Below are 114,135 nucleotides of genomic sequence, written 5' to 3'. Positions count from 1 at the left end.
TGGCCGATCGACTCCGCATTGTCGGCGAGGAATCGTTCGTGGTCAGCCAGTGCGAAGACACCGTCCTCGGTGTCGACAGGTCCTCGTCCCGCGGCCGTCTCGGACCTCAGCTCGAGCAGCTCGTCGGCCGACACCGGATACCACTCGATGCGGTCGAAGAACCGCAGCGCCCACGGCTGCGCGTCCGACAGCCCACCGCGACGGAAGCTGTTCCACACCTGCGTCGTCCGCCCGACCAGCTGATAGCCGCCGGGACCCTCCATCCCATAGATGCACAGGTACGCTCCGCCGATSCCGACCGMGTTCTCSGCGGTCCAGGTGCGAGCCGGGTTGTACTTGGTAGTGACGAGCCGGTGGCGGGGATCGAGAGGCGTCGCGACGGGGGCTCCGAGATAGACGTCGCCGAGCCCCAGCACCAGGTAGCTCGCGCCGAACACCGTGCGGTGGACGTCGGCGACCGACTCGAGGCCGTTGATGCGTCGGATGAACTCGATGTTCCACGGCGTCCAGGGCGCGTCATCGCGTACGCCGGCCATGTAGCGCTCCGTCGCCAGCCGGGTCGCCGGATCGTCCCACGACAGCGGCAGCCGGACACGCCGCGAAGGCACGACCAGCTGGTTCGTCGCCGGCAGGTCCCGCTCGATCTCCTGCATGAGGCCGGCGACTCGAGCCGCGCCGATCACCTTCGCGTCAGTGTGCACCTGCAGCGAGCGGATCCCCGGCGTGATGTCCAGGATGCCGGCCGGCGCGACTTCCTGCAGCCGCGTCATGAGGGCGTGCACCCGCATGCGCAGTCCGAGGTCGAGCACCTGCGCGCCGTACTCGACGAGCAGGTTGTCATCCCCGTCACGCCGGTATGTCACGGCGGGCCGTCCACCGACGCCACCGGCCGGCTCGAGTCGGGCGATGACCCCGTCGTCGCCGTCCCCGCCGCGGGTCACCACCGTGGCGGAGCTGCGGTGTGAGTCGAGCCCCGCAGCCTCGTGCTCACGGATGGGGACGAATCGCACCGTGTCGCCCGGGCGCAGCTGTCCGAGCTTCCACAGCTCGCCGCTCGCGACCACCGCGGGGCACACGAAACCGCCGAGCGACGGCCCATCGGGCCCGAGGATGATCGGGGTGTCGCCGGTGAAGTCAAGCGCACCGACGGCATACGGCGTGTCATGGATGTTGGACGGGTGCAGGCCGGCTTCGCCACCGTCGCTGCGAGCCCAGGTCGGTCGCGGCCCCATCAGGCGTACACCGGTGCGGGCCGAGTTGAAGTGGACCTCGTAGTCAGTCGCATAGAGCGTGTCGATGTCGTCCCGTGTGAAGAACTCCGGTGCCGCGTGCGGGCCCTCCGTGACGGCGATCTGCCACGACGAAGTCAGGTACGGTCGGCGTTCCGCCGGCGTCGGGCCACCGATGCGGGTGAGCGTCTCACCCTCCGCGAAGGCAGGGTGCGGCGCCTCGGCGTCCTGTGAGCCGGGGCGCAGCACGTCGCCCGGGACGAGCGCACGACCGCCGTGGCCACCGAACCCGCCAAGCGTGAACGTCGAAGCACTGCCCAGGTATGTCGGCACGTCGATGCCGCCCCGCACCGCGATGGCCAGCCGGAGTCCTGGCCCTGCCGCGGTGCCGATCGCCAGGACTGATCCGGCGCCCACGTCGAGCGGCTCCCACATGGGTGCCGGGGCACCGTCGATCGTGACGTCGGCCGGCGCGCCGGTCACGCAGACCACAGCTGGGTAGGAGAACCGCAGGCTCGGTCCGGTGGCGGTCACCTCCAGTCCCGGCGCACCCTCGGGGTTGCCCACAGCGAGGTTCGCCTCGCGCAGCGACACCGGGTCCATCGGTCCCGATGGCGGCACGCCGACCTGCCAGTGCCCGACACGGCCGGGGAGGTCCTGCACGGTCGTCATAGCGCCGGCTTCCGGCACATCGATGCGGGGTTCAGGGTCGGCCGTCGTCGACAGCGTGGACGTCGAGTGTGTGGCGCTGCGGAGCGCGTCGCCTCCGGCGAGCTCGCGCAACAGCCCCAGGTTGGTGACGACACCGTCGACCCGGCTGGTGGCGAGACCCTCGTCGAGGAGGTCGAGCGCAGCGTCGCGGGACGGTGCCAGCGCGATGACCTTGGCCAGCATCGGGTCGTAGAACGGTGAGACCTCCAGGCCGGTCTCGATCCAGCTGTCCACGCGTACGTCCGGGATCGCGGGAGCGTTCTGGCCGGGGAACACGGCACGGGTCACCAGTCCGCTCGACGGGGCGCTGTCCTTGGCCGGGTCCTCGGCGTACACGCGGGCCTCGACCGCTACGCCGTCTGCCGACCACTGCCGGTCGAAGACCCGCGGGTCGAGCTCGCCGGCGCCGTCGCGCGAGAGCCGCAGCATGAGCTCGACCAGGTCGACGCCATAGACCATCTCGGTCACGGGGTGCTCGACCTGGAGGCGGGTGTTGACCTCGAGGAAGGCGGCCTCCTCGCGGACGGGGTCGTAGACGAACTCCACCGTGCCTGCGGAGCGGTAGTCGACCGATGCCGCCAATGAAGCGGCCGCTTCGTGCATCGCGCCTCGCACGTGGTCCGGCAAGGCCGGTGCCGGCGCCTCCTCGATGACCTTCTGRTTGCGGCGCTGCAGCGAGCAGTCCCGGTCGCCGATGACCGCGATCCGGCCGTCGCCGTCACCGAACACCTGCACCTCGACGTGCCGCGCGGGGCGGACCAGGCGCTCGAGGAAGACGCCGGAGGAGCCGAACGACGCCTCGGCCTGACGGACCACTCGCTCGTACGCCGACCGCACCTCGTCGACCGTGGCGCACGCCTGCATTCCGATGCCGCCTCCGCCGCCCGTCGCCTTGATCATGACCGGCAACCCGACCCGTTGCGCCTCGCGTACGGCGTCCTCGGCCGAGTCGAGCAGTCCGGTGCCGACCAGCATCGGCACACCAGCCTTCTCGGCCAGCTCACGTGCCGTGTGCTTGCTGCCGAACCACTCGATCTGCAGTGGTGTCGGGCCGACGAACGCCATGCCTGCGTCCTCGACGGCGCGCGCGAAATCGGCGCTCTCGGACAGGAAGCCGTACCCCGGGTGGATCGCACCTGCGCCCGTACGCGCTGCGGCCTCCAGCACACCCTCGATCCTCAGGTACGAGTCGCGAGCCGGGGCCGGGCCGAGCAGCACCGCCTCGTCCGCTTCGCGCACGTGCGGGGCAGCGCGATCGGCCTCGGAGAAGACTGCGACGGTGCGCAGGCCGAGATCCTTCGCCGATCGCACGATCCGGCGGGCGATCTCCCCGCGGTTGGCGATCAGCAGGGTGTCGAAGCTCATCGGCTCGTGACCTCGTTCCGGGTGACGATCATCCGCAGTGGAGTCGGGTTGAACTCGTTGCACGGGTTGTTCATTTGCGGGCAGTTGGACACGAGCACGAGCACGTCCATGTCGGCGCGGATCGCGACCCGGCGACCAGGTGCCGACATCCCGTCGACGATCCCGAGGGCGCCGTCGGCCTCGACGGGCACGTTCATGAACCAGTTGAGGTTGGACACGAGGTCCCGCGAGGTCAGCCCGTGCCGCGATGCCTCGGCAAGGAAGTTCTCCCGGCAGCCGTGCTGGTACGCGGTGTGGTGTCCATAGCGCAGCGTGTTGGACTCCTTGCCGCACGCACCACCGATCGTGTCCTGCCGGTCGATCTCGTTGCCGACGACTGTCATGAGCGGACGACCGAGCCCCGATCGCAGGACGGTGCCCTCCCGGACGTACGCGTTGCCCTGCCACGTGAGCGTGTCGGGCACGCTGTAACGCTCGGCCGTGTCGTGCGCGTTGAACATCAGGCAGTCGGCGGACTGGTTCCCTCCGACGTCGACGATCGTCAGGACGTCCCCTGCCAGCACGACTGCGGACCACGGCGCGTTGGGTGCGACCCGCTCGTCGAGCACGACCTCGCCAGGCACCAGCGCCTCGCTCCAGTCGAGCCGGGATCCCGGCGCGTACACGGCTCCGACCGGCACGGTGGTGCGGATCTCTTCGATGGTCTCGGTGCTCACAGGCCCCTCGCCTCCAGGTAGTCGGTCGTGTTCAGGTAGGCGCGCTCCCGCTCTGGCGACGCCCCGTAGTGCTCGTCAGCCGGACCGCTGGGGTCGCTGCGCCAGGCATGCACGCGCAGCGGTCCGACGACGTAGTCCGGACGCGGGTCGAGCGGGTGCGGGACGTTCGCCACGAGCACGATGAGCGGCATCTCGGCGACCAGGTCCACAGATGTGTGCGGGCCGGCGGACCCAAGCCATGACAGCGCCCCGTCGTCCTGGACCCGGATGCCCTGGAAGAACGACACCGACGGTGGAAGATCCCGCGGGGTGAGTCCGTGCTTGACGCCGGCCAGGCTGAACAGGGCCCTGCCCGACGGGCTCGGACCCTGCGGCGCCGCGTCGCCGCACTTGACGACGTTCCACTCGTCCGACGACGTGCCGCAGAACGCGTCATGGTGCGCCGACGTGTCGGCGACGACCGTTGCCAGCACCCGTCCCTCGCCCGACAGCAGCGGGTGGCCGGCACCGAGGTAGGCCTGCCACGGGATCTTCTGCGTGTCGGCGACATTGAGTCGCTCCCACGGCTCGAGGGCGTTGAACACCAGCACGTGCGCGCACGCGTCACCAGTGACGTCCTCGAGCCGCAGCCGGGCGCCACGCGCCACGACCTTGTGGGTGTAGCCACCGGGAGCCACCGTCTCCGCCCAGACCAACGCCGACGGGTCGACGCCGTCCGGTGCGAAGGGTGAGGTGGCCGCCGGCAGGTATGGCATCCAGTCCGAGACGTTCGCCCCTTGGGCTCTGGCGTCGGCTCGGGCCGCCAGCACGCTGGCGGTGTCGCGTGCTCCCACCATCAGGCGATCGCCTCGGCCGTGGTGTCGGCGGTCGTGTGCAACGCCGGCAGCTTGATGGCGCCACCGTGGCGGATCCGCGTGCGCCAGTGGATTGCGGCTCCGACCACGAGCGTCAACCCGATGAACAGCAAGGCGCTCCACTGCAACCACCAGCCGCGGCCCTCGAGGTCGTAGATCTCCGTGCGCGGCCAGGCCAGGTTGACGACCATGCCGAGCTGGTATGCGATCGCGACGAGGTTGACCACCAGACCCCATCGGCCGAGTGAGAACAGCGGGCGGCCGTCCTCGTCGACGCCGTCTGCCAGGCCCTTGTTACGGATCCGCGAGACCAGCAACGGCACGGTGACGCCCAGGTAGGCGAGGTAGAGCATCGCGATGCACAGCGACGCCAACGCGAGAAAGACCGCGCTCTGGTTCCAGTTGACCGCCAGGGCGATCGCCGCTCCGACACCCACCACGACCGAGGTTGCGATCGGGGTGCCCGTCCGCGGCGAGACCTTCGCCAGGACCGAGGAGAACGGCAGCGTGCGCTCGCGCGCCATCGAGAACATCATCCGCGAACCCGCGGTCTGGACCGCGAGCGTGCACGCGAAGACCGCGATGGCCACCGCGCCCAGCAGGAGGCGACCGCTGACGTCACCCAGCCGGGCGGTCAGGACGCCCGCCAGGCCTGAGGTCGCGAGCGATCCGTCGGTCAGGCTGGGCGCCGCGAGCAGTCCGGCGAGCAGCAGCAGGAGACCACCGATGCCTGATACGACGAGCGCGCGGACGATCGTGCGAGGCGTGGTGCGGCGCGGTGCATGAGTCTCCTCGGACAGCTCACCGGCTGAGTCGAAGCCGACCATGACGTACGCGGCCATCAGCGAGGATGCGAGCCACAGGGGCAGGTAGTGCCCGGGCGCCGCTCCCGCTGTCGTGTTGACCGTGCCGATGCCACGCTCGGAGTGGAAGAACAGGGCGACCACCAGGGCCACGACGCCGAGGATCTCGATGGCCACCGCCGCGGAGGTGACGACAGCCATCAGGCGTACGCCGATCACGTTGATCGCCGTGGTGAGCGTCAGCACGATCAGTCCGAGGACGACGGCGTTCTGCGCACCGGTCGGGCTGAGCGGGGACGAGTCGGCGCCGGAGCCGCCGACGAGCTGGAAGCCCGTCCAGATCGCGGGAAGCACGGCCTGCATCGCTATCGCCGCGGTCGCGACAGTGAGGATCTGGCCGATCACCATGACCCAGCCGGTGAACCACCCGAAGTCGGTGCCGGCAAGGCGACTCGACCACTGGAAGATCGACCCTGAGATCGGATAACGGGCGGCCAGCTCGGCGAAGCACAGGGCGACGAGCAGCTGACCACCGAAGACGATCGGCCAGGTCCAGAAGAACGCCGCTCCGCCGAGGCTGAAACCCAGACCGAAGAGCTGGAAGACCGTCGTCAGGATCGAGACGAAGGAGAAGCCCGCAGCGAACGAGGCAAAGCTGCCCACTCCGCGGCGGAGCTCCTGGGTGTAGCCGAGAGCCCCGAGATCGTGGGACTCGGACGGTGGCGACGATGGCGTGGATGAGGGTGGAGCAGTCAGTGTCATGGGGCGTCCTTTGAGCGGAAGAAGAGCCACTACCTGTCACGCGACAGATATCCCGTCCAGTCTCGAACGGCAGCTGTTTCGTCCGTGTTGCGCGATCGTGAAGAGTTCAGTCCTCGTTGCTGAGCACGCGCATGTGCACGCAGAGGTCTTGACTTAATTCAAGACTCGTACTAAACCTGTCACATGGCATCGGACTTCGTACTGGGCATCGACTCCTCCACCCAGTCGACCAAGGCGCTGCTCGTCGACGCCGCGACCGGCGAGGTCGTCGCGCAGCAGTCCGCCCCGCACCCTGACGGCACGTCCGTCGACCCTCGCGCCTGGCTCGATGCGTTCGACCAGGCCACCGCGGGACTCCTTGAGCGGGCCAGCGCGGTCGCGGTCGGTGGCCAGCAGCACGGCATGGTCGCCCTCGACGAGTCCGACTCCCCCGTGCACGACGCGATCCTCTGGAACGACACCCGCTCGAGCGGCGAGGCCCTCGACCTGATCGACGAGATGGGCGGCCCCGAGGCCTGCGCCGACACGATCGGCAGTGTGCTCGTCGCCTCGTTCACGTCGACCAAGCTGCGCTGGCTCCGCGACCACGAGCCCGACGCGGCAGCCCGTACGCGCCGGGTGTTGCTCCCCCACGACTACGTCTCCCGCCACATCACCGGCGGTGAGCCGTTCACGGACCGCGGCGACGCGTCCGGCACGGGCTACTTCTCCACCGGCAAGGACGACTGGCTCCCCGAGCTCGCCGAGGCCGCGATCGGGCAGGCCGTCGAGCTCCCCCGCATCGTCGCGTCGTCGGAGGTTGCCGCGACCACCGCCAACGGACTCGTCGTGGGCGCGGGCACGGGCGACAACATGGCCGCTGCGCTCGCCCTCGACCTGGGCCCCGGCGACGTCGTCGTCTCGATCGGCACGTCGGGGGTCGCCTCGGCGATCAGCGACGCGCGCATCGCCGACGGCACAGGGTCGGTCACCGGCTTCGCCGACGCGACCGGGCGGTTCCTGCCGATGGCCACGACCATCAACGCCGCCCGCATCCTCGACCTGCAGGCCAACCTGCTCGGCGTCGACCACGAGGAGCTCGGCCGCCTGGCCCTCGCCGCTCCCCCGGGCGCCAACGGGCTGACGATCGTCCCCTACTACGACGGCGAACGTACGCCCAACCTGCCCGACGCCACCGGCACGTGGAGCGGCCTGACCTCGTCGACGACCCGCGAGGACCTCGCCCGCGCCTCCTTCGAGGCCCTGCTCTGCTCGCTGGCCGACGGCGTCGACCACCTCGTCGCCAAGACCGGCATCACGCCGCGGCGGATCCTCATGGTCGGCGGCGCGGCGGGCAATGCCGCGGTGCACGCCATCGCACCCGCGATCTTCGGCACTCCCGTGACCGTGCCCGCACCCGGCGAGTACGTAGCCCTCGGCGCCGCCCGCCAGGCCGCCTGGGCGCTCGGCGGCAGTGCAGAACCTCCGACCTGGGCCTCGGCGAACGCCGAGACGTACGAAGCAGAACCCACACCTCCCGTGCGTGAGGCCTACGCACGCCTCCGCGACCGCACCATCCCGTGGTCCGACACCACCTCACAGAAATAGGGCTCCCATGAGCATCCCGACCCCTTCCCCCTCCGACAAGTTCTCCTTCGGCCTGTGGACCGTCGCCTACCCCGGTCGTGACCCGTTCGGCGAGCCCACCCGCGCCCCGATGGACCCGATCTACGCCCTCGAGCGGCTCGCGGGCCTCGGCGCGTACGGCGTCAACTTCCACGACGACGACCTGATCCCGTTCGGCTCCGACGACGCGACTCGCGAGCAGATCATCGAGCGCTGGAAGAAGGGTCTCGCCGACACCGGCCTCGTCGTCACCACCGCCACGACCAACCTGTTCACCCACCCCGTGTTCAAGGACGGCGGCTTCACGTCCAACGACCGCGAGGTGCGTCGCTTCGCGATCCGCAAGGTCATGCGCAACATCGACCTCGCCGCCGAGCTCGGCGCCAAGGTCTACGTCTGCTGGGGCGGCCGTGAGGGTGCCGAGTCCGGTGCGGCGAAGGACGTCCAGGCAGCGCTCGACCGCTACCGCGAGGCGTTCAACGTGCTGGGCGAGTTCGTGCACGACAAGGGCTACGACATCAAGTTCGCGATCGAGCCCAAGCCCAACGAGCCCCGCGGCGACATCCTGCTGCCGACGATCGGGCACGCGCTGGCGTTCATCGAGACGCTCGACCGCTCCGAGAACGTCGGCGTCAACCCCGAGATCGGGCACGAGGAGATGGCCGGCCTCAACGCCGCACACGGCTACGCACAGGCGATGTGGCAGGGCAAGCTGTTCCACATCGACCTCAACGGCCAGACCGGTCCCCGCTACGACCAGGACTTCCGCTTCGGCGCCGGCAACGTACGCGGTGCGTTCTGGGTCGTCGACACGCTGCTGGCCGGCGGGTATGACGGACCTGTGCACTTCGACTTCAAGACGCCGCGCACCGAGGACGACGAAGGTGTCTGGGCCTCGGCCAAGGGCTGCATGACCAACTACCTCGTGCTGCGGGAGAAGGCGCTCGCATTCCGCGCCGATCCCGAGGTGCAGGAGGCCCTTGCGGCCGCCAAGCTGCCCGAGCTCGCGCAGCCGACGCTGTCCGAAGGTGAGGGCTGGGCGGACCTGGAGGCTGCCCCGCCGGCCGACCCCGACGCACTCGCTGTCCGCGGCGCCGGGTTCGAGCACCTCGACCAGCTCGCGCTCGAGTACCTCTACGGGGTGCGCGGAGGGTGACCCTCACCGGGGTCCCGACAGGGACGGAGTACGTACGCCGGCAGAACACCGGCCTCGTGCTGCGCTCCCTGCGGACCGACGGGCCGGCAACACGTACCGAGCTGGCCCGTCGGACCGGGCTCGCCAAGGCGACGGTCGGCACGATCGTCGCCGAGCTCGAGGCTGCCCGCGCCGTGACCCAGGACGACTCCGTCCCGTCGGGTCGCGGGCGGCCCGGCCGGCCGGTGACCCTGACCGGCGAGTCGATCATCGGGCTGGGGCTCGAGGTCAACGTCGACTATCTCGCCGCCGTCGCCCTCGACCTCGCCGGCAACGTGCGGATCGTCGAGACCCGCCCCGTCGCCACTCCTGGCACACCGCCCAGCACCGAGGAGCTCTTCGAGCTGGCGACCGACATCCGCAACGTGCTGGTCAACGACGGCCATACCGTCGTCGGCGCAACGGTTGCTGTGCCGGGCCTCGTCGCGCACGACAATCGCACGGTCTCGTGGGCGCCCAACCTCGGCTGGGACGGCCGGCACCTCGCGGCCGAGCTCGAGGCAGCGTTTGGTGACGACTGCCCCACCACGATCGACAACGACGCCAACTGCGCCGCCCTCGCCGAGGCTGCCCACGGCGTGACGACCGACGTCTCGCACTCCCTCTACATCACCGGCACGATCGGCATCGGCGCCGGCATCGTGCAGGACGGCCGGCTCGTACGTGGCGGCGCCGGGTTCGCCGGCGAGGTCGGCCACATGCCGATCGGCAACCCCTCGCGCGTGTGCGGCTGCGGCCGCCTCGGCTGCTGGGAAGCCTCCGTCGGCCTGCGTGCCATGCTCAGCGCTGTCGGCATCGACGAGGAGGACACTCCCCTGCAGACTGCCATCGCCGTCGCGGACCGCGCGACCCGCGACCCGATCACCCGCGACGCCCTCGGTGCCCTCGGCCGCGACCTCGGCACCGGTTTGGCCACCCTGGCCGCCGTCCTCGACCCCGCCGCTATCGTCCTCGGCGGCTACTTCGTCCCCCTTGGCGCCTACGTCGTCCCCGCCGCCGGACAGGTCCTCGCCGAGCGGCTCCCCTCGGCGTCGATCCACCTCCCGCAGATCCGACTCAGCTCGCTCGGCATCCACGCCGCCGCGCTGGGCGCCGCAGAAGACGCCCTGGCCGACGTCTACGCGGGGACGCTGGCGCTTTAGATCAACGTCATTTCGACAGAGACCAGCGGGTGTTGTTCCCTGAGCACGCGCGTTTCAACCCTCTTCCGCGAATGGCGGCCGAGTAGCAGCTGACGCTGCAACGATGAAGAGATGAACCAGATCTCGACCTTCTACACCGGCCCTGGCGGGCTCGTATCGGCGATCAGCTCCGCGCTGGACGCCTCTGGGGTTGACCGGGCAGCGCTGCGGCCGGCTGACCTCGCTCCGGTCGACGAGTTCCACATCCGGGGGCGGGCGGCAACTCTGGAGATCATCGAGGCGCTCGACGTAACCGCCAACTCTCGCGTGCTCGACCTCGGCAGCGGATTGGGCGGTCCGGCGCGGACGGTGGCAGAGGAAACCGGATGCACAGTTACTGGCGTCGATCTCACTTCGGAGTTCTGCGAGGTTGCGACGGCACTCTCGCAGTGGACCGGCATGTCCGATCGGACCAGCTTCCACGTCGGCGATGCCACCGCGACGGGCTTTCCTGACGGCGCGTTCGACGCTGCGCTGACAGTTCACGTGGCGATGAACATCGCCGACAAGCCCGCGCTCTATGCCGAAGCCTTCCGGGTGCTCCGACCCGGCGGCAGGTTCGTCATCTACGACGTGTTGCAGGGTGAAGGTGGCCCCGTCCGCTTTCCGGTTCCGTGGGCTGCCGACCCGTCGACCAGCTTCCTAGCGAGCCCCGAGCGCATGCGCGAACTGCTCCCGGCGGCCGGATTCGAGGTCGTCTCGGAAGTCGACTCGTCAGACGAGAGCCTCGCCTGGTTCCAGCAGATGCGCGCCCGGATCGAGCGGGACGGACCGCCACCGGTTACCTTCGCGACCTTCCTCGGAGATGCCTTCGGGCAGATGGTCGCCAACCAGGTCGCCAACCTCGCCGAGAGACGCATTCGCACCGTCATGTTCTCGAGCATGCGCCCGCTCTGACAGTCCCGGTCCGGCGGTTCGGCGTAGCCAGACGCATCCGATCGACTGGTTGTCACTAGTTCATCAGCGGACAACAGTTGGCCCCTTTGGGCTATGGCCGATGAGGTCGGACAGCGAGGACGCTGATGTCGAACCCGCCCGCTGACCGGGCAAGCGGGGTTCGGGAATGTCCCGGGTACGGAGGCAGAAATATGCGTAGGTCCCTAGCAACCATTCTCGCGACCATGGTCATCACTCCGATTGCCGCGGTCACCCTGGCCGCGCCAGCCAGCGCCGGAAACCGACACGACGACGTAAACCCGTGGGCCAGCGATTACAACTCATGCCACTCCGTGCGGGCGAATGACTACCACAGCACCGCCAACTACTGGGGCTACTGCCGCAACTGAGCAATCCAAGACCGAGTTCCGCTCGGGACAAGGAGGCCGCCCCGGTACAAGCAGTCCGCGGGTGGCCTCTTGCTTGAGTCGGACTCCTCCTCAGCGGGACGGGAAACACCACGGCGTTCGTTTTGCCGCCGGCCGCTAACGATTCAGCGTGCCCTTCCATCGTGCTCTCGTGATGAGCGCGGCAAGAACAAGGAGCCCCAGCGTCGCCTCGATCTCGTACGCGCGCCAATCCGACGCTCCCCACTGAACACGGACGACCGCGCGCGTCGATCGAGCTCAGCGGGTTGGATCGATCATGGTCATGCCGGCAACCTTCGCCTGGTCGAACGTCGGCAACAGGTCCGCGGCTGCGTCTAGACCGATGGTTCGCTCGATCAGCCGTTGCGGTTGCAGTGATCCCGCCTCGATCAACGCGAGCATGCTGGGATAGTCGGTCGCGGCCATCCCGTGGCTTCCCAAGACGTCGAGCTCCCAGCCGATCACTCGTGCCATCGGCACCCTCGGGTGTCCGCCGATCGACGGAAGCAGTCCAACCTGCACAAGTCGGCCTCGACGCCGCAGGCTGAGGATGGCATCGGCACAGGTTTGCTCGCTACCGACGGCATCGATCGCGACGTGGCTGCCACCGCCGGTGAGATCCCCGACCGCCGACGGGATGTCGGTGCCGTCGGCACGGAGGGTGTGCTCCGCGCCGAGCTCGGCGGCCACTGCGAGTGCCTCTCGGTTACGGTCGACGGCGACCACCCGGGCACCGAGTGCGCGGGCGATCATCACCGCGCTCAGACCGACTCCGCCGGCACCGATCACGGTGATCCACTCCCCCTCGGTGACTCGCGCGCGTCCCACGAGCGCGCGGTACGCCGTGGCGAACCGGCATCCGAGGCTGGCCGCGGTCGCAAAGTCCACCTGCTCAGGAATGGCGACCAGGTTGGTGTCCGCGGCGTGCAGAGCGACGTACTCAGCGAAGGAACCCCAGTGCGTGAACCCTGGCTGTTCCTGGTCGGGACAGACCTGCGCGTTGCCTCCTAGGCACCACGCGCACCGACCACAGCCGCAGACGAACGGAACGGTGACCCGGTCCCCGACCCTCCACCGCGTCACACCCGTGCCAACCTCCACGAGCTCCCCGGCAAGCTCATGGCCGGGCACATGTGGGAACGAGATCTCGTCGTCGTGTCCTGCCCAGCCGTGCCAGTCGCTGCGACACATGCCAGTGGCAACGACACGGACAACGACGCCACCGGCTGGAGCCGAGGGTCGCGGCACGTCTCGGACCTCCGGTCGAGACCCGGCAGCGGCGACCACAAGTGCGCGCATCGCCACATCCTCCCAGACAGATGCAGGTGTTCGGTGCCGGGTCTTGCCGGGCCATGCCGCGCATCACCGCTGCGACCCTATGCGTTCAGCACGTAGATGAACTCCTCGATGCCGTCGTCGGACGCCGGCACCTTCGCCTCCTCCACGCGATCGCGCCGAAACCCACACTTCTCCAGGACGCGGATCGAGCCCACGTTGTGCGTCACGACATGGGCGTACAACGGCCGGACCGACACTTCGTCCACCATCAGGGCGAGCGCCTGTGTCGCGACGCCGCGGCCCCAGAACTCGCGTCCGACCCAGTAGCCGAGTAGTTGCTGCCCGTTGTCCGGCCAGCTGCCGATGTTGCCAGCCACCGCGCCATCGGCAACGATCGTGCGCACAACCAGGGTGTCGTCGCCGCGGAGCTTCGCCCAGTGCGCCGCGAACTGGTCCTCGTCGCGAGCGGGAAACGCCGCCATCTCGACCGCCTGCGGATCCGCCTGGTGGTCGAAGAACACCTCGATGTCCCCGTCTTCGACATTCCTGAGATGCACCGCGGGTGTCACGTCGTGGACTCCGGTCACGTCCAGTCGCTCCTCGCCTCGGTCCTTGCGTCGACCCACCACCTCGACGGTCCACTGTTCCACCGACCACCGACACTGTGGTTCCCGCAAACGTCCGTCGGCTCGTCCAGCAGCGACCTGAAGCTGTCCGATGAGGGTGCACTTGCGTCGCAGCAGAGCGAGACTTGTCGTATGTCGTGAGGTTGGAGGTCGCCATGGCCGACGAGAGGCCCGAGTTCTTCAAGCAGTACTACGAGGCCGCGCGACTATTCGCCCGCGGCGACCCCGAGGGTGTCAAGGCCATCTACTCGCACACCGAGGACGTGGTGCTCGCCAACCCTTTCGGTCCTGCGTCAGTGGGCTGGGATGCGGTGGGTCACGCCCTGGATTTCGCTTCGTCGCGCTTTCAGGACGGTGATGTCGAACCGTTCGAAGTTCTGGCCCGCTACGACTATGGGCAGTGCGTGGTCATGCACGCGGTCGAGGATTGGCGCGCGCGGGTCGCAGATCGGCCGGAGGTGGAACCGTTCCGCCTGCGGGTCACAACCGTCCTGCGTCTCGAGGACGGCGGCTGGCGGATCGTCCTCAGACACGCTGACCCCATTGCGACCCCGGACGGCTTAGGGCCCGTGCGCGGTCGGTAGCCGAGCGGTCGACACGCTGACGAGGCCGAACGGCGCAGTTGAAGAAGTCACGTCCCCCGCGGCTCGGGAACCTCGCGCGCGATGTTCTGGTCCGCGGCCGGGTGCTCGACCAACGCCAGGATGCGGGTTGCCATGAAGCGGGCCGTACGGACCGGCGTACCGCTGCGAGTCACCTCGGACACGGTGACGATGCCGCGCCCCGTCTCGATCTCGACCCGGCGGCCGTTCTTGCTGGCGACGATCTCATAGGTGCGGACCTCTCCGCCCGCATCAATCACGATCTCCACGCGGTCACCACGCACACATTCACGGTACGCCCGCGCCGCTTGCCGGGCTCAGTACGGCTGGGAATCGGCCCACCACCGCGGGAGGTCGGCGATCGAGTCGAGCACCGCATCGGGGGTGATCTCACTGGTGAGGTCCGACGCGGAGAACTTGCCGGTGCGGACGAGGACACCGGTCAGTCCAGCCTGCTGTGCACCCTCGACATCGGTGCGTATGTCGTCGCCGACCATGACAACGTGGTCCGCCTCCAGTGCCAAGGCGTCGACAGCGGTGGCGTAGAACGCCGGATCAGGCTTGCCCACAACGACCGCGGTGCACCCAGCGGCGTACTCAAGCGCTCGCACGAATGGGCCGGCGTCGAGCCGATGCCCGTCCTCGGCGCGCCAGAAACGGGTCATTCCCAGGGCGACCAGAGGAGGCGCTGGGTCGTTCATGAGGAGGCGAAAGGCGCGGTTGAGCGTCGCGTACTCCCAGCCCTCCCCCAAATCACCGACGATCACGGCACCAGCGGAACCGTTTGCACGGAGCGGTCCCAGCTCGGCGAACTCCGCCGCAGTGGCATCGGGGACGAACAGCGCCGGACCCTCGATCTCGTGGCGCCGAAGCCAGGCGACCGCCGCCACGGCGGGGGTGAGGATCATGTCCTCGCCAGCGCGGATACCGATACCAGCGAGCTTGTCGACGATCGCCCGCCGCGGACGAGAGGTGGTGTTGGTCAGGAAACGGTACGGAATGCCCTCACGCGCGAGCCAGTCGACGGTCCCGGCCGCGCCCGGCACTGGCTCGTCTCCTACGTAGACAACCCCATCGAGATCCAGCAGCACTCCGCGCACGTATCCATCATGCGACCGACGCGTTCAGCGTGCGCTTCCACCGCCGGCAACTGCGGCGATGCGGTGAAGTGTCGATGGGAGGGGGTGGGACATGATTTCTGGGCGCGCGTCACCAGATGATGTGACCGAGCTGGTGACTTGGATCCCCCAACCCCGTCCCCCGACGACATTCCAGCCGTGTGCCGACCGCGACAACCGGGCGTACATTCAAAGAAGGGTGTGCGAGGCGGTGCGGTATGGGCGTTGAGTGGCAGTTGTACGAGTCTGGTCCGGCGGACGCCGAACACACTGTGCTGTTGCTTCCCGGAGGCATGTGCAGCGCCCGCTCGTACGTGGAGCTGATGCAGCAACCCGACCTCGCTGGGCTGCGGCTGGTGGCGGCGACGATGCCGGGACAGGCCGGTGCGCCGTCCCCGGACGACTACAGCCATGAGGCGTACGGGCGTATCACGGCGGATCTCGTGGCCCAGACGGGAGCGGACGTCGTCGTCGGGTTCAGCATGGGCGCGAACGTGGCCTTGGAGATGGCAGAGAAGAAGCTCTTCACCGGCCCCACGGTGCTGCTCGGCATCAGCTTGTCGTTGCCGGACGAGTCGGCGTTCTTGGTCAATGTCATCCGGCTCTCCAAGGTGCTCGGCGTCTTGCCGCTGGCGTTGATGAAGAAGGCTGTGGGCTCGATGGCCAAGCGCATCCCCGTGACACCGGAGCGGCAGGCCGAGCTTGCTGCAGACTTCGGCAGGAACAAGCCACAAGACATGCGCCTTGCCCTTCTTGAATACCTCAAGTGGCTGAAAACCGGCGAGGACCACGCCGCCATGCTGTGCCACTCCGGCGTCCCGACGTGGGTGGTCCACGCAGAGAAGGGCGACGGCGATCTCACCGACGCCGAGCGGCGCACGCTCGAGGCGTGCTCGACGGTCAAGGTCGTGACGGTTCCGGGCAACGTGTTCTTCCTGCCCAACGAGGTACCCGACCAGATCGCGGCCGTCATCAGCGATGCCGTCGCCGCGGTCAGTGCGTGATTCTGAGCGGGGTGAGCCCGGGAATAGCGGTCGCGGGACAGGAGTTGTCGAGGTATGAGCAGCGACTCAGAAGCCGAGCGCGATGCACTCGACGCGTACTCCGCGATCGTCACGTCGGTCGCCGCGCAATTGACGCCCCGGGTGGCGGCGCTGAGCATCCGGCTGGCTCGCGGCGAGTCGGCCGGGTCGGCCGTCGTGCTCAGCGGCGAGGGTCACCTGATCACGAACTCCCACGTCGTCGGCGAGGCCGACGGCGGCACGGCGGAGTTCGCTGACGGCACCGTCGCCCGGTTCAAAGTCGTCGGACGCGATCCGCTCTCCGACCTCGCGGTGGTACGCACCGACGGAATCGTGCCGAGTCCGCCTGAGTACGGCGACGCCGACTCCCTGCTGGTCGGCTCCCTCGTCGTGGCGGTCGGCAACCCGCTGGGTCTGGCCGGCACGGTAACCGCTGGCGTCGTGAGCGCCCTGGGCCGAAGCATGCCGGCGCGCTCGCGTACGGCGGCCCGGCTGATCGAGGACGTGATCCAGACCGACGCGGCGCTCAATCCAGGCAACTCCGGCGGCGCCCTCGCTGACAGTCGCGGCCGCGTGGTCGGCATCAGCACGGCAGTGGCCGGGGTCGGCCTCGGGTTGGCGGTGCCCATGAACGCAACCACTCGGCGGATCATCCACGCGCTGATGAATGACGGGCGGGTACGCCGGGCGTACCTCGGCCTGGTGAGCACTCCTGCGCCGCTGACTCCCGCCCAGGTGGAGCGGTTCGGGCAGCGTCGCGCGCTGCGTGTTGTCGAGGCCGTCAAGAACAGCCCGGCCGCGGTCAGCGGTCTGCATGCCGGCGACATCGTGCTCGCCGTCGATGGCGTGTCCCTCGATGACGCTCAGTCCCTGCAGAAGAGGCTGTTCGCCGACGCCATTGGACGCCGGATGGAGATCACCGTGCTGCGCAACGGGGCTCTGGTGGATGCCGTGGTGGAACCCATCGAGCTCGAGGACTGAAGGCTGGAGCTCAGTCACCTTCGTGTGGTGGCCGGTAAAGCTGCTCGACCGACGCGTCGATGTCGACGTCACTGTCCTCGACCGGCTCGACATACAGCCGGCCTGCCGCAATCCGGTCATTGCGGATCGTGAGGATGAGAACCCCGCGCATGGCGAAGGTTGAGCCGTCGGTGTGGTGCCCGCGCCAGTCGACATCGCCCCATTCCACGTCCCCGTCAGTGCACGACGCCACGAGCTCGGCTCGGAAGTCCGGGACGCCCGCAAAGACCGAAGACCAGTTCTCGAGGACCTGCTCCCGTCCCACGAAGGCGCGGCCCGGATGGGCGGGCTGCTCGCTCCGATAGTCGCCGCTGAAGCACGACGCGAAGAGCTCCGCGTCGTGCGCGTTCTGCGCGTCGATGAGGCGCTGAAGGAATGCACTCATGACATCAAATCTAGAACGGCGACACTGTTCCTGCAGTCATCCAGCGAGGGCGGCCTCGACGTCCAGGCACGCGGTGGCGAGCCGGCCGACGGGGTCGGCCAGGAGGGGCTCGAACGCGAGCTCGGCAGCACCGTGCAGCACGGAGTCACCGCCGAGCCCGGGCAATGTCACGAGGACCTGCTCGCGGGGTGCCATGAGTCCGTGGATCGCCAGCTCGCTGTCGACGTCCTCGCGGACGAGCGGGAACAGCGATCGCAGGTAGCCGCCGAGCACGATGACCCGCGGGTTGAGCAGGTTGACCGCACCGGCGAGGCCGCGACCAAGGTGCCGGCCGACGATGCGGAGGTCGGGGGTGGCCTCGTGGACGCCCTCGAGGAACTCCCCCAGCGCACCGACCTGTTCGGGCGGACAGCCGATGGCAAGGGCGATCGCGGGAGCGCCGATCTCGGTCTCCCAGCAGCCCCGCGCGCCGCAGTGGCAGAGCTTGCCGTCAGGGATGAACGGCATGTGGCCGATCTCGCCGGCATAACCGCCAGCGCCTTCGAGCTTGCGGCCGCCGACGATGACGCCGGCACCCACACCGACCTCGCCGGACAGATAGACCAGATCGTCGACACCGACACCTGCACCGCGCAGGTGCTCGGCCAGCGCGCCGAGGTCGGCGTCGTTGCCCAGCACCGGCATGCCGATCGGACCCAGCCGTTCGGACAGGATCTTGGTGAACGGGACGTCCTGCCAGCCGAGGTTGGGCGCCAGGCGTACGAGTCCGTCGTCGCCTCGGATGATGCCCGGGACGCCGAGTCCGACACCGACCAGGGCGGCACCGGGCTCGACGTCGCGGACGACCAGACGCATCAGGTCCACGACCGAGGCCGCGATGGCCTGCGGATCGTGGTCAGTCGGGACCGGGCCGGTGGCACGTGATCGAATGACGCCACCGAGTCCCACTCGGGCCACCGTCAGCCCGTCGACCCGCAGGTCGACCGCCAGGACGTACGCACCCGGGCGCGCCTTGACGTCGACCGACGGGCGTCCGGCGCCGATCCGGGTCCCTGAGGGCTTGGCCTGATCGGCCAGCCCCAAGGACTCCAGCTCGGTCACCAGACCCGCGATCGTGCTGCGGTTGAGACCCATGCGAGCCGTCAGCTCGGCACGGGAGATGCGACCCGCGCGATGCACGTGCCCGAGAGCTGTCCCGAGATTGTGCCGGCGAACGTCCTCCTGATTCGTGCCGACCCCCGAGCGTCCGGCGGTTGCCATGGCTTATCCCAGGCCTGTCGCCGAACGACGGCGGCGCGAGATGGCATCAACGCTGGCTGCGAGCAGGAGCACGCCGCCGGTGACGAGGAAGTTGATGTACGACGCCTGCGCCAGCAGGCCGAGGCCGTTGGCGATCGTGGCGATCACGAGACCGCCGATGACGCCGTCCCTGGCATTGCCCTTGCCTCCGAAAAGACTGGTGCCACCGATGACGGCCGCACCCACGCCGTAGAGCAGCACGTTGCCGGCGCCGGAGTTCGTCGAGACCTTGCCGACGTACGACGCTGCGACGATGCCGCTCAGCGCTGCCATCGAGGAGCAGATGATGAACACCGAGATGCGGATGCGATCGACATTGATGCCGGCGCGACGAGCCGCTTCGGCGTTGCCGCCGACGGCGTAGACGTGACGGCCCCAGGTCGTACGACTGAGCATGAACGTCCAGAAGATCAACAGCAGGATGACCATCGGGATGACGTACGGGATGCCCTCGATCGGGAAGTTCGGGTTCACGCTGCGGTTCTGGTTGAGCACGTACGTCACACCGAACACCACGATGCCGATTGCGGCGATCTGGGCGACGACGAGGGACAACGGCTGGTGCTGCAGGCCGAGTGAGACCTTGCGCCGGTGCTGCAGCAGCCTCAGCACCGTGAGCACGGCGATGATGACGACCGCGGAGATCCAGCCTGCCGCAACACTCATGTTGTTGTTGGCGATGCCGCTGATGACGTCCTGGCTGATGCGGACGGATCCGCCCTCACCGATCAGCTTGAGGCTCACACCTTGCAGGCCGAGAAAGAACGCCAAGGTCACGACGAAGGACGGGATCCCGAGCTTCGACACGAGCAGCCCGATGATCAATCCGATCGCCGCCCCAGTCAACAGAGCAGCCAGCACTGAGACGACCCAGTTCTGGTCGTGCTCGACCATCAGGACGCCCATGACACAGGCGGAGACGCCTCCAGCGACTCCGGCCGACAGGTCGATCTCACCCAGCAGCAGCACGGGGATGAGGGCCATCGCGAGGATGATGATCGGACCCGCCTGGGTGAGCAGGTTCGCGAAGTTGAGGTTCGACAGGAACCGGTCATTGGCGAAGCCGAACACGATGAACAGCACGACGAGGCCGAGAACGGATGGCAGGGCACCCATCTCGCCGCCACGTACGCGGCTGATGTAGGCCTGGACGGACTCCCCCAGGCTGTGGGACTGCGTGAGGTCGGCCGCGAAGCCTGCTTCCTCAGCTTCTTTGTCGTTGACGATGTCGGTCATGATGATCTCCCGAGTCAAGCCGTGGTGGACGGCGAGACGCCGCCGAGGTCAGATGATTGTCCGGTCGTGATGAGCTCCACGACCTGGCGGGACGTGACGTCCTTGGTGGCGACATCGGCCGCGACACGGCCGAGGTAGAGCGCCGTGATGCGGTCCGCCACCTCGAAGACATCGGTCAGGTTGTGCGAGATCAGCAGCACGCCAACACCGGAGTCGGCGAGGCGGCGCACGAGATCGAGCACCTGACGCGTCTGGGCGACGCCGAGGGCGGCGGTCGGCTCGTCGAGGAGCACGACGCGCGAGTTCCACAGCACCGACTTGGCGATCGCGACGGTCTGCCGCTGGCCACCGGAGAGGCTGGCGACGCTTTGACGTACGGACTTGACCGTGCGGACCGAGAGCGAGGTCAGCGCCTCACGGGCCTTGGACTCCATCGTGGTCTCGTCGAGGATGATCCCGTTCTTGGACTCGCGGCCGAGGAACATGTTCTCGACGATGTCGAGGTTCTCGCACAGGGCGAGGTCCTGGTAGACGACCTCGATGCCGAGAGCCGAGGCGTCCTTGGGGCCGTGGACCGTGACCGGCTTGCCGTCGAAGACGTAGTCGCCGGTGTCGATCGGGTAGATGCCCGCAATGGCCTTGACGAGGGTGGACTTTCCGGCGCCGTTGTCACCGACGAGCGCGGTGACCTGGCCGGGATAAATGGTGAGGTCGACGTCGTGAAGGACGTGGACGACACCGAAGCTCTTGTTGATTCCTCGGAGCTCGAGGAGGGGGGTCGATTCGCTCATGGTGAGCCTTCCAGGGGGTGCAGGGTCCGAGATGGGGTGGTGCAGAGACAGCATCGGGTGCGGTCCCCCGGGGATCGCCCGGGGGACCACACCCTCAGCAATCAGCTGATGCCAGCGTCAGCGCACAGCTTGGCGTAAGCGCCGGTGCACAGATCGGAGGCCTTCATGTCGCCCGAGTCGATGACAGCCTTGACGTTCGACTTGTCGATCGCAACCGGGTCCAGGAGGACGGCCGGAACTTCACGGTTGCCCGTGTCGTCCTTGGTCGTGCCCGTGGTCTCGGCCTTGTCGCCCTTGGCCATGGCAATGGCTGCCTTGGCGAGCGCGCCGGCCTGACCCGTGGCGGACTTCTGGATCGTCATGCACTGGTCACCCGAGAGGATGTTCTGCAGACCCTCGACCGTGGCGTCCTGGCCCGTGACCGGGACCTTTCCGTTCTGGCCGTTCTTCTTCAGGATCGAGATGACACCGCCGGCGAGGCCGTCGTTGGCCGCGTAGACGCCGTCAACCTTGCCGTCAACCTTGGTGTAGAGCTGCTCGAAGATCGTGACGGCCTTGTCGTTGTCCCAGTCCGGGACGGCCTGCTCAGCGACGTTCTTGTAGGTCGTGACCTTGTCGAGGACGCTGTGGGCGCCCTGCGAGAACAGCGTGGCGTTGTTGTCGGTCGGCGAACCGTTGAGGTAGATGATGTTCGCGTCCTTGTCGCCGAGGCACTTCTTGAGTCCCTCGCCCTGGAGCGCACCGACCTTGCTGTTGTCGTACGAGATGTAGACGTCAGCCGAGCCACCCAGCGTCAGGCGGTCGTAGTCGATCGTCTTGACGCCCTGCTTCTTGGCCTTCTCCTCGATCGCGGCACCCGAGTCCGAGTCGAGGTTGACGATCGCGAGGACCGTCACACCGCCGGTGATCATGCCGTCGGCGATGGTGGCCATCTTGTCGGCGTCACCCTCAGCGTTCTGGATGTCATATTTGACGCCGGCGGCCTTGAAAGCCTTCACAAGAGCCGGACGGTCAGCGCTTTCCCAGCGGACCGAGGACTTGGTGTCGGGAAGGATGACGCCGATCTTGCCGGCCTTGTCGCCGCCGCCACCGCCGCCGTCACTCTTGTCGTCGCTGCCGCCGCCGCAGGCGCTGAGCGCGAGGCTCGCACCCATGATTCCTACAAGTACGAGATTGCGTGTCCGCTTCACACAGACCGCCTCCTATTTCCTCCAGTAGTGCGCCGGGGCCGACATTATTTCGTCCACGTGACGCGTTTGTTGTTTGCCACAACCTATACCGTGATCGGGGTCACGTCCAGCGACTTGAACAACAAATCGGTTACGTTCTGGGGTCGACCAAAAAGGCAGGGGCACCGCCGTGACGGCGATGCCCCTGACCTGCGAAAACACTCAGTCGAGCAGGCTCCGCAGGACGTACGGCATGATGCCGCCGTTGCGGTAGTAGTTGGCCTCACCCGGCGTGTCGATGCGTACCACCGCATCGAACTCGACGTCTCCGGCCTTGACGTGGACGGTCTTGGGCGTACGACCTTCGTTGAGCTCGGTGATGCCGGTGAAGTCGAACGTCTCCTCCCCCGTCAGCCCGAGCGACTCGGCGCTCTGGCCCTCGGGGTACTGCAGCGGGAGGACGCCCATGCCGATCAGGTTGGACCGGTGGATGCGCTCGTAGGACTCGGCGATGACGACCTTGACGCCCAGCAGTGCGGTGCCCTTGGCCGCCCAGTCACGCGACGAGCCCGAGCCGTACTCCTTGCCCGAGAGGACCACGAGCGGCACGCCGGCAGCCTGGTAGGCCTCGGATGCCTCGAACACACTCGTGACCTCGCCGCCGTCGATGAGGTTGCGGGTGAAGCCGCCCTCGGTGCCCGGCGCCATCTGGTTGCGCAGGCGGATGTTGGCGAACGTGCCGCGGATCATGACCTCGTGGTTGCCGCGACGCGATCCGTACGAGTTGAAGTCGCGCGGCTCGATGCCGTGCTCCGACAGGTACTTGCCGGCCGGACTGTCCTTCTTGATCGCACCGGCGGGGCTGATGTGGTCGGTCGTGACCGAGTCACCGAGCTTGAGCAGGACGCGCGCGCCGGTGACCTCCTCGACCGGCGAGGGCTCGAGAGCCATGCCGTCGAAGTAGGGCGCCTTGCGGACGTAGGTCGACTCGGGGTCCCACTCGAACACGTCACCGTCGGGCGTCGACAGGTTCTGCCAGCGCTCGTCGCCGGCGAACACGTCGGCGTACTCCTTGGTGAACGTGCCGGAGTCGATCGACGACGCGATGACGTCTTCGACCTCCTGCGGCGACGGCCAGATGTCCTTCATGAAGACGTCGTTGCCGTCCTGGTCCTGGCCCAAGGGGTCGTTGAACAGGTCGACATCCATCGAGCCGGCCAGGGCGTACGCGATGACCAGTGGCGGCGACGCGAGGTAGTTCATCTTGATGTCGGGGTTGATGCGGCCCTCGAAGTTGCGGTTGCCCGAGAGCACCGCAGTGACGGCGAGGTCGCCGTCGTTGACGGCCTTGCTGACCTCGGGGATCAGCGGCCCGGAGTTGCCGATGCAGGTCGTGCAGCCGTAGCCGACGAGGTTGAAGCCGAGCTTGTCGAGATAGACGTTGAGCCCGGACTTCTCGTAGTAGTCCGTCACGACCTTGGAGCCCGGCGCCAGCGTCGTCTTGACCCACGGCTTGCGCTGCAGGCCCTTCTCAACGGCGTTCTTGGCCAGCAGGCCGGCCCCGATCATGACTGACGGGTTGGACGTGTTGGTGCACGACGTGATCGCGGCGATCGTGACAGCCCCGTGGTCGACCTCGAACTCAGTGCCGTCCTCGAGCGTGACCTTCTGCGGGTTGCGTACGCGCTCGTCGCCGTTGCCGCGCGGAGCGTGCGGCTCGTCATCGGCACCGTTGTGCTGCGACGACGTCGGCGAGTCCGATGCGGGGAACGACTCGTCGACCGACTCGTCGTAGCCGTTGAGCTCCTGCTCGTCGTGGTCGACGTAGTCACGCAGCGCGGCGCGGAACGAGGACTTGCTCTCAGTCAGCGAGACGCGGTCCTGTGGACGCTTGGGTCCGGCGATCGACGGGACGACGTCGCCGAGGTCGAGCTCGAGGTACTCGGAGTAGCGCGCCTCACGCTCGGGGTCGTGCCACAGGCCCTGCGCCTTGGCGTAGGCCTCGACGAGCGCGATCTGCTGCTCGTCGCGGCCGGTCAGGCGCATGTACTTGGTGGTCTCGTCGTCGATCGGGAAGACCGCGATCGTGGAGCCGTACTCGGGGCTCATGTTGCCGATCGTGGCGCGGTTGGCCAGCGGGACGGCGCCGACACCGGAGCCGTAGAACTCGACGAACTTGCCCACGACCCCGTGCTTGCGGAGCTGCTCGGTGATGACGAGGACGAGGTCCGTCGCAGTGGCGCCCTGGGGCAGCTCACCAGACAGCTTGAAGCCGACGACGCGCGGGATCAGCATGCTGATGGGCTGGCCGAGCATGGCTGCCTCGGCCTCGATGCCGCCGACACCCCAGCCGACGACGCCCAGGCCGTTGACCATCGTGGTGTGCGAGTCCGTGCCGACGCAGGAGTCGGGGTAGACCGTGCCGTTCTTGTCGAACACGACGCGGGCGAGCTTCTCGATGTTGACCTGGTGCACGATGCCGGTGCCGGGCGGGACGACCTTGAAGTCGTCGAACGCGCCCTGGCCCCAACGGAGGAACTGGTAGCGCTCGCGGTTGCGCTCGTACTCGATCTCGACGTTGCGCTCGAACGCCTCGGGCGTGCCGAAGACGTCGGCGATGACGGAGTGGTCGATGACCATCTCGGCCGGTGCCAGGGGGTTGATCTTCGTCGCGTCGCCGCCGAGGTCGGCCATGGCCTCACGCATCGTGGCGAGGTCGACGACGCACGGGACGCCGGTGAAGTCCTGCATGATCACGCGGGCGGGCGTGAACTGGATCTCCTTGCTGGGCTCGACGGTCGCGTCCCAGCCGGCGAGGGCCTCGATGTCGGCCTTGGTGATGTCGGCGCCGTCCTCGGTGCGGAGCAGCGACTCGAGGAGCACCTTGAGGCTGAACGGCAGGGTTGAGACGTCGAGCCCGTCACCCGTCACCGCGTCGAGGCGGTAGTAGTCATACGTGGAGTCCCCGACTGTGAGGGAGTCCTTCGATCCAAAGCTGTCGACGGCCATCGTCATTCTCCTTCGCGTCGTCTTCCATCCTGCCCAGCACTGCTGCGCAGCGCATGGTCAGGTCGTCCTAACTTCATGCGCGAATGTCTCTTGACATCAAGATACATGATGTCGAGACGATGGCCACCCCCGACCCGCGCTCAGAACGGGTCAGGGAACTGCAGGAGCGGTGAGTAGTACGCGATGTAGATGATCGCCACGCCGAGCAGCCCGGCCACGCCGGCGATGTCCACCGCGACCAGGACGCGCTGACGCGCCCACGTCGTCATGGCGTCGTGCCCGGTGGCCCGGATGACCTTGGTGCGGACGATGCGGTCGGCGAAGCCGCGGTCGCTCGAGATCAGCAGCGGCACGACCAGGACGATGAGAGCCAGGTATGCCGCGCCGCCGAAGTGCCAGCTCTCAGGGGTGAGGCGGCGCAGAACCGTGGGCAGGCCGATCGGGATCGCCGCGACGGCGAGATCCAGCAGGAGCGCCATGACGAGGCCCCGAAGGACTCCGCGGGCGGCACCGGTCGGCGCGTCGTCGCCGACGTCGACGACAGCCAGCCCCACCCGGTGCTTGCCGATGCTGTGACCGCGCAGCCCCTGACGCAGGCCGTTGTTCCAGATCAGGAACAGCTCCCCCGCGATCAAGCCGCTCAGAATCAGGTCGTCGGAGAGGCTGATCGTCCAGAAATCATTGTGACCACCGTCCGAGACGGCCTCGCGGATCGCCCTGCCGACGAAGTAGAGCAGGGCACCTGCGGAGAACGCTGCGCTGAAGAGCAGGGCATCATGCCCGAGCGCTTCGCGCCTCAGCTGCCGGATCGTCCTGTACCCGGCCGTCGGTGCCTCCATCGCGCTCATTTTGCCACTGTGTCGCTGCCGACGCCCGGGCACAAGGACCTGCTCGGCGCGTTCTGCGGATCAACGCATCGAGACGACGTACCTGGCGACCGCGCGACCGTCGCGGACCCGGTCCTCCCACGTGACGCCGGCACCCAGGAGGAGCGCACCCGTTCCGGCGATCAACACCCAGCGCGGGATGACGAAGGCGTACGGGCCGAGGTTGGCGATGGCCAGCACGCCCACGATCAAGGCGCCGGCGACGAACGGCGCCTTCCAGTGCCATCGCGCTCCGATCGCCAGGACGAGCAGGGCGCCAAGGCCGAGGAGCAGCGTCCGCAGGCTGCCGGGGCTGTCGAGTGCCTGCGGCAGGCTCGGCAGCAGCGCCAGTGTCAGTCCGGGCGCCAGCGCACGCACGCTGTCCACGGCGTCGTCTCCCCGCATGGCCCACCATCCGGCCGCGAGGAGGACGACGGCGAACGGCAAGGTGTAGGCCTCCACGACCTCCACGTCGCTCGCGACGAGCCTCAGGACGTACGCGACACCGAGCGCGACCGCACCGATCTTCTGGAAGAACCGGCGATCAGGCGTGACGAAGCTGAGCAGCACCAGCGCGGCGCCGGCGAACGTCCACAGCAGTGCCTGCCAGGGCAGCCCGGTCTCGCGTCCGGCGGCGAACCCCAGTCCGACCACGGCAACCGCCGCGGCCGCAGTCTCCACGCCGAGTCGGCCGACACGCTTGCGCAGGATCGTTGAGGCGACGGCCAGGCCCACCACGGCAGCCGCGACGAGGCACAACGCCACGATGCGGTCGTCGGCCTCGCCGAGCACCGCGGCGATTCCGGCGGCGCCCATCGCCCACCCTGCCGCGGCGAACGCGGTCGGCTCCGTGCACCAGCGCTCCGGCGAACGTACGGCCACGGCCGCCAGCATGGAGGCAGCGAGCAGCCAGATGACCAACATCGCCGAGGTCGAGACCAGCGGCACGACCGGCGCCACCGCGATGAGAGCCGGACCGAGCAGAGTCCACGCGAGCTCCTGTCGCCGAAGCAGCTCGGAGAGCAGAGCACCGGCAGCGACCATGACGAGCGCCAGCACCACGTACGACGGAGAGGTGGCCGCGACGGCGGACAGCAGTCCGGCAGCGCCCACGACAGCGACCACTGGAGTGATCAGCGGCCGGAACTGCTGCGCCTCAGGCCACCAACGGACCAGGTACCCCGCCCCGGTGAGGGCGCCGAACACGATGCCGGCAAGCCACCAGGGGCCAGGGGTCTCGGCGATCGCCGTGGATCGCGCCCAGAAGTCGTCTCCCCCGCCGCCCTGAGCGCCATCGCCGACGACCGACCCGAGATTGGCGACCCATGGGAGCGCCGACACACCCAGGCAAAGGCCCACGACAGCCGTGGCGATCCGGCCACCGCGCGACCACGCGTCCGAGCGGCGAAGGGCCGCAGCGCCGGCAAGCACCAACGCGGCCCCGAAGACATACGCGCCGCGTTCGGGCCAGGCCTCGTCGACCGGCAGGACGATCAGCAATGCAGCGGCGAGCCCGGCGAACGCCGCAGCCGCCATCGCTGCGCGTCGTTCGAGCACACCGACCGTGACAGCGACCACGATCGTGAGCAGCAGGGGCAGGCCATGACCGTCACGGGTCAGCTCGGACAGGCTCGGCGACTCGAGCGCCTCGACGATCGCCGCAACGACGGCAAGGAGTGAGACGATCGCCGCGAATCCGCCGAGCAGCACCGCAGTGAGGCTCAGTCGCAGCCGCAGTGCGACCAGCAGGAAGATCGAGACGAATCCCGCAACGACGAGCGCAGCCCAGAACGGGCGCCAGTCACCCTCGTCCGCGAGCCTGACGCCGAGCACTGTGGCACCGAACCACGGCGCCACACCTGCGGCGATCATGGTGGTGAGGAGATTTCGTCCGACCGCCGTGCGTGACCTGACCGTGATGAGCGACGCCAGGGCGAACACGACCGCCGCCCACACCGTGGAGGTCACCGTGAACGACACGGCATCCAGTCCCCACAGTCCCTGCTGGCGTGCGGCGAACCAGTCCAGCGTGAACAGTCCGAGGAAGACGGCCCAGATCGCCTCAGCCGAGCCGCGCAGATGCCGACCCGTGACCCAGGTCCCGATCCCGCCAACAGCTGCCGTGAATGCCAGCAGGACGAGCGCGCGACCCGTGACCCCGAGCGATCCCCAGGCAACCGTGAGGAAGACGAACCCGGCCACCAGGATGCACAGTGCGCCGAGGCCCAGGAGGATCGATCCCGGCGAGATCGAGCTCGATGGCGCTGTGGGAGCCGGGCCCCCCGAGGGCGCGTACGCCGGGAGGTCCGGGCGTTCGCGAGCCAGTGGAGGATTCTCGGCGACCGGGGTGCGGGCCACCCTGGGCGCGCGGGCCAGCAGCTCGTCGGCCTGCAGAAGCGTCTGCCAGAGCTGCCGGATCTCTGGCGAGGTCAGGTCGAGGCCGCAGTGCTGACACACCGTCTGACCGGCAATCGCGCCCCGACAGTTTGGACAGCCTTGCGGGTCTGCGAAGCGCATGCCTCACTGTGGCCTGAGCGTCAGGCTTTCACAAGAACCGCCACGCACTCCACGTGGTGCGTCATCGGGAAGAGCGCGAAGGCGCGCAAGCCGTCCAGGACGTAGCCCCGCGCGGCGAATGAGGCCAGGTCGCGAGCCAGCGCCGCCGGGTCACAGGCGACGTAGACGATGCGCCGGGGTGACAGGTCGACGATCCCCGCGACGGCCTTCTTGGCTCCGGTGCGTGGCGGGTCGAGCACGACGACGTCGGCGGACTCCCCCAGCGAGCCGTCATGGAGGGCCCGCTCGACGGACGCGCCGACCAGCCGGACCTGCGGGAAGTCATGCAGATTGCGTCGGGCGTCGCGGGACGCACCGCGGTCGGACTCGACGCTGAGGACGACGCCGTCCTCCCCCGCCTCGTCCGCGAGAAAGGTCGTGAACAGGCCGACGCCGGCGTAGAGGTCGAGGACCGTGTCGTCGGGCGCGACGTCCGCTGCGTCGATCACGGCCTCGACCAATGTCGTCGCGGCATCGGGGTGCACCTGCCAGAATCCCGAGCCGGAGACCCGGAAGTCCGCAGCGAGCACCCGCTCGACGACCGCGCCGCGCCCACCGCGAGTCGTGCCGTCGACCGCCACCACACCGTCGACCGCCGCCTCGACGTCGTCGGGGATCGAGGCATCCGTCACGAGCAGCGTGTCGCCGGTCGAGGAGACGATCGCCTCGACCGACTCCGCGTCCCAGCGGCGGCCGAGCACGTCAGGCAGGCCGGGATGGGCGATCAGGCAGCGATCGACCGGGATGATCTCGTGGGACCGGTGCTTGCGGAGCCCGGGCCGGCCCTCGCCGTCGACCGCGAACTGCATCCTCGTACGCCAGTTGAGTGCCTCGGGGTCGACCGCCTCCACCTCGCCGTCCCACGTGATGCCGGCCAGGCGCCGCAGCTGCTCGCGCACGACTTCACCGAGCAGCTCCCGCTGGGTCGCCGGATCGACGTGCTGGAAGTCGCAACCCCCGCACAGGCCGGGACCCGCGTACGGACACGGTGCCTCGACCCGGCCCGGAGCCGCCTCGATCACCTCGACGGCATCGGCACGCAGAAACGTCTTGGATCGCTCGGTGATGTGGATGCGTACACGCTCGCCCGGCAGCGTGTGGCGTACGAAGACGACCTGGCCGTCGAGACGTGCGACGCAGTGGCCGCCGTGCGCGATCGGCCCGACATCGACGATCGGGTCGGTCATGTCTAGTCCCGGAATCCGCGGCGGATGTCGCCGGGCGCCGGGCGGCTGCGACCCAGGCGCTGCTTGGCACGACCCGCGGAGCTGAGCTGATAGGGCACGCTCGTGACCATGACGCCCGGCATGAACAGCAGGCGACCCTTGAGCCGCAGGGCGGTCTGGTTGTGCAGGAGCTGCTCCCACCACCTGCCCACGACGTACTCGGGGATGTAGACCGTGATGATGTCGCGGGGACTCGACTTGCGGAGCTCCTTGACGTAGCGGATGACCGGGCGAACGAGCTCGCGGTAGGGCGAGTTGACGACCTTGAGCGGGACCGGGATCTCCAGGTCCTCCCACTGCTTCATCAACGCCGCGGTGTGAGCCGGATCGAACTCGACGGTCAGCGCCTCGAGGGAGTTGGGGCGCGACACCCTGGCGTACGCGAGGGCGCGCATCGTCGGCTTGTGGACCTTGCTGACCAGGACGATCGCGTGCACCCGCGAGGGAAGCGTGACGTCGGAGTCGTCGATCTCGAGCTCTTCGGAGACCCGGTCGTAGTGGCGTCCGATGCCGCGCATCAGCAGGAAGATCGCGATCATCGCGACGATCGCGATCCACGCTCCGGCGAGGAACTTGGTGATCAGCACGATGACCAGGACCGTCGCGGTCATCCCGAGGCCGATCGAGTTGACGGTCTTGGAGCGTTGCATCCGGGCACGCTCGGCGGGATCCTTCTCGGTCTTCAGGTGCCGGTTCCAGTGCCGGATCATGCCGAGCTGGCTCAGGTTGAACGAGACGAAGACGCCGACGATGTAGAGCTGGATCAGCCGGGTGACCTCGGCGTCGTACACCTGGATCAGGACGACCGCCGCGACCGCGAGCAGGATGATGCCGTTGCTGAACGTCAGGCGGTCGCCGCGGGTGTCGAGCTGCCGCGGGAGGAAGCCGTCGCGCGCCAGGATCGAACCGAGGACCGGGAAGCCGTTGAACGCGGTGTTGGCAGCCAGCACGAGGATGATGCCGGTGCAGGCGATCGTGAAGTAGAACAGCGGGGTGAAGTCGCTGTAGAGCGCCTTGGCCAGCTGACCGATCACGGTGTCCTGCTCGTAGCCGGAGCCGACCGGCTGGCCGTTGGCCTTGAGCAGCTGGCGCGCGGGGTCCTCGACGTAGCGCAGCTTCATCAGGTCGGCCAGCACGACGATGCTCATGAGCATCGTGATGGCGATCGTCCCCAGCAGCAGCAGCGTCGTCGCGGCGTTCTTGCTCTTGGGCTTCTTGAACGCCGGCACGCCGTTGCTGATCGCCTCGACGCCAGTCAGCGCGGCACACCCCGACGAGAAGGCGCGCGCGAGCAGGAACACCATCGCGATGCCGGTCAGCCCGTTGGCGGCGTCGCCCTCGGCGGTGATGTGGTACTGCGCGCTGTCCGTGGTGGGCAGGTCACCGAAGATGTAGCGCGCGTAGCCCCACACACCCATCAGGATGATCGAGATCATGAACAGATAAGTCGGCACGGCGAACGCCTTGCCGGACTCCTTGGTGCCACGCAGGTTCATCGCCATCAGCACGAACACGAGGACCGAGGCAGCGGTGGCCTCGTGCCCGTCGAGCCATGGGAGGGCGGAGCTGGCGTTCTGCACGCCAGAGGAGATCGAGACCGCGACGGTGAGGACGTAGTCGACCAGCAGCGCGCTGCCGACCGTCAGCCCGGCCGTCGGCCCCAGGTTGACCGTCGCGACCTCGTAGTCGCCGCCACCGCTGGGGTATGCGTGAACGTTCTGCCGGTAGGACATGACCACGATCGCCATGACGCAGGCGACCGCGATGCCGATCTTCCAGTTGTAGGCGTACGCCGACAGTCCGCCGAGCGAGAGCGTCAGGAAGATCTCGTCGGGCGCGTAGGCGACGGACGACAACGCATCGCTCGCGAAGACCGGCAGGGCGATGCGTTTGGGGAGCAGCGTCTCACCGAGCTGGGTGCTACGGAGCTTGCGGCCGACCAGCGCGCGCTTGGCGACCTCGGTGATACCCACGAGAGACGATGCTAGACCTCACACTGTGTCCTTGCGCGGCCCGTCCCGTGGCGGTGTAGCGTCGCCTGCGTGCACATCGTGATCATGGGCTGCGGCCGAGTCGGTTCGACCCTCACGCGCAGCCTCGAGGATCGGGGCCACACCACCGCCGTGATCGACACCAACCCGGACGCGTTCCGGCGCCTCGGGCCCGGCTTCAGCGGCATCACCGTCACCGGCATGGGCTTCGACCGCGACGTGATGATCAAGGCCGGCATCGAGCGCGCCGACGCGTTCGCGGCCGTGTCCAGCGGTGACAACTCCAACATCATCTCCGCGCGCGTCGCCCGCGAGCAGTTCAAGATCGAGAACGTCGTCGCCCGCATCTATGACCCGGGCCGCGCCGAGGTCTACGAGCGGCTGGGCGTACCCACGGTCGCCACGGTCCCCTGGGCCGCCGATCAAGTCCTTCGGCGTCTCGTCCCAGCCGGCACCGAGCCCGCCTGGCGCGACCAGACCGGCGAGGTGCGGCTAGACCAGGTCTACGCGCCGATCCCCTGGATCAGCCGCCGCATCGCGGAGCTCGAGGATGCTGCCGGCGTACGCGTCGCGTTCCTCCGGCGTCTCGGCACCGGCGTCATCGCGACGCCGGACACCGTCATCCAGGAGGGTGACTACTTGAGCCTCTTCATGCGCGAGGACCACGCCAGCGCCGCCCACGCCGCCCTCGAGGCCGGGCCGGAGGAGGACTGATGCGCGTCGTGATCGCCGGAGCCGGCGCCGTTGGCCGCTCGGTCGCCCAGGAGCTCATCGACAACGGACACTCCGTCCTGCTGATCGACAAGGCACCCTCAGCCATACGCGCCGACACCCTGCCCGACGCACAGTGGCTGCTCGCCGACGCGTGCGAGCTGTCCTCCCTCGAGGAGGCGCAGCTCGAGTCGTGCGACGTCGTCATCTCGGCGACCGGCGACGACAAGGTGAACCTGGTCTGCAGCCTGCTGGCCAAGACCGAGTTCGCCGTGCCCCGCACGGTCGGCCGCGTCAACCACCCCGACAACGAGTGGCTGTTCAGCGAGTCGTGGGGGGTTGACGTCTCGGTGTCGACGCCTCGCATCATGTCGGCCCTCGTCGAGGAAGCCGTCACGGTCGGTGACCTGGTGCGGCTGTTCACGTTCCGCCAGAGCAACACCAACCTGGTCGAGCTCACGATGCCGGGGGACTCCCCGTTCGTCGGCAAGCGGGTCAGCGAGGTGCCGTGGCCGGATGACGTCGTGATCGTGGCGATCCTGCGCGACAACACGATCCAGACGCCTGACGCCGACCGCTCACTCGAGGCCGGCGACGAGCTGCTGTTCGTGACGCCGGAGGACGCCGAGGACCATCTCGGCGAGCTGCTCTCCCCCAAGCACTGAGCCACCGATCGGTGGTTGAGGTGCGAAGGCCGCCAGCGGCCGAAGCCTCGAAACCATCCAGCAGTGCGCGCGAACTCAGTCGTCCTTGGGCTCGATCGGCGTGTGGTTGCGGCCCAGCAGCCACGCCATCGCCGCGAACGAGGCGATCTGCAACGGCCAGCCCAGCGCGATCTTGGCTCCGCCCAGCAGAGCGACGTGGTCCGTCGCCCAGAGCGGGTACTGCACCAGGACACGGAGGATGCACGGCGCTGCCATCATCCAGGTGAGCTGCGAGCACAGCTTCACGAGCCCGCGGTCCTTGTGCCACGCGGTCGGGTCGCCGGTGACGCTGCCGATCATGAAGCCCAGAATCGGCCAGCCGACCACGATCGACAGGACGAAGACGACGGAATAGGCGCCGTTGTAGAGGATGCCGGGCAGGAAGACGTCACGCGCCTCGCCCGACCGCGAGGCGAACAGCGCGGCGATCCCGATGCCGAACAGCGAGTTGATGACGAACTGGACGGTGGACCGCTGGGCCAGGCGTACGACCAGCAGGGCCACGGTCGCGACGACACTGATGATCAGCGACAGCTTCAGGTCGTGGGTGCTGATCCACGAGATCGTGAACAGTGCTGTGGGGACGGCGCTCTCGATGATGCCGCGGCGACCGCCGAGGGCCTTGGCGAGCTGGCCGCGGACGAGCTGCTCGACAGTCTCGTACGCGTCGGTGCTCGGTTGTCCGCCCTGGGGCGTCATGTCGGGGTCCCCGCGCAAACGTGAGCGCAGCTGGGGGTACACCCACGAGCGCAGCGAGTAGGGGGCGCGGTTGCGTGGGGTGGAGTCATGCCTCGAGTTCGTAACGTGGGTTGTAGATCACGCGGTCGCCGTTGCGCATGCCGATGCGTCCGTACGCCTTGAGCTGCCGGCCGGCGGCGACGCCTTCGATCTTGCGCCGGCCGAGCCAGATGAGGACGACGCAGTCGGAACCGTCGTAGAGCTCGGCCTCGAGCGCCGTGACACCGTCGACCGGACGCAGCGTGACGGAACGCAGCACGCCGTGGATCGTGACGACGGAGCGGTCGGCCTGGTTCGCAATGAGCTGGCAACCGGCCTTGGCGGCGTCGTGCTGGAGCTCCTCGGCCTCGATGTTCTCGGTCGACAGGCGTTCAAGGGTCCTGCTGATGCGTCCCATGGTTGAAATTCTACTCCTCGTCCGATGAGGCGACGGCGTTGTCGGGCAGTGTGAGCAACAACGCTTCCCGGGCGATCCGTGCTTCGTTGCCGCGGACCACGATGACGTCTCGAAGGGCCTCCATGAGCGCACCCTCGTCGCTCGGGTTGAGGCCCGCGTCACCGAGGAACGTGCCCCTGAGCAGCCACCTCGGGCCCTCGATCCCGACGATGCGGCTGGGCTGGAAGCCCTGCTCACCGTCGGGGAGCTCGACCGGCACGCGGACGTGGAGCTCGGGTCCGAACGGCCCGTCGACCTGCTCACTCGTGCCGCCCAGCCGGGTCACCTCGATGATCAGGTCGTCGCGCACCTCGTCCCACAGTCCTCCGGAGCGGGTCGCGGCGAATGCCCGCAACTCGAGCGCAGAATCCTCGGCGACCAGGACCGCCGAGGCGATCTGCCCGTTCTCGCCCTCAGCCGGGAGCTGAATGGCGAATGCGTCCTGCGCGCGTACGAGCAGAGGTCCGAGATCGACGTAGGCCGGATCGCCCTCAGGCGACTTCTCCGCGATGTCCCACGGCCCGTTCGCGCGTACGTCTGGCGTCGTCTCGATCGGGACGACGTCCTCCTCGGGCTTCTCCTTCTTGCGGCGGCGCACCATCAGCTTCTACTTCCCCTGGGCACGGCGGTCGCGTGACCGCCGGTCGAACCGTATCCCCCGGCTCCACGCGCCGAGTCCGGCAGCGACTCGACCTCGGTGAATGCCACACGCTCGACCCGTTGGATCACGAGCTGCGCGATGCGGTCACCGCGCGACAGCCGCACGGACTCACGCGCGTCGTGGTTGACCAGGAGGACCTTGATCTCTCCACGGTAACCCGCATCGATCGTGCCGGGTGTGTTGACGATCGACAGGCCGTGACGAAGCGCCAGTCCCGAGCGGGGGTGGACGAAGGCGGCGAGGCCGTCGGGCAGCGCCACCGCGATCCCAGTCGGCACGAGCACCCGCTCCCCCGGTGCCAGGTCGACGTCGACAGCTGTGACGAGGTCGGCTCCGGCGTCGCCCGGGTGTGCGTACGTCGGGAGCGGGACTCCTGGATCCAGGCGTGTGACGGTGACCTCGAACATGGCAGCGACCCTACCTGCGTCCGGTCGCCGTCCGGCATGAGGCAAGGTTGAACCGTGACGACGTACCGCGAACGACTGACCGCCCCCGTGTCCTGGTGGCTGGCCGCCCTCGCGTTCGGGGCTGCATGGGGCTGGATCATGCTCGTCGCCACGAACTGGCCCATCGCCATCACTGCGACAGTCATCGTCGCCGGCCCCTGCCTCTACCTGGTCTGGCGCTACGGCTCGCTGCTGATCAGCGTCGATGCCGACAGCCTCCGGGTCGGGCGCGCGTCGATCGACCGCGCCCACATCGGCGCCGTGGAGCCGCTGCACCGGGCTGACTACCGCCTGCGTCTCGGCACTGGCGCCGATGCCCGCGGCTACCTCGTCACCCGTCCCTACATCGACCGCGGCGTGATCGTCCCGATCGCCGACGACAGCGACCCCACGCCGTACTGGCTCGTGTCGAGCCGTCGCCCGGACGCGCTCGCCGCGGCTCTGGGCCACACTGAGAATGCACCGGCCTCACCGGCGCACGACCCGAACGGAGACACCCCGCGTGGCGAAGAAGAAGGCTAAGCAGTCCCACAAGCTCCTCGCCGAGGCCGCCACGACGCCCAAGACCAAGGCGCCCGGCAAGAGCGCCTGGCGGGTCATGGACCGTGGCTCGTCGATCGCCGCGGGCCTGCTCGCCCAGCGCGCCTCGGTGCTGGCGTGGCGCGCGGTCACCGGCAAGAAGCCGCCCAGCAGCGGCCGCCACCCCGACGTCACGACCGGCGAGGCCGTCGCCTGGGCCGTCGTCGGCGGAGCGATCATCGAGCTCGTCAAGGTCGGCGTGCGCCGGGGCACCGCGACCTACTGGGTCAAGTCGACCGGACACCTGCCGCCGGGCATGAAGCCGCTCGAGAACTCGGCCAAAGACGCAGGGTTGAAAAAGTAAAGGGAGCCGGTCCTTGCGGATCCGGCTCCCATACGTGTGACCGAGAAGGTCAGTAGGCGCAGTCGCGGCAGATGAGCACGCCGCCCTTTTCGGACGCGAGCTGGCTGCGGTGATGCACCAGGAAGCATGACGAGCACGTGAATTCGTCGAGCTGCTTGGGCACGACCTGAACCGCGAGCTCCTCGTGCGAGAGGTCCGCACCGGGCAGCTCGAAGTTCTCGGCGGCCTCGGTCTCGTCTTCGTCGACCTTGCCCGAGCTCTTCTCGTGCCGACGCGCCTTGAGCTCCTCGATGCTGTCCTCGGACTGCTCTTCCTCGGTCTTGCGCGGTGCGTCGTAATCGGTAGCCATCAAATCTCCCTTTGTGCGGAACAACCGGCGTGATTGTGCCACACGCCCCAAATGTTCCGTTCGTCAGAACCCACAAGCACGTACGAGGGCGAAATATTCCTCAGCAATCGCAGGGTGTGCCGCCATGACCATACGCTCATCCGGGCCGCCGTCGAAGCCACTCAGGACAAGACCTGATTCGGCCGCGATCAGACCACCCGCGGCGAGGTCCCAGGCCTTGAGTCCTTGCTCGAGGTAGGCGTCGAACTGGCCCTCCGCGAGAGCACACAGATCGAGGGCGGCCGAGCCGATCCGGCGGATGTCACGGACCTGCGGCAGGAACGTCGCCATCGCGGCCGCCTGTGCCGTCCGGATCTCCGGAACGTAGTTGAACCCGGTCGCCACCAGCGCATGCGCGACGGACTCCGGCTGCGGCGCGGTCAGCATCCGGCGGGTGTCACCGTCGTAGCGCCACGCCCCGGCTCCGCGGACGGATCCCCACTCGGCGCCGGACGCGATGTTGATGACGTAGCCCGCGACGACCTCGCCGTCGTGTCGTGCGGCGATCGAGACGCCGTAGGTCGGGATGCCGTAGACGAAGTTGACCGTGCCGTCGATGGGGTCGACGACCCACTCGACCCCGGTCGTGCCCGCGACGTCGTTGCCCTCCTCGCCGACGAAGCCGTCGTCGGGACGGGCCGCAAAGATGCGCTCGCGGATCAGGCGTTCGGATGCCTCGTCGATCTCGGTGACGACGTCGGTGGGGCTCGACTTGGTCGCCCAGACGTCGACGCGCCCGGCGGGACGGCGGCCGGCAACGAACGCCGCCGCCTCGCGGCCGACCTCGCGCGCCAAGGTCAGGAGTTGCTCGGTCATGTGCGTCCTCAGTCGATCGTGGGCAGTGCCGAGCGGGGGTTGAGGCAGCAGTCGACTGGGCAAACGTCGTGCGACGGGCCGAGACTGCCGAGCGAGCAGCGCTCGACCTGCTCGCCGCGCTCCACCGCCGCGCGCTCGAGCAGCAGCTCGCGCACCATCGCCACGAAGTCGGGGTGGGCACCGGGGGTGTCGACGCGGTCGTACGTCAGGCCGAGGCCGTCCGCGGTCATCTTGGCCTCGGTGTCGAGGTCGTAGATGACCTCCATGTGGTCGGAGATGAAGCCGATCGGGACGACCACGACCGACGAGATGCCGGACTCGTGCAGCTCACGCAGGTGGTCGTTGATGTCCGGCTCGAGCCACGGCATGTGCGGCGATCCGGACCGCGAGCAGTAGGCCAGCGACCAGCGATGCGTGCCAACCCCCTCGGCGACAAGCTCGGCGACGCTCTCGTGCTGGCGAACGTACATCTCCCGGCCCGGTCCGCCGCTGGCGGCGTTCATCGTCTCGGGGATGGAGTGCGTGACGAACACGACGTGCGTGCCGTCAGGCGCGCTGGCGAGGGCCTCCGAGGTGGCCTCGATGAAGGGCCCGACGAAACCGGGGTGGTTGAAGTAGTGCCGCAGCCGGCTCAGCTCGATGTCGAGGCCGCTGACCGCGTCGTACAGGTCCTCGCGGTATTGCCGGCAGCCCGAGTAGGACGAGTAGGCGCTCGTCACGAAGCAGGCCGCGCGACGTACGCCGTCGGCTGCCATCTGGCGGGCGGCGTCGCGCAGGTAGGGGTCCCAGTTGCGGTTGCCCCAATAGATCGGCAGGTCGACGCCATTGTCGGAGAAGTCCTTGCGGAGCGCGTCCAGCAACTCGAGGTTGAGCTCGTTGATCGGCGACTTCCCGCCGAACAGGAAGTAGTGCTGGCCGACCTCTTCGAGGCGCTCACGTGGAATGCCGCGGCCGGCCGTGACGTTCTCGAGGAACGGGACGACGTGATCGGGATGCTCCGGTCCGCCGAACGACACGAGCAGGAGTGCGTCGAACGGGCGTGCATCCATGTGCTCATCATCCCACCAGCACGGATAAGGTCGGCATGCTGGGAGGCTTCTGATGCTTGCGACATATCGGGACGTGTTGTCACGACCCGGCGCTGCGCTGTTCTCTCTCACCGCCCTGGTGTCGAGGCTGCCGCTGTCGATGGCGGGCTTCGGCATCGTCCTCCTGGTCTCGGAGCGCAGCGGCTCATACGGTCGCGCCGGCGTCATGGCGGCGGTGTACGTCCTGGCGGCCGCGGCATTCGGCCCCACACAGGGCCGGCTCACCGACCGCCTCGGCCAGGCCAAGGTCCTCTGGGTGGTCGGCGCCGTGTACGCGATCGGCATGGCGCTCACGCTGGTCGCGATCGACGCCGAGTGGTCGACTCCCCTGCCGCACCTGTGCGTCGCCCTCGCCGGGCTGGCCACACCGCAGACCGGCAGCATGGCGCGGGCTCGGTGGACCCACGCGGTCGCCGACCGCAGCCAGCTCAACACCGCGTTCTCGATCGAGGCCGTGCTCGACGAGGTCGTGTTCATGGTGGGCCCGGTCCTGGTGACGGTGCTGACCCTTCAGATCTCCGACATCGCCGGGCTCGTCTGCGCCGCCGCAGCCGCGACGCTCGGCTCGTGGGCGCTCGCCGTCCAACGGCGTACCGAGCCGCCGACTGTCGCGCACACCGGCGGCGTACGTCCGCCGATCGGCTGGGGCCTGCTCGGCCCGATCGTCGCGGCGTCGATCGGCCTCGGCATGCTGTTCGGCTCGGCCGAGGTCATCGTGGTGGCGTTCTGCACCGAGGAGGGCAACCGCGGCGCGGCCGGCCTCGTGATCGCCATCTGGGCGACCGGCAGCCTCATCGCGGGAGTCGTCGTGGGCGCCCTCCCTCAGTCGGCCGATCCGCTGCGGCTGTTCCGCTCGTCATTGCTGACCCTGTCGCTGCTGTTCGCCCCGCTCAGCTTCCTGTCGGGCATACCGCTGATCGCCCTCGGCATGTTCCTGACCGGGTTCATGATCTCCCCGACCCTGATCGCCGTGGTCAATCTGATCGAGGGCAACGTGCCGTCCTCGCGGCTCACCGAGGCACTGACCTGGATGACGACGGGGGCCGCGGTGGGTGTCGCTCCAGGCTCTGCTGTCGCGGGCTGGGTCATCGATCACCACGGCGCTTCGGCCGGGTTCCTGGTCCCTCTGATCGCCGGTCTGGCCGGATCGGCGGTCGCCTGGGGTATCCGCACCCCGACCAGAACCACTACCGCGTGATCTTCGGGGCGATGTGGCACTAACGTTGGCCACGACATGACCGAACTCACTCTGGCCGAGCGCAGTGTTGAGCTCGTGCGCACCTGGATCGATCCCGAGCGGGCATCCGCGCACCGAGCCGATCCCTCCGCTGAACGCCTCGCCAAGCTGCTCAAGGACCCGCACGGACTCGAGTTCACGATCGGGTTCGTCGACCGCGTCGTACGCCCTGAAGACCACCGCGTCGCCGCGCGCAACCTCCGCGCACTGGCGCTGCACACGCCGTCGTTCCTGACGGCCAGTCAGCGCATCCTGCTCAAGCTCGGCGCCGTCACCGCGGTCCTGTTCCCCAAGATGGTCGTGTCGATCGCCCAGCGCACTCTCCGCCGGATGGTCGGACATCTGGTCGTGGATGCTCGCCCGGCGCAGCTGGGCCGCACGATCAAGCGCCTGCGCGCCAGCGGTGACCGGCTCAACCTCAACCTGCTCGGCGAGGCCGTGCTCGGCGAGGGCGAGGCAGCGCACCGACGCGACGGCACGATGGAGCTGCTCGAGCGCGACGACGTCGACTACGTCTCGGTCAAGGTGTCGTCGGTCGCCAGCCAGCTCTCGATGTGGGCGTTCGAGGAGTCGGTGGCGCGGGTCGTCAAGCAGCTGACCCCGCTCTACGAGCGCGCATCGACCGGCGAACCGACCTTCATCAACCTCGACATGGAGGAGTACCACGACCTCGATCTCACGGTCGCGGTGTTCAAGACCGTGCTCGAGTCGTTCCCCGACCTCGAGGCGGGCATCGTCCTGCAGGCGTACCTGCCGGACGCGCTCGGCGCGATGCAGGACCTGCAGGAATGGGCGACCAATCGGCGAGCCCAGGGCGGAGCGCCCATCAAGGTGCGCGTCGTCAAGGGCGCCAACCTCGCGATGGAGCGGGTCGACGCGGCGGTGCACGGCTGGCCGCTTGCCACCTGGTCCACCAAGCGCGAGACCGACACCAACTACAAGCGCGTCCTCGACTGGGCCATGACGCCCGAGCGCATCGACGCCGTACGCCTCGGCGTCGCCGGGCAGAACCTGTTCGACATCGCGTACGCCTGGCTGCTTGCGGGCGATCGCGGCGTGCGCGACGGCATCGACTTCGAGATGTTGCTCGGCATGGACAGCGGTCCCGTCGACGCCGTCCGCGATGACATCGGCCAGCTGCTGCTCTACACGCCGGTCGTGCACCCGTCGGAGTTCGACGTCGCGATCTCCTACCTCGTACGCCGGCTCGAGGAGAACGCCAGCAGCGACAACTTCATGTCCGCCGCGTTCGAGCTGGCCGACGAGCCGGACCTGCTGGCCCGCGAGATCCAGCGGTTCTTCGCGTCGGTCGATGCGCTGGACAACACCGTCCCCGAGCCGCACCGCACGCAGAATCGGCTCACCGAGCCAGCACCCGTGCACTCCGGCCCGTTCTCCAACACGCCGGACACCGACCCGTCGACAGCCGGGAACCGTGAGTGGGGACGCCTCGTGCTCGCGCGATCGGCCTACACGCAGCTGGGCACCGAGACCGTCCGCGCCAACAAGGTCCCGGGGCCGGCAAGCCTCGAGAGCGTCGTCCAGGACACCCGCACCGCCGCCAAGGCATGGCAGGCTCGCGGGTCTGAGGTACGCGCGTGGATCCTCCACCAGGCCGGCAGCGCCATCGGCGCCCGTCGAGGCGACCTCGTGTCGGTCATGGCGGCCGAGGCAGGCAAGACCATCGCCGAGGCCGACGTCGAGGTCAGCGAGGCGATCGACTTCGCCCACTACTACGCCGAGTCGGCCCGCCGGCTCGAGGCCGTCGACGGGGCCGAGTTCGTGCCCGACACCCTGACCGTCGTGACTCCTCCGTGGAACTTCCCGGTGGCCATCCCGGCCGGATCCGTGCTCGCAGCGCTGTCCGTCGGCTCCGGCGTCATCATCAAGGCGGCGCCGCAGACCCGCCGCTGCGCTGCCGTCATGGTCGAGGCGCTCTGGCAGGCCGGCGTCCCGCGTGACGTCCTGCGCTACGTCACGATCGACGAAGGACCGCTCAGCAAGGCGCTGATCGCCCACTCCGATGTCGACCGGGTCATCCTCACGGGTGGCTGGGACACCGCCAACCTGTTCCGCTCGTGGCGGCCCGACCTCCCGCTGCTCGCCGAGACCAGCGGCAAGAACGCCATCGTCATCACGCCCAGCGCCGACATCGACCTCGCGGTCGCGGACCTCGTCAAGAGCGCCTTCGGGCATGCCGGGCAGAAGTGCTCGGCTGCGAGCCTCGCGATCCTGGTCGGATCGGTCGGCGACTCCGAGCGCTTCGAGCGCCAGCTGATCGATGCCGTCTCGTCGCTCAAGGTCGGCTTCCCGCACGACCCCGAGGTCACGATGGGGCCCGTCATCGAGCCTCCGCTCGGCAAGCTCGCCGAGGGCCTGACAACGCTCGGCGAGGGCGAGGAATGGCTGCTCGCGCCGCGACAGCTCGGCACCGACGCCCGGGTGTGGTCCCCCGGCATCCGGACGGGCGTGCTTCCGGGCAGCCGGTTCCACACGACCGAGTACTTCGGCCCGGTCCTCGGCATCATGAAGGCCCGCACGCTCCGGCAGGCCATCGAGTGGCAGAACGCCACCGACTACGGACTGACCGCTGGCATCCACTCGCTGGATGCCAAGGAGGTCAACACCTGGATCGACGCGGTCCAGGCCGGCAACCTCTACGTCAACCGCGGCATCACTGGCGCCATCGTGCAGCGTCAGCCCTTCGGCGGTTGGAAGCGGTCCTCGGTGGGCACGACCGCCAAGGCCGGAGGACCCAACTACCTGACGCACCTCGGCACCTGGCGACCCCGCCCGCTGCGCGCCACCGAGACGCCCGAGCTGTCACGCGAGGTGTCGCGGCTCCTCGACGCCGCCCGGCCGCACGTCAGCGGAGTCGAGCACCGCGACCTCATCGCCGCGGCGGGCTCGGACCACATCGCCTGGACCCGCGAGTACGGCATCCTCAAGGACGTCTCCAAGCTCGGCGTCGAGCGCAACGTGTTCCGCTACGTCCCCGTGCCCGTCGCGATCCGCTTCGACGGCAACTTCCTGCCCGAGCTCATCCGCGTGCTGCTCGCTGCTGCCCGTACGGGCGCTCCGATCGCGGTCAGCTCCCGTACGCCGCTGCCCGATGGCCTCGCACCCAAGGCCCGGATCGAGACGCACGACGCATGGCTCGCACACATCGCAGCCACCAGGCCGGCTCGCATACGCCTCGTCGGGCATGACGCCAAGGACGCAGCGGTCGCGGTCGAGGGCGACCCGGACGTGGCGATCTACAGCGGCCCGGTCACTCCTTCTGGCCGCGTCGAGGCGCTGCCGTTCCTGCAGGAGCAGTCGGTCACGATCACCAACCATCGCTTCGGCAATCACGACCCCGAGTTCGAGCTCGTCCTCCCCCGCAATCCCTGACCGAACTCCCCGCTGGGAGTGACGTTTCGGTCGGGTTCGTACGGCGATTCGCGACCCAAACGTCACTCCCAGCGAGGGGCTAGGCGTGGTCGATGCCGGGCGGGAGGGGTGCGCTCCAGCCACGCTTCAGCGCGATCAGGCGCCACCCCAAGCACACCGCGAACGCCAGGGCGTACCACCACTCCGTGTAGCCCTGGTGATGCGCGATCGTCGCGATGAGCGCTCCGGCGAACGCGGGCGTGGCGTACAGCTCGCTGCGGAAGATCACCGGAACGCGGCCGGCGGCGACGTCGCGCATCATGCCGCCACCGATGCCGCTCAGCATGCCGAGCGCCGACGCGGCGAGGAAACCCAGCCCCGCCTCGTCGGCCTTGACCGCGCCCGTGACGCAGAACAGTGCCAGCCCGACCGCGTCGAGCACCATGATCTGACGTTCCATCCGGCCGAAAGCCGGGTGGAACGCGAAGACCACGAGCGCCGTCACGGCCGGCACCACGAGGTAGCGCCAGTCGTCGAGCGCCGCTGGGGGCACCGATCCGATCAGCACGTCCCGCAGCACGCCGCCGCCGAGACCCGTGATCAGCGCGAGGACCACGACGCCGAAGACGTCGAGCTCCTTGCGTACTCCGACCAGGGCCCCGGTCGACGCGAAGACGGCGATTCCGGCCAGATCGAGGACGAGAAGCAGGGTGTCGGACACGGCGACGACGCTATCTGGTCTCGGCGCGTCACCGCAGGTTCGCATTCTGCGCGCCTAGGATGAGAACACGCTTCGAGTGAACGCCCACCCGGAGCCGGCGTCACATCGGAGGCGATGACATGCGTGATCTCGGTCTACACGGACTGAGCGAGGACAGACGGTTCCTCATTGCGCGTGACTCGTCCACCGGTGAGAAGTTCCGCATCCCCGCTGATCACCGCCTCGCTTCCCTGATCGGCAAGCCGTCCCACTCTGGGAACACCTCCGGCCAGTTGGAGATCCGCATGGAAAGCTCTCTCAGCCCGCGCGACATCCAGACCCGCATCCGCCGCGGCGAAACCCCGCAGGCGGTCGCAGACTCGGCCGGTGTGCCGGTCGAGCAGATCCTCGGTTTCGCCGGACCTGTGCTCGCCGAGCGCGAATACATGTGCGAGCAGGCCCGCAAGACCTCGATCCGCCGCAAGCACGTCGGCGGTTCCGGCGTGCTGCTCGGCACCCTCGTCTCGGAGAACATCGCCGCGAGCGGCGGCGTTCCCGAGGCTGCCGCGTGGGACTCCTGGCGGCGCGAGGACGGCCGCTGGAACGTCCAGGTCACGCCCGACGGTGCGGCCCATCCGGCAAGCTTCCTGTTCGACGTCAAGAGCCGCTACGTCGTGCCCGCCGACGAGTTCGCCCACGATCTGGTCGGCGACGTCGCGCTGCCCGACTCGGCCGACATGGCGATCGCGGATGCCGTGCGTGCGCCGTCCCGTCCGTCGACGCCCGCCATCGAGGCGGTCGACGAGGTCGATGTGGTCGTGCCCGAGGTCGAGGTCGAGGAAGGTCCGCAGGTCGGCGTTGCATCGCTCAAGGAGGCTCGCGATCGCCGGGCCCTCGAGCAGCTCGCGATCGGCGATGCCGAAGAGGCCGAGGATGCCGACACGTCGGCGATGGTCGAGCACGAGGTCGACGACTTCGAGGACTCGCTCGAGCACGACGTCGCGGTGCCCGACACGATGGGTCCCCGCAAGAAGCGTCACGAGCGCCGCCGAGTCCCCAGCTGGGACGAGATCATGTTCGGCGACAAGAACGACTGACTTCCCACCCTGGGGAGTCATCTCACCGGGTTTCGACAGCTGACGCCTTCGGCGTGCTTCGACGCCCCCTACTCGCAGAGCTAGTGGGGGGACCCCCAAACCTGGGTTCGGCGCTCGCTCGCAGAGCTCGCTCGACCTCACCCAAACGGCAGCACGTCGGGCGACAGGGCTGACGCCTTCGCCGTCGCTGCGGTCATCCGGCGGCGATGGTGGCGCCGGCACAGCACCTCGTAGCCCACGACCGGCTCGAGCTCCTCGTCAGGTGTGAGGTCATGGTCGACGTCGCCGACGACGATGACATCGCCCTCGGTGACCATGATCCCGTCCTCCGTGCGGGCGTTGTGAGTCGCGCGCTCGCCGCACCAGCACAGCGCCTCGACCTGCAGCGTGTGCACGTGGTCGGCGAGCTCGGTGAGTCGCGCCGAGCCCGGGAACAGCTGCGTACGGAAGTCCGTCAGGATGCCGAACGCGAAGACGTCGATCGACAGCTCGTCGGTGATCTTGGCCAGCTGGTCGATCTGGTCGGAGGTGTAGAACTGCGCCTCGTCGCACACGAAGTAGTCGATCCGACCGCCCTGGGTCAGCTCGTCGACGGTGTACTGCCAGAAGTGGAACTCGTCGTCGACCTCGATCGCCGCAACCGCAAGGCCGAGGCGGCTGGAGAGGGTCGCGGTGCCGGCCCGGTCGTGGGAGGTGAAGACCCGGCCAACGCGTCCGCGGGCCCGATGGTTGTGATCCATCTGCAGCGCCAGCGTGCTCTTGCCGCAGTCCATCGTCCCCGAGTAGAAGTTCAGCTCCGCCACGGCCACCATCCTGCCAGTCCGGTCATGAGGCGACGAGGACCGGGATGCGCAGCTCGGCCTCGCTGATCGAGCCGTGGAAGCCCGTCATCTTGAACTCGATGCCGAAGTCGCGCGACGAGAACATCGCGAAGTCGCCGAGCGCTGCGACCAGGACGTCACCGATGCGGCCGCGTACGTCGGCGGCGATCGGGCCGAACCAGTCCTCGATGCCGTCCTGCGTACGTACGAGGGCCCGGTCACCCAGCTCGGCCTGCCAGCGTGCGGCGACATCAGCGGCTGCACCGGACCGTGCGTAGACATGCCGGAACCGGGCCTCGCCGGCGAGCAACGTGACATCTTCGAGCAACGTCGCAGACGAGTCGATGTCGAACCGGTTGGTCATGGGCAGGTCGATCATGCCGTGGTCAGCCGTCACGAGCAGCACCGTGTCGCGCGGCAGCTCCTCGCGCAGGTCGGCCAGCTCGGCGTCGATCGTCGACAGCATCGTGCGCCACTCCTCGGAGGTGCACCCCTTGGCGTGTCCGGTGTGGTCGAGCCGCGACTCATAGGCGTACGTCATGGCCCGCGGGTCCGACTCGATGACCTCGACAACGACGTCGAGGCGCTCCCAGATCGAGTTGATGCCGTGGAACGGCACTCCGCGCTGGCTGCACAAAGTGAGCCCGGAATCGACGAACTTGGCGTCGTTGACCGAGGAGGCGGTGATGCCGGCGTCCTGCATCTGCTCGAGCACGGTCCGGTGCGGTTGCCAGATCAGTGGGTCAACCGGCTGGTCCCACTTGAGCGAGTTGAGGCGCTGGCCGCTGCCGGGCACGCGCGAGGTGTAGCCGACCATGCCGTGCATGCCGGCCTGCAAACCCGTGCCGAGCGACGTGAGGCTCGTGGCTGTCGTCGACGGCACGCCGCAGACGACGTCGTCGATGTTCTTGAGCGAGCTGAGGAACGGGGCGGCGTCGGCGTGCTCGCGCAGCAGGTCCAGGCCCAACCCGTCGACAAGGAAGACCACGTAGCGGGCGGCGTCGGGAAGCGCCAGCGTGTTGGCGAACCCCGGAGCACCGAGCGCCGCGGCCACCGACGGCATGACCTGGTCGATGGTCGCGCGACCGCCGAGTCCCGGCAGGTTCATGTGGTGCGGCCGGCGGTCGCGGCCGACAGCGTACGAGCGAAGGAGAGCAGGCGCTCCACGGCTGAACCGCCGTCGGCGGCCGCAGCGAGGCGCAGCGAGAAGTCGTCGCCCGCGAGGCTGCCGGTGTAGCCGTGATCGGCTTCGCACTCGGGGTCGGAGCAGCGTGCCGGCTCGAGCTCGACCCGTGACACCGCACCCCAGCCGACCGTCAGCACCGCTTCCTCGAGCTGCTTGGACTTGGAGGTCACCATGCGGGTCACCACGACGGAGCGGACCTGAGCCAGGGCAACCGCCTCCGACGTCGTCGACGTGTAGGGCTTGGGCAGCAGGTCGTCGCCGGGGTGCTCGTCGGTGTGCACCAGCACGAGGCGGCTGGGCGTCAGGGCCAGCACCGTCATGTGGCGGCGGATCTCGTCATGGTCGAACGTCGGCTCGTGGTGCAGGACGTAGGCGGCCACGGGCTCTCCGGCCAGCGCGTCGCGCAGACCGTCCGCGACGATCTCGGGGTAGTAGCCGCTCGTGGAGACCTCGTCGAACAGGGACTTCGTGTCGTCGGTGGTCATCACGCCAGCGTATCTCCCGTCGAGGCAGGCTGACTCAGGCGCCGGACGTACCACTCGCCGCGCCGATCGGCCGACGGCACGACCTTGGCGCGGGCGCTCAGCGCGGTGTAGCCCTTGCCGTGCACCAGCACCGGCTCGAGGTCGAGCTCGGCGATCTCGGGCAGGTCGTCCTTCATGGCTGCGAGCCGGACGATGACGTCCTGCAGGACGTCGACGTCGACCGCGTCCGAGCCGCGATAGCCGTAGAGCAGCGGCGCGGATCGCAGGTCGCGGATCATGCCCTCGGCGTCGAGATCGGTCAGCGGCGGGATGCCGTATGAGCGGTCACCGAGCAGCTCGCTCGGCGCTCCGGCGAGCCCGAAGGAGACCAGCGGGCCGAACAACGGATCCTCCGTCACGCTGAAGGAGACCGGGATGCCGTCGGCCGCGGCCCGCTGCACGAAGAACTTGGTGTCCTTGCGCATGCCCTTCCAGGTCGTGAGCTCGTCCCACGCCTCGCCCATCTCCTCGGAGCTGCGGATGTTGCGCCAGACGTGCGCGAGGTCCGGACGCGTACGGAGGTGCTCGCTGCCGGCCTTGAGGACGACGTCCCAGCCGAGCTTCTTGCCCGCGTCGATCGCCTCTTCGCGCGAGTGCACGTTGATCCAGGTCCACAGGTCAATGCCGTAGCAGGCCAGCAGGGCGTGGACCTGGTCGGTCGACAAGATCGCGCCGCGAGGGGCAGCCGCGAGCACCTGGCGCACGAGCGCCCGCGCGTCACCCGTGCGGTGGTCGAGGGCGATGTGGAAGTCGCCATGGTCCTTGGCAGCCCACTCGGCGTAGTTGACGACCCGCGCCAGCGCCCTGACCGCCGACTCCGGTGCCGCATAGGACGGCACGGACCCGCGACCGGCGGAGCCGCCGAGCAGGTCGGGGACCCGGAGCAGCACGGGCACGCCCTCGCTGCCGAGGAACGTCGAGACGATCGGCTTGTCGGACTGTTCGCCGACGGCCGCGAGCACGTTGGCGACCTCCTCGCCGCTGGTGTTGAGCGGCGGGACGTAGACCGCGACCAGCGCGTCCGTGTCGGGACTCGCGATCGCGTGCTCGATCGCCTCCTCGAAGTCGTCAGCGTTGGCGTCCGCGCCGAGGGAGACGGGCTCGGTGACCTGCAGCCCGGCCGCCGAGGCAGCGTCGGCGACGATCAGCGCCACCGCGTCGGAGTTGCCGACGATCGAGACGCGGTTGCCCCGGGGCAGCGGCTGGTGGGCCAGCAGCTGGGCGACGTCGAACATCTCGTCCAGCGTGTCGACCTGGATGACGCCCGCCTGGCGGAACATCGCGTCGACCGCCGACTGCGGTGCCGACGTGCGCTTGACGGTATGTCCGACCGGCACGCCTTGCGTCGAGCGCCCGGACTTGACCGCGACGATGGGCTTGGTCCGCGAGACGCGGCGGGCGATGCGCGAGAACTTGCGCGGGTTACCGATCGACTCCAGGTAGAGCAGGATGACCTCGGTCGAGTCGTCCTCCTGCCAGTACTGGAGCAGGTCGTTGCCCGACACGTCGGCACGGTTGCCGGCCGACACGAACGTCGACAGGCCGAGGCCTCGGCGGGACACCGACTCGAGGATCGCGGTGCCGAGCGCGCCGGACTGGCAGAAGAAGCCGACACGGCCCTGCGGCGGCATCGACGGCGACAACGACGCGTTGAGCTGCAGGTCGGGGGCGGTGTTGATGAAGCCGAGGCAGTTGGGACCGATGAGCCGCAGACCGTAGGACCGGCTGAGCCCGAGCAGGGTGCGCTGCCGCTGGCGGCCCTCCGGGCCCTCCTCGGCGAACCCTGCGGAGATCACGACGAGACCGTGCACGCCCTTGGCGGCGCAGTCGAGCACGACGTCGTTGACCGAGTCGGCCGGCACCGCGACGATCGCGACGTCGACCTCGCCGGGAATGTCCTGGACGGTCTTGTAGGCCGGGAGGCCCGACACCGCCTCGGCCTGGGAGTTGACCGCGTAGACGCTGCCGCTGAAGTCGCCGAGCACGAGGTTGCGGACCATGGCCTGGCCGATCGAGTCCTGGCGGCGGCTCGCGCCGATCACGGCGATGCTGCGGGCGCGGAAGATGCGCTCGATCGACGCCGCCTCGGCGCGCTGCTCACGAGCCCGCATCACGCCGACCGCGAGATCGGTCGGCTCGATCCGGAACGTCAGGCGTGTGACGCCGCCGTCGACCATGCCGTCGACCTGATAGCCCATCTCGCGGAAGATCTGCTGCATCCGGGAGTTGGACGGCAGGACGTCGGCGACGAACGTACGGATGCCGCGCTCACGACCGGCCTGCGCCAGGTGCTCGAGCAGCAGCTGTCCGACGCCCCGGCCCTGGTGGGCGTCCTCGACCAGGAACGCGACCTCGGCCTCGTCGTCGCTGATCGCGTCGTAGCGGCCGACCCCGATGATCGTGGAGTGCAGCGTGACGACGAACGCGACGCGGCGGTCGTTGTCGACCGTGGTGAAGCGCGTGACATCCTTGTCCGAAAGCGTCGGATAGGGCGCGAAGAAGCGGAAGTACTTGGACTGCTCGGAGACTCGTGAATAGAACTCCACGAGGCGTTCGGCATCCTCTTCCAGGATCGGCCTCAGCTGCGCCACCCGGCCGTCCTTGAGCAGGACATCGGCTTCCCAATGCTCGACGGGATGCACCTCGCTGGTCACGACCCCAACCTATCGGGTGGCCCACGGCGTGGCGCAGGGAAGTCCGCAGGTCAGACCGGCGAAAATGGACAACTGAGCAGCAACACAGGAGAACGTATGGCCCGCAGCAGCAAGCAAGCTCCCGAGGAGGACTTCGAGGAGCACATCGTCGACACCGATGTGAGCGACGAGATGCGATCGAGCTTCCTCGAGTACGCCTACTCGGTGATCTACGCCCGGGCGCTGCCCGATGCCCGCGACGGGCTCAAGCCCGTCCAGCGGCGCATCCTCTACACGATGGACGACATGGGCCTGCGGAGCGACCGCGGGCACGCCAAGAGCGCGCGACCCGTCGGCGAGGTCATGGGTCGGCTGCACCCCCACGGCGACAGCGCGATCTATGACGCGCTCGTCCGCCTGGTGCAGCCCTGGTCGCTGCGGCTGCCGCTGCTCGACGGCCACGGCAACTTCGGCTCGCAGGACGATCCGCCTGCCGCCATGCGTTACACCGAGGTCCGGATGGACGCCGCCGCCGAGGCGATGACCGGGTCGATCAACGAGGACACCGTCGACTTCAAGCCCAACTACGACGGCCGCGAGACCGAGCCCGTCGTGCTGCCGGCCGCGCTGCCCAACCTGCTCGTCAACGGCGCCAGCGGCATCGCCGTGGGCATGGCCACCAACATCGCGCCGCACAACCTGATCGAGGTCGTGCAGGCACTGCGACACCTGATCAACCACCCGTCGGCCGACCTCGACGACATCATGAGGTTCATCCCGGGCCCCGACCTGCCCACCGGCGGCAAGATCGTCGGGCTCGAGGGCATCCGCGATGCGTACGCCACGGGCAACGGCTCGTTCCGCATGCGCGCCTCCGCCCGCATCGAGAGCGTCACACCGCGACGCAAGGGCATCGTCATCACCGAGCTCCCCTACAACGTCGGCCCCGAGAAGGTCATCGAGGCGATCAAGAAGCTCGTCCAGGCCAAGAAGCTCCAGGGCATCTCCGACATCAAGAACCTCACCGACCGCCACAAGGGCCTCAACCTGGTCATCGAGATCAAGAACGGGTTCATCCCGGAGACGATCCTCGAGCAGCTCTACAAGAGCACACCGATGGAGAGCTCGTTCGGCATCAACGCCGTCGCGCTCGTCGACGGCCAGCCCCGCACGCTGGGGCTCAAGGAGATGCTCGAGGTCTACCTGGGTCACCGCATCGACGTCGTGCGCCGTCGCACGCAGTTCCGCCGTGGCAAGGCTGCAGACCGGTTGCACCTGCTCGACGGCCTCATGCTGGCACTGGTCGACATCGACGAGGTCATCCAGCTGGTCCGGGCGAGCGAGAACCGCAGCGAGGCCAAGGAGCGCCTCATGACGGTGTTCGACCTGTCCGACATCCAGGCGACCTACATCCTCGACCTGACCCTCGGACGGCTCACCAAGTACGACCGCATCGAGGTCGAGCGTGAGATCGCTGAGCTCCGCAAGATCATCGACGAGCTCGACGCGATCCTCGCCGACGAGCAGGTGCTCCGCAAGGTCGTCGGCGACGAGCTCAACGAGATGGCCCACACGTTCGGCACCCCACGACGCACCGTGCTGCTGGAGTCCTCGGGCCAGACCGCCACCGCCGCCTCGCCGCTCGAGGTCGCCGACGACCCGTGCTGGGCGCTGCTCTCGGCGACGGGGCTCCTCGCCCGTACATCGGACGACTCGCCACTCGGCGAGGTCGACCGCCGGGTCAAGCACGACACGATCGTCTCGGCCGTACGCACGACGGCTCGCGGTGAGATCGGCGTCGTCATGTCCGACGGCCGCATCCAGCGCATCTCGGTGCTCGAGCTGCCCGCCCTGCCGCCGACGGCGCAATCGCCCAACCTCCAGGGCGGCATGCCGCTGCGGGAGATCCCCGGTCTGGAGGGCACCGTCCTGGCGCTGACCCGGCTGGGCGACTCCGGCGCCGGGCTCGCGCTCGGCACGCGTGCGGGTGTCGTCAAGCGGGTCAAGCCCGAGCAGCTCTCCCGCGACTCGTGGGACATCATCTCGCTCGACGACGGCGATGTCGTCGTCGGAGCAGTAGAGCTGGCGACCGGTGACGAAGAGCTCGTGTTCGTCACGTCGGACGCCCAGCTGCTGCACTTCTCGGCCTCGCTCGTACGTCCGCAGGGTCGCGCCGGCGGCGGCGTGGCGGGCATCAAGCTGGCGCCCGGCGCGAGGGCCGTGTCGTTCGGCGCCGTCCGCGACATCGACTCGGCACATGTCGTGACGATCGCGGGCTCCGGCGACGCCCTGCCCGGCACGCAGAACGGTGCCGTCAAGGTCAGCCCGATCGCGATCTACCCCGCCAAGGGCCGGGCCACTGGCGGTGTCCGGTGCCAGCGCCTGCTCAAGGGCGAGGACGGGCTGCTGCTGGCCTGGGTCGGCGACGGCCAGCCGATGGCGTGTGCCACGAGTGGATCGCCGGTCGACCTGCCCGAGCCCACGGATCGTCGCGACGGCTCCGGCGTACCCGCTGCACAGCCGATCCTGGCCGTGTCGGGTCCCGCGGGTTTCCTCGCAGTCTGAGCTGCACGGCGTGCAAGACTGAGCCGTGCGCACCAGACACCTGATCCTCACGCTCGCTGCGTCGACCCTGGTCCTCGGTGGTTGCACCGGTTCATCCGACGGAGACAAGGGCGACGACCCCGGCAAGCTCCAGGCCCGTCTGTCCGACGCCAAGAAGTCACTCGACGACGCCGAGACGATCACGATCTCCCTGGCCACCGACAAGCTGCCATCGGGTGTCACGGGGCTGTTGTCGGCCAAGGGCAAGGGCAACCACTCCCCCGCATTCGACGGCAAGGTCAAGGTCGTCACGGGGGGCTCGAGCATCGACGCCGACGTCATCGCGGTCGACGGCAAGGTCTACGCCAAGACGAGCTTCGCCCCGGTGTTCCTCACGATCGACCCCGCTTCGCTCAAGGCGCCCGATCCCGCGTCGCTCCTGGACCCCGACACCGGCATCACGCAGATCCTCGTCAAGACCAAGAATGTCACCGAAGGCGGCAAGTCCCGCGACGGCAGCGACGTGCTGACGACGATCAAGGGCACACTGCCCGGCAGCCTGGTCAAGGACATCATCCCGTCGGCGGCCGAGGACGAGACGTTCGACGTCACCTATCGGCTCGACGACGACAACATCCTCCGCGATGCCACCCTCAAGGGGCCGTTCTACCCCAACGGCGGCGACGTCACCTACACCGTCAAGCTCACGACCTCTGACACCGCCGTGACCATCGAGCCGCCGTCCACGTTCGGTCAATGACCTCACGAGAGGCGATCAGCCCCGCCTCGAAGATCCTCCTGGGGCTGGCGGCCGTCGCGATCTCCTTCGCGGCCGCTGACACGTACGTCGTCGTGCTCGCACTGCCCGACATGATGACGTCGGTCGGGCTCGACCTCGACGAGCTGCAGCGCGCCGCTCCGATCGTGTCCGGCTTCCTGCTGGGCTACGTGGGCGTGCTGCCGCTCATCGGTCGCATCTCCGACCTACGCGGACGCGTCCCCGTCCTGCTCGGGTCGCTCGTGGTGTTCGCGGTCGGCTCGTTGATCACCGCCGCGGCGTACAACCTGGAGAGCATCGTGCTGGGCCGCCTGATCCAGGGCATCGGCGGCGGTGGTCTGATCCCGCCCACGCTCGCACTCGTCGCGGATCTGTGGCCCCCGCAGCGCCGCGGCCTGCCGCTGGGCATCGTCGGGGCCGTCCAGGAGCTCGGCAGCGTCCTCGGGCCGCTCTACGGCGCCGTCGTGCTGGCCTTCGGTGACTGGCGGCTGATCTTCTGGCTCAACTGCGCCATCGGCCTGGTGCTGGCGGCGGCGATGCTGCACTCCCGGTCCTTGAGCTTGCCGAAAGGACATGACCACGTTTCGACGAGCTCAACGGGCAGACAGCTACCCGACATCATCGGCGCCGCCTTGGCGGTGCTCACGCTGACCGGCGTCGCGATCGTGATGCTCGAGCCCGATCGGCTGACCCAAGGAGTCACGAGCGGCCTCGCCTTCCTGCCGGTCACCGGCGATTCGCGCTGGCTCACCCCGCTGGCCCTCACGACGTACGGCCTGTTGGCCCTGTTCCTCCTGCGGCAGGCCACCGCGCACAACCCCCTCGTGGGCTGGCGACAGTGGCCCGCCCTCGCTCGTGAGACCGACATCTCCGGCGCGCTGCTGCTCACGACCGGCCTCGGCGCGGTCATCGTCACGTTCGCGTCAGCCGAGCCTGAGAGCGCCGCGATCTCGGACCAGGCTCCGTGGCTGATCCCGGTCGCCGTCGCCGCATTTGCGGGCTTCGCGATGCGCCAGCGGCGCGCTCCACGGCCCCTCGTCCCACGCGGCGCCCTCGGAGCCACGCCCGCATGGGGCGCCCTCGTCGTCTCGTTCTTCGTCGGCGCAGCACTCATAGCCGCGCTCGTCGACATCCCGTTCTTCGCCCGCCTCACGGTCCACCGTGACTCGCAGCTCGACGCGGCGCTGGTCCTCGTCCGCTTCCTGGTCGCCCTGCCGATCGGCGCCGTGCTCGGCGGATGGCTCCTGCGCAAGGTCCCCACGTCGATCCTGACCTCTGTCGCGATGCTGATGAGTGCGGTCGCGTTCTGGCACATGTCGACGTGGGACGCCCACTCGCTCGATCACCAGGTCGAGACGCTGTCCCTGGTCCTCGGCGGCCTGGGCTTCGGGCTGGCGATCGCTCCGGTCAACGCCGTGCTGCTCGCCCACACCGCCGATGCGGTGCACGGCGTCGCATCGGCGCTGCTGATCGTCGCGCGCATGGTCGGCATGTTGCTGGGCATCTCGGCGCTCACGACGATCGGGCTGCGGGCGTTCTACCACGCGTCGGAGAAGATCCCGCCCGCCGCCGAGCTGTGCAAGGGCAAGGCGACGCTCTGCCAGGCGTACAAGGATGCGGTCCGCGATGCCRGCATCACCCAGCTCCACGCCGTCTTCATCGGCGCCGCCGTGTGCGCCCTCACAGCGGCCGTCCTGGCATTGCTGGTGTTGCGTGACGAGGACGAAACAGCCACCCGATAATCTGTGACGCATGCCTGACTTCGACGACTTGCTCACTGCCAATCGCGAGTATGCCGAGGACTTCGGACTCTCCGGGTTCGACGGAATCGCCCACGCCGGCATCGCCATGGTGACCTGCATGGACTCCCGGATCGACCCCCTGCGCATGATCGGCCTCTCGCCCGGCGACGCCAAGATCCTCCGCAACCCCGGCGGGCGCGTCACCGACGCCGCTCTCGTCGCCCTCGTGCTCGGCGTCACCCTCCTCCAGGTGCGCCGGATCCTCATCGTCGAGCACACCCGGTGCGCCATGGCGTCGTCGACCGAGGATGAGCTCAAGGCCCGCGTCGGTTCCGCAGCCGGCACCGACGCGTCGTGGATGAGCCTCGGTGCGATCGTCGACCAGGAGAACACCGTGCGAGCCGACGTGATGCGCGTGCGGAGCCATCCACTGATCAGCGACGACATCCTCGTCGGCGGCTTCGTCTACGACGTCGACACCGGACTGCTCAACCCCGTCGCCTGATCCCTGCGAAGACAGGACAAAAGCGTCTCGCGGGTTCATCATGGGGGGTGGAGGGACCCCACGAAGGAGTCGAGATGCGCAAGACGTACCGAATCCTGGCCGACATCATCGCGATCGAGGTCGTCATCCAGGCCATGGCCATCGTGTTCGGTGTCGCCGGCCTGTTCAAGTGGATCGATGACGGAGGCACGCTCGACAAGTCCGTCATCGAGTCGTGGGAGGACGACCCTCCGACCTGGACGGGTTCGATCGGCCACTTCATCCACGTCATGAACGGCACGTTCCTGATCCCGCTGCTGGGCCTCATCCTGCTGATCGTGTCGTTCTTCGCCGCGGTCAACGGAGGCGTCAAGTGGGCCGCCATCATCTTCGTGTCGATCGTCGTCCAGGTCCTTGCCGGCACGCTTGCCGAAGAGTCGCCCTACCTCGGACTCGTGCACGGACTCAACGCGTTCATCCTGTTCAGCTCCGCCTTGATGGCCGCCCGAAGTGCCAGAGTGGCCAGACCCGACTTGGTGGACACACCGACGAACGCACCCTAGAGCGTGAGGCGTCGCGCGCTGCTGGTCGCGTCCCTCGCGACACTCGTCGTCGTGGCGCCGCTCGCCTGGTTCTGGCACGCCAGCCTGGTCCCGTCAACGTACTCCGTCATGGACATGGGGTACGTCGACACCGGTGGTGCGCCCGAGCACCACAGCGGTCATCACGGTGCTCACACGACGAGCGTCGCGGATCTCGTGGAAGACCCCGAGCGAGTGCCGGACGTCGTGGTCGAGCTGACCGCCCAGCGCGGCAGGATCGACCTGTCGTCGGGCTACTCCGTCGACGGCTACACGCTCAACGGCCGCTCCCCCGGCCCGACCATCACCGCAAGGGTCGGCCAGCTCGTCGAGGTGCACGTCATCAACGACAACGTGCCCGACGGCATCGCGATGCACTGGCACGGCGTCGACGTCCCGAACTCCCAGGACGGTGTCGCCGGCGTGACGCAGGACGCGATCGGCCCGGGCAAGAGCCACACCTACCGCTTCGTCGTCGACCGCGTCGGCAGCTACTGGTACCACTCGCACCAGGTCTCGCACGTGCAGGTCGTCAGAGGCCTCTTCGGCCCGCTCATCGTGCTGCCTGCTGCCGGGATCGACCAGGATCACGACGTCACGGCCGTCGCACACACGTACCGCGGCGTGCGTACGCTCAACGCCGTCCGTGGCGACGTGCCCGTCGCTGCGGCTGAGGGCGAGACCGTACGCGTGCGAGCCATCAACACCGACAACGGGCCGATGCGGGTGTGGTCCGACTCCGACTACCGGATCGCGGCGATCGACGGAACCGAGGTCAACCAGCCGACGGCTGTCTCCGGCAAGGATGTGACCGTGACGGCCGGCGGCCGCATCGATCTCGTCGTGACGTCACCGGCGCGCGTCCAGATCGGCGGCGCGACGGCGCTGCTGATCGCCCCGAAGGGCGCCACGCCTCCCCCACGACCGCCGCCGCCCACGAGCCAGGTCGACCTGCTGACGTACGGCGCACCGACCGAGACCGGGCTCGACGCGTCGGACCCGGACCGCGAGTTCACCTACTCCGTCGGCCGCAAGCCTGGCTTCGTCGACGGGATGCCGGGCATGTGGTGGTCGATCAACGGCCACCTGTTCCCCGACGTCCCGATGTTCATGGTCGCCGAGGGTGACGTCGTCGTGATGCACATCGAGAACCATTCGGGCGAGGTCCACCCGATTCACCTGCATGGCCACCACGCCCTGGTGCTGAGCCGTGACGGCAAGCCGTCAACCGGGAGCCCGTGGTGGACCGACTCACTCAACGTCAATCGCGATGAGAGCTTCGACATCGCGTTCGTAGCCGACAACCCCGGCGTCTGGATGGATCACTGCCACAACCTGAACCACGCCGCTGACGGCCTGGTCGCGCACCTGATGTACGAGGGCGTCAGCACGCCGTACGTGGTCGGCGGCGACTCCGACAACTCACCGGAGTGATCAGGCGTCGATCCGGTCCGCGTCGATCTCGTAGGCGCCCTGCACGATGAACTCCTTGCGCGGCGGCACCTCGTTGCCCATCAGCAGCTCGAAGACCGACGAGGCCTCCTCGCCGTCGTCGACCGTGAGCCGGCGCAGCGTGCGGTGGCGCGGGTCCATCGTGGTCTCGGCAAGCTGCGAAGCGTCCATCTCGCCGAGGCCCTTGTAGCGCTGCACCGGGTCTTTCCACTTGATGTTCTTGCGCTGGAGCTCGGCGAGCTTGCGCTGCAGCTCGGCGTCCGAATAGGTGTAGACGTACTTGTCCTGCCCCTTCTTGGGGTTGGACAGCTCGATGCGATGCAACGGCGGCACCGCCGTGTAGACCCGGCCGGCGTCGACCAGCTCGCGCATGTAGCGGAAGAACAGGGTCGCCAGCAGGCACCGGATGTGTGCGCCGTCGGAGTCGGCGTCGGCCATGAAGATGATGCGGCCGTAGCGCGCCGCGTCGACATCGAACGTACGCCCTGAGCCCGCCCCCACGACCTGGATGATCGACGAGCACTCGACGTTCTTGAGCATGTCGCCGATGCTGGCCTTCTGGACATTGAGGATCTTGCCGCGGATCGGCAGCAGTGCCTGGAACTCCGAGTCGCGTGCCGACTTGGCGGTGCCGAGCGCCGAGTCGCCCTCGACGATGAACAGCTCGGAGCGCTCGACGTCGTTGCTGCGGCAGTCTGCGAGCTTGGCCGGCAGGGCGCTGGACTCGAGTGCGTTCTTGCGGCGCTGGGTGTCGCGATGCTGGCGGGCCGCGAGACGCGTCTTGGACGCGTCGACGACCTTCTCCATGACCCGGCGCGCCTTGGCCTTGTTGACGGCCTTGGTGGACGTCAGGAACGCCTTGAGCTCGCGGGACACGACCTGGTTGACGATCTTGGTGACCGCCGGGGTGCCCAGCACCTCCTTGGTCTGCCCTTCGAACTGCGGCTCGGCCAGGCGTACGGTCACGACCGCCGTCATGCCCTCGAGCACGTCGTCCTTGATGACGTCGGCGTCGCCGGCCTTGAGCAGGCGCGTGGTCTTGAGCACCTCGTTGAAGGTCTTGGTGAGACCGCGTTCGAAGCCGTTGAGGTGCGTGCCGCCCTTGGGCGTCGCGATGATGTTGACGAACGACTGGACGTGGGTGTTGTAGTCGGTGCCCCAGCGCACGGCGATGTCGACGCCCAGGGTGCGCTCGATGTCCTGAGGGGTCATGTGGCCCTTGTCGTCCAGCAGCGGGACCGTCTCGGTGAAGACGTCCTCACCCTGCAGGCGCAGCACCTCGGTGACTGGCTCGTCCGTCGCCAGGAACTCGCAGAACTCGGCGATGCCGCCGTCGTGGCGGAACTTCTCCTCGTGCGGCTCGTCGCCACGTCGGTCAGTGATGACGATCTCGAGGCCGGGCACGAGGAACGACGTCTGTCGGGCGCGGGCGACGAGCTCCTCATAGGCGAACTTGGCGCCCTTGATGAAGATCTGCGGGTCGGCCCAGTAGCGCACCCGTGTGCCGGTCTTGGCCTTGGCGACCTTGCCGATCTTGCGCAGCTCGTTGGTCGGCGTGAAGTCGGCGTCGGGGCCTTCCCCGGCGAACACGCCGGGGACGCCACGGCGGAACGACATCGCCCAGGTCGCGCCGCCCTTGTCGACCTCGACGTCGAGCCGGGACGACAACGCATTGACGACCGAGGCGCCGACGCCGTGCAGGCCTCCGGTCGCGACATAGGAGCCGCCGCCGAACTTCCCGCCCGCGTGCAGCTTGGTGTAGACCACCTCGACACCGGTCAGGCCGGTCTTCTTCTCGATGTCGACCGGAACACCACGACCGTCGTCCTGGACCTCGACGGATCCGTCGTCGTTCAGGGCGACCCGGATGTGCGTGCCGTGGCCCGTCAGCGCCTCGTCGACGGAGTTGTCGATGATCTCCCACAGGCAGTGCATGAGACCGCGGGTGTCGGTCGAGCCGACGTACATGCCGGGGCGCTTGCGGACGGCCTCCAACCCCTCGAGCACGAGGAGATTGCGGGCGTCATAGGTGCTGTCGATGATCGGGAACCTTTCGAGCTGGTCGGCCTCCTCCAAGACTAACGACCACGGACGACCTTCCTTCTCCTGACACGCTGCTCATCCACGCGCCCCACAGCGCGCCTGCGTCGATTTGTCCCGCTCGGGGAGTATGTATGTCGTAGGTCACGAACGACCACGAGGAATAGCGCCCCGTGATTGGATGTTGATCTGATCAGAACCGCCGATTGCTCAGAGAGAAGGTCACCGTGACAACACTGACAGCCCCCATGCTGAGCTCCCTCGACCGCTGCGACCGCTGCGGCGCTCAGGCCTACGTACGCGTGACGCTCGGCGGTGGTGGTGAGCTGATGTTCTGCGCTCACCACGCACGGCAGCACGAGGACAAGCTCCGCGAGATGTCAGCGCTCATCCACGACGAGAGCGAACGACTCGCGGCGACGCCGTCGACGTTCGCCGACGAAGACGCATAACCACTTCGTCACCCAGACGCACGCGAAGGGCCGGCCAGATCATCTGGCCGGCCCTTCGCGTTGTGCTCAGTAGGGGTAGCTGCGGTACTCGTTGGACTGCAGGATCGCCTTCCAGTGCTCAAGGTACGTGTCGTAGATCTCCGGATCCGTCGTCTCGGTCGTGATCTCGTCACTGCCTACGAGGTTGGACCCCGTGAGGGCTGCGGAGCCGGCCTGGACGACCGTCGCCCGGGCGCCGTCGGACGGCCACGGACTGCCGTCAGGCAGCGTCTCCTCGGGGTTGTAGAAGTTCCGGCGCAGCTTGGCCTCGACCAGGATCGTCTTGTCGTGCGGCTTGGCCCACGCGGCTTCGATCGTCCGGCTCGACGTCTTGAACACGTCGAGGATCGGTCGGCAGACGCGAATGTAGAGCTGGCAGTGGGTCGTGCGGTTGACCTTGAGGTCGTCCTCGAAGTAGACGCCCGAGATCTTGCACCCACCCTCGGCGAGCTCGACGAGCTTCTGAGCCACCGCGATGCGGCGGTACTTGAAGCGGTTCTCCTGCAACCTGATGCGGCACTGGTCGTCCGGGATGACCCGCTTGAGCAGCATCAACACCGGGTCCTTGCCGTTCGTCGGCGTCGCACGGATCGGTGTCGGGTAGATCGTCACGTTGGAGAGGTTGGAGTAGAACATCCCGTAGACGGGATCCGCCTTCGTGTAGCCGAACTGGTCGGCTTCGGCCTGGGTGATGCCGTAGCGCTGGTTGTTGGCCTTGATGTACGCCGTGTAGTTGCTGTTGACGTTGCGCTCGGCCCACATGTCGCGCCACATCTGGCGGGTCTCGAACCACAGCTTGCGGTCGTTGTAGACCGTCAGGCCGTTGTTGTAGGTGCGCTCACCGCTGGGTCCGCCGAGGTTGGCCGATCCGGACCAGATCGCAGCGTTGGCCGGCTTGTTGGCGCGCGTGTAGGTGCTCGAGACGAGCAGGATCTTGGTGTGCATGATCGCGCCGCTGAGGCTCGACAGGCAGGCGAGGCTCTTGCCCTTGGAGCAGATCTTGAAGTGGCCATGCTTCAGGTTGTTGAGCTTGCTCTGCAGCGCGCGCGACTCCTTGGACTGCGACGCCTTGCCGTGGATCACGTAGACCTCGACGCCGTTCTGCGCAGCGCGAATGAGCTCGCGGCCGACCCTGTGCGAGTTCTCCATGCGGGAGATCGACATGTAGACGGCCTGGGAGCCGCGGTCTGGACGCAGGGCGCCGCTGGGCGTGCGGTAGGAGCCCCGGATCAGTCGCTCGAGGTCGTTGAGCAGCGAGAAGTCGCTGTTGGCCGAGCTGGAGATCGACCGGTAGGGCCGGGAGAAGTTGGACTCGAGCGTCACCGGCTTGGTGCTGCCGTAGGGACTCGGGAACGCCGAGAGGGTCGACGCAGCGACTGAGCTGTCGGTCGCCGCACCGTCGGTGGTGTCCGCCGGCGCCGCCGGGGTGGTGGACGTCGCCGAGCCGTCGGCCGTGCCCTCTTCGGCGCTGGAGGCACCGGACGCGTATCCGAGCAGCAGGCTGCCGAGCAAGGCACCCACCCCGAGCGTGCGCAGCACGCGCTTCGATCTGCCGACTTTTTGCACAGGTCTACTCTCCGAGGTGGCTCGATGGTCGTGACAGTCTAGCGCAATCAATCCCGGGGGACGGCAGACTGCCGTGTCGGCGCGGCCGAGTCACTCGGCACATCCACAGGCTACCGCGCCTGAGAACGCCGAAGGGCGCCATCGCGTGATCGCGTTGGCGCCCTTCGGCAGCGGCTTCTCAGTCGAGGTAGTCGCGCAGGACCTGCGAGCGCGACGGGTGCCGCAGCTTGCTCATGGTCTTGGACTCGATCTGGCGGATGCGCTCGCGCGTGACGCCGTAGACCTTGCCGATCTCGTCGAGCGTCTTGGGCTGCCCGTCAGTCAGGCCGAAGCGCATCGAGACGACGCCGGACTCACGCTCCGAGAGCGTGTCGAGCACGGCGTGCAGCTGCTCCTGGAGGAGCGTGAACGACACCGCGTCGGCCGGGACGATCGCCTCGGAGTCCTCGATCAGGTCGCCGAACTCCGAGTCGCCGTCCTCGCCGAGCGGCGTGTGGAGGCTGATCGGCTCGCGGCCGTACTTCTGGACCTCGACGACCTTCTCGGGCGTCATGTCGAGCTCGATCGCGAGCTCCTCGGGGGTGGGCTCGCGACCGAGGTCCTGGAGCATCTGGCGCTGCACACGGGCGAGCTTGTTGATGACCTCGACCATGTGGACTGGGATGCGGATCGTGCGGGCCTGGTCGGCCATCGCGCGGGTGATCGCCTGGCGGATCCACCACGTCGCGTAGGTCGAGAACTTGAAGCCCTTGGTGTAGTCGAACTTCTCGACCGCGCGGATCAGGCCGAGGTTGCCCTCCTGGATCAGGTCGAGGAACAGCATGCCGCGACCCGTGTAGCGCTTGGCCAGCGACACGACGAGGCGCAGGTTGGCCTCGAGCAGGTGGTTCTTGGCCCGGCGGCCGTCGATCGTGATCCACTCGAGCTCCTCGAGCACCTTGGCCGAGATGCGCCCGCCCTTGGCGAGCTTCTCCTCGGCGAAGAGCCCGGCCTCGATGCGCTTGGCGAGCTCGACCTCCTGGCCGGCCGTCAGCAGGGAGACCTTGCCGATCTGCTTGAGGTAGTCCTTGACCGGGTCGGCGGTGGCGCCGGCGACCATGACCTGCTGGACAGGCTCGTCGCTCTCGTCGGCGGCAGAGATCGTGAAGGACGACTGCTCGTCCTCCTTGAGGGTCGGGTCCGTCGCGAGGTCCTTCTCGAACTCCTCGTCAGGGATGTCCGGCAGGATCTTCTTGCCCTGCGCGTCGACCATCACCGTGCCGTCACCGACGGGCGGCACCTCGAGGGCGTCGGCCAGGTCGATGCCCACGGGGATCTTCGACTCCTCGGCCTCGGCGCCCTTCTTGGGGGCAGCCTTCTTGGCCGGGGCCTTCTTCGCGGCGGTCTTCTTGTCGGTGGTGCTTGATGCGGTCTTGGTCACTGTCGCTTCTGTCTTGGCCGGGGAACGGGACGGTGTGGTGGCCTTCTTGGCCGGGGTGTTGGCGGTGGCGGACTTCTTGGCCGCCGTCTTGCGTTCTGGTGTTGTCGTCTTGCTAGGTGTCTTCTTGGCCGGGGCCTTGTGGGCCTTGTCCACATGCTCTTCCTTGGCCCCACCGAGAATCTTCCTGACGGCACGGATCGGCGATCCTGCTGCGGGATTCACCGGCACGTCAACCTCACAAGCGGTAGATGGGCGCAACAATGAGGCCTGTGGTCAACCTCTGGCTCCAGTGTGCCATGCAGAACCAACCACCGGCATCTCAGGGTCCTCTCAGGAGTGTGTCGGCCACGTGTGAACCGGATCACCGCTGTGCATGTGTGCCTCGTACGCCTGCGTCGTGGACCGCATCGCGGTCAGACGGTCCGTCGACGAACCGAGCTGATGCGCGAACTCCTCGATCAGCCAGGTCGCGCCATTGCGTCCGGTGATGCACCGCTGCTCGATGATCCCGAGCAGCCGGTCGCGTACGGCGACGTCGACCTCCATCTCCTCGAGGCCGGCGTGGGCCAGCGGCAGCAGCTGGCGCAGCACCAGCTCGCGTGCCGGGACGGTGCCGGCCGCCGGCCAGTAGATCTCGGTGTCGATGCCGGCGCGGGCGGCTTGGTGGAAGTTGTCCTCTGCGGCACGGAACGACAGCTGCGACCAGACCGGCCGGTCGCTGCTGCCCAGGACCTTGACGAGTCCGTAGAACAGCGCGGCGTTGGCCATCGTGTCGACGACCGTCGGACCGGCCGGGAGCAGGCGATTCTCGATCCGGAGGTGGGGCCTGCCGTTCGCGACGTCGTATATGGGCCGGTTCCAGCGATAGATCGTGCCGTTGTGGAGCCGGAGCTCGGGCAGGTTGGGCACCCGGCCGGCCTCGAGCTCGACCAACGGGTCCTCGTCATCGACGATCGGCAGGAGCGCCGGGAAGTAGCGGACATTCTCCTCGAACAGGTCGAAGACCGACGTGATCCATCGCTCGCCGAAGAACACCCGAGGACGGACCCCTTGAGCCTTGAGCTCCTCGCTGCGAGTGTCGGTGGCCTGCTCGAACAGCGCGATCCGGGTCTCGTGCCAGAGCTGCTGGCCCAACAGGAACGGCGAGTTGGCGCCCACGGCGACCTGGACGGCCGCAATGGCCTGGGCTGCGTTCCACATGGGCGCGAACTCGTCGGGCTCGACCTGGAGATGGAGCTGGGTGCTGGTGCAGGCGGCCTCGGGAATGATCGTGTCGGCAGTCGTGTCGAGCCGGTCGACGCCGTCGATCACGATCTCGATGTCCTCGCCGCGAGCATTGAGGATCTGCTCGGACAGCAGGTGGTAGCGGGGATTGGCCGAGATCGAGTCGCGGCTGAAGTGCCCCTCCTGCAACGTCGGAAGGATGCCGATCATCAACAGATGTGCGCCGACTGCGGACGCCTTGGCCTGTGCGTGGTTGAGGTCGTCGCGCAGCGAGCCCTGGAGCTCGTCGAGTCCCACGCCGGAGATGCGGGCCGGCGGCACGTTGATCTCGATGTTGAAGAGCCCGAGCTCGGTCTGGAAGTCCTCGTCCGCGATCGCCTCGAGTGCCTCGGCGTTCTTGAGCGCAGGGTCTCCCTTGTCGTCGACGAGGTTGAACTCGATCTCGATGCCGACGTGGGTGTGCTCGAACGACAGGTCGTACTCGCTCAACATCCGGGCGAAGACATCGAGGCACCGGCGCACCTTGGCGCGATAGCGCGTACGGTCCTCGCGGCTGAACTCGCGTGCATCGACGTCCTGTCCCATGCACACAGCCTAGGGCGACGGGGCCTCCGCGGCTTGGAGTGCGAGCCAATGAGACGGGGAGACCCCGCCCTCCAGCATCTGGAGCATCAAACCGGCCATGGAGTACTCCCGGTCTGCGGCCAGGGCGCGCTCGACCGCGATGAGTGCCTGCGCGCCGTCCCCGGTCAACCATGCGGCGAACGCCGTGAGGCTCAGGACGGCCGGCTCGAACGGCGGGACGACGCTGCTCGAGATGAGGGTCAGCAGCCGCAGCATGTCGTCGGCCGTCTCGGCGGTGATCTGGCCCCACACCTCATCGCGCACCTCGATGCTGGACATCCAGACCGAGAATCGTGTGACCTCCTCGTCACTGAGCCGCTCCCCCGCCAGGCCGCGATCGAGGATCGGCTGAACCTGCTGCATCCCGACCGCGGCAAGGTCGCGATCGGGCGTGCGGGCGACCAAGGGCACGACCTGGCGCAGGATCTCGTCAGCGGCGCGCTCCATCCAGCCACGGCGCGGCTGGGCCACCGCCGCGAAGCGGTCGACGAGGGCTTGCCGGTCCGGCAGGATCTGCTGTCCGGCGGCGATCGCCTGGACCACTGCAAGGTGGTGGTCGGACGTCTCGTACGGGATGCCCTCGGCGGGGAACCCGGGCTCGTCCGACCAGTAGCGCTCACCGTCGGCCCGGACCGCGACGATCAGGGCGATCGGCGGGAGCTGCCGCTCGATCGCGGCAAGCAGGTCGCGCGCGACGTCCTGCTCCTGGGTGACCGCGAGGAAGATCGCACCCTCCGCGCCCTGGCGACCCAGGTGGCCCACGACGATCGCGGCGAGCTCATCGACGTCCTCAGGCGCGGGGATGTCGACGCGGAGCCGGAAGCCGAACCGGCGCCGTGGCCCCCGGGTTGAGACCGCGACCAGTGACTCCTCGGGCCGGAAGCCGAAGAGCGTGGGCAGCGTGTTGAGGAGGTCGGGGATGTCATGGGCCGTGTAGACCGAGGGCGTCTGCGTCATGCCTCAACGCTCGCGGCCCGAGCGCCCGCGATTCAGCCCGCTGACGGACATCTGTGGATCATGCGAAACCATGCCATCGGCATGTGCATGACGATGTGTCCGGACCTCGCGAGACACTGTGCGCATGCGGTCGACGGCGTCCATCATGCACCTCGACCTGGACGCGTTCTTCGCCTCGGTCGAGCAGCGCGACAAGCCATCGTTGCGGGGCCGGCCGGTCATCGTCGGCGGCATAGGCCCGCGCGGCGTGGTGGCCACGGCGTCATACGAGGCGCGAGTGCACGGCGTGCGATCCGCCATGCGTACGGCCGAGGCGCGCGCGAGATGCCCGCATGCGGCGTTCCTCGGCGGCCGGTTCGACGCCTACCGCGAGGCCAGCCGACTCGTCATGGAGCGGCTTCGTGCGGAGTCCGAGGTCATCGAGCCGCTGTCGCTCGACGAGGCGTTCGTCGACCTCGCCGCCGGTCCCGGCTTCGACGCCGACCGGGTCGAGGAGGTCGTTGCCGGGATCCGCGGCGACATTGCCGAGATCACCGGCGGCCTGACCGCCTCGGTCGGCGTTGCGTCGTCCAAGCTCATGGCCAAGATCGCCAGCGAGATCAACAAGCCTGACGGCGTCTTCATCGTGCAGCCAGGCACGGAGGCGGACGTGCTGGGCCCGATGCAGGCGACGGTCATCCCCGGCGTCGGCCCGGCCACCGCCGAGCGCCTCCGTCGGGTCGGCATCCTCACCGTGGAAGACCTCCGCTCCCCCAGCGAGGACGAGCTCGTACGCCTGCTCGGCCAGTCCTCCGGACGCTCCCTGCACCGCATGGCCCGGGCCGACGACGACCGGGCGGTCGTGGCGTCGCGGGAGACCAAGTCCGTCAGCGTCGAGGACACGTTCGAGCAGGACATCTCCGACCGGCTCCAGCTCGAGGCGATCATCGAGCGCATGGCCCGGTCGGTCTCCGGCCGGCTCCGCAAGAACGGGCTGTCGGGGCGCACCGTGACCCTCAAGATGCGCCACCACGACTTCGAGACGCACACCCGGTCGTCAACCCTGCCCAACCCCACCGACAACGCACGCATCCTGGCGACGACCGCGCGCGGGCTGTTGGCCGGCGAGGACATCAGCAACGGCCTGCGGCTGCTGGGTGTCGGGGTCAGCGGACTCGCCGACTGGGTCCAGGACGATCTGTTCGCCTCCGACGAGGACGACGAGCTCGACGAGGAGCCCGTAGAGGAGGTCACAGCGCGCCCCACGCGGTGGTATCCCGGCATGGACGTGCACCATGACGACCACGGCGATGGCTGGGTCTGGGGGTCGGGCCTCGGCCGGGTCACGGTCCGCTTCGAGACCCGTTGGACACCGCCCGGACCGGTCCACACGTTCCGCGCCGACGACCCCGCGCTCGGCGCGGGCCACACCGGTACGTTCGGGGTATGAACGTGCCCCCTCCCGTCGCCGAGCGCCGGCCCATCGTCCGCAGCCACCACGGAGACGATTTCGTCGACGACTACGAGTGGATGCGCGACAAGGAGGACCCGGCGACGCTGGCCTACCTCGAGGCAGAGAACGCCCACACCGACGCGGCGACCGCACATCTCGAGCCGCTTCGCCAGCAGATCTTCGACGAGATCAAGGCGCGCACGCTCGAGACCGATCTCTCGGTCCCGGTCCGCCGCGGCAAGTGGTGGTACTACGCCCGGACGCTCGAGGGCCAGCAGTACGCGATCCGGTGCCGCTGCCCCATCGACGACGCCGACGACTGGAACCCTCCGGTGCTCGAGGCCGACGCGGAGATCGCCGGCGAGGAGATCCTGCTCGACTCCAACGTCGAGGCCGAGGGCCACGAGTTCTTCTCCCTCGGGGCATTCAGCGTCAGCGACGACGAGAGCCTGCTGGCCTGGTCGGTCGACACCCAGGGCGACGAGCGCTACACGATCCGCGTCAAGGACCTGCGCACCGGCGAGGTGCTCCCCGACGAGATCCCTGCGACGAGCGGCGGCGCGACCTGGTCGGCCGGCGGCACCCACCTCTTCTACACGACGGTCGACGACGCATGGCGCCCTCACCGGGTCTGGCGGCACCGCCTGGGCTCGACCGACGAGGACGTCCTGGTCCTCGAGGAGCCGGACGAGCGCTACTTCATCGGGGTCGGTCGCACGCAGTCCGAACGCTTCCTGGTCATCGGGCTCTCGTCCAAGATCACCAGCGAGGTGCGAGTCCTCGAGGCGGACGATCCCGAGGGCGAGTTCCGTGTCGTGCTCCCCCGCCGTGACGGCGTCGAGTACTCCCTCGAGCACGCCGTCATCCGCGGCGAGGACTTCTTCCTGGTGCTGCACAACGACGGAGCACTCAACTTCGAGCTCGCCGCCGTACGGGTGGACGATCCGAGCGTGCGCACGGTCATCATTCCCGGCAGCGAGTCGACGCGGCTCGAGGACGTCGACGTGTTCGCCAAGCAGCTCGTCGTGTCCTATCGCCGCGACGCGCTGTCACGCATCGGCGTCATCCCCCTGGGCCCCGACGGGCTCGGGGAGCTCACCGAGATCGACTTCGGCGAGGAGCTGTTCACCAGCGGCGTCGGCGCCAATGCCGAGTGGGACCAGCCGCTCATCCGCGTCGGCGTCGGCTCGTTCATCACGCCTGCCTCGATCTACGACTACGTCGTCGACACCGGCGAGCTGATCCTGCGCAAGCAGGCCCCCGTGCTGGGCGGCTACGACCCGGACGAGTACGAGCAGCACCGCAGCTGGGCTGTCGCCGATGACGGCGTACGTGTGCCGGTCTCGGTTGTGTGCCGCAAGGACACGCCCCGCGACGGCACCGCCCCGGCGCTGATCTACGGCTACGGCGCCTATGAGGCGAGCATGGATCCGGGGTTCTCCGTCATGCGCCTGTCGCTGCTGGATCGCGGGTTCGTCTTCGCGATCGCCCACGTCCGCGGAGGTGGCGAGCTCGGCCGGCACTGGTACGACGACGGCAAGATGCTACACAAGCGCAACACGTTCACCGACTTCGTCGCGAGCGCCCGTCACCTCGTCAATGAGGGCTGGACTTCAGCCGATCGCCTGATCGCCGAGGGCGGCAGTGCCGGTGGCCTGCTGATGGGCGCCGTGGCCAACCTCGCGCCCGACGCCTTCACCGGCATCGTTGCGAGCGTGCCGTTCGTGGACGCACTCACCACGATCCTCGACCCGAGCCTGCCGCTCACGGTCATCGAGTGGGACGAGTGGGGCAACCCGCTGGAAGACCCCGAGGTCTACGCCTACATGAAGTCCTACGCGCCCTACGAGAACGTCGGGGCACACCCCTACCCCGCGATCCTCGCCGTCACGAGCCTCCACGACACCCGGGTCATGTACGTCGAGCCGGCCAAGTGGGTCGCCAAGCTCCGCGCGACGGCGACCGGCGATGCACCGATCCTGCTCAAGACCGAGATGCACGCCGGTCACGGTGGGGTCAGCGGCCGCTACGCGTCCTGGAAGGAGCGGGCCTGGGAGCTCGCTTGGATCATCGATCGGGCTCAAGCCGCTGGTCACGCTGGTTGAGGTGCGCAGCGAGCTCTGCGAGCGGAGCCTCGAAACCAGCACATCAGTGGTTTCGAGGCTCCGCTTCGCTCCGCACCTCAACCACCTAGACGTGGTCTTTAGCACGCAACTCCTAAGAAGCGTCTGAGAGCGGAATCCTTGGGGTAGTCAAAGCGTTCTGATCAGTACAGACACTGATGGGAGGCGCACGGTGAGCGCACGAAATGGCAGCACCAACATCGAGGGCAAGGACAGCGTCGGCATGTACCTTGCCGAGATTGCCCGCACTCCCCTGCTCGACGCCGAGCGTGAAGTCGAGCTGAGCAAGACCGTGGAGGCCGGGCTGTTCGCCCGACACCTCCTCGAGGAGGGTCGCGTGGGCCGTCGCAAGGGTGGCGCGCCCAAGTACGCCACGGAGGAGGAGCTGCAGTGGCTCGCCGACGAGGGTGACCGGGCCGTCCAGGAGTTCATCCAGGCCAATCTGCGACTCGTCGTCTCGATCGCCCGCAAGTACGGGCGCTCCGCGATGCCGATGCTCGACCTGGTCCAGGAGGGCAACACCGGACTGATCCGCGCGGTCGAGAAGTTCGACTACGCCAAGGGGTTCAAGTTCTCGACGTACGCCACGTGGTGGGTGCGACAGGCGATCACCCGCGGCATCGCGCAGCAGGCCCGCGTCGTACGCCTTCCGGTCCACGTGGTCGAGGAGCTCAACCAGGTGACGGCGGCTCGCCGCAACCTGGAGCGCCAACTCGGCTATGACCCGGAGCCTCAGGAGATCGCCCTGGAGCTCGGCATGGACATCGACCGGGTCATCGACCTGATGTCATGGGGACGTGACCACGTCAGCCTCGACTCACCCGTTGACGAGGACGGCGACACCTCGCTGGGCGACCTGATCGCCCGCGAGACGCAGCCCGGTCCCGACTTCGCGGTGCTCGACGACGAGTCACGGCACCTGATCTCGACGCTGGTCGACCATCTCGGCGAGCGTGAGGCCGACATCGTCCGAGCGCGCTACGGCCTGCTCGACGGACGCCAGCAGAAGCTCGCCGACATCGGCAAGCGGCACGGCATCTCGGCCGAGCGTGTACGTCAGCTCGAGCGCGAAGCCCTGGCCACGCTGCGGCGCATCGCGGATCCGGACCTCGCCGCCTAGGCGGAGGCCGCCCTGGACACGAGCTCGTCCCATGTTCCCCCGACGATGAGAGCGAGCTCGTCCATCGGACCGGTGTTGTCGATCACCAGATCGGCGGCACCGGTCCTTTGCTGTCTGGACGCCTGCGCCGCGATGCGGGCCCGGGCTTCCTCCTCGGACATCCCGCGAGAGCTGACGAGGCGGGCCACCTGGACTTCTTCGGGCACGTCGACCACGACGACGACGTCGCAGTGCTGGGCAGCGCCCATCTCGACGAGCAGCGGGTTGTCGTGCACGACGATCGCGTCAGGTCCCGCCTCAGCCTCGCGGGTGGCAGCGAGTCGCCAGATCGCCGGGTGCGTGATCGCGTTGAGGTCGGACAACGCAGCAGGGTCGGCGAACACGATCGCCGCGAGCGCCGGACGATCGAGCGTCCCGTCTGGAGCAATGACGCCGGCACCGAAGCGCTCAGCGATCGCCTCGAGCCCGGCGCTGCCCGGCTCGACCGCCTCGCGGGCCAGCACGTCGTAGTCGATCACGACGGCGCCATGCGCTGCCAACAGCTCGCTGACGGTGCTCTTTCCCGAGCCGATCCCGCCGGTGAGCCCGACCCGCAGCACGTACGCCCTAGCCTGCGGCGTTGCCGTAGGTGGTGACGTGCACGTGATCCATGTGGTTGGCCGTGGGGCTGCCGCGGTCCGACATGCTCCGCCACGCGCCCGATGTCGCCGGCCGCCAGATCTGCTGGTGCCAGATGAGGTACTCGATGCCGAGCTCGGCCCGGTGCTCCTGCAGGAACGCCGCGACCTCGTAGCCGATGGGGTTGCCGGTGCCGACCATGATGTCGAGCGCCTGGCCCGTGGCGTGCTCGCCGCGGCCGGAGACGCCGCCATAGCGGACGATCGACGGGAACTTCGCGCAGACGGCCCGGTGGACCTTGATGGTGTCGGGCTGGAGGCCACGCTCGGAGCTGGAGCCGGACGCGCACGGCGACGTGCCGAGCGGCATCTCCTTGGCCAGGCGCTTGGCCTCGACCCAGCGAGGCAGGCCCTTGTGGATGATCTGGGCCCAGTCACCCTTGGCGACGCCGGTGATGTCGACGGTGTCGCCGGAGGCGACCGTGGCGAGCACCGGGGAGGAGCTCTCGGGGGCAGCGTGGACCTCAACGGCCGAGACGGCGAAACGCTTGGCCTTGACCTTGTCCTCGGCGGCAGCCTCGTTGGTCAGCGGGACGCGCTCGGCGCTGCGGCTGATGTCGGGTGCCTTCTCTGCCGAGGACACCGCGAAGAGGTCCTGCTTGGGCTGTGCTGATGCGGCTGCGGCTTCGGTCGGTGCGGCGGGGTCCTGTGCGACCACGAGGGCACCGGCAGCTGCGATGGTCAGGAGACCGGCAGTGGGGAGGATCGTTCGCGAGAAGTTCAGCCGGCCGGGCGCCTTGCGCGCATGCCTGTGGCGAAAATCTGCCACGGATGGACCACCTAGTGCTAGACGAAGGTCTGACTCAGCGTTCGAGTGAAGCATACTTTGTGCGTCGGTTCACATTGCAAACGCCCATCCCCGCTGACCGACGTGACAGATGTCTCACGATGTGGGAGGTTCCGGGTGCCCGACGTCCTCACCGCGGCCGAGAGCGTGATCGCCCAGCAACGCGTCGCCGGTGCCCTGCACGCCCGCGGCCTCCGTCCCGGCGATCGTGTCGTGCTGTGCGTGCCCGGCTCGGCGGACTACGTCAGCGCAGTGCTCGGGGCCTCCCGTTCCGGCGTCGTCCCGGTGCCGCTCGACCCGAGACTGACTGCGTACGAGCGGGACGCGATCATCCGAGACGTCGAGCCCAGCCTGATCGTCGATGACCCAGGGGCACTCGAGTCACTGCTCGACGGCGAGCCGAGAGAGCTCGACGACTGGCCGCGGTGCCGTCCGATGCACTTCACCTCCGGGACCACGGGGCAGCCGAAGGGTGTGTGGTCTGGCCTGCTCACACCGGCGAACTCCGCGGCACTCGTCGAGGAGGAACGTGACCTCTGGGGGTTTCAAGCCGGCGACCTCGACCTCGTCGTGTCCCCGATCTACCACTCCGCCCCATTGCGGTTCGCGATGGGGACGCTGCTCGCCGGGGGCTCGATCGCCGTGCTCCCGAAGTTCGACCCCCAGGAGTTCGCCCGGGCCGTCGCCGACCTGCGCCCGACCTCGATGTTCTGCGTTCCCGCGCACCTGCAACGGCTGTTCGCCTGGCTCGACGAGCACGATCCGGCGCTCGACACGTCATCGTTTCGACTCGTCGCACATGCCGGCGCGCCGTGCCCCGAGCCCGTGCGCCGCCGCGCGCACGAGACCTTCGGCACGCATGTGGTGTGGGAGTTCTACGGCTCGACGGAAGGCCAGTTCACGGCCTGCCCTGCTCCGGAATGGATCGCCCACCCCGGCACTGTTGGGCGGGCCAGGCCAGGCCGCGTCGTCACCGCCGACGAGGACGGGCAGCTGTGGTGCGCCGTTCCGGAGTGGGCGCGATTCACGTACTGGAATGCCGCGGACAAGACGCGTGCGGTCTGGACCGAGACGCCCGATGGCCCCGCGTTCACCGTCGGCGACCTGGGACGAGTCGAGGACGGGTACGTCTACCTGGACTCCAGACGCGAGGACCTGATCATCTCCGGCGGGGTCAACGTCTATCCGGCTGAGGTCGAGGCCGCGCTCGAGGACGCCGACGGCCTCGTCGACCTGGCGGTGTTCGGCCGCGATGACCCGGAGTGGGGACAACGGGTGTGCGCGGCGTACGTCGGAGACGTCGACGAGGAGACCCTGCGCGAGCTCGCAACCCGACGACTCACGCCGCCGAAGCGACCCAAGACGTACGAAAAGCTCGCGTCACTGCCCCGCACTGCGACCGGCAAGGTCCGCCGCACTGACCTCTGAAGGCTCGAATTCGGGAATCTCGTCGGGGGCGGCGAATTTCTCTCCGACCCAGGCGCCGACGAATCCCAGCAGCAGGCCGGCAATGACGTCTGAGACGTAGTGCCAGCCGAAGTAGACGGTCGCCACCATCGTGATCGCGAGGAATGCGCGCAAGGCCCACACGAATGTCCGATGGAGGCCGGCCCGTTGCGCGACCAGGCAGGCCGTCGTGGCGATCGCGACATGGAGTGAGGCGAAGGCGGCGATGTTCTGGACGTTGTTGGTGTGCACCGGGTCGGCGAGGACCTGGAGACGCTCGGTCCACATCGACTGCTGCAGCGCCGTCGTCGAGGTGTGGCTCAGGTCCGCGAAGTCTCCCGGTCGGTCATAGATCGGGCCGAGGGTCGGCAGGGCGAAGTTGAGCGCCACTCCCATGACCCAGTCGATCGAGACCGCGGTCACCCACCACGAGCTGATGCGGTCACGGCGGGCCCAGACCAACGCGACAGCGAGTGAGGCCGGGAGTGCGACGATCCACACGATGTAGAAGAACGACAGCACCTGCGCCGCGACACCGGTGCCCAGGAGCTGGTGCAACAGCACGGCTGGCGAGTGACCGCCGAACATCGCGAAGTCGATGCGAGACAGGTCGCGATCGTAGAGCTCGTGGTTGGCGAACGGCACGAAGCCCTTGAGGTTGCGAACGGATGCGTAGGTGACGTACCAGCCGATGAGCCCCACGACCATGAACCGCAGGTTGGCTGCCGGCCACCGCTCACGCCAGACCTCGGCGACCGCGGCACGGGCGGTGCCCCACGACGTCGCCCGCAGGACAGCACGCGGGATGACGTCGAGAACCAGCGCCAGGAGCACGATGAGGGGAAGCAGCACGAACGTCGGACCGACCGATCCGTCCGGGTCGTGGAACCCCAGTCCCAGGGACTCTGCCATCACCAGAGCAGCGACCAGGGTCGCCACTGCAAGCGCGGAGCTGAACTCCAAACCGGATCTGCGCACGGTCAGACTGTATCGTCCGACACCCTCAGGTGCCGGATTCGCACGGCTAGACAGCCTCATCCACGCACGTGAACGTCTTGCGGTACTGCTGCGGCGTGGTGCCCCTCGCGGTCGCGAAATGATGACGCAGCGTCGCGGCGTTGCCGAAGCCCACGCGGGTCGCGATCTGCTCGACCGACAGCGAGGAGTTCTCGAGCAGTTCCTCGGCGTTGGCCAGCCGCTGGCTCGTGAGCCACTGCAGCGGGGTCGTACCCGTCTCGTCCCTGAACCGGCGGGCGAACGTACGCGGCGACATGTGCGCCTGCGCGGCGAGCTTCTCCACCGACAGCTGCTCGTCGAGGTGGTCGCTCGCCCAGGCCAGCAGCGGAGCAAGCGTGTCGGCCTCGGTCTGACCCATCGGCGTACGGATGAACTGGGCCTGGCCCCCGTCGCGGTGCGGCGGGACGACGATGCGACGAGCGGTCGTCGTGGCGACCTTCGCACCGTACATCTGCCGCATCAGGTGCAACGAGGCGTCGATGCCGGCGGCGGACCCCGCGCCGGTCATGATGTTGTCCTCCTGGACGTAGAGCACGTCGGGGCGCACGATCGCCTTCGGATACATCTGCGTCATCTGATCGGTGTAGCGCCAGTGGGTCGTGCACTCACGGCCGTCCAGCAGCCCTGCCTCGGCAAGCATGAACGCCGCCGAGCAGTGGGCATAGACCAATGCCCCGCGTTCGTACGTATCGCGCGCGGCCTGGAGCACGAGCGGGTCGAAGTCGAGGAACTCGCGCTTGGGCGAGAAGCAGACGAGGTCGGCGTCCTCGAGCGCGTCCAGACCGTGCTCGACGTGCAGGTCGAAGCCTGACCGGCCCCGCACCCGGCCGGGCCGCGGCGTGCACACCCGGAAGTCGAACACCGGATTGTCGTCCTCGGGGTGATAAGGCTCGGCCCACACCTCACATATCGATCCCAGCCCGAATGGCTCGGCCCCGTCCTGCACCACGACCGCAACAGTCTTCATGCACCGAGCATCTCAGACAGTTGGCAGTAAATCAATGCAGAGTGGCATTACTGCCACTGGTGGCAGCATCTCGACAGGACGAGAATTACTGCCATGTTCATCTTCCTGATCGCCCTTCTGGTCCTCGCCGCCGGGATCGCACTTGCCGTGCAGATCCCCAAAGACGGGTACGGCACTCGTCCAGGTCCGCGCAGTCACCTCGACTCATTCCCGCCCAATAGCTTCGTGTGAAGCCGCGAGAACAACGAAGAACCCCCGGTCCTGGTGGACCGGGGGTTCTTGCGTTGAGCGGAGTGGTTACTCGCCGCCCGTGAGCTTCTCACGGAGCGCCTGGAGCGCCTCGTCCGAGGCGAGCGAGCCCTCCTGCTGCGGGGCGTCGTCACCGCCTGCGGTGTCCGAGGAGTAGTTGGCCGCTTCGGAAGCCTCGATGCCGGCCTTCTCGGCCTCCTCGATCTGCTTCTTGTGCGCCTCCCAGCGCTCGTGCGCCTCGGCGTACTGCTTCTCCCACGTGGCGCGGGCCTCGTCGAAGCCCTCCTGCCACTCGCCGGTCTCGGGGTCGAAACCTTCGGGGTAGATGTAGTTGCCATCGGCGTCGTATGACGACGTCATGCCGTAGAGGGTGGGGTCGAAGTCATCGCTGACTGCGGCCTCGGTCTCGTTGGCCTGCTTGAGCGACAGCGAGATGCGGCGACGCTCGAGGTCGATGTCGATGATCTTGACCATGACGCTGTCGCCGATCTGCACGACCTGCTCGGGGATCTCGACGTGACGCTCGGCGAGCTCGGAGATGTGCACCAGGCCCTCGATGCCCTCCTCGACGCGGACGAACGCACCGAAGGGGACCAGCTTGGTCGCCTTGCCGGGCACGATCTGCCCGATCTGGTGCGTACGCGCGAAGTGCTGCCAGGGGTCTTCCTGCGTGGCCTTGAGCGACAGCGAGACGCGCTCGCGGTCCATGTCGACGTCGAGCACCTCGACGGTGACCTCGTCGCCGACCTGAACGACCTCGTTCGGGTGGTCGATGTGCTTCCACGACAGCTCGGAGACGTGGACGAGTCCGTCGACGCCGCCGAGGTCCACGAACGCACCGAAGTTGACGATCGAGGAGATGACGCCCTTGCGGACCTGCCCCTTCTGGAGCTCGGTGAGGAAGTTCTGGCGAACGGCCGACTGGGTCTGCTCGAGCCAGGCACGGCGCGACAGGACCACGTTGTTGCGGTTCTTGTCGAGCTCGATGATCTTGGCCTCGATCTTCTGGCCGATGTAGGGGTCGAGGTCGCGCACACGGCGCATCTCGACCAGCGACGCCGGCAGGAAGCCACGCAGACCGATGTCCATGATCAGGCCGCCCTTGACGACCTCGATGACGGTTCCCTCGACCACGCCGTCCTCGGCCTTGATCTTCTCGATGTCGCCCCACGCGCGCTCGTACTGCGCACGCTTCTTCGACAGGATGAGGCGGCCTTCCTTGTCCTCCTTCTGGAGGACGAGGGCTTCGACGTTGTCGCCGACGGAGACGACCTCGTTGGGGTCGACATCGTGCTTGATGGAAAGTTCGCGGGAGGGGATGACGCCCTCGGTCTTGTAGCCGATGTCGAGGAGGACCTCGTCACGGTCCACCTTGACGATGACACCTTCGACGATGTCGCCGTCGTTGAAGTACTTGATGGTGAGGTCAATTGCGGCGAGGAAGTCTTCCTCAGAGCCGATGTCGTTGACGGCGACCTGCGGTGCTACGTGGGGTGTGGCGAGACTGCTTGACATAGAGGAGTTGCTCCGATGGATGGGTGGAATTGTCGGGCACGTCTGACAGCCCTTGGATCGTGATGAGTCGAGGAGGTTCGCCCGACACGGCGCACGAGCACGGGCCTGCTCTGTCCGAGGTACGTACAGGCCGTCAGCGCAGCCTCAATCGTACGCGACGGCGGTCCTTTGCAGGAAGCCGGGTCGTGCGGGTGCCGGGTTGTGCCGTCACGCCGGTGACAAGAAGGCTGCGAGCGCACGGGCATACGTGTCCACGTCCGCCGCGCCCATGAGCTCTCGCGCCGAGTGCATCGCCAGCTGCGGGGCGCCGACGTCGACGGTCAGCATGCCGGTGCGCGCGGCACTCAGCGGCCCGATCGTCGAGCCGCAGGGCAGGTCGGCGCGGTGCTCGTAGCGTTGCAGCGGCACGTCGGCCTGCTCGCACGCGACGGCGAACGCCGCAGCACCCGGGGCATCGGTCGCGTAGCGGAGGTTGACGTTGACCTTGAGGACCGGTCCCCCGCCGATCGAGATGTGGTGGAGGGGCTCGTGGCGCTCGGCGTAGTTGGGATGCGTCGCGTGTGCCATGTCGCCGGAAGCGCAGACCGATGCGGCGATCGCGCGGTGGTAGTCGTCGCGCGTGCCTCCCGCAGCGAGCACAATGCGCTCGAGCACGGTGGCGAGCAGGTCGGACTGGGCACCGCGCTCCGAGGTGCTGCCGACCTCCTCGTGGTCGAACAGCGCGAGAACCGGACGGATGCCCTCGACGGCAGGGGCATCGAGCAGCGCCCGGAGCCCCGCGAAGCAGGTGACCTGGTTGTCGAGGCGCGGTGCGGAGACGAGCTCGGTGTGCGCGCCCGTGAGTGCGCTCGGAGTGGTGTCGTGGGCCATGAGCTCGAACCCCAGGATGTCGCCGCGCGCGACGCCGGCCCGGTCGGCGACGTACTCGAGGAACTCGCCCGGCTGCGTCGACCAGATCGCATTGAGATGGCGTTGGGGGTCGAGCTCGACACCCTTGCGCTCGGCCGACAGGTGGATCGCGAGCTGAGGCACCCGGAGCACCGGCTCGTCGATGTGGACGAGTGTCTCGGTGCCATCGCGCAGCGCGAGCCGCCCCGCAAGGCCGAGGTCACGGTCGAGCCAGGAGTTGAGCCACGCACCGCCGTACGGCTCCATCGCCACGACGCCGAGTCCCTCAGGGGCGATGTCGTGGTGCTGCTTGAGCCGGAGGTTGGGGCTGTCGGTGTGCCCGCCGACGACGCGGAAGGGGTCACCGGGAGTCTGGCTCGCCTCGGTCGACCAGGCGACGAGCGAGCCGCCGCGGATGACGTAGTGGCGCCCGGGCCCGGTCGGCCAGGCGTCCGCTTCCCGCACACGGGCGTATCCGGCTGCGTCCAGCTCGGCAGCTGCCGCCTCACACACGTGGAACGGGGTCGGCGAGCGGTCGACGAAGGTGCACAGCGCGGCAGCGGGAGCGATGGTCATAGGAAACTCACCCTAGAACACCGCACCGATGCACCTTGAGCCTGTCGAAAAGTGCTTTCGACAGGCTCAAGGCGTGGTGGTCGCAGGTCAGTGCGAGACGAGCTCGTCCTTGTGCGACCTGCGCGGCTCCGCACCGCTGCTGCGACGGGTGAACAGCCCGAGCCCGATCAGCACCAGGCCGAGAATCGCGCCGCCGACGGGTACGTACGTCTGCACGCCCTTCAGCAGCAGCGACTTGGACTTGAAGTCGTCGACCGTTGCCGCCGTGTTGGCCTCGGTGTACTTCAGCGTCGCCTTGGTCGTGGTCAGCGCGCGCTGGCCGTCGATCTCGAGATAGCTGTCCTGGGCCGTCTGGCCGACCAGGAGGACGCCCGTCACGGGCTCCACCCAGTAGGTGCTGACGCTGGAGTAGATCTGGTCAGCGGCAACGGTGGCCTCGTCGGACCCCACCAGCGATCCGGGCACGTCGATCGTGCTGGTCTTGATGGGTGCGATGGTCTGCACGTACTTGTAGACCTTCATGCCCTTGACCTTGCCCTCGCCGACGTACTTGGCAGGGGTGGCCTTGCGCAGCGTGCCGTCCCAGAACGGGTAGGTCTTCTTCTGCGCGTCGAACGGGAACTTGAAGTACAAGCCCTTGAACTCGCCCGGCTTGATGACCTTGCCGTCGACCTCCGAGTAGGCGCCTTCCCAGTTGACCGCCATGCCCGTGTGGCGGTCGAAGGCAACCCGGTCCTGAGTGGCCGCCAGAGGCGTCTCCTTGGAACCGCAATTGAAGTCGGGGGTGTCGGTGCAGTCGTAGATGTCCCACACCGCGACGTCCCGATCCAGCGCCTTGCTCGCCTTCTTGCCAGCCTCGACGTTGCCGACGATTGCCTTGGTGTTCTTCAGCGGGCCGACGGTGGACTTGAGTCCGGCATCCGCGTCCAGGTATTCGGCATCGGCGCCCGGCAGAGTCGACGAGAGGCTCGTCGTCTCATGGTTGAGCGGCACGACGGCCAGTTGGTCGTACATGTAGAACTTGGACAATGCGGCAAGTGCCAGCAAAAACGCGCCCAGGAACAGCGCGACTGTTCCCAATTTCTTACTCACTGTGGGCTCCCTCCACGGTATGAACGACTGACCGTAACACCGGAGGGGGTCATTTCCGCAGGCCAGGCGGCGTCTCCGGCACGGAGCCGAGACCCTCTGCTGTGCGACGATGGATGACGATGTCCGCGCCCTCGCCAGAGCTCCGATTCCGGCTCTCGTCTCTCGTCCCGGCCGGGATGTCGAGGGCACAGCGGGTCGGCCTCGCGGCACTCGTGCTGATCCTGGTCCAGCTCGTGATCCGGGCCTGGGCGCTGCTCGGCGGATCGTTCTACGTCGACGACTTCGCCCTCCTCTCCCTGACGCGGGACGTGAGCGGCGCCGGCTGGCTCCTCGATCCCTTCGACCACGAGCTCATTCCCGGCGCCCTCGGCATCGCCTGGCTCGTCTCACACGCAGGCTCCTTCCCCTGGCCTCTCGCGGCCGTGACGGTACTGCTGCTTCAGGCGGCGGCCAGCTGGTCGGTGTGGCACATGCTGCGGACGGTCTTCGGTCCTCGGTACGCCGTGTTGACCCCTCTCGCGGTCTACCTGTTCGCGACCACGACCCTCACCTCGGTCATGTGGTGGTCGGCGGCCATCACGCTGCTCCCGATCCAGGCAACCTCCTGCGTGGCAATCGCTGCGCACGTACGGTTCCTCGGTTCGCGGCGTGGGCGCGACGCTGCAGTCGCGATCGGCGCTGTCGTGGTCGGGCTCGCGTTCGACCCGAAAGCCCTGCTGGTGGTCCCCTTGCTGCTCGTGCTGACCGGCGTCGTGCTGGGCGAGGGTCGTTGGCCGCAACGGGCGGTCCGCGGCGCGCGCCAGGGCTGGCTGCTCTGGGCGGCATACGCCGCGGTGGCGGCTGGCTATGCAGCCCTGGTCGTGAACCGGGTCGACGAGCCGCTCCGCACGCCCGACCTCGACGGGCTCCCGCGGGTTGTCGGCACGGCTGTCTTCGAATCGTTCGTGCCCAGCCTGTTCGGCGGCCCCCTCGACTGGTCACTGGTCAACCCGCCGGCTGCCGTCGCGAACCCGCACGTGCTGGTGGTCGGCGTGTCATGCGTCCTGGCGGTCGCGGTCGTCGCCTACGCAACGCTCCGGCGCACCCGCGCGATCTCAGCGGCGGCCGTTCTCGTGCTCTACGTCCTGGCGGATGCCGTCCTGCTGGCGGCGCGCCCCGGCGGCGGGGCGGCGGACCTGGCTGCCGAGCCCCGCTTCGTCAGCGACGCAACCCCCGTCGCCGCGTTGTGCCTCGGGCTGATGTTCCTTCCGGTACGCCGCGAGGGTGTCGGAGGTGGTTCGCCTCGACGGCACCCCCACCGTCCCCCGGCCCCCCGCCGGGTCGTGGGCGCCGTGCTGGTCGCGTGCGCCGTCGCGGCCGTCGTGTCGACGCTGGACTACGTCTCGCCGTGGCACTCTGACTACGCCGGGAGGGTCTACATCGACAACGTGTCCAACACGACCCGGCGCACCGGCGATGTGGACGTCCTCGACGTGACCGTCCCACGGACCGTCATGTTGCCATCGCTGTTCCCCTACACACTCACCTCACGCTTCTTCAACGGGGACGACCGTGTGCACGCCCGGACCTACGGCAACGACCTGCGCATCTTCGACCGTGGCGGCTTCATTCGCGTGCCGGAGCCGGGGCGGGGCACCGCGACCGGACCGACGCCGACCCCGGGAACCTGCGGCACGTCCTACAGCACCGCGCGGGGCGCACCGCGTAGCTCGCGTGACAAGCCCACGATCCGGCTGTCCTCGACCGTGCCGGTCGCCCGGGCCTGGCTCAGCGTCGACTACCTCGCCAGCGCCGACGGGCTCGTCGACGTCACGGCGGGCGGGCGTACGCGGACGATCGAGGTGCTGCGCGGCGCACACACGTACCGGCTGCAGCCGACCGAGGAGATCCGCAGGGTGACGTTCGCGGCCCTGTCTCCTGATACGACACTGTGCATCGGCATGGTCACGGTGGGACCCCTCACGTCTTCGGAGTTCTCATGAGGGGCCGCGACGACTTCCCGGCCCTCGACGGGCTCCGTGCCGTGGGCGCATACGGCGTCCTGCTGACGCACGCCGCATTCCAGACCGGTCAGTACCCGCGCGGCCTGACCGGTGCGCTGCTGGCACGCCTCGACTTCGGGGTCGCGTTGTTCTTCGTGCTGTCCGGTTTCCTGCTGTCGCTCGGCTTCCTCCGACCTGTGGCCGAGCGTCGACCCCACCAGCACTGGCGCCGGTACGCCCTCAAGCGCGTGCTGCGGATCTGGCCGGCATTCGCCGTGGCGGTCGTGGCCGCCATGGTCGTCATCGGGTCAGACAGGTCGCCGAGCTCCTGGACTCTGAGCCTGACGCTCACCCACCTCTATTCGACCGAGTTCTTCACCGACGGCCTGACCCAGATGTGGAGCCTCGAGACCGAGGCGGCGTTCTACCTCGTTCTCCCCTTCATCGTGCTCGTGATCCGGTTCCTCACGCGGCGCCGGTGGTCGGCTGCGCGCGTCTACGGTGTGGCCCTCGCGCTGGCGGTCATCAACTGGTGCTGGCTCGGCTTCGGGGCCGGGCTGGTCGTGCCGCACCGCCCGTTCGCCTACCAGTGGCTCCCGGCCTACACCACGTGGTTCGGTGCGGGGATCGCGCTCGCGGTGTTGTGGATCGAGAGCACTCGAGACGGCCGCCGGGCCCCCAAGCTCGTCCGGGTCGCCGCTGGAAGCCCTGGGGTGCTGTGGGCCACCGCGTTCTGCCTGCTGCTGTTCTGCTCCACGCCCCTCGCCGGTCCACTCGACCTGACGCCCGCGACCGAGGCGACCGCGATCTTCAAGAACGTGCTCTATGGGCTCGGCGCGGTGCTGATCATCCTGCCTGGCGTGTTCGGCCCGCAGGGCACGACGTACGACTCGGTGTTCTCGTCACGGCCCGTGCGCTACCTCGGCCACCTGTCCTACTCGGTGTTCTGCATCCACCTCGTCGTGCTGTGGCTCGTCCTCGACGTCACCGACACTCCCCTGTTCTCAGGTGACTTCCTGCCCGTCGCCGGGCTGACCCTCGTCGGCAGCACCGCGGCCGCCGTCGTCCTCCATCACCTGGTCGAGCGCCCCGCGATGCGTTTGAGCCACCGCAGGTCGAGTGGCGACAAGGCCTGGGAGACCACCAGCACCAGCACGCCGACCCCCACCAGCTGAGGCCACGCGCGCGCCCCCATCCACGCGAACTCGGTGCCCCACGGCCGGATGGCGTAGGCGGCGAACACGATTGCCAAGGAAACCGACACCACGAGGCCGGTCGCCCAGGGGGCACGTCGTCGTTGCCGGGGTCGGGTCAGGGCAGTCGCCGCTGCCATGCCGATGCCGGCGACCACGACGCCCGCGATCCCGGCGACGATCAGGGCGAAGGCAGCGACGACGATCGGCCCCGTCAGCAGCCCCGACCGCGCGGGCTCGAGCGCGGGGTCATCGGCCCGATGACCGCCCCCCCGACGGCGTACCCAGGCGGCGAGGGCGACCAGCAGGGCACCGAGGACACCGCAGAACAGGCCGAGCCGGTAGACGGTGTCGGGCCCGAAGTGCAGGTCGACAGAGCTCGAGCCACCGCGCAGCACCCAGCCCTGCTGCCAACCGTCGACCGTGACCGGCTTCAGCGACGCCCCATCCTGATGAGCCGACCAGCCGACATTCTGGTTGACCTTCAGGACCAGCAGCCCCTCGTCGCCCCCGGCCGGCAACCGCACCGAGGTCGCAGCGGCGTCCTCGGTGACCTTCGCCGACACCGATGAAACAGTCGCCAACGGTTCGCGGCGCAGACGCAGGCTGACGGGCCGAAATGATCCGGATGGCTTCGCAACGAGACGATTGGCGCCGCTGTCGAGCCGCACGGTGCCGCCGCTGCCACACAACCGGGCGGTGAGGGTCTCTCCCCGGAAGACGGCATCAGGACTCGCCACCACGGCGGAGCGGCGGGTCCGCCCGTCGGCCTGGACGCTTGGCCCGCTGCCACAGCCCCAGTCGACCGGCTTCGCGGACAGGGGCTCGGCCCCGGCCGTGGCTCCGCCGAACGACAGCTCGCTCACCCCGACCGGCAGCTCACGACCGCTCTGCCCGTCGAGACTGATGCTGGTCGCGGAGTCGTTGCTCGTGAATCTCACGCGTACGGCGTCCGCGCGGACCGGCTTGAACGTCGCTCGCCCGTTGCGCAGCTCGACGGTTCGGGTCACGCCCTTGCCGAAGTCGAGCACGGCACGTGTCGGCGAGGAGGCGACAAGTCCGTCCGAGACGTATGCGCTGATCGAGTCGATCCTCTGCGGCTCGTCCCACGCGACACTCAGCGACGGATCGCGGTCCGCTGCCGAGGCGACCCAGCCGGTGCGACGATCGGCGTCGAAGGCCGCGACACCACCCGAGCGCGCATCATGGGTCGCCTGCGACGAGCCGACGACGACGGCGTCCCGATCGACCTGGATGAGGTCGTCGAGGTCCTTCGTCCCCCATGGGGAGACCCGCAGCGTCGCCCGGTACGTCTCGGCGTCCGGAAGCGTCACGATCCGGTCGAGCGAGCGGCCGTCCTCACTCAGTCGCTCGTTGTCCGCCGCGCACCGGGTGTCGCCGTCGACCACCAGGCAGCCCGGCCGTTCGCCAGCATCACCGGCGAGTGCGATGACCGCGGGACTGCCCCACGCTGCGGGGTAGGTCGGCAGGACCAGCGGACGACTCACCGAGACTCCGGGCACCGTGAGCTCGCTGATCCGCAGGGGCTGTCCGAGGTCGGAGCTGGCCGTCACGGAGACGAAGTCGGTGGTCCCCGGCCGGGTCCGGATCCTCGTGCTGTCACCTGGCGTCAGGCGTGTCGTCACGGTGCCGGTAGCGGTCGTGACGGTGACGGTGCGGGGCGAGGCCTTGTCGGCACCCGGCGAACTGAGCGTGAGGGCCCCCACTCGTCGCGGGGAACCCAGCATCAGGGTCAGCCGGTGCCGCCCGTTGACGGCCTGCCCGGAGACCCACGCGGTGTCGGGATCGCCGTCGATCGCCGAGAACGGCTGCTGGGACTTGTCGATCTCCCTCAGGTAGCCGACCGAGGACGCTGACGACGTCGCAGTCAGGGACTTCGCGCCTCGCAGCTCGGGGACTGCGAGCCAGCGGTCCGTGCGGCCCGTCGCATAGTCATGGATCGGCCGGCTGGACTGCCACTCCTCGGAGCGGGCGAGCGACGCCGAGCGGTTGTCGTGGACCTTGCCGTACTCGACTTCCTGCCGCCGCGTCCCGTCGGTGAGCACGAGCCGATGGGTGTTGACGCCCTTGCCGGCGTCCCGGGCGAACTGGACCGGTCCGTCGCCGACCGCGCGCATCTCGAGCGCCTGCAACAACGATGCCGAGTCGCCGATGAACAGCGGCAGCTGCGCAGGAGCCACGACAGCTCCTTGCGTACGGTCGGCGTTGTCGGTCTCGACCTCGAAGACCTCGATCGCACGGTGCCGCGACTGCCGGCCGTCGTCGACGAACACGGCCGACCGGTCGCCCTGGTCGAGCCTGGTGTCACCACCCATCGACGGGCCGAACGACGCGACCTTGACCAGCCCGGGCGTTGTCGCGATGGCCGCGTACACCCGGGCCTGGCTCGGCGAGGTGTCGGACGTACGCAGGTCGTTGCGGACCACGATCCTGCCGACGCCCGAACGAACGAGGTAGTCGTGAAGGCCCGCGGAACCCTTGCCGTCCACCATGCGTGACTCGATCGCATCCATCATGCGGATGTTGGAGCCGGGGACCAGCGGGATGACGCTGCGAGTCGCCCACGGCGCAGCGGACAGTGCCTGGATCGCCTCGTCCATGGGACGGCCCCACACGTAGTCACCGAAAGCAGCACCCGGTGTCACGTACGTTCTTCGGCCATCGTCGTGCGACTCGAGCCATGAGGCCGCGGACGTCCAGTACTTCGGCGGAGCGTCGAACGTGCCGGAGGAGGCCAGGCCCGCGGACCAGGCCACGGTCGCCGTGCCGACGAACGCAGCGACGGCCAGCGCACCGACGCCGAGGCGCAGGGCGGCCCGATCCTGCAGCGGCTCCCGGCGCCCGTCGACGACCTTGGTGCCGAGCACCGCCAGGAGATGGGCCAGACCGAGCACGAGCGGGAGGCGGATCATGACGTCCCACTTGTGCGTGTTGCGCAGGGGCGCCAGGACGCCGTCGAGGGCGTCGTTGAGGCTGCCGGCGAACAGGCCCTCGACCGAGCCGAGATGTCCCAGGGTCACCAGGATGACCCCGCCCATGACGCTCAGGACGAGAAAGCGCCGCTCAGGAAGGTCGCGTCGCGCCAGGCCGAGCAGCCCCATGATGACGAGGAGACCGGACTGCAGGATCACGAGCGGGTCGGCGAGGAGCTCGCGGCCCGCGGAGTAGTCGGGGTCGACGTACGGGACCCATTTGGTGGTCCCGCGCAGCGCATCGACGATCGTGGCTGGAGCAGTCGTGGCCTGCGCGCTCTCGATGTAGTCGAGAAATGGCGGGCTGAATCGGCCGAGGACCAGGAGCGGGATGATCCACCACAAGGTCGCGAGCCCCACGAACAGCGGCCACCAGCGCATCATGGTGCCTCTGCGGTGGCCACGACGACGTGTCAGCAGCCACAGCGCCGAGATGGGCAGGATCGCGGCCGAGGCCACGGCGTTGACGCCTCCGACGAATGCGGCTGCGAAGCCGCTGCGTGCGGCAGCCTGCCGGGCCGAGCCGCGCTGGGCACCGATGACGAGTGGGATCAGGACCCAGGGCGCCACCGCCGACGGCCAGTTCTCGATCGAGATGGGGCCCAGGTTCGTCAGCATGCGCGGCGACAGGGCGAAGACGAACCCCGCGAGGATGCGCGTCCACGGCGAGCCGATCTGCAGCACGCCGCACAGCTTGACGATGCCGAGGAACGCCACGACCAGCACCACGGACCACCAGGCACGCTGGACGACCCAGCCCGGCACCTGCGCCAGGTCTCCCAGCAGGAAGAACGGCCCCATCGGGAAGAGGTAGCCGTACGCCTGGTTCTGCACCTGCCCGAAGTTGCCGATGGGGTCCCACAGGTGCAGGACCTTGTCGAGGAACAGCGCTGGCCGGGCGACCAGGTCGTACTTGGTGTCGCCGACGATGCGCCCCGGCGACTGCACGAATGCGACGGCGGCGAGCACCAGGCTGCTGCACAACAGCCGCAGGCGCCACCGCAGTCGCGCTTCGGTCATCGGCGGCGACCCACGATGGCGAGGTTCCAGACCATGACCTCACGCACGACGGGCACGCGGACGATCCAGTGCATCCAGCTGGGCAGGTAGCGAGGCACGATGTCGACATCGACGAGGTCCGGGTGCTGGCGCGCCCAGGCGATGCCGTCACGAGCCGTCATGGCGAACAACGAGCGGCCGAACTCGTTCTTGGGCCCGAACCCGTGCTTGCGGCGGTAGCGTCTCGCCGCGCGCCGCCCCCCGAGGAGGTGCCATGGCGAGGTCTCGTGACCGCCCCAGGGGCCCCACCACAGGGTGTACGACAGGAAGATCAGTCCTCCGGGTCGGGCGACCCGGACCATCTCGTCGGCCATGCGCCAGGGGCCGTCGACGTGCTCGAGGACGTTCGAGGAGTAGACGACGTCGAACGTCGCGTCGCGGAACGGCAGCTGGCGCCCATCACCGAGGACCGTGCCCGGCTCGGGGTCACCCCGCCCGGCGAGCTCGCCCAGATCGGCGTCGAGCGCGGTGTAGTGGGCGCCGGCCTTGCGAAAGGCCTCGGCGAAGTAGCCCGGTCCCCCGCCGACGTCGAGCAGCTCGTGTCGATCGAACGACTCGTAGCTGCCGATCTGGCGTACGGAGTCGGCGGCGAGCTCACCGTAGAAGTGGTCAGGGTCGGTCTGCTCGAGGCGAAACGCCCGGAACAATCGCCAGGACCGCCTCAACGTCGCACGAAAGGGCAGGTCAGGCACGCCCGAAAGGATACGGGAGGGGTGGACCAGGCCCCTGTTAAGATTGCGGCGCCGTGTTGAGGGACACGGCGTCGCCACGTTGAGGGACGTGTCGCGAGGGAGCAGCCGGCTTCGCACGCCGGCACTGAAGGAGGCGCCGGCGACCGTCGGCCAACCGATGCACATCCTTTTCTGCAACTGGCGGGACACCAAGAACCCTGAAGGCGGCGGCTCGGAGCGCTACGTCGAGAACATGGCACGTGGCCTCGTCGAACGCGGCCACAGCGTCACGATCGCGTGCGCCGCGCACGACAACGCCCCGCACGACGAGACGATCGACGGAGTGCGCTTCGTCCGCCGCGGCACCAAGCTCGACATCTACGTGCGTACGTTCCTCGCCCTGCTGTTGGGCCGCTACGGCAAGGTCGACGCCGTCGTGGACGTGCAGAACGGATTGCCGTTCTTCACCCGCCTCGCCACCCGCAAGCCGGTCGTCGTGCTGGTGCACCACGTCCACCGTGAGCAGTGGCCGGTCGTCTACCCCGGTCTCGTCGGGCGCATCGGCTGGTGGATCGAGAGCCGTGTCGCCCCACGCCTCTATCAACGGAGCCGGTACGTCGCGGTGTCGCAGGCGACCCGCCTCGAGCTCGTCGACCTCGGCGTCGACCGCGACCGGATCACGGTCATCCACAACGGCAATGATCCCGCGCCGGTCGTCGAGGCCACTCGCTCCGCCACGCCGCGGATCTGCGTCGTCGGACGACTGGTCCCGCACAAGCAGGTCGAGCACGCCATCGATGCGGTCGCGTCCATGCGAGACGACCACCCGGAGGTCGTCCTCGACGTCGTCGGCACCGGTTGGTGGGACGGCGAGCTCCGCCGGCACGCCGAGCAAAGCGGCGTGGCCGACCGGGTCGTGTTCCATGGGTACGTCGACGACCGTGCCAAGCACGAGCTGCTCGCCCAGTCGTGGATCATGGCGCTCCCGTCGCTCAAGGAAGGCTGGGGGCTGGTCATCGGCGAGGCAGGCGCTCACGCCACGCCCACCGTCGCCTACAGCACGGCCGGTGGCACGACCGAGTCGATCGACCACAAGGACTCCGGTGTCCTCGTCGACACGCCCGACGAGCTCGTCGCGGCGCTCCGTGAGCTGATCGAGGACCGCGAATGGCGCGAGTTCCTCGGCAAGGGCGCCCTCCAGAAGTCCGGGACGTTCACCTGGGCGAGCTCACAGGCCGACTTCGCCGCGATCCTCCAGACGTCCGGGCGGTAGGAGCAGCCCCGGACGCACGAAGGGCGAGCTCCGAGGAGCTCGCCCTTCGCTGCGTCTGGACGCAGGTGAATCAGTTGTTGGAGCCGTAGCTCACATTCGTCGATGAAATCGGCTTCTCGCCAGCGTTCTGCTGTGTCTGGACGACGCCCACGACAGTGGCTCCGGCCAGGCCGAGTCCAGCAATGAAGGCGATGATGCCGCCAGTAAGTGTTCCCACGTTGTTGTCCTCCCTCGAGACCCCGCGAGTTTACCAGCCAGTAGGGTCACGCCCGAATCCGTGAGCGTGGCGCTTCTGGCTTCCGTCGTATGCGCTCGGCGGCCCCTCGAACCGCGCTGATCAGCGCGAAGACCAGCGTCAGACCCGCGACGATCCACGCCGCGATCATCACCTGCCGGTCACGCTTCGAGATCTCCGTCGGACGAGCTCCCGGGATCGCGAAGACCCTGACGGAGGACCCGACGACGTCGAGCTCCCGAGCCCCTCTGACCTGTCGCAACGCGGCGCGAGCGCCGGGCTCATCGGCCTCGACGACCACGAGACCGATGCCCTGCCGAGCCAGGCCCCGCCTGACATTCTTGCCGCGCAGCACCTGCTGGATCCGCGCGGCGCGAGGGTCCTCGCCGACAATCGTCCGCCCCGAGATGACGAGGTCGTCGTTCGTCACCGTCGTACGGTCGAAGAACCGGCCGGCTGGGTCCAGCACCGGGGAGCCGTGGTTCCACGACGGCTTGCGGTACGCACTGAAGGGCAGCACCAGGATGTCGCCGCGGACCGGGCTGGCCTCGATCACCCGTCGCGCATCCGTCCATGCCGCTGGGTAGGTGGCCGGCTCCAGGCGGCCACCCACGCCCCACGCCATGTCGGGCATCGCCGCGAGTGGCAGCGCCAGCGCGAACACGATGACCGGCACCTCCCACGCGGTGAACTCGGCTCGATACAGGATGGTGTGCACGCCGGCGCCGAACGCCACGGCCTCCAGCGGCACCAGCAGGCCGAGCCAGCGGGTGCCGTCACGGATGAGGCCACCGGCCGGGACGTCCGCAACGATCCGAGCGACGAGGTCGGGGGCGAGCCAGCCGGCGAGCGCGATTGCCAGCCCGACGCCGCCCGCCACCGCCAGCACAGCGAGCAGCCGACCGTCGTCGCGCCACATCGTGACGAGACCGACGACGATGACCGCGCCGATCGCGACCGCGATCAGGACCGCGAGCAGGAGCGTGCGGGAGGTCGGGACCACCTCGGTGTTCCAGATGCCGCCGAGTGTCAGAGCGGAGCCGAGGCGCCCGAAGTGGCCTTCGGGCTGGAGGTCGAACAGCCCCACGGCGGCCGGGTCGCTGCGCGCGATCGATGAGTGCAGGAGCCCGGCCACGATCCACGGAGCGTTGACCAAGGCGGCGAGGAACACCACACTGACCGCGCCACGGCGCCACGCAGCGATCACTCCCAGGACGACGCCCATGACACCTGTTGCCGGCGTCAACGCAGTGGCCGCCAGCGCCAGGACGGCGATGGGCCATCGCGGTCCGCCCTTGCCGCTGAGGGCATCGATCAGCCACGGGAATGCGGCGCATGCCAACAACAGCGGCCACTGCCCGAGCACCAGACGTTCGGCGACGAACGGATTCCACACCGCCAGCGTCGCACCGGCGAGCTGCGCCACGAGTGGACGCTCACGCAGGAGGCGAGCCGTCCCGACCGCGAGCAGGAACAAGGCCGCGAACAGCACGAGCCTCTGAACCAGCGCGGCAGGTATCGCGGCGCCCAGCAGGGCGGCGATCGCGTCGGACGGCACGGCTCGAGGCAACCCTGTGCCGAGACCCCAGAGCTCCGGACGATCGAGGTCGAGGCGGGGCACCCACACCATGTCGTACGACAGGACATACCCGTGGCCGAAGAGCGGCAGGCACACCACGAGCGCGAGCAGCGCCGACCACGCGGGCACGGCGGCTCGTTCGAGGTCGAGCTGTTGCCATCGTCGCTTCATCCGCGCCCCTGCTCTTTTTCGACCCCAGCCACGGCTATTGTGCCGTGGTGAGTACCACGCGCGCGACGATGACGGGTGGAACCCTCGTGGCGGCCGGCATGATGACGATGAACATCACCGTCTACGGGTTCAACTTGATCGCCGCGCGAGCGCTGCTGCCCAAGGAGTTCGGCGCCCTCACGGCATTGTTCGGCATCCTGCTCGTCGGGTCGGTGGCGTCGCTGGGTCTCCAGGCAGTCACTGCACGCCGCCTCGCGATCGACCCGGCACACCGTGACGAGATCATCGGTGCGACCGTCAGGGTCACGATCATGGTCGCCGCTGCCGTCGGTCTGTTCGTTGCCGCGTCGGCACTCGTCCTGACACCCGTGCTCAAGCTCGACAGCTACTGGGCGGTCGTCCTGTGCGGCGCGACCTTGATCCCGCTGACCGTGATGGGCGCGGAGTCGGGCATCGCCCAGGGCAACGCGCGCTGGGGCGCGCTCACCGCGATCTACGTCGGCAACGGGCTCGGCCGCCTGATCGGAGGGTCGCTCGCACTGGTCATCTCCCCGACCGTCAACTCCGCGATGATCGGCATCGCGATCGGCTCCTGGCTGCCTGCGATCGCCGGCGCCCCTCTGATGCTCGGCCACGGCAAGGGCCCACTGATCAGCCGACGACCGCTGCTGAAGGAAGCACTGTTCTCCACCCACGCCCTGCTCGCGTACTTCGTGCTCAGCAACCTCGACTCGCTGATCGCTCGCAACCGATTCGACGAGCATGAGAGCGGCCTGTACGCCTCGGGGCTGATCCTGGCCAAGGCCGCGCTGTTCTTCCCTCAGTTCGTCAGCGTCGTGCTGTTCCCGGACCTGGCACGCGCCACGACGCATCACGCCCGGCTGCGCGCCGTCTCGCTCGTCGCCGGGTTCGGCGGGCTGGCGGTGCTCGCAACAGCCCTCCTCCCCCAAGTCGCCCTGATCCTGGTCGGCGGTCACCAGTACGACGACATCACGGGCCGGCTGTGGTTGTTCGCGGTCGCCGGTTCCTGCCTGGCGGTCGTGCACCTGCTGGTCTTCGACGCCCTCGCCCGGCACGCCCACGGCATCGTCGTGATGATCTGGGGCGCCGTGATCGCGGTGCTCGCCGTGGCGTACGGCCTCGGGGTCGGCATCACCGGGCTCGTGCTCACGGTCGCCCTCGTCGCTGCCACGCTCGCCGCAGTCGTCTTCGTGTTCGCGCCGAGCCACCCACGCGTGTCAGCCGAGAGTTAGCCCGCGGACCGGGTCAGTGACCTGCTTCGTGCCAGGTGCGGCCGACACCGACCGACACGTCGAGCGGCACCGAGAGGTCAGCCGCCGAGGCCATCTGCTCCCGGACCAGCTGCTCGACCCGCTCCCGCTCCCCTGCGGCAACCTCGAGCACGAGCTCGTCGTGCACCTGCAGGAGCATGCGTGACGCCAGCCCGGCGTCGTCGAGGGCACGCTCGACACCCAGCATGGCGACCTTGATGATGTCGGCCGCCGAGCCCTGGATCGGGGCGTTGAGGGCCATGCGCTCGGCCATCTCGCGGCGCTGACGGTTGTCGCTCTGCAGGTCCGGCAGGTAGCGACGACGACCCATGATCGTCTCGGTGAAGCCGGTCTGTCGCGCCTCGTCGACGAGCCCACGCAGGTAGTCGCGCACTCCGCCGAACCGCTCGAAGTAGTCGTCCATCAGCCCCTGCGCCTCGCCCGTCGAGATGCCGAGCTGCTGACTGAGCCCGTAGGACGACAGGCCATAGGCGAGGCCGTAGTTCATCGCCTTGATGCGGGCCCGCAGGCCACCGTCGATCTCGCTCGGCTCCTTGGCGAAGACCTTGGCCGCCATGACGGTGTGGAAGTCCTCGCCGGAGTTGAACGCGGCAATCAGGTCGGCGTCCTCGGACAGGTGCGCCATGATCCGCATCTCGATCTGGCTGTAGTCGGCCGTCACGAGCGTCTCGAAGCCCTCGCCGACGCAGAACGCCTCGCGGATGCGCCGGCCCGACGCCGTGCGGATCGGGATGTTCTGCAGGTTGGGGTCGTTGGAGCTCAGCCGGCCCGTCGCGGCGATCGTCTGGGCGTATGTCGTGTGGATCCGGCCGTCGTCGGAGATCGACTTGCGGAGGCCCTCGACGGTCTGGCGCAGGCGCGTGACATCACGATGATCGAGCAGGTGCTGCAGGAAGGGGTGCTCGGTCTTGATGTAGAGCTGCTGCAGCGCATCGGCGTCGGTCGTGTAGCCGGTCTTGGTCTTCTTGGTCTTGGGCATGCCGAGTTCGTCGAACAGGACGACCTGGAGCTGCTTGGGCGATCCGAGGTTGATCTCCTTGCCACCGATCGCCGCGAACGCCTCGGACGCGGCGTTCTGCGCCCGGGCCGCGAACTCCGACTCGAGCTCGATCAGGTGGTCGTCGTCGATCGCGATGCCGGTGCGCTCCATGCGTGCCAGCGTCGCCACGAGCGGCAGCTCGACGTCATGGATCAAGGCCGTGCCGCTCGCCTGCTCGACCTCCTGGTCGAGCACCGCCGCGAGGTCGAGCGTGGCCCGGGCACGCAGCATGCCGGACTCGGAGCCGATGTTGTCGGTGTCGAGCGTCAGCTGGCCGGAGTCGTCGGACTCGTCGCGGAGCTCTCGCTTGAGGTAGCGCAGCGACAGGTCGCCGAGGTCGTACGACCGCTGGTCGGGCCTCACGACGTAGGCCGACAGCGCCGTGTCGGCGGCCACGCCCTTGAGCGGCCAGCCCTTGGCCTCGAGCGCCAGCGAAGGGCCCTTGGCGTCGTGCAGGACCTTGGGCCGCTCGGGATCGGCGAGCCAGGCGGCGATCGCGGCATCGTCATCCGAGGTGATGTCATCGGTGCTGATCCAGGCAGCGGACTCATCTGAGGCGATCCCCAGGCCGACGACGTCGCCGGTGCCGCGGCCCCACGAACCCTGCACGTGCAAGCCGAGTCGTGCGCCGGACTTCGACTGCGTCTCGAGCCACGCGGCGACCTCACCGGGGGCCAGCGTCGTCCCGTCAATGTCGAACCCCTCGTCGGCCTGCGGCTCGACGTCGCCGAACGCCTCGAACAGCCGAACGCGAAGCGCGTTGAACTCGAGCGCGTCGAAGACCGTGTGAATCGCTTCGCGGTCCCACACCGTGTCGAACGCCAGGTCGGCCGGACCCGCGGGCAGGTCGAGGTCGAGGATCAACGCGTTGATGCTGCGGTTGCGCAGCACGTTGTCGAGGTGCTCCCGCAGGGCTTCGCCGGCCTTGCCGGGGACGTTCTCGACGTCGTTGACCAGCGCCTCGAGCGTGCCGTACTGGTTGATCCACTTGGCGGCGGTCTTGGGTCCGACCCCAGGGACGCCGGGCAGGTTGTCGCTGGTCTCGCCCACGAGCGCAGCGATGTCGGGATAATGATCGGGCGTGACGGCGTACTTCTCCTCGACGGCCGCCGGCGTCATGCGAGCCAGGTCGGAGACGCCCTTGCGGGGATAGAGCACCGTGGTCTTGTCGGTGACCAGCTGCAGGGCGTCGCGGTCGCCGGTGCAGATCAGCACCTCCATGCCGGCCGACTCGGCGCGGGTCGTCAGCGTGCCGATGATGTCGTCGGCCTCGAAGCCTTCCTTCTCGAACGTCGTGATGTGCAACGCGTCGAGGATCTCCTTGATCAGGGGGATCTGGCCGGTGAACTCCGGCGGCGACTTTGAGCGGTTGCCTTTGTACTCGGCGTACTGGTCGAGCCGGAACGTCTTGCGTGAGACGTCGAACGCAACACCCACGTGCGTGGGCTTCTCGTCACGCAACACGTTGATGAGCATCGACGTGAACCCGAACACCGCATTGGTGCTCTGGCCCGTCGTGGTCGAGAAATTCTCGACGGGGAGGGCGAAGAAGGCACGGTAGGCGACGGAATGGCCGTCGATCAGCAGGAGGCGGTCCACCCGGTCGACTCTAGTCGGCGGGTCTGACGAACTGCGAGGGGTCAGCTACGGGAGACGCCGCGGGCGTCCGTGCGACGACGCAGCGTCCGGCGTACGGCGATCAGCTTGCCGGTGTCACGCGAGTTGGTGGCCTTCATCGAGAGCCGCGAGCGCAGCTTGCTGGCCTGGATCGCCCGCACGACCGCGATCTGGTTGAACCCGATCTTGGTCAGGTAGCGGTGCGGCTCTCGGGAGTGCACCGGGATCGCCGCGACGACGATCTCGCAGTTGTGCTCCTCGCCGTAGCTCGCAGCGGCCGACAGGAGCGTCGAGGCCACTGATTTGCGCCGAAACCGCGGCGAGACCTGGATCTCGGTGACGATCAGGACCCGGGTCAGGTTGATGGGCGTCAGGGTGCCGATATTGCACACGGTCGCGCCGACGATCTCACCGTCGACGAGGGCGAGGATGATGCGCTTGTCGCGATGGCCGAGGTTGAACTCGAGCGCTGCCGCGGCCTCGGCGACTCCGGGCTCTCGCCACAACGACTGCTGGGTGAACGCCTCGGAGCCTTCGTCCTGGCCCGCGCCGGCGCACTCGGCCCAGAGAGTGATCAGGGCGTGCGCATCCTCGCGATCCGCGTCCCTGAGAACGATGTGCGGTCGGACCGACATGCTCTTCCCTGTCTCGAGTCGGATACGGCCGCACTCCAGGCACAGGCGTCGAAATGACACACTACGCGCGGGGTGTTGGGGACGTACCCGGTTGAAACCTCAATTGTCGAAGGAGACCTTACATGTTCGTCGGGTTTGGCACAGCCACCAATGTGGCGACCGTCATCGCGGGCTCGGGCCTGGGCCTGCTGATCGGTCACCGGCTGAGCCTGCGCGTACGTTCGACCGTCACCTCGGCGCTGGGTCTCGTCACGCTGCTGATCGCCGCGGATGCGGCCATGGCGGTCAAGGACCCCGACCTGGTCGGCGCCGTGGACCGCGGCGCTCCGACCTTGATCGTCCTCGGCTCGCTGGTGTTCGGCGGGATCATCGGTTCGGTGCTCAGGCTGGAGGACCGGCTCGAGGACTTCGGCGGCTGGTTGCAGGGCCGGCTGACGCCCGGAGAGGCGGCCGAGGGCCGGCAGCGGTTCATCGAGGGCTTCGTCATCAGCTCGCTTGTCTTCTGCATCGGGCCCCTGACGATTCTCGGATCGATCAACGAGGGCCTCGGCAACGGTGCCGATCAGCTGCTGCTCAAGGCGTCGCTCGACGGCTTCGCCGCCCTCGCGTTCGCTGCCTCGTTCGGCATCGGGGTCATGGCTTCCGCTGTCTCGGTCGCCGTGATCCAGGGCTCACTCACCGTGCTGGGCGCGCTGCTCGGGTCGTTCCTCCCGGACGCGCACCTCGCCGCCCTCACCGCGACAGGGGGACTGATCCTGATCGGCGTCGCCTTCCGGTTGCTCGACCTCAAGTCGATCCATGTCGCGGACCTGCTTCCCGCTCTGGTGATCGCGCCCGTGCTGTGTCAGATCGCCGTCGCAGTGCGGTGACATGCCGTAATGAAACCCAACTGTTACCTCCAGACCCCCGGTGTGACGTGCATGACTCTCGCATGTGGCTATAGTCCGAGGATCACATCTGAACCAACCCGTGCATCAGCGGAACAGGAGTCATGCGTGCGACTGCGAACAGCGGCACTGCTCTCGATCCTCGTCGGGGCCCTTTTCTTCGGGCTCATGTCGCCCGCACAGGCGGCCACCAACGACACGATCGACGTCAACGGAACTCTCGTCGACACCCGCAGCGATCCGGCCAAGCCGGTGCCCGGTGTCAAGATCAGCGTCGAGAAGGACGGAGCCGAGATCGCCTCAGGCGTGAGCGGCCCCGACGGATCGTTCTCGATACCCCTCCCCGGCGCCCCCATCGACCTGCTTGGCGAGAAGATCACCATCAAGCTCGATACCGACACCCTCCCCAAGGGCACGGACCTTCGTGACAAGAAGAAGACGTCCTACACGATCACGATCAAGACCGACGCGGACATCCCCATCTCGTACGCGATCGGCCCTGCGACCGACAACTCGGTCGGCAAGCTCACCGAGATCGGCCAGAGCGGCATCAACGGAATCTTCCTCGGCCTGCTGCTGGCGCTAGCCGCGCTGGGCCTCTCGCTGGTCTTCGGCACGACAGGCCTCACCAACTTCGCCCACGGCGAGCTCATCACGTTCGGCGCCCTCGCGGCGTTCCTGTTCCAGGATGAGTGGGGCTGGGCGTTCTTCCCGGCCGCCATCGTCGCCGTGATCCTGTCAGGGGTCTTCGGCCTGGCCAACGACCGCTTGCTCTGGAAGCCGTTGCGCGGCAGGGGCACCGGGCTGATCGCCATGATGATCGTCAGCATCGGCTTGTCGATCTTCCTGCGCAACATCTACCAGTACTTCTTCGGCGCGGACAACCACCAGTACACCGGCGTCAAGGCCGGCAAGCTCTGGAACATCGGCTCGATCGGCATCTCCCCCAAGGCGTTCTACATCGCCGTGGTGTGTGTCGTGGTCCTCGTGGTCGTGTCGCTCGCTGTCCAGCGCACACGACTCGGCAAGGCGACCCGCGCCGTGTCCGACAACCCGGCGCTCGCGGCCTCCTCAGGCATCGACGTCGACCGCGTCATCACCACCATCTGGATCGTCGGCGGCGCCCTCGCGGGTCTCTCCGGGATCATGTGGGGCCTCACGAACGGCTTCGACTACCAGGTCGGCAACAAGATCCTGTTGCTCGTGTTCGCCGCCGTCACCTTGGGCGGTCTGGGCACCATCTGGGGAACTATGGCAGGAAGCATCATCGTCGGCCTCCTCGTGGAGATGTCGTCGATCATCCTGCCGTCCGAGCTCAAGTACGTCACCGCACTGGTCGTGCTCGTGCTGATCCTGTTGGTCCGCCCCCAAGGTCTGCTCGGTCGAGCAGAGCGCGTCGGTTAGGAAGGGAGAAGAACCATGGATTGGTCAAGTGTCCTCACCGGTGCGATCGAGCAGGGAATTGGTCCGAGCGCGATCATCTACTGCCTCGCCGCCATCGGCCTCAACATCCACTTCGGCTACACCGGACTGCTCAACTTCGGTCAAGCCGCGTTCATGATGGTCGGCGGCTATGCTCTCGGCTCTTTGATCCAGACCTGGGGCTGGCCGTTGTTCCCCAGCATCATCGTCGGACTCCTGATGGCGGTCGTCCTGGCCCTCATCCTGGGTGTGCCAACCCTGCGGCTCCGCGCGGACTACCTCGCGATCGCGACGATCGCCGCCGCCGAGGCGATCCGCCAGGTGCTCGGCTCGGCCGCACTGCATGACCAGTTCGGCGGCCAGGACGGCCGTTACGGATTCGTCGACGAGATGCGGTCGCTCAACTTCGTTCCATCAGGGGGTGTGCACTTCCTGGGCCTCGACTTCCGGTCGTACGACTTCTTCATCATGATCGTCGGCTGGACGCTCGCGCTCCTGCTCTGCGGGTTCGTCTTCCTGCTGATGCGGAGCCCGTGGGGCCGTGTCCTCAAGAGCATCCGTGAGGACGAGGACGCCGTGCGAAGCCTTGGCAAGAACGTCTACTCCTACAAGATGCAGGCACTCGTGCTCGGTGGCGTCATCGGCGCCCTGGCCGGCATCATGTCGGGCTTGGCGACCAGCAACGTCGCGCCGTCGGACTTCGCGACCGACACGACGTTCTTCACCTACACGGTCCTGCTGATCGGTGGCGCTGCCCGGGTCTTCGGCCCGGTCGCTGGCGCACTGATCTTCTGGTTCTTCATCAGCGGCCTCGACCTGTTCTTCGACAAGATGACCTCGGGTGCCAACCCGACCATCCCGGCGTCGATCATGTCCGACGACCAGGCCAGCTTGATGCGACTCATCTTCCTTGGCCTGATCCTGATGCTGATCATGATCTACCGGCCACAAGGAATCTTCGGAGACAGAAGGGAGCTGGCGATCGATGCCCACTGAAACAGAGCAGACCAGCGACACCCAGGCCAAGAAGTCCGACTCCATCCTGGTCGCCGACGGGGTGACCCGGACGTTCGGTGGCCTCAAGGCGGTCGACGTCGAGCACTTCGAGATCCAGCGCGGCAAGATCACCGCCCTGATCGGGCCCAACGGAGCCGGCAAGACGACGTTCTTCAACCTGCTGACCGGCTTCGACGAGCCTGACAGCGGCGAATGGACGTTCAACGGCGAGAGCCTGCACGGCGTACCCCCCTACAAGGTCGCCCGCAAGGGCATGGTGCGCACATTCCAGCTCACCAAGGTCCTGTCCCGCCTCAAGGTCATCGAGAACATGCGCCTCGGCGCGACCGGCCAGCGGGGCGAGAAGTTCCTGCCGAGCCTGTTCAAGGGGCTCTGGAGCACCCAGGAGAAGGAGAACAGCGAACGAGCCATGGACCTGCTCGCCCGGTTCAAGCTCGACGCCAAGGCCGATGACTTCGCCGGCTCGCTCTCCGGTGGCCAGCGCAAGCTGCTGGAGATGGCCCGCGCGTTGATGGTGGACCCCGAGCTCATCATGCTCGACGAGCCGATGGCCGGCGTGAACCCGGCGCTCAAGCAGTCGCTCCTGGGTCACGTGAAGTCGCTGCGCGACGAAGGCCGTACGGTCCTGTTCGTCGAGCACGACATGGACATGGTCCGCGACATCTCCGACTGGGTCGTCGTCATGGCAGCGGGCAAGATCGTCGCGGAGGGCCCACCGGACACCGTGATGGCCAACCAGGCGGTCATCGACGCCTACCTGGGCGCCCACCACGATGCCGCGCTGACCCACGAGACCGAGGAACAGATCCTGGCCGATGCTGAGGCCGCGCTCGAAGCCGAAGTGGCCGAAGCAGAAGAAGCCGAGGAGAAGAACTGATGGCCGACTACGCCTCTCCCGAGGGCGCGATCCTGCGCGCTGACAACCTGATCGCCGGCTACCTGCCCGGCGTCAACATCCTCAACGATGCGAGCCTGCACTGCCACGAAGGCGAGCTGGTCGGCATCATCGGTCCCAACGGCGCCGGCAAGTCGACGCTGCTCAAGGCCATGTTCGGCCTCGTCAAGATCCACGAGGGCACCGTCGTGCTCAACGGCAAGGACATCACCAACCTACGCGCCGACCAGCTCGTCGCCTCGGGCGTGGGCTTCGTGCCGCAGACCAACAACGTGTTCCCGTCCCTGACGGTCTCGGAGAACCTCGAGATGGGGATGTATCTCGACCCCAAGAAGTTCAAGGAGCGGTTCGGCTACGTCACCGACATCTTCCCGCGGCTCTTCGAGCGCAAGGACCAGCGCGCGGGCTCGCTGTCGGGTGGCGAGCGCCAGATGGTCGCGATGGGCCGCGCGCTCATGATGTCGCCGTCGGTGCTGCTGCTCGACGAGCCCTCAGCGGGCCTCTCCCCTGCGCTCCAGGACGAGGTCTTCGTCCAGACCAAGCGCATCAACAGCGCGGGCGTATCGGTCGTGATGGTCGAGCAGAATGCCAGCCGCTGCCTGCAGATCTGTGACCGGGCCTACGTGCTCGACCAGGGTCGCAACGCGCACACCGGCTCGGGGCGCGACCTCATGAACGACCCCAAGGTCATCGAGCTCTACCTCGGCACCCTCGCCAAGGCACACTGACCGGAGCCAGAATCGACGGGGCCCTCGCGCATTGCGCGAGGGCCCCGTCGCATCTCCTCACCCGGGTGCCACGGATCTCCCTGCGTTCGCGCTGCCCCAGCGACGCGAACGCATGAACATCCGTCACACCCAGACTGCCGACATACGAGTCTCCCTGCGTTCGCGCTGCCCCAGCGACGCGAACGCATGATCGTCCGTCACACCCAGATTGCCGACGTGCGAATCTCCCTGCGTTCGCGCTCCCCCAGCGACGCGAACGCATGATCATCCGTCAGGCGCTGCCAGGGCATGCAGCAGGGCCCCGGCCGAAGCCGGGGCCCTGCTGGTCTAGCGGCCTTGCTGGTGCGTACTTACTCGACGACGCCGGTGACGTATTCGAGGTTCTTGTACTGGTTGTTGTCGTCGTACTGGAAGATGCCGATCGTCGCCTTCGACGGCGATCCGGTCTCGTTCATGTCAACCGGGCCAGAGACACCGTCATAGTCGATGTCCTTGCCGTCCTTGACCAGCGCCAGGCAGTCGGCGTAGGCGGTGCACTTCTCGCCACCCTCGGAGACTTCCTTGATCTTCTTGGACAGGGCGACACCGTCGTCGCTCTTGGCCGCCTCGGCAGCGAGTGCCGTGAGGACCGTCGCGTCGTACGACTCAGGACCGTAGGTGAAGTCCTTGAGCTTCGGGTTGACCTCGAGCAGGCGAGCCTTGAAGTCATCCTTCAGCTGCGCACCCGGGTAGGTCGACTTGACGCCCTTCAGGGTTCCCTTCGGGAAGTCCTTGCTGTAGTCGGCGGTGTTGCCGTCCACGAAGTACGTCTTGACGTCCTTGGGGCCGATGCCCGCAGCCTCGAGGCCGGGAACGATCTTGGTGGCCTCGTTGAACGAGATGACCACGACAGCGTCGGGCTTGCTGTCCTTGATCTTCTGGATCTCCGAGGTGTAGGAGGTCGCGTCGACGCTGTAGAGCACCTTCGCGGCGACCGTTCCACCCTGGTCCTTGATCGTCTTCTCGACGTTGTTGGCGAGCGCCTCACCGTACGCCTCCTGGCGCGCGATGATCGCGACGTTCTTGGCGCCGTCCTTGAGGACGAGGTTGCCGAGCACGTTGCCCTGGAGCACGTCGGACGGAGCCGTACGGAAGTAGAGGCCCTTGTCGTCGTAGGTGTCGAAGGCGGTCGACGTGTTGGCCGGGGAGAACTCCACGACACCAGCGCCGACGATCTTGTCGATGACACTCAGCGAGACGCTCGAAGAGGCCGCACCGACGATGACGTCAGCCTTGGCAGCGAGCAGCTTGTCGACCGAGCCGGGCGCGATCTTCGGCGTACCGTCGCCGGAGTCTGCCTTGGACTGTGCGACGGGCTTGCCGAGCACTCCGCCGGCGTCGTTGATGTCCTTGACCGCGAGGTCGACACCAGCGAACTCCGGGGGGCCGAGGAAGGCGAGGTCACCGGTCGACGGCAGGAGGGTGCCGACCGTCAGGACTCCGTCGCCCTTGGCTGCGGGGGCGTCGGTCTTCTTGTCCTTGTCGCCTTCGCTGTCGCCGCCGCCACATGCAGCGAGAACAAGCGCGCTCGCGGCCACGACGGCCGCGAGGCGGATCGTCTGGGTACTGCGTTTCATCAATCCTCCGGATTTGTAGAAAGCCCATGGCCCGTGCCAGGGAGCGTGTACGTACTGATGAACTTAGTCTTTTCAGGGGTCAATTGTGTCAACGAGCCGATTACGGCAAGTAACGTAGCCAATTTGTAACCAGCGCGATCATCCCGGGCTGTCGACGGACGATCCGAGCTCGGGTCCGTGGTCGATCACGCCCTGCGCGACCTGCTGCATCGTCAGTCTCAGGTCCATCGCCGTGCGCTGGATCCAGCGGAACGCGTCCGGCTCACTGATGCTCAGCGCTTCCTGCAGCAGGCCCTTGGCACGCTCGATCGCCTTGCGGGTCGCGAGCTGGTCGGTGAGGTCTCCGACCTCGTGCTCGAGGGCCGTGATCTCGGCGAAGCGGCTCATTGCCATCTCGATCGCCGGGACCAGGTCGGACTTGGTGAACGGCTTGACCAGGTAGGCCATCGCGCCGGAGTCGCGAGCCCGTTCGACGAGCTCGCGCTGGCTGAAGGCCGTCAGCATCACGACGGGCGCGATGCGGGCCTGGGCGATCTGGGAGGCCGCCGCAATGCCGTCGAGCTTGGGCATCTTGACGTCCATCACGACCAGATCGGGCCGGAGCGCCATCGCGAGCTCGATTGCCTCCTCGCCGTCGCCGGCCTGACCGACGACGTCGTAGCCCTCCTCGGCGAGCATCTCGGCGAGGTCGAGCCGTATCAGCGCCTCGTCCTCGGCGATCACGACACGCGGTGAGGGCCGTCCCGATTCCGGCGCTTGATCTGTCACATGAGAAGGTTATCCCGCACGTGAACGCACGTTGGGCTTGCCCGACCACGTGCGGGCTTGCCCGCACGTGAACGCAGGTTGGGCTTGCCCGACCACGTGCGGGCTTGCCCGCACGTGAACCGCAGCTCTGGTCACCTGACCGGACGCGGGCTCGCGGGCACAAGCGCGCTGGTCGGCTCGACCGGCAGCGGGTATGCCGGGTTGGCGGAATGGTAGACGCGACGGTCTCAAAAACCGTTGTCCGCAAGGGCGTGCGGGTTCGAATCCCGCACCCGGCACCAACATAAGTGCAGGTCAGGCCCCACAAAAACATCAGCCAGTTGTCCATTTACCATTGGCGTACCCGCACTACTCGCATACAATGGAGTATGAGCCAAGACGAAATCGAACCGATGGTCACGCTGCGGATGCCACTCTCCAATTGGCGGGGAATCGTCAACGGGATCGAGAAGTGGGTTGGCGACAGCGCCAGCAGTGACGAGATCGAGATACTTCGGGACATCGAGCTTGTCGACGGTGACGAGAGCGCTATCTGGTGGCTGAACGGCTACTACGACGACCCCGAGGCCACCGTATGAGTACCGAGCGTCCAGACCTAAGGAGAACCCGCATGGACATCGCCGAATTCCTTAAAGCACGACTCGCCGAGGACGAAGCCACGGCGAGGGATGCACTAGAGATTGGCCTCTTGGCTCGCGTCAAGCTTTTCGCCACCGTCGCCACCCGTCGCGCCATCCGCATCGTTCGTGGGCCATCCGCATGAAGGCCTCAGCCACGCTCGCCTACATCCGGTTCCTGATCGGCACCGCGTCGGAAGCGGAATCGTCCGGGCTTTTGGAGTCGATTGACTGGCACGCGTCTCAGGCGCTCGACGCGTGTGCGTTGCAAGAGGCGCAGGCTCGGGCATGGGACGAGGGATTCGTCGCGCAGGGCGAGATGTCCTTCGACAGCGACGGCAAACCGATGATGCGCGTCACCAACCCGTACCGAGAGGCCGCCGTATGAGCAGTATTCGCGACGGTTTCGGATGGACCAACTTCCGCTTCCTCGACAATGACCCGCGATGCGATGGCTGCGGTTGCCCAGAATCCTCCGGTGAGCACGGGATGGACTGCCACCGATACGCCCCCACCAACCGAGAGGCCACCGTATGAGTGCCGTCGCAAACAACACCACCGACGCCGAGATTCTGGATGCCGCGCTTGAGGCTTACGGTGCGGTGTCATTCGAGGCGTACGAAGCGGGTTCCGACTTCGACCACGAGATGGCAACTCGCGCACTCCTCACCGCTGTTGAGCCGCTGATCCGTCAACGAATCGCAGCCGAAGTGGAAGCGGAAGCATACTCCTACCCGACGCATGACACCGAGGTCGGATTCAACGATGCCATCGAAGAACTGGCACGCAAGATTCGGGAGTCGTCGTGAGCGCATGGTGGCGGCACTGCTCGTGCCCACTATTCGGTATGAGCGCACTTTGGCGGATCGGAACAGATCCCGCATGCCCGCGCCACGGCACTCGGCGCGCTGATGCCTAAGCCCACGAGATACGTTGCGAAGTCCGGTGCTGTTTCCTGGCGTGTCAAATTCCGTATCGGTACAGGCACGCGGTCAGAAACATTCGCCACCAAAAAAGACGCCGACAGATTCTGCAAACTCATCGACGCAATGGGCGGCGCAAGAGCACGCGCCGTCATGAACGAAACCGAAGCGACCGCCGTCACAGACCACCTCGTCACCGACGTCGCGTTGAAGTGGCTCGCATGGAAAGGGCAGAAACGCGCAGACGGTTCGCCCAAACGCGTCAACTCCACCTACACCATCGACCGCTACGGCCAACTCATCCGTAACCAAATCCTCCCCCACCTCGGCACACGCCCCATCAACCTCCTATCCGAACGCGACATACAAGAATGGGTCGACGAGTTGGGCGACGAGCTCTCGGCGAAAACAGTCGCCGACGCACACTCCGTCCTCCACTCCATCTACAAATGGGCCGGCCAAAAAGCACAAGGGCTCGCGATCATCGACCCCTGCACCGAAACCGTCCTACCCAAACGCAAAAAGAACGTCGCCAAGGGACTGCGTCCAGACGAGTGGCAGATCCTCCACGCAGCCGCACGCGAAGTCTCAGAAGACGCAGCCGACCTGTTGCTGTTCCTGGTTCACTCCGGTTGGCGCTGGTCCGAAGCTGCGGCCGTGAGGTCACAGGATGTTGACGACCGCGGCGAGGATGGACTCTGGGTCACCATGGGCCGCGTCATGCGTCGTGGCGCACACGGCAGATTCGAATTCGTAGACGACGAAGCCAAATCCATGGCCGGACTCAGACGCATCAAAATGTCACGAGAAGCCGCAACAATGATCCGCCACAGACGTGTAGGACTCGCCCAAGACGACCTACTCTTCACCAACGAAACAGGCGGCAAGTGGTACTACACCGGGTTCACCGCACGCTACTGGACCAGACCCATCAACTACCGTGACGCAGCACCAAACCGGCCACGCATCCTCGAAGTCGCAAAGGCAATGGGCCTCACGCGACCCGTCCAACTACATATGACAAGACATACTCACGCTGTACTCATGCTCCTATCCGGCGAACCAATGGCCGCCGTACAAAAACGCATGGGCCACGAAGACATCACCACCACCGTCCGCGTCTACGGCTCACTCATCGCCGACGTATCCGACAAGGGCCTCGACGCATTCGAAACCGCCTTGGCCGGTGGGGTTCCCAAGCTCGAGGCTTAGACCGGCGCGAACCCCTCCGCGTTCATCAGCTCGGCAGGCGTGACCTCGAGCGCCTCTGCGATCCGCCCGATGTCGTCCGCATTGAACACACGATCGCCCGCGAGGCTGCGATGCAGCGTCATGTGGTTGATCCCCGACGCTGCCGCCGCTTGGCGGATAGACATACCGCTGCGGAAGATCGCCGCCGAGATCTGATCGTTCAGATATTCGGCGAAGGTTCGCCCCTGGCCATCGCGGAGTCCTGCGTGGGAGCGCACGCCTCATCATGAGTGCTACAACCTGTCCGGCGGGGGTTAACGCAAACATCGTCTTGCAGTGTCACAAATTTGTGACACGTTAGAGGTCAAAGATGGGCCGTCTCAAATCTGTGACACGGTTGTGGGCGGAGGAGAGGGAGGGGGTAGCTATGGCCAACACACCGAAACGGACGTTCCGATCACCTGGCCGGATCTGGAATCTGGCGGTGCGCAAATCGAAGCGGACCGGTAAGCCGATCGCCCACGTACTGAACGAGTGCTTGTGGGTGTGGACCAAAGACGAGCGCGAAAGACGCCGGGATTCCAGCGACGACTAAAGGTGCCATGACACCTGGGCGGCGAATCCGTAACCTTTTCCGCTCAGGTGCCCCACCCTTTGGCTATGCCTTTCACATTCCTGGAGGCACTCGGGGTCAGGATCGTTGAAGTCGACGACTTGGGGCCGGATGCCCGATATCTGCCAAGCCTTCGACTGCTGCTAGTCGAGTCCACGCTAGACGACGCTGGTCGAGACCGAGTCAGTGATCTGGTTCTTCCTGGTGCGTTTGATCTGAGCGAAGCAAGTTGATGTCCTCGCCCTCGTCCCGCACGACTTCGTTGCGCATCTTCTCAGCAGAGCGTTTGCCATGCTCCGTACCTGCTTCCTCGGTCACGATTACTCGGATCAGTTCGTCCAACGCTTTGCGCTGGTCGCGGTTCAGTCGGTTCGCCAGAGGGGTCGGCTTGTATGGCCCGAGCTCTCCCTGTGGCTGGCCGGCTAGATCGCGCAACTCCGTCACCTTCAGGTCAAGGGCGTCGGCGAGAGCTTGGAGAACATCCTCGCTCGGACGCTTGGCGTGCTTGCCCTTGAAGTAGTTGGCGAAGGTTCCACGATGGACCGTGTGGCCTTTCGCCTCGGCCCGAGCAACCACGACGTCAAGGCCATCAGTGCCCTTGGCTTCGTTGAGCCGATCGGAAAGCGCGGTCATAGGCACAAATTTCCTCCGTGTTGGCGTGCATGGCAAACCCCATTGTGCAGGCCTTATGCACAAATTCCATCTTTGTAAGACTCATTTGCGCGCAAAACCTTCACAAAAACACTTGCGCTTTGCCAATTCGTTATGCACACTGGTAGTAAGTCGTTGACGACAAACGACACAGAGAACTAGAGTGAGGCGATCAGATGTACCCCGATCAGCAGTGGAGGCTAGAGGTGAAACTCAAGAGCTACAAGGCGCTCCGAGAGTTCATGGATCACCACGAACTCAAGACCGCATACGCCCTGGCGAAGAAGGCCGGACTGAAGCCCGGAGCGGTCGGACACATCGTTTCCGGTCGCCGCGACAGGTGCTCACTGAAGACCGCCAGCGCCATCGAAAAGGCGCTCGAGTGCCCCACCGGCTTTCTCTTCGATCGCAAAATGTCGCAAGTCGCTGACACAATGCGACAGAGCGAACGGTTGAGCGCATGAGCCTAATGGCCGAACTTCAGAGGCGCGCCGATCCACCCAAGGAGCGCCGGCCCGACAGCGTAAGCGGGCGTCTCCGCACCCACGTCAAGCTCGAGGCGCGCATCCTTCGACGCATCCAAGTGACACCGGAAGGGTGCTGGCAATGGACCGGAGGCCTGAGTGATGGCTACGGGACCGTCTACATGAACGGCGCGAACCGCAGGTCGCACCGTGCGGCCTACCTGATCTTGGTCGGCCCGGTCCCCGACGGTCTCGACCTAGACCACCTCTGTCGCAACAGGGCCTGCTGCAACCCCGAACACCTCGAACCTGTAACGCGCAGCGTGAACTCGCTCCGCGGCATCGGCCCAGAGCTGGCTCGTCAGCGCAGGCGCGCAATCACCCATTGCGCCCAGGGCCACGAATTCACCGAAGAGAGTGTCAACAAGAAGGGCTATCGCGGCTGCCGCACCTGCCAGCGGGCCAGCAGTCTCCGATACCTAGCGAGAAAGAGAGCGGCCCTGAAATGAAGGACCTGTATTCGATGGAGTACGTCGCGAAGCGCTACGGCCTGACTCACAAGCAGCTCGTCACGAAATGTTCAAGTTCCATCTCGCCATGGCCCCACATGCGACCCAGTGCGCGCAAGTCCTCAACGTGGCTTTTCTCGGCGGAGGATCTCGAGGCGATTGAGCAGCGGATTCGCACACGTGAGGTGTCGGTCGACTCTTGGGGCCGCACCAAAGCGAGAGCGTCATGACCGCAATGCAGCGCCGCGTAATGGCCCGCCCACCTCTCCCCCGCGCTGATGTTGAGGATCGCGCGCAGGTCCGTGCCAAGTCGTTGTCGTTTCGCGCGAATCTTGAGGCCGCGGTTCTGGCTCGTACCCATTCGCAGTCGTGCGGCGTGTGTGGCTCGGTGCAGGTGTGGACGGGTTCGCTCGATGAGTGGTTGTCGAAGTCCGCAGCTTGGGTTGATGTTCATGATTGCGTGGCCGTCGCATGAGTCGCATTCTGTTGATTGCGTTCGTCATCGGTGCGCCGTGTGCTGGTTTGTTCGTCATTGCGTTCGTGCTTGATGAGGCCGCGAAGATTGCGGAGTCGCGGCGGGCTGGACGATGAAGACGCCGATTGAGGTTTCCGAGATCCGTGCTGGCGACAAGATCCTCGCGACATACAAGGTGTTCGACGCGGAGTACGAGGTCACCTACATATCATCCGCCGATCGAAGCCCGTGGAAGTCCAAGCGCGAAGTCGACATGGGCTCGGAGGTGAAGCACTTCCTCTTGGACCGCCCGAAGCCGCCCGTTGACCTGCCGACCGAGCCGAGCCTTGGTTGGGCCGATGGTCAGCTTGGGTTCTGGAACGAGTGGAAGGGAACGCTCAACGGGCGGTTCGCCAACGGGCACGTATCCCAAGCACCGCGGCCAGACAACTACGTTGCCGCAACCGCCGTCCCAACGTCTGTGCTGAAGGCATTGAAGGATGCGTGGCCCTGGGATGCGCCGACACCCGTCGCCAAGTTCCTCGCAGCCGTTGACGACACGGAGGCCACATCATGACCCGCACCGATCTTGCGTCCCTGCTGATTAACACGTTGATGGATAACGAGTTGGAGCGTCAACGTTTGCGCAATGGTTCGCAGCGTCCCGTTCGGCATCTGTCGTTGGTGCCGCCGCTGGTTGACGATGCGGACGAGTCATGAGTCGTTCATCGGCCGCTCGTCGTTCTGCGGAGTCTCGTCGCTGCCCGAAGTGCAATCGGAAGTCGGCGCAGGTGCAACATCTTCGACAAATTCCATATCACCGCCAACGAAAGGCACCGCCATGCCGAACATTGAACCTGCCGTGAACATCCCGCTTCTGCGCAAGGCCATCGAGTGGGCCGAAGCCGAAGCCGCGAAACCGTGGGAGTTGTCCGAGTGGAATCAGGGCTGGTGGATGAGCGAGCCGGCCTTGGTGCGCCCCTCATATGACCTCATCGATGCGGGGCTGGCAAGGCGTGACCAAGCAAAGGCGCCCGAGTGTGGAACCTGCTACTGCATTGCGGGCTTCGTGGCCGCAGAGACACAGAACGTTCACGATCCGTTCCTGGCTCGCGACACGGCGGCCGACGCGCTCGGGCTTGACGAGGATCAAGCCGACGAACTCTTTGACGGCGGCAACAACATCGCCGACGTTCGCCGCGTCGCCGAGTCGATCGCCGGTGAGCGGCTGTGAACATGACACCCGAGATGGCCGCGCTACTTGACGCATACGCCGACCTCGCCACAACACTCACCGAAGACCTCGACGCACGACTCGACCGACTCGCCAGCGACTGCGCATGACCCGCGAAAGTTGGGACATCGCCACCGCCGCTTGTGCCGTCCTCGCGCTACTCGTCCTCGCGCTGTGGACCAACCTGTCGAGGCTGCCATGAACGACGACGAGCTCGAGGACGGTTGCCCCGATTGTTTGCCGCGTTCCGAATGCCTCAGCTGTGCCGATGACCGCAGATTCCATGAAGACCGCGACAACAGATGCGAGGAGGGGCTATGAGCGGCGTCCGTGTGACCAATCTGGGAATCGTCTACAACGGCGAGCGCATGGTCGGTTACGTCGACCGACACGACCCTGAGAACAGGAGGCGCAGCTCGTTGTGGCGCGCAGTCCTTGAGGGCGGCCGATACAAGTACGGATTCAAAACCCGCCGCGCCGCCGTCGAGTGGCTGACGGTCGGCCACTTTGACAAGGCCAACCGGTGACCGACGACGAGGGCACCGGCCGTAGCTGCTGGGCGTGCCGGGGCGACATGTTCACACAAACCATCACCGAGCCAAAGGACAACAACGATGACGTTGCATGAGTACAAGGATCTCGAGCAGGGATCAGACTCCTGGCTGGATGCAAGACGCGGAATGATAACGGCGTCAACTATTGGCCGGCTCATCACCCCGAAAACGCTGAAACCAGCCGGCAATCCTGAGTCGCGTGCGTTGATCGCGGAACTGGCTGCCGAACGCATCACGGGCTGGAGCGAGACCGTGTATGTCAACGCCGACATGGAGCGGGGTGTCGAGTCGGAACCGTTGGCGCGCGACCTGTACTCGGAGCACTACGGCATCCCCGTGGCAGAGACCGGCTTCATGGTCGAGGACAACCTGGGCGGCAAGGGTTTCCGATTCGGCTACTCCCCGGATGGCCTTGTTGGTGACGACGGGTTGATCGAGGCTAAGGCCCCCCGCGCGAAGACGCACATTCAGACGATCCTGTCGGGTGAGGTGCCGCTGTACAACATGGCGCAGGTTCAGGCGGGGTTGCTTGTTTCGGGCCGTGAGTGGTTGGACTTTTTGTCGTACCACGGTGGGTTGCCGATGTGGCGGAAGCGTGTGACGCCCGACCCGCGATGGTTCGCAGCAATCCTCCAGACCGTCGAAGAGGCCGAGCTCGCTATTGAGTCGATGGTCAACCGATACCAGGGCGCAGTCATTGGGCTCCCAACAACCGAACGCATCGTCGATCCCTTTGAAGTGGAGTTGAAGCTCGCATGAAGATCACCGCACCCCCACGTTCAGATCAATTGAACGGTGACGATTTCAGCGGAGGAAGATCCGCCACGGTCACCATTGCAGACGTCAAGGAAGGCAGCACAGACCTCGCGCTTTACGACATCAATCTTGTTGAGGTTGAGCGTCGTGTGTGGCGCCCGCCGTTGACCATCCTGCGCTTGCTCATGGCGATGTGGGGCGACGAGGCAGCCGACTGGGTGGGGCGCAAGGTCACCCTGTACCGCGATGACACCGTGAAGGTCGGCAAAGAGGTCATGGGCGGGATCAGGGTTTCCCATGCCTCCCACCTGCCCACTGGTGACAAGCCGTTCGCGGTGCGGATCACGTCCACCCGTGGTCGCAAGGCACCGTTCACGATCTTGCCCCTCGCCGAGGATGCCCCAACCAGCACGCCGGCTCAGACGCACACGGAACCAACTGCCGCCGAGATCGCATCGTCAACGGACGCCGACCAATTGCGCGCTTGGTGGAAGGCGTCGTCCCCGGAACGCCGGGCACAGATCGAAGCGCGCGTGGCCGAGCTGACGGGTGCGGGCGAATGAGCCATCACGAGACGCCGGAATCCATCGAGGCCGATCGGGACGCAGCGAACGCGGATCACGAGGGTCGCGCGTCCGATGCCGCCTATGAGCAATTCGCCAAGGCTGTCAGCAATTACAGGGCGAACCGATGAGCGTCATCGAGTTGTCGTGGCCGATGAAGGAAACGTTGAACGCGAACCAGCGTTTGCATTGGGCGCAACGGTCGGCACGGACTAGGAATCTGCGACAGGTTGCGTACTCGTTCGGGCTGCACGCGACACCGATGGAACGTGCGTCGCTGGTGGTTGCGATCGGTTGGCCTGACAAGCGCCGCCGTGACGCACACAACCTGATGCCGACGATCAAGGCGTGCATTGATGGCTTCGTTGATGCGGGTGTGCTGCCTGATGATTCTGACGCGCATCTTGTTGGCCCTGATTTGCGGCCGTTCGTTGCTGGTGGCCGTGGCTACGTCAAGCTCGCCTTTACGTTCACGGAGATCTTCGCATGACTCTTCTCCCCCGGCTGCCTGTGGAGTTCATCATTCAGCTGCGTCCTCATTGTGGGATGCGCGCGTATGCGGTCGCTGGTCGTATCCACGTGTGCGGCGTTTGCGATCAGGAAGTCCCCGTGTCTGACAACGAGTGGGAGTTATGGAAGCCCGATGTCACACCGTTGCGCGGAGAGGTCATCACATGACCGTCTCGTGTCCGGCTTGTTTGGGTCTCGATCCGTCACGTTTCGGCGTCACATGGCGGCACCTCTGCGATTCCCACCTTGACCACTTCATTCGTTACGGCCATGTCGAACCTCCCCGAAAGGCAACCTCATGAAGCAACCCATTGAACCGTCCGACATCCGCGTTGGGGATCTGATTCGGAGTGAAGCGAGGGGCGACTCGTTCGGCGGCAGCGTGCCCCTTGTTGCCAGCGAGTGGATCGCCACCGCAGACGAAATTGGCGGGGACTACAACTCCGTACGGCTCTACCTTCTTGACCGTCCCGAGCCTGCCGTCGAGTTGCCGACCGAGAGCACGCTGGGATGGCTGTCGGTCGAATCTCGCGGGGTGGGTTGGCGCAGGCTCGCGCACTGGAACTTCCCCCGCATCAGCATGGATGGCGCCACTCATGCCCAGAACGAATGGGGCGTCAACGTAGTAGTCGACATTGACACGAAGAATCCGGCGTTCGTTGCTGCAACCGCTGTCCCGACCGCCGCACTGGACGAGTTGCGTGCGGCTGAGGGCAATTTCTTCCGGAGCGAAACACAGGTCGCAATCCGGAAGTTCCTCGCAGCGATTGACGAGGCAACCAAATGAGACGACTCATGTTCTACATCTGCGCCGCCCTCAACCACGGCCACGTTGTCAACGCCGACTCGCACCCATCACTCCGACACCGCAACAACCACGCACCCACCTTCGTATGCCTCCGCTGCAAAGGAACCGTCCAATGAGTGCCGGTAACCGCGGCTTCGGACCCTGGGACGACAAACTGCTCGCGCTCCCCGATGGTGCATGGCGGTTCGACCCATTCGCCAAGGTCATGCGATTCGTCCCCGCACCAAATGTTGCCGACAACTGGGCCGAGCTCGACGTACGCCCACAAGACTGCGGCACCAAGAAGGGTTACGCGTTCCACATCCGCTACAAGGAGCCGACGTGCTCCGAATGCCGGGCCGCACACGCAGCGGAACGGTTGCGCATTGCCCGCGAGAAGGGTTACGCGCATCGCGAACTTCAGCCCTGTGGGACTCGAGCCGCATACCAGCGCCACATCAGGGACGGTTCGGTGCCGTGCGACGACTGCCGTGCAGCCGAACGCGACCACGCCGCGATGCGCCGCGCAGAACGGAAAGCCGCATGAGGGATGTCAAAACCACTGTCCACAAGGACCCCACACAACCTCGCAAGGTGTCGCACTACTGCGGTTCAATTGAAGCAGCCCCGGAGAAGGCTGCAACCTCGCTCCAGGGCCTAACCAAATCCGCACCCGCACCAGCAAAGACACAGGGAGCATCAATGGCCTCACCTCAGGATAAACCAGCCCTCAGACCAGACGACCCAAGGCACGGAACAACCCGCGGATTCCACGCCGGCTGCCGTGACGCATGCTGCCGCCGAGCCATCGCCCGATACGAGAAGCTCACCAAGCACCGCCGTCGCGCCGGCATCTCGTGGGCAATACCCGCCACTGGCACGCAGCGCCGACTCCAGGCCCTCATGGCCCTCGGATGGACCAGTACGCAAATCGCGCACGAAGCGGGCTGGGGGAACCGCAACGGCGTATTCCGCATCCTCCACGGGCAAAAGGGGCGGCCCTGCCTATGGGTTGAACGCAAGACATACCGCACCGTGGCCGAGGTCTACGAGCGGCTGCACATGACCGTCCCCGAACACACCCC

General features: G+C 67.5%; 105 protein-coding genes and 1 tRNA gene (1 of these 106 only partly in view). 54 read left to right on the top strand and 52 right to left on the bottom strand.

Features of this window, described 5'->3' with window-relative positions; all coding sequences use genetic code 11:
- The 4 genes in view from uca to AC1DVU_RS19865 are tightly spaced (each overlapping or abutting the next) and all read right to left on the bottom strand, a layout consistent with a single transcriptional unit that may run on beyond the window.
- Positions 1-3,305, bottom strand: the 5' portion of a protein-coding gene (uca, locus tag AC1DVU_RS19880; protein ID WP_476924186.1) for an urea carboxylase. Its footprint begins 349 nt before the window's first position; the window shows 3,305 of its 3,654 coding nt (coding positions 1-3,305); the start codon lies at positions 3,303-3,305; its stop codon lies beyond the left edge, outside the window.
- Positions 3,302-4,021, bottom strand: a complete 720-nt coding sequence (locus AC1DVU_RS19875) for an urea amidolyase associated protein UAAP2 (RefSeq protein WP_476924185.1) — start codon at positions 4,019-4,021, stop codon at positions 3,302-3,304. Before AC1DVU_RS19875 ends, uca begins: the two co-directional genes overlap by 4 nt.
- Positions 4,018-4,857: an urea amidolyase associated protein UAAP1 gene (locus AC1DVU_RS19870; RefSeq protein ID WP_476924184.1), complete on the bottom strand. Its 840-nt coding sequence runs from the start codon at positions 4,855-4,857 to the stop codon at positions 4,018-4,020. Before AC1DVU_RS19870 ends, AC1DVU_RS19875 begins: the two co-directional genes overlap by 4 nt.
- Positions 4,857-6,440, bottom strand: coding sequence for an APC family permease (locus AC1DVU_RS19865; RefSeq protein ID WP_476924183.1), 1,584 nt, complete (start codon positions 6,438-6,440; stop codon positions 4,857-4,859). Before AC1DVU_RS19865 ends, AC1DVU_RS19870 begins: the two co-directional genes overlap by 1 nt.
- A 183-nt stretch (positions 6,441-6,623) precedes the next feature.
- Here AC1DVU_RS19865 and xylB point away from each other — a divergent pair, with 183 nt between their 5' ends.
- From xylB to AC1DVU_RS19840, 5 genes are all read left to right on the top strand, one after another.
- Positions 6,624-8,027, top strand: coding sequence for a xylulokinase (xylB, locus tag AC1DVU_RS19860; RefSeq protein ID WP_476924182.1), 1,404 nt, complete (start codon positions 6,624-6,626; stop codon positions 8,025-8,027).
- Positions 8,028-8,034: 7 nt separating this feature from the next.
- Positions 8,035-9,201, top strand: a complete 1,167-nt coding sequence (gene xylA, locus AC1DVU_RS19855) for a xylose isomerase (protein WP_476924181.1) — start codon at positions 8,035-8,037, stop codon at positions 9,199-9,201.
- Positions 9,198-10,382, top strand: a complete 1,185-nt coding sequence (locus AC1DVU_RS19850; RefSeq protein ID WP_476924180.1) for an ROK family transcriptional regulator — start codon at positions 9,198-9,200, stop codon at positions 10,380-10,382. The genes xylA and AC1DVU_RS19850 overlap by 4 nt, the downstream gene beginning before the upstream one ends.
- Before the next feature lie 111 nt (positions 10,383-10,493).
- Positions 10,494-11,318: a class I SAM-dependent methyltransferase gene (locus AC1DVU_RS19845; RefSeq protein WP_476924179.1), complete on the top strand. Its 825-nt coding sequence runs from the start codon at positions 10,494-10,496 to the stop codon at positions 11,316-11,318.
- A gap of 224 nt (positions 11,319-11,542) precedes the next feature.
- A complete protein-coding gene (locus AC1DVU_RS19840; protein ID WP_476924178.1) occupies positions 11,543-11,707 on the top strand; it encodes a hypothetical protein in 165 nt (54 codons plus the stop codon).
- Between the two features lie 276 nt (positions 11,708-11,983).
- Here the strand turns inward: AC1DVU_RS19840 and AC1DVU_RS19835 are convergent, their stop codons facing one another.
- A complete protein-coding gene (locus tag AC1DVU_RS19835) occupies positions 11,984-13,024 on the bottom strand; it encodes a zinc-dependent alcohol dehydrogenase family protein (RefSeq protein WP_476924177.1) in 1,041 nt (346 codons plus the stop codon).
- Between the two features lie 77 nt (positions 13,025-13,101).
- Positions 13,102-13,590, bottom strand: coding sequence for a GNAT family N-acetyltransferase (locus AC1DVU_RS19830; RefSeq protein ID WP_476924176.1), 489 nt, complete (start codon positions 13,588-13,590; stop codon positions 13,102-13,104).
- A 194-nt stretch (positions 13,591-13,784) separates the two neighbouring features.
- Between AC1DVU_RS19830 and AC1DVU_RS19825 the strand changes: the two genes are divergently transcribed.
- On the top strand, positions 13,785-14,213 hold the full coding sequence (locus tag AC1DVU_RS19825) for a YybH family protein (protein ID WP_476924175.1): 429 nt from the start codon (positions 13,785-13,787) through the stop codon (positions 14,211-14,213).
- A 47-nt stretch (positions 14,214-14,260) separates the two neighbouring features.
- On the opposite strand, the gene AC1DVU_RS19820 is transcribed toward AC1DVU_RS19825, so the two are convergent.
- Together AC1DVU_RS19820 and AC1DVU_RS19815 are read right to left on the bottom strand one after the other, a co-directional pair.
- Complete coding sequence (locus tag AC1DVU_RS19820; protein WP_476924174.1) at positions 14,261-14,500, bottom strand: hypothetical protein; 240 nt, start codon at positions 14,498-14,500, stop codon at positions 14,261-14,263.
- 48 nt (positions 14,501-14,548) lie between these two features.
- A complete protein-coding gene (locus tag AC1DVU_RS19815) occupies positions 14,549-15,331 on the bottom strand; it encodes a TIGR01458 family HAD-type hydrolase (RefSeq protein ID WP_476924173.1) in 783 nt (260 codons plus the stop codon).
- Between the two features lie 236 nt (positions 15,332-15,567).
- Between AC1DVU_RS19815 and AC1DVU_RS19810 the strand changes: the two genes are divergently transcribed.
- Together AC1DVU_RS19810 and AC1DVU_RS19805 are read left to right on the top strand one after the other, a co-directional pair.
- A complete protein-coding gene (locus tag AC1DVU_RS19810) occupies positions 15,568-16,353 on the top strand; it encodes an alpha/beta fold hydrolase (protein WP_476924172.1) in 786 nt (261 codons plus the stop codon).
- 54 nt (positions 16,354-16,407) lie between these two features.
- Entirely contained in the window at positions 16,408-17,352 is a 945-nt protein-coding gene (locus tag AC1DVU_RS19805) for a S1C family serine protease (RefSeq protein ID WP_476924171.1), read from the top strand.
- Between the two features lie 10 nt (positions 17,353-17,362).
- On the opposite strand, the gene AC1DVU_RS19800 is transcribed toward AC1DVU_RS19805, so the two are convergent.
- The 10 genes from AC1DVU_RS19800 to AC1DVU_RS19755 form a co-directional block, all read right to left on the bottom strand.
- A complete protein-coding gene (locus AC1DVU_RS19800) occupies positions 17,363-17,776 on the bottom strand; it encodes a nuclear transport factor 2 family protein (protein ID WP_476924170.1) in 414 nt (137 codons plus the stop codon).
- 36 nt (positions 17,777-17,812) lie between these two features.
- A complete protein-coding gene (locus AC1DVU_RS19795; RefSeq protein WP_476924169.1) occupies positions 17,813-19,036 on the bottom strand; it encodes an ROK family transcriptional regulator in 1,224 nt (407 codons plus the stop codon).
- A 3-nt stretch (positions 19,037-19,039) separates the two neighbouring features.
- A complete protein-coding gene (locus AC1DVU_RS19790; RefSeq protein WP_476924168.1) occupies positions 19,040-20,311 on the bottom strand; it encodes a sugar ABC transporter permease in 1,272 nt (423 codons plus the stop codon).
- A 14-nt stretch (positions 20,312-20,325) separates the two neighbouring features.
- On the bottom strand, positions 20,326-21,102 hold the full coding sequence (locus AC1DVU_RS19785; RefSeq protein ID WP_476924167.1) for an ATP-binding cassette domain-containing protein: 777 nt from the start codon (positions 21,100-21,102) through the stop codon (positions 20,326-20,328).
- A 101-nt stretch (positions 21,103-21,203) separates the two neighbouring features.
- Positions 21,204-22,256: a sugar ABC transporter substrate-binding protein gene (locus AC1DVU_RS19780; protein WP_476924166.1), complete on the bottom strand. Its 1,053-nt coding sequence runs from the start codon at positions 22,254-22,256 to the stop codon at positions 21,204-21,206.
- A 237-nt stretch (positions 22,257-22,493) separates the two neighbouring features.
- Positions 22,494-25,280, bottom strand: coding sequence for an aconitate hydratase AcnA (gene acnA, locus AC1DVU_RS19775; RefSeq protein ID WP_476924165.1), 2,787 nt, complete (start codon positions 25,278-25,280; stop codon positions 22,494-22,496).
- A 140-nt stretch (positions 25,281-25,420) separates the two neighbouring features.
- Positions 25,421-26,128: a hypothetical protein gene (locus AC1DVU_RS19770; RefSeq protein WP_476924164.1), complete on the bottom strand. Its 708-nt coding sequence runs from the start codon at positions 26,126-26,128 to the stop codon at positions 25,421-25,423.
- Positions 26,129-26,188: 60 nt separating this feature from the next.
- Positions 26,189-28,603, bottom strand: a complete 2,415-nt coding sequence (locus tag AC1DVU_RS19765) for an SCO7613 C-terminal domain-containing membrane protein (protein WP_476924163.1) — start codon at positions 28,601-28,603, stop codon at positions 26,189-26,191.
- 80 nt (positions 28,604-28,683) lie between these two features.
- Complete coding sequence (locus AC1DVU_RS19760; RefSeq protein ID WP_476924162.1) at positions 28,684-29,889, bottom strand: class I SAM-dependent RNA methyltransferase; 1,206 nt, start codon at positions 29,887-29,889, stop codon at positions 28,684-28,686.
- 2 nt (positions 29,890-29,891) lie between these two features.
- Positions 29,892-31,901 carry an APC family permease gene (locus AC1DVU_RS19755; RefSeq protein WP_476924161.1) on the bottom strand — a complete coding sequence of 670 codons (2,010 nt, stop codon included), beginning with the start codon at positions 31,899-31,901 and terminating at the stop codon, positions 29,892-29,894.
- Between the two features lie 69 nt (positions 31,902-31,970).
- On the opposite strand from AC1DVU_RS19755, the gene AC1DVU_RS19750 reads away from it, so the two are divergent.
- Together AC1DVU_RS19750 and AC1DVU_RS19745 are read left to right on the top strand one after the other, a co-directional pair.
- Positions 31,971-32,633 (top strand): potassium channel family protein, encoded by a 663-nt coding sequence (locus tag AC1DVU_RS19750; protein ID WP_476924160.1) that lies wholly within the window; start codon positions 31,971-31,973, stop codon positions 32,631-32,633.
- Complete coding sequence (locus tag AC1DVU_RS19745; protein WP_476924159.1) at positions 32,633-33,295, top strand: potassium channel family protein; 663 nt, start codon at positions 32,633-32,635, stop codon at positions 33,293-33,295. The genes AC1DVU_RS19750 and AC1DVU_RS19745 overlap by 1 nt, the downstream gene beginning before the upstream one ends.
- Positions 33,296-33,370: 75 nt before the next feature.
- Here AC1DVU_RS19745 and AC1DVU_RS19740 read toward each other — a convergent pair whose 3' ends face one another.
- From AC1DVU_RS19740 to dut, 4 genes are all read right to left on the bottom strand, one after another.
- Entirely contained in the window at positions 33,371-34,033 is a 663-nt protein-coding gene (locus tag AC1DVU_RS19740; protein ID WP_476924158.1) for a DUF3159 domain-containing protein, read from the bottom strand.
- A gap of 85 nt (positions 34,034-34,118) precedes the next feature.
- Entirely contained in the window at positions 34,119-34,469 is a 351-nt protein-coding gene (locus tag AC1DVU_RS19735) for an OB-fold nucleic acid binding domain-containing protein (protein ID WP_476924157.1), read from the bottom strand.
- Positions 34,470-34,479: 10 nt separating this feature from the next.
- The gene (locus AC1DVU_RS19730) at positions 34,480-35,109 is read right to left on the bottom strand and encodes a DUF3710 domain-containing protein (RefSeq protein WP_476924156.1); all 630 of its coding nucleotides are present in this window, start codon (positions 35,107-35,109) and stop codon (positions 34,480-34,482) included.
- Positions 35,109-35,576: a dUTP diphosphatase gene (gene dut, locus AC1DVU_RS19725; protein ID WP_476924155.1), complete on the bottom strand. Its 468-nt coding sequence runs from the start codon at positions 35,574-35,576 to the stop codon at positions 35,109-35,111. Before dut ends, AC1DVU_RS19730 begins: the two co-directional genes overlap by 1 nt.
- Positions 35,577-35,630: 54 nt before the next feature.
- Here dut and AC1DVU_RS19720 point away from each other — a divergent pair, with 54 nt between their 5' ends.
- Both AC1DVU_RS19720 and AC1DVU_RS19715 read left to right on the top strand, forming a co-directional pair.
- On the top strand, positions 35,631-36,137 hold the full coding sequence (locus AC1DVU_RS19720) for a DUF3093 domain-containing protein (RefSeq protein ID WP_476924154.1): 507 nt from the start codon (positions 35,631-35,633) through the stop codon (positions 36,135-36,137).
- A complete protein-coding gene (locus tag AC1DVU_RS19715; protein ID WP_476924153.1) occupies positions 36,118-36,498 on the top strand; it encodes a DUF4235 domain-containing protein in 381 nt (126 codons plus the stop codon). The genes AC1DVU_RS19720 and AC1DVU_RS19715 overlap by 20 nt, the downstream gene beginning before the upstream one ends.
- Before the next feature lie 49 nt (positions 36,499-36,547).
- Here the strand turns inward: AC1DVU_RS19715 and AC1DVU_RS19710 are convergent, their stop codons facing one another.
- From AC1DVU_RS19710 to AC1DVU_RS19700, 3 genes are all read right to left on the bottom strand, one after another.
- Complete coding sequence (locus AC1DVU_RS19710; protein WP_476924152.1) at positions 36,548-36,847, bottom strand: DUF4193 domain-containing protein; 300 nt, start codon at positions 36,845-36,847, stop codon at positions 36,548-36,550.
- 63 nt (positions 36,848-36,910) lie between these two features.
- A complete protein-coding gene (locus AC1DVU_RS19705; RefSeq protein ID WP_476924151.1) occupies positions 36,911-37,702 on the bottom strand; it encodes an inositol monophosphatase family protein in 792 nt (263 codons plus the stop codon).
- An 8-nt stretch (positions 37,703-37,710) separates the two neighbouring features.
- Positions 37,711-38,751 (bottom strand): ferrochelatase, encoded by a 1,041-nt coding sequence (locus tag AC1DVU_RS19700; protein ID WP_476924150.1) that lies wholly within the window; start codon positions 38,749-38,751, stop codon positions 37,711-37,713.
- A gap of 52 nt (positions 38,752-38,803) precedes the next feature.
- On the opposite strand from AC1DVU_RS19700, the gene AC1DVU_RS19695 reads away from it, so the two are divergent.
- Positions 38,804-39,988 carry an MFS transporter gene (locus AC1DVU_RS19695; protein ID WP_476924149.1) on the top strand — a complete coding sequence of 395 codons (1,185 nt, stop codon included), beginning with the start codon at positions 38,804-38,806 and terminating at the stop codon, positions 39,986-39,988.
- Positions 39,989-40,024: 36 nt separating this feature from the next.
- On the top strand, positions 40,025-43,420 hold the full coding sequence (locus tag AC1DVU_RS19690; protein ID WP_476924148.1) for a bifunctional proline dehydrogenase/L-glutamate gamma-semialdehyde dehydrogenase: 3,396 nt from the start codon (positions 40,025-40,027) through the stop codon (positions 43,418-43,420).
- A 79-nt stretch (positions 43,421-43,499) separates the two neighbouring features.
- Here the strand turns inward: AC1DVU_RS19690 and AC1DVU_RS19685 are convergent, their stop codons facing one another.
- Positions 43,500-44,120 (bottom strand): trimeric intracellular cation channel family protein, encoded by a 621-nt coding sequence (locus AC1DVU_RS19685; protein ID WP_476924147.1) that lies wholly within the window; start codon positions 44,118-44,120, stop codon positions 43,500-43,502.
- A gap of 119 nt (positions 44,121-44,239) precedes the next feature.
- On the opposite strand from AC1DVU_RS19685, the gene sepH reads away from it, so the two are divergent.
- Positions 44,240-45,196, top strand: coding sequence for a septation protein SepH (gene sepH / locus AC1DVU_RS19680; RefSeq protein ID WP_476924146.1), 957 nt, complete (start codon positions 44,240-44,242; stop codon positions 45,194-45,196).
- Between the two features lie 137 nt (positions 45,197-45,333).
- Here sepH and AC1DVU_RS19675 read toward each other — a convergent pair whose 3' ends face one another.
- From AC1DVU_RS19675 to AC1DVU_RS19660, 4 genes are read right to left on the bottom strand one after another with little or no spacing between them, the layout of a single operon-like run.
- A complete protein-coding gene (locus AC1DVU_RS19675) occupies positions 45,334-46,005 on the bottom strand; it encodes a thymidine kinase (protein WP_476924317.1) in 672 nt (223 codons plus the stop codon).
- Positions 46,006-46,021: 16 nt separating this feature from the next.
- Complete coding sequence (locus AC1DVU_RS19670; RefSeq protein ID WP_476924145.1) at positions 46,022-47,125, bottom strand: alkaline phosphatase family protein; 1,104 nt, start codon at positions 47,123-47,125, stop codon at positions 46,022-46,024.
- Positions 47,122-47,688 carry a DUF5998 family protein gene (locus AC1DVU_RS19665; RefSeq protein WP_476924144.1) on the bottom strand — a complete coding sequence of 189 codons (567 nt, stop codon included), beginning with the start codon at positions 47,686-47,688 and terminating at the stop codon, positions 47,122-47,124. The genes AC1DVU_RS19670 and AC1DVU_RS19665 overlap by 4 nt, the downstream gene beginning before the upstream one ends.
- The gene (locus AC1DVU_RS19660; protein WP_476924143.1) at positions 47,688-50,381 is read right to left on the bottom strand and encodes a bifunctional acetate--CoA ligase family protein/GNAT family N-acetyltransferase; all 2,694 of its coding nucleotides are present in this window, start codon (positions 50,379-50,381) and stop codon (positions 47,688-47,690) included. The genes AC1DVU_RS19665 and AC1DVU_RS19660 overlap by 1 nt, the downstream gene beginning before the upstream one ends.
- Positions 50,382-50,477: 96 nt before the next feature.
- On the opposite strand from AC1DVU_RS19660, the gene AC1DVU_RS19655 reads away from it, so the two are divergent.
- The 6 genes from AC1DVU_RS19655 to AC1DVU_RS19630 all read left to right on the top strand — a co-directional run bounded on the left by AC1DVU_RS19655 (position 50,478) and on the right by AC1DVU_RS19630 (position 57,923).
- Positions 50,478-52,925, top strand: coding sequence for a DNA gyrase/topoisomerase IV subunit A (locus AC1DVU_RS19655; protein ID WP_476924142.1), 2,448 nt, complete (start codon positions 50,478-50,480; stop codon positions 52,923-52,925).
- A gap of 25 nt (positions 52,926-52,950) precedes the next feature.
- Positions 52,951-53,664, top strand: coding sequence for an LppX_LprAFG lipoprotein (locus tag AC1DVU_RS19650; RefSeq protein ID WP_476924141.1), 714 nt, complete (start codon positions 52,951-52,953; stop codon positions 53,662-53,664).
- Positions 53,661-55,424 (top strand): MFS transporter, encoded by a 1,764-nt coding sequence (locus tag AC1DVU_RS19645; RefSeq protein ID WP_476924140.1) that lies wholly within the window; start codon positions 53,661-53,663, stop codon positions 55,422-55,424. Before AC1DVU_RS19650 ends, AC1DVU_RS19645 begins: the two co-directional genes overlap by 4 nt.
- Before the next feature lie 10 nt (positions 55,425-55,434).
- Positions 55,435-55,929, top strand: a complete 495-nt coding sequence (locus AC1DVU_RS19640; RefSeq protein WP_476924139.1) for a beta-class carbonic anhydrase — start codon at positions 55,435-55,437, stop codon at positions 55,927-55,929.
- A 74-nt stretch (positions 55,930-56,003) separates the two neighbouring features.
- Complete coding sequence (locus AC1DVU_RS19635) at positions 56,004-56,471, top strand: hypothetical protein (protein ID WP_476924138.1); 468 nt, start codon at positions 56,004-56,006, stop codon at positions 56,469-56,471.
- Positions 56,472-56,474: 3 nt separating this feature from the next.
- Positions 56,475-57,923: a multicopper oxidase family protein gene (locus AC1DVU_RS19630; protein ID WP_476924137.1), complete on the top strand. Its 1,449-nt coding sequence runs from the start codon at positions 56,475-56,477 to the stop codon at positions 57,921-57,923.
- Here the strand turns inward: AC1DVU_RS19630 and AC1DVU_RS19625 are convergent, their stop codons facing one another.
- Complete coding sequence (locus AC1DVU_RS19625; protein WP_476924136.1) at positions 57,924-60,017, bottom strand: DNA gyrase/topoisomerase IV subunit B; 2,094 nt, start codon at positions 60,015-60,017, stop codon at positions 57,924-57,926.
- A 212-nt stretch (positions 60,018-60,229) separates the two neighbouring features.
- On the opposite strand from AC1DVU_RS19625, the gene AC1DVU_RS19620 reads away from it, so the two are divergent.
- Positions 60,230-60,433 carry a DUF7455 domain-containing protein gene (locus AC1DVU_RS19620; RefSeq protein ID WP_056213457.1) on the top strand — a complete coding sequence of 68 codons (204 nt, stop codon included), beginning with the start codon at positions 60,230-60,232 and terminating at the stop codon, positions 60,431-60,433.
- A 66-nt stretch (positions 60,434-60,499) separates the two neighbouring features.
- On the opposite strand, the gene AC1DVU_RS19615 is transcribed toward AC1DVU_RS19620, so the two are convergent.
- The 4 genes from AC1DVU_RS19615 to AC1DVU_RS19600 all read right to left on the bottom strand — a co-directional run bounded on the left by AC1DVU_RS19615 (position 60,500) and on the right by AC1DVU_RS19600 (position 66,263).
- Positions 60,500-62,038, bottom strand: a complete 1,539-nt coding sequence (locus AC1DVU_RS19615) for a phospholipase D-like domain-containing protein (RefSeq protein WP_476924135.1) — start codon at positions 62,036-62,038, stop codon at positions 60,500-60,502.
- 178 nt (positions 62,039-62,216) lie between these two features.
- Positions 62,217-63,680 (bottom strand): RNA polymerase sigma factor, encoded by a 1,464-nt coding sequence (locus tag AC1DVU_RS19610; RefSeq protein WP_476924134.1) that lies wholly within the window; start codon positions 63,678-63,680, stop codon positions 62,217-62,219.
- Positions 63,681-63,788: 108 nt separating this feature from the next.
- Positions 63,789-65,267, bottom strand: coding sequence for a glutamate-cysteine ligase family protein (locus tag AC1DVU_RS19605; protein WP_476924133.1), 1,479 nt, complete (start codon positions 65,265-65,267; stop codon positions 63,789-63,791).
- A 9-nt stretch (positions 65,268-65,276) separates the two neighbouring features.
- Positions 65,277-66,263: a DUF4192 domain-containing protein gene (locus tag AC1DVU_RS19600; RefSeq protein WP_476924132.1), complete on the bottom strand. Its 987-nt coding sequence runs from the start codon at positions 66,261-66,263 to the stop codon at positions 65,277-65,279.
- Between the two features lie 124 nt (positions 66,264-66,387).
- On the opposite strand from AC1DVU_RS19600, the gene AC1DVU_RS19595 reads away from it, so the two are divergent.
- From AC1DVU_RS19595 to AC1DVU_RS19585, 3 genes are all read left to right on the top strand, one after another.
- Positions 66,388-67,692: a DNA polymerase IV gene (locus AC1DVU_RS19595; protein ID WP_476924131.1), complete on the top strand. Its 1,305-nt coding sequence runs from the start codon at positions 66,388-66,390 to the stop codon at positions 67,690-67,692.
- Positions 67,689-69,800: a S9 family peptidase gene (locus tag AC1DVU_RS19590; RefSeq protein ID WP_476924130.1), complete on the top strand. Its 2,112-nt coding sequence runs from the start codon at positions 67,689-67,691 to the stop codon at positions 69,798-69,800. Before AC1DVU_RS19595 ends, AC1DVU_RS19590 begins: the two co-directional genes overlap by 4 nt.
- Positions 69,801-70,041: 241 nt before the next feature.
- Positions 70,042-70,938 carry a sigma-70 family RNA polymerase sigma factor gene (locus tag AC1DVU_RS19585; protein ID WP_476924316.1) on the top strand — a complete coding sequence of 299 codons (897 nt, stop codon included), beginning with the start codon at positions 70,042-70,044 and terminating at the stop codon, positions 70,936-70,938.
- On the opposite strand, the gene coaE is transcribed toward AC1DVU_RS19585, so the two are convergent.
- Both coaE and AC1DVU_RS19575 read right to left on the bottom strand, forming a co-directional pair.
- On the bottom strand, positions 70,935-71,537 hold the full coding sequence (gene coaE / locus AC1DVU_RS19580; protein ID WP_476924129.1) for a dephospho-CoA kinase: 603 nt from the start codon (positions 71,535-71,537) through the stop codon (positions 70,935-70,937). The two genes, AC1DVU_RS19585 and coaE, sit on opposite strands and share 4 nt — an antisense overlap.
- A gap of 7 nt (positions 71,538-71,544) precedes the next feature.
- The gene (locus AC1DVU_RS19575; RefSeq protein ID WP_476924128.1) at positions 71,545-72,384 is read right to left on the bottom strand and encodes an SH3 domain-containing protein; all 840 of its coding nucleotides are present in this window, start codon (positions 72,382-72,384) and stop codon (positions 71,545-71,547) included.
- Between the two features lie 135 nt (positions 72,385-72,519).
- Between AC1DVU_RS19575 and AC1DVU_RS19570 the strand changes: the two genes are divergently transcribed.
- A complete protein-coding gene (locus tag AC1DVU_RS19570) occupies positions 72,520-73,830 on the top strand; it encodes a class I adenylate-forming enzyme family protein (RefSeq protein ID WP_476924127.1) in 1,311 nt (436 codons plus the stop codon).
- On the opposite strand, the gene AC1DVU_RS19565 is transcribed toward AC1DVU_RS19570, so the two are convergent.
- Both AC1DVU_RS19565 and AC1DVU_RS19560 read right to left on the bottom strand, forming a co-directional pair.
- Positions 73,783-74,826, bottom strand: a complete 1,044-nt coding sequence (locus tag AC1DVU_RS19565; protein WP_476924126.1) for a phosphatase PAP2 family protein — start codon at positions 74,824-74,826, stop codon at positions 73,783-73,785. The genes AC1DVU_RS19570 and AC1DVU_RS19565 overlap by 48 nt on opposite strands.
- 46 nt (positions 74,827-74,872) lie before the next feature.
- On the bottom strand, positions 74,873-75,832 hold the full coding sequence (locus AC1DVU_RS19560) for a GlxA family transcriptional regulator (RefSeq protein ID WP_476924125.1): 960 nt from the start codon (positions 75,830-75,832) through the stop codon (positions 74,873-74,875).
- Between the two features lie 93 nt (positions 75,833-75,925).
- Between AC1DVU_RS19560 and AC1DVU_RS19555 the strand changes: the two genes are divergently transcribed.
- Complete coding sequence (locus AC1DVU_RS19555) at positions 75,926-76,063, top strand: hypothetical protein (RefSeq protein ID WP_476924124.1); 138 nt, start codon at positions 75,926-75,928, stop codon at positions 76,061-76,063.
- Between the two features lie 66 nt (positions 76,064-76,129).
- On the opposite strand, the gene rpsA is transcribed toward AC1DVU_RS19555, so the two are convergent.
- The 3 genes from rpsA to pgfA all read right to left on the bottom strand — a co-directional run bounded on the left by rpsA (position 76,130) and on the right by pgfA (position 80,152).
- Complete coding sequence (gene rpsA, locus AC1DVU_RS19550; protein WP_476924123.1) at positions 76,130-77,596, bottom strand: 30S ribosomal protein S1; 1,467 nt, start codon at positions 77,594-77,596, stop codon at positions 76,130-76,132.
- A 207-nt stretch (positions 77,597-77,803) separates the two neighbouring features.
- Positions 77,804-79,060 carry a M18 family aminopeptidase gene (locus tag AC1DVU_RS19545; protein ID WP_476924122.1) on the bottom strand — a complete coding sequence of 419 codons (1,257 nt, stop codon included), beginning with the start codon at positions 79,058-79,060 and terminating at the stop codon, positions 77,804-77,806.
- Between the two features lie 87 nt (positions 79,061-79,147).
- Positions 79,148-80,152, bottom strand: coding sequence for a cell envelope lipid trafficking protein PgfA (gene pgfA, locus AC1DVU_RS19540; RefSeq protein ID WP_476924121.1), 1,005 nt, complete (start codon positions 80,150-80,152; stop codon positions 79,148-79,150).
- 119 nt (positions 80,153-80,271) lie between these two features.
- On the opposite strand from pgfA, the gene AC1DVU_RS19535 reads away from it, so the two are divergent.
- Both AC1DVU_RS19535 and AC1DVU_RS19530 read left to right on the top strand, forming a co-directional pair.
- Positions 80,272-82,134 (top strand): hypothetical protein, encoded by a 1,863-nt coding sequence (locus AC1DVU_RS19535; RefSeq protein WP_476924120.1) that lies wholly within the window; start codon positions 80,272-80,274, stop codon positions 82,132-82,134.
- Positions 82,131-83,309 (top strand): acyltransferase family protein, encoded by a 1,179-nt coding sequence (locus AC1DVU_RS19530; protein WP_476924119.1) that lies wholly within the window; start codon positions 82,131-82,133, stop codon positions 83,307-83,309. Before AC1DVU_RS19535 ends, AC1DVU_RS19530 begins: the two co-directional genes overlap by 4 nt.
- On the opposite strand, the gene AC1DVU_RS19525 is transcribed toward AC1DVU_RS19530, so the two are convergent.
- Together AC1DVU_RS19525 and AC1DVU_RS19520 are read right to left on the bottom strand one after the other, a co-directional pair.
- On the bottom strand, positions 83,207-87,340 hold the full coding sequence (locus AC1DVU_RS19525; protein ID WP_476924118.1) for an alpha-(1->3)-arabinofuranosyltransferase domain-containing protein: 4,134 nt from the start codon (positions 87,338-87,340) through the stop codon (positions 83,207-83,209). The two genes, AC1DVU_RS19530 and AC1DVU_RS19525, sit on opposite strands and share 103 nt — an antisense overlap.
- Entirely contained in the window at positions 87,337-88,071 is a 735-nt protein-coding gene (locus AC1DVU_RS19520; RefSeq protein ID WP_476924117.1) for a class I SAM-dependent methyltransferase, read from the bottom strand. The genes AC1DVU_RS19525 and AC1DVU_RS19520 overlap by 4 nt, the downstream gene beginning before the upstream one ends.
- 88 nt (positions 88,072-88,159) lie before the next feature.
- Between AC1DVU_RS19520 and AC1DVU_RS19515 the strand changes: the two genes are divergently transcribed.
- On the top strand, positions 88,160-89,323 hold the full coding sequence (locus AC1DVU_RS19515) for a glycosyltransferase family 4 protein (RefSeq protein ID WP_476924116.1): 1,164 nt from the start codon (positions 88,160-88,162) through the stop codon (positions 89,321-89,323).
- Positions 89,324-89,393: 70 nt separating this feature from the next.
- On the opposite strand, the gene AC1DVU_RS19510 is transcribed toward AC1DVU_RS19515, so the two are convergent.
- Positions 89,394-89,540 carry a hypothetical protein gene (locus AC1DVU_RS19510; protein ID WP_476924115.1) on the bottom strand — a complete coding sequence of 49 codons (147 nt, stop codon included), beginning with the start codon at positions 89,538-89,540 and terminating at the stop codon, positions 89,394-89,396.
- 46 nt (positions 89,541-89,586) lie between these two features.
- Positions 89,587-91,308, bottom strand: coding sequence for an MmpA family trehalose lipid delivery protein (locus AC1DVU_RS19505; RefSeq protein ID WP_476924114.1), 1,722 nt, complete (start codon positions 91,306-91,308; stop codon positions 89,587-89,589).
- A gap of 47 nt (positions 91,309-91,355) precedes the next feature.
- Here AC1DVU_RS19505 and AC1DVU_RS19500 point away from each other — a divergent pair, with 47 nt between their 5' ends.
- Positions 91,356-92,561 carry an MATE family efflux transporter gene (locus AC1DVU_RS19500; protein WP_476924113.1) on the top strand — a complete coding sequence of 402 codons (1,206 nt, stop codon included), beginning with the start codon at positions 91,356-91,358 and terminating at the stop codon, positions 92,559-92,561.
- 13 nt (positions 92,562-92,574) lie between these two features.
- Here the strand turns inward: AC1DVU_RS19500 and polA are convergent, their stop codons facing one another.
- Positions 92,575-95,238, bottom strand: a complete 2,664-nt coding sequence (gene polA / locus AC1DVU_RS19495) for a DNA polymerase I (protein WP_476924112.1) — start codon at positions 95,236-95,238, stop codon at positions 92,575-92,577.
- 41 nt (positions 95,239-95,279) lie between these two features.
- Positions 95,280-95,891, bottom strand: a complete 612-nt coding sequence (locus tag AC1DVU_RS19490; RefSeq protein WP_476924111.1) for a GNAT family N-acetyltransferase — start codon at positions 95,889-95,891, stop codon at positions 95,280-95,282.
- 122 nt (positions 95,892-96,013) lie between these two features.
- Between AC1DVU_RS19490 and AC1DVU_RS19485 the strand changes: the two genes are divergently transcribed.
- From AC1DVU_RS19485 to AC1DVU_RS19465, 5 genes are all read left to right on the top strand, one after another.
- On the top strand, positions 96,014-96,760 hold the full coding sequence (locus tag AC1DVU_RS19485; RefSeq protein WP_476924110.1) for a DUF554 domain-containing protein: 747 nt from the start codon (positions 96,014-96,016) through the stop codon (positions 96,758-96,760).
- 126 nt (positions 96,761-96,886) lie between these two features.
- Positions 96,887-98,182 carry an ABC transporter permease subunit gene (locus AC1DVU_RS19480; protein WP_476924109.1) on the top strand — a complete coding sequence of 432 codons (1,296 nt, stop codon included), beginning with the start codon at positions 96,887-96,889 and terminating at the stop codon, positions 98,180-98,182.
- Positions 98,183-98,197: 15 nt separating this feature from the next.
- Positions 98,198-99,196 (top strand): branched-chain amino acid ABC transporter permease, encoded by a 999-nt coding sequence (locus AC1DVU_RS19475; RefSeq protein WP_476924108.1) that lies wholly within the window; start codon positions 98,198-98,200, stop codon positions 99,194-99,196.
- Positions 99,186-100,094, top strand: a complete 909-nt coding sequence (locus AC1DVU_RS19470) for an ABC transporter ATP-binding protein (RefSeq protein ID WP_476924107.1) — start codon at positions 99,186-99,188, stop codon at positions 100,092-100,094. The genes AC1DVU_RS19475 and AC1DVU_RS19470 overlap by 11 nt, the downstream gene beginning before the upstream one ends.
- Positions 100,094-100,840 carry an ABC transporter ATP-binding protein gene (locus tag AC1DVU_RS19465; protein WP_476924106.1) on the top strand — a complete coding sequence of 249 codons (747 nt, stop codon included), beginning with the start codon at positions 100,094-100,096 and terminating at the stop codon, positions 100,838-100,840. Before AC1DVU_RS19470 ends, AC1DVU_RS19465 begins: the two co-directional genes overlap by 1 nt.
- A gap of 350 nt (positions 100,841-101,190) precedes the next feature.
- On the opposite strand, the gene AC1DVU_RS19460 is transcribed toward AC1DVU_RS19465, so the two are convergent.
- Both AC1DVU_RS19460 and AC1DVU_RS19455 read right to left on the bottom strand, forming a co-directional pair.
- On the bottom strand, positions 101,191-102,456 hold the full coding sequence (locus tag AC1DVU_RS19460) for an ABC transporter substrate-binding protein (RefSeq protein WP_476924105.1): 1,266 nt from the start codon (positions 102,454-102,456) through the stop codon (positions 101,191-101,193).
- A 138-nt stretch (positions 102,457-102,594) separates the two neighbouring features.
- Positions 102,595-103,224 carry an ANTAR domain-containing response regulator gene (locus AC1DVU_RS19455; protein ID WP_476924104.1) on the bottom strand — a complete coding sequence of 210 codons (630 nt, stop codon included), beginning with the start codon at positions 103,222-103,224 and terminating at the stop codon, positions 102,595-102,597.
- Between the two features lie 195 nt (positions 103,225-103,419).
- Here AC1DVU_RS19455 and AC1DVU_RS19450 point away from each other — a divergent pair.
- From AC1DVU_RS19450 to AC1DVU_RS19425, 6 genes are all read left to right on the top strand, one after another.
- Positions 103,420-103,505, top strand: a tRNA-Leu gene (locus AC1DVU_RS19450).
- 87 nt (positions 103,506-103,592) lie between these two features.
- Positions 103,593-103,802 carry a hypothetical protein gene (locus AC1DVU_RS19445; RefSeq protein ID WP_476924103.1) on the top strand — a complete coding sequence of 70 codons (210 nt, stop codon included), beginning with the start codon at positions 103,593-103,595 and terminating at the stop codon, positions 103,800-103,802.
- A 32-nt stretch (positions 103,803-103,834) separates the two neighbouring features.
- Complete coding sequence (locus AC1DVU_RS19440; protein ID WP_476924102.1) at positions 103,835-103,987, top strand: hypothetical protein; 153 nt, start codon at positions 103,835-103,837, stop codon at positions 103,985-103,987.
- Positions 103,984-104,229, top strand: a complete 246-nt coding sequence (locus tag AC1DVU_RS19435; RefSeq protein ID WP_476924101.1) for a hypothetical protein — start codon at positions 103,984-103,986, stop codon at positions 104,227-104,229. Before AC1DVU_RS19440 ends, AC1DVU_RS19435 begins: the two co-directional genes overlap by 4 nt.
- 145 nt (positions 104,230-104,374) lie before the next feature.
- Positions 104,375-104,650: a hypothetical protein gene (locus AC1DVU_RS19430; RefSeq protein ID WP_476924100.1), complete on the top strand. Its 276-nt coding sequence runs from the start codon at positions 104,375-104,377 to the stop codon at positions 104,648-104,650.
- Positions 104,651-104,752: 102 nt separating this feature from the next.
- Positions 104,753-105,976, top strand: coding sequence for a tyrosine-type recombinase/integrase (locus AC1DVU_RS19425; RefSeq protein WP_476924099.1), 1,224 nt, complete (start codon positions 104,753-104,755; stop codon positions 105,974-105,976).
- On the opposite strand, the gene AC1DVU_RS19420 is transcribed toward AC1DVU_RS19425, so the two are convergent.
- Together AC1DVU_RS19420 and AC1DVU_RS19415 are read right to left on the bottom strand one after the other, a co-directional pair.
- Positions 105,973-106,233: a helix-turn-helix domain-containing protein gene (locus AC1DVU_RS19420; RefSeq protein WP_476924098.1), complete on the bottom strand. Its 261-nt coding sequence runs from the start codon at positions 106,231-106,233 to the stop codon at positions 105,973-105,975. The two genes, AC1DVU_RS19425 and AC1DVU_RS19420, sit on opposite strands and share 4 nt — an antisense overlap.
- A gap of 518 nt (positions 106,234-106,751) precedes the next feature.
- Positions 106,752-107,201 (bottom strand): hypothetical protein, encoded by a 450-nt coding sequence (locus AC1DVU_RS19415; protein ID WP_476924097.1) that lies wholly within the window; start codon positions 107,199-107,201, stop codon positions 106,752-106,754.
- Positions 107,202-107,395: 194 nt separating this feature from the next.
- On the opposite strand from AC1DVU_RS19415, the gene AC1DVU_RS19410 reads away from it, so the two are divergent.
- The 12 genes from AC1DVU_RS19410 to AC1DVU_RS19355 form a co-directional block, all read left to right on the top strand.
- Entirely contained in the window at positions 107,396-107,683 is a 288-nt protein-coding gene (locus tag AC1DVU_RS19410; protein WP_476924096.1) for a helix-turn-helix domain-containing protein, read from the top strand.
- Positions 107,680-108,192, top strand: coding sequence for an HNH endonuclease signature motif containing protein (locus AC1DVU_RS19405; RefSeq protein ID WP_476924095.1), 513 nt, complete (start codon positions 107,680-107,682; stop codon positions 108,190-108,192). Before AC1DVU_RS19410 ends, AC1DVU_RS19405 begins: the two co-directional genes overlap by 4 nt.
- Before the next feature lie 587 nt (positions 108,193-108,779).
- The gene (locus AC1DVU_RS19400; RefSeq protein ID WP_476924094.1) at positions 108,780-109,223 is read left to right on the top strand and encodes a hypothetical protein; all 444 of its coding nucleotides are present in this window, start codon (positions 108,780-108,782) and stop codon (positions 109,221-109,223) included.
- The gene (locus AC1DVU_RS19395; protein WP_476924093.1) at positions 109,220-109,366 is read left to right on the top strand and encodes a hypothetical protein; all 147 of its coding nucleotides are present in this window, start codon (positions 109,220-109,222) and stop codon (positions 109,364-109,366) included. The genes AC1DVU_RS19400 and AC1DVU_RS19395 overlap by 4 nt, the downstream gene beginning before the upstream one ends.
- Positions 109,367-109,487: 121 nt before the next feature.
- Positions 109,488-109,880, top strand: a complete 393-nt coding sequence (locus AC1DVU_RS19390) for a hypothetical protein (protein ID WP_476924092.1) — start codon at positions 109,488-109,490, stop codon at positions 109,878-109,880.
- A 317-nt stretch (positions 109,881-110,197) separates the two neighbouring features.
- On the top strand, positions 110,198-110,407 hold the full coding sequence (locus AC1DVU_RS19385) for a hypothetical protein (RefSeq protein ID WP_476924091.1): 210 nt from the start codon (positions 110,198-110,200) through the stop codon (positions 110,405-110,407).
- A gap of 87 nt (positions 110,408-110,494) precedes the next feature.
- Complete coding sequence (locus AC1DVU_RS19380; RefSeq protein WP_476924090.1) at positions 110,495-111,193, top strand: lambda exonuclease family protein; 699 nt, start codon at positions 110,495-110,497, stop codon at positions 111,191-111,193.
- Positions 111,190-111,753 carry a hypothetical protein gene (locus AC1DVU_RS19375; protein ID WP_476924089.1) on the top strand — a complete coding sequence of 188 codons (564 nt, stop codon included), beginning with the start codon at positions 111,190-111,192 and terminating at the stop codon, positions 111,751-111,753. The genes AC1DVU_RS19380 and AC1DVU_RS19375 overlap by 4 nt, the downstream gene beginning before the upstream one ends.
- Positions 111,754-111,880: 127 nt before the next feature.
- A complete protein-coding gene (locus AC1DVU_RS19370) occupies positions 111,881-112,243 on the top strand; it encodes a hypothetical protein (protein ID WP_476924088.1) in 363 nt (120 codons plus the stop codon).
- 318 nt (positions 112,244-112,561) lie between these two features.
- Entirely contained in the window at positions 112,562-113,050 is a 489-nt protein-coding gene (locus AC1DVU_RS19365; RefSeq protein ID WP_476924087.1) for a hypothetical protein, read from the top strand.
- 133 nt (positions 113,051-113,183) lie between these two features.
- Positions 113,184-113,597 (top strand): hypothetical protein, encoded by a 414-nt coding sequence (locus AC1DVU_RS19360; protein ID WP_476924086.1) that lies wholly within the window; start codon positions 113,184-113,186, stop codon positions 113,595-113,597.
- 356 nt (positions 113,598-113,953) lie between these two features.
- Positions 113,954-114,135 (top strand): hypothetical protein (locus tag AC1DVU_RS19355; protein WP_476924085.1); only part of this gene is annotated, 182 nt, incomplete at its 3' end.

The sequence above is a fragment of the Aeromicrobium sp. P2_G6 genome (assembly GCF_056403535.1).
Note: the sequence above shows the minus strand (reverse complement) of the source record. Positions and strands in the feature narration are given on the sequence as shown.

Bases quoted from the DNA above. Each gene is read 5' to 3' on its own strand.
- AC1DVU_RS19730 (WP_476924156.1), bottom strand. From the start codon at position 35,109: ATGGTGCGCCGCCGCAAGAAGGAGAAGCCCGAGGAGGACGTCGTCCCG.
- AC1DVU_RS19375 (WP_476924089.1), top strand. From the start codon at position 111,190: ATGAAGATCACCGCACCCCCACGTTCAGATCAATTGAACGGTGACGAT.
- AC1DVU_RS19745 (WP_476924159.1), top strand. From the start codon at position 32,633: ATGCGCGTCGTGATCGCCGGAGCCGGCGCCGTTGGCCGCTCGGTCGCC.
- AC1DVU_RS19390 (WP_476924092.1), top strand. From the start codon at position 109,488: ATGCCGAACATTGAACCTGCCGTGAACATCCCGCTTCTGCGCAAGGCC.
- acnA (WP_476924165.1), bottom strand. From the start codon at position 25,280: ATGGCCGTCGACAGCTTTGGATCGAAGGACTCCCTCACAGTCGGGGAC.
- AC1DVU_RS19460 (WP_476924105.1), bottom strand. From the start codon at position 102,456: ATGAAACGCAGTACCCAGACGATCCGCCTCGCGGCCGTCGTGGCCGCG.
- dut (WP_476924155.1), bottom strand. From the start codon at position 35,576: ATGTTCGAGGTCACCGTCACACGCCTGGATCCAGGAGTCCCGCTCCCG.
- AC1DVU_RS19590 (WP_476924130.1), top strand. From the start codon at position 67,689: ATGAACGTGCCCCCTCCCGTCGCCGAGCGCCGGCCCATCGTCCGCAGC.
- AC1DVU_RS19425 (WP_476924099.1), top strand. From the start codon at position 104,753: ATGCCTAAGCCCACGAGATACGTTGCGAAGTCCGGTGCTGTTTCCTGG.
- AC1DVU_RS19560 (WP_476924125.1), bottom strand. From the start codon at position 75,832: ATGAAGACTGTTGCGGTCGTGGTGCAGGACGGGGCCGAGCCATTCGGG.
- AC1DVU_RS19760 (WP_476924162.1), bottom strand. From the start codon at position 29,889: ATGACCGACCCGATCGTCGATGTCGGGCCGATCGCGCACGGCGGCCAC.
- AC1DVU_RS19870 (WP_476924184.1), bottom strand. From the start codon at position 4,857: ATGGTGGGAGCACGCGACACCGCCAGCGTGCTGGCGGCCCGAGCCGAC.
- AC1DVU_RS19365 (WP_476924087.1), top strand. From the start codon at position 112,562: ATGAAGCAACCCATTGAACCGTCCGACATCCGCGTTGGGGATCTGATT.
- AC1DVU_RS19485 (WP_476924110.1), top strand. From the start codon at position 96,014: ATGTTCGTCGGGTTTGGCACAGCCACCAATGTGGCGACCGTCATCGCG.
- AC1DVU_RS19465 (WP_476924106.1), top strand. From the start codon at position 100,094: ATGGCCGACTACGCCTCTCCCGAGGGCGCGATCCTGCGCGCTGACAAC.
- AC1DVU_RS19405 (WP_476924095.1), top strand. From the start codon at position 107,680: ATGAGCCTAATGGCCGAACTTCAGAGGCGCGCCGATCCACCCAAGGAG.
- AC1DVU_RS19790 (WP_476924168.1), bottom strand. From the start codon at position 20,311: ATGACCGACATCGTCAACGACAAAGAAGCTGAGGAAGCAGGCTTCGCG.
- AC1DVU_RS19415 (WP_476924097.1), bottom strand. From the start codon at position 107,201: ATGACCGCGCTTTCCGATCGGCTCAACGAAGCCAAGGGCACTGATGGC.
- AC1DVU_RS19445 (WP_476924103.1), top strand. From the start codon at position 103,593: ATGAGCCAAGACGAAATCGAACCGATGGTCACGCTGCGGATGCCACTC.
- AC1DVU_RS19740 (WP_476924158.1), bottom strand. From the start codon at position 34,033: ATGACGCCCCAGGGCGGACAACCGAGCACCGACGCGTACGAGACTGTC.
- AC1DVU_RS19670 (WP_476924145.1), bottom strand. From the start codon at position 47,125: ATGAACCTGCCGGGACTCGGCGGTCGCGCGACCATCGACCAGGTCATG.
- AC1DVU_RS19840 (WP_476924178.1), top strand. From the start codon at position 11,543: ATGGTCATCACTCCGATTGCCGCGGTCACCCTGGCCGCGCCAGCCAGC.
- sepH (WP_476924146.1), top strand. From the start codon at position 44,240: ATGCGTGATCTCGGTCTACACGGACTGAGCGAGGACAGACGGTTCCTC.
- AC1DVU_RS19470 (WP_476924107.1), top strand. From the start codon at position 99,186: ATGCCCACTGAAACAGAGCAGACCAGCGACACCCAGGCCAAGAAGTCC.
- AC1DVU_RS19410 (WP_476924096.1), top strand. From the start codon at position 107,396: ATGTACCCCGATCAGCAGTGGAGGCTAGAGGTGAAACTCAAGAGCTAC.
- AC1DVU_RS19665 (WP_476924144.1), bottom strand. From the start codon at position 47,688: ATGACCACCGACGACACGAAGTCCCTGTTCGACGAGGTCTCCACGAGC.
- AC1DVU_RS19845 (WP_476924179.1), top strand. From the start codon at position 10,494: ATGAACCAGATCTCGACCTTCTACACCGGCCCTGGCGGGCTCGTATCG.
- AC1DVU_RS19785 (WP_476924167.1), bottom strand. From the start codon at position 21,102: ATGAGCGAATCGACCCCCCTCCTCGAGCTCCGAGGAATCAACAAGAGC.
- AC1DVU_RS19825 (WP_476924175.1), top strand. From the start codon at position 13,785: ATGGCCGACGAGAGGCCCGAGTTCTTCAAGCAGTACTACGAGGCCGCG.
- AC1DVU_RS19475 (WP_476924108.1), top strand. From the start codon at position 98,198: ATGGATTGGTCAAGTGTCCTCACCGGTGCGATCGAGCAGGGAATTGGT.
- AC1DVU_RS19440 (WP_476924102.1), top strand. From the start codon at position 103,835: ATGGACATCGCCGAATTCCTTAAAGCACGACTCGCCGAGGACGAAGCC.
- AC1DVU_RS19395 (WP_476924093.1), top strand. From the start codon at position 109,220: ATGACCCGCACCGATCTTGCGTCCCTGCTGATTAACACGTTGATGGAT.
- rpsA (WP_476924123.1), bottom strand. From the start codon at position 77,596: ATGTCAAGCAGTCTCGCCACACCCCACGTAGCACCGCAGGTCGCCGTC.
- AC1DVU_RS19795 (WP_476924169.1), bottom strand. From the start codon at position 19,036: ATGGCAACCGCCGGACGCTCGGGGGTCGGCACGAATCAGGAGGACGTT.
- AC1DVU_RS19810 (WP_476924172.1), top strand. From the start codon at position 15,568: ATGGGCGTTGAGTGGCAGTTGTACGAGTCTGGTCCGGCGGACGCCGAA.
- AC1DVU_RS19735 (WP_476924157.1), bottom strand. From the start codon at position 34,469: ATGGGACGCATCAGCAGGACCCTTGAACGCCTGTCGACCGAGAACATC.
- AC1DVU_RS19835 (WP_476924177.1), bottom strand. From the start codon at position 13,024: ATGCGCGCACTTGTGGTCGCCGCTGCCGGGTCTCGACCGGAGGTCCGA.
- AC1DVU_RS19705 (WP_476924151.1), bottom strand. From the start codon at position 37,702: ATGACCGAGCAACTCCTGACCTTGGCGCGCGAGGTCGGCCGCGAGGCG.
- AC1DVU_RS19605 (WP_476924133.1), bottom strand. From the start codon at position 65,267: ATGGGACAGGACGTCGATGCACGCGAGTTCAGCCGCGAGGACCGTACG.
- AC1DVU_RS19555 (WP_476924124.1), top strand. From the start codon at position 75,926: ATGTTCATCTTCCTGATCGCCCTTCTGGTCCTCGCCGCCGGGATCGCA.
- AC1DVU_RS19360 (WP_476924086.1), top strand. From the start codon at position 113,184: ATGAGTGCCGGTAACCGCGGCTTCGGACCCTGGGACGACAAACTGCTC.
- AC1DVU_RS19635 (WP_476924138.1), top strand. From the start codon at position 56,004: ATGCGCAAGACGTACCGAATCCTGGCCGACATCATCGCGATCGAGGTC.
- AC1DVU_RS19700 (WP_476924150.1), bottom strand. From the start codon at position 38,751: ATGGATGCACGCCCGTTCGACGCACTCCTGCTCGTGTCGTTCGGCGGA.
- AC1DVU_RS19585 (WP_476924316.1), top strand. From the start codon at position 70,042: ATGTACCTTGCCGAGATTGCCCGCACTCCCCTGCTCGACGCCGAGCGT.
- AC1DVU_RS19545 (WP_476924122.1), bottom strand. From the start codon at position 79,060: ATGACCATCGCTCCCGCTGCCGCGCTGTGCACCTTCGTCGACCGCTCG.
- AC1DVU_RS19770 (WP_476924164.1), bottom strand. From the start codon at position 26,128: ATGAGCGCGATGGAGGCACCGACGGCCGGGTACAGGACGATCCGGCAG.
- AC1DVU_RS19525 (WP_476924118.1), bottom strand. From the start codon at position 87,340: ATGACCGAAGCGCGACTGCGGTGGCGCCTGCGGCTGTTGTGCAGCAGC.
- AC1DVU_RS19805 (WP_476924171.1), top strand. From the start codon at position 16,408: ATGAGCAGCGACTCAGAAGCCGAGCGCGATGCACTCGACGCGTACTCC.
- AC1DVU_RS19865 (WP_476924183.1), bottom strand. From the start codon at position 6,440: ATGACACTGACTGCTCCACCCTCATCCACGCCATCGTCGCCACCGTCC.
- AC1DVU_RS19800 (WP_476924170.1), bottom strand. From the start codon at position 17,776: ATGAGTGCATTCCTTCAGCGCCTCATCGACGCGCAGAACGCGCACGAC.
- AC1DVU_RS19655 (WP_476924142.1), top strand. From the start codon at position 50,478: ATGGCCCGCAGCAGCAAGCAAGCTCCCGAGGAGGACTTCGAGGAGCAC.
- AC1DVU_RS19600 (WP_476924132.1), bottom strand. From the start codon at position 66,263: ATGACGCAGACGCCCTCGGTCTACACGGCCCATGACATCCCCGACCTC.
- AC1DVU_RS19780 (WP_476924166.1), bottom strand. From the start codon at position 22,256: ATGGGTGCGAGCCTCGCGCTCAGCGCCTGCGGCGGCGGCAGCGACGAC.
- AC1DVU_RS19385 (WP_476924091.1), top strand. From the start codon at position 110,198: ATGAGCGGCGTCCGTGTGACCAATCTGGGAATCGTCTACAACGGCGAG.
- AC1DVU_RS19695 (WP_476924149.1), top strand. From the start codon at position 38,804: ATGCTTGCGACATATCGGGACGTGTTGTCACGACCCGGCGCTGCGCTG.
- AC1DVU_RS19490 (WP_476924111.1), bottom strand. From the start codon at position 95,891: ATGTCGGTCCGACCGCACATCGTTCTCAGGGACGCGGATCGCGAGGAT.
- xylA (WP_476924181.1), top strand. From the start codon at position 8,035: ATGAGCATCCCGACCCCTTCCCCCTCCGACAAGTTCTCCTTCGGCCTG.
- AC1DVU_RS19370 (WP_476924088.1), top strand. From the start codon at position 111,881: ATGAGCGTCATCGAGTTGTCGTGGCCGATGAAGGAAACGTTGAACGCG.
- AC1DVU_RS19400 (WP_476924094.1), top strand. From the start codon at position 108,780: ATGAAGACGCCGATTGAGGTTTCCGAGATCCGTGCTGGCGACAAGATC.
- AC1DVU_RS19595 (WP_476924131.1), top strand. From the start codon at position 66,388: ATGCGGTCGACGGCGTCCATCATGCACCTCGACCTGGACGCGTTCTTC.
- AC1DVU_RS19640 (WP_476924139.1), top strand. From the start codon at position 55,435: ATGCCTGACTTCGACGACTTGCTCACTGCCAATCGCGAGTATGCCGAG.
- AC1DVU_RS19505 (WP_476924114.1), bottom strand. From the start codon at position 91,308: ATGAAGCGACGATGGCAACAGCTCGACCTCGAACGAGCCGCCGTGCCC.
- AC1DVU_RS19430 (WP_476924100.1), top strand. From the start codon at position 104,375: ATGAGTGCCGTCGCAAACAACACCACCGACGCCGAGATTCTGGATGCC.
- xylB (WP_476924182.1), top strand. From the start codon at position 6,624: ATGGCATCGGACTTCGTACTGGGCATCGACTCCTCCACCCAGTCGACC.
- AC1DVU_RS19620 (WP_056213457.1), top strand. From the start codon at position 60,230: ATGCTGAGCTCCCTCGACCGCTGCGACCGCTGCGGCGCTCAGGCCTAC.
- AC1DVU_RS19380 (WP_476924090.1), top strand. From the start codon at position 110,495: ATGACGTTGCATGAGTACAAGGATCTCGAGCAGGGATCAGACTCCTGG.
- AC1DVU_RS19690 (WP_476924148.1), top strand. From the start codon at position 40,025: ATGACCGAACTCACTCTGGCCGAGCGCAGTGTTGAGCTCGTGCGCACC.
- AC1DVU_RS19530 (WP_476924119.1), top strand. From the start codon at position 82,131: ATGAGGGGCCGCGACGACTTCCCGGCCCTCGACGGGCTCCGTGCCGTG.
- AC1DVU_RS19710 (WP_476924152.1), bottom strand. From the start codon at position 36,847: ATGGCTACCGATTACGACGCACCGCGCAAGACCGAGGAAGAGCAGTCC.
- AC1DVU_RS19435 (WP_476924101.1), top strand. From the start codon at position 103,984: ATGAAGGCCTCAGCCACGCTCGCCTACATCCGGTTCCTGATCGGCACC.
- AC1DVU_RS19535 (WP_476924120.1), top strand. From the start codon at position 80,272: ATGTCCGCGCCCTCGCCAGAGCTCCGATTCCGGCTCTCGTCTCTCGTC.